109 protein-coding genes, 1 tRNA gene and 2 pseudogenes (2 of these 112 only partly in view) are annotated in these 111,671 nt (G+C 67.0%); 85 read left to right on the forward strand and 27 right to left on the reverse strand.

Features of this window, described 5'->3' with window-relative positions; genetic code table 11:
- The 48 genes and pseudogenes from L3V85_RS15345 to L3V85_RS15580 all read left to right on the forward strand — a co-directional run.
- A protein-coding gene (locus tag L3V85_RS15345; RefSeq protein WP_058142317.1) for a ParA family protein crosses the window boundary here: on the forward strand, positions 1-263 show its end. The gene continues 616 nt to the left of window position 1, outside the view; 263 of the gene's 879 nt are visible here — the last part of the coding sequence; its start codon lies off the left edge, out of view; its stop codon occupies positions 261-263.
- Positions 247-513, forward strand: a complete 267-nt coding sequence (locus L3V85_RS15350; protein WP_058142316.1) for a hypothetical protein — start codon at positions 247-249, stop codon at positions 511-513. Before L3V85_RS15345 ends, L3V85_RS15350 begins: the two co-directional genes overlap by 17 nt.
- The gene (locus L3V85_RS15355; protein ID WP_169340773.1) at positions 506-2,185 is read left to right on the forward strand and encodes a ParB family protein; all 1,680 of its coding nucleotides are present in this window, start codon (positions 506-508) and stop codon (positions 2,183-2,185) included. The genes L3V85_RS15350 and L3V85_RS15355 overlap by 8 nt, the downstream gene beginning before the upstream one ends.
- Positions 2,186-2,198: 13 nt before the next feature.
- A complete protein-coding gene (locus L3V85_RS15360; RefSeq protein ID WP_058142315.1) occupies positions 2,199-2,759 on the forward strand; it encodes a DUF2857 domain-containing protein in 561 nt (186 codons plus the stop codon).
- A 3-nt stretch (positions 2,760-2,762) separates the two neighbouring features.
- Positions 2,763-4,013: an STY4528 family pathogenicity island replication protein gene (locus L3V85_RS15365; RefSeq protein WP_058142314.1), complete on the forward strand. Its 1,251-nt coding sequence runs from the start codon at positions 2,763-2,765 to the stop codon at positions 4,011-4,013.
- A 230-nt stretch (positions 4,014-4,243) separates the two neighbouring features.
- Positions 4,244-5,017, forward strand: coding sequence for a PFL_4669 family integrating conjugative element protein (locus L3V85_RS15370; RefSeq protein WP_058142313.1), 774 nt, complete (start codon positions 4,244-4,246; stop codon positions 5,015-5,017).
- On the forward strand, positions 5,014-5,565 hold the full coding sequence (locus L3V85_RS15375; protein ID WP_058142312.1) for a DUF3158 family protein: 552 nt from the start codon (positions 5,014-5,016) through the stop codon (positions 5,563-5,565). Before L3V85_RS15370 ends, L3V85_RS15375 begins: the two co-directional genes overlap by 4 nt.
- Positions 5,562-5,945, forward strand: coding sequence for a single-stranded DNA-binding protein (locus tag L3V85_RS15380; RefSeq protein WP_058142311.1), 384 nt, complete (start codon positions 5,562-5,564; stop codon positions 5,943-5,945). The genes L3V85_RS15375 and L3V85_RS15380 overlap by 4 nt, the downstream gene beginning before the upstream one ends.
- Before the next feature lie 296 nt (positions 5,946-6,241).
- Positions 6,242-8,260 (forward strand): DNA topoisomerase III, encoded by a 2,019-nt coding sequence (locus L3V85_RS15385; protein ID WP_058142310.1) that lies wholly within the window; start codon positions 6,242-6,244, stop codon positions 8,258-8,260.
- A gap of 805 nt (positions 8,261-9,065) precedes the next feature.
- Positions 9,066-9,317 carry a hypothetical protein gene (locus tag L3V85_RS15390; RefSeq protein WP_077190950.1) on the forward strand — a complete coding sequence of 84 codons (252 nt, stop codon included), beginning with the start codon at positions 9,066-9,068 and terminating at the stop codon, positions 9,315-9,317.
- Positions 9,318-9,342: 25 nt separating this feature from the next.
- On the forward strand, positions 9,343-9,735 hold the full coding sequence (locus L3V85_RS15395) for a hypothetical protein (RefSeq protein ID WP_058142309.1): 393 nt from the start codon (positions 9,343-9,345) through the stop codon (positions 9,733-9,735).
- A gap of 103 nt (positions 9,736-9,838) precedes the next feature.
- The gene (locus L3V85_RS15400; RefSeq protein WP_058142308.1) at positions 9,839-10,303 is read left to right on the forward strand and encodes a hypothetical protein; all 465 of its coding nucleotides are present in this window, start codon (positions 9,839-9,841) and stop codon (positions 10,301-10,303) included.
- Positions 10,304-10,383: 80 nt separating this feature from the next.
- Positions 10,384-11,100, forward strand: a complete 717-nt coding sequence (locus tag L3V85_RS15405; protein WP_058142307.1) for a hypothetical protein — start codon at positions 10,384-10,386, stop codon at positions 11,098-11,100.
- Positions 11,101-11,394: 294 nt separating this feature from the next.
- Positions 11,395-12,192 (forward strand): hypothetical protein, encoded by a 798-nt coding sequence (locus L3V85_RS15410; protein ID WP_058142306.1) that lies wholly within the window; start codon positions 11,395-11,397, stop codon positions 12,190-12,192.
- Between the two features lie 76 nt (positions 12,193-12,268).
- Positions 12,269-12,635, forward strand: a pseudogene (locus L3V85_RS15415) (DUF3085 domain-containing protein).
- 128 nt (positions 12,636-12,763) lie between these two features.
- Positions 12,764-13,080: pseudogene (locus L3V85_RS15420) on the forward strand (XF1762 family protein); the annotation flags it as partial.
- Positions 13,081-13,404: 324 nt separating this feature from the next.
- The gene (locus L3V85_RS15425) at positions 13,405-13,959 is read left to right on the forward strand and encodes an STY4534 family ICE replication protein (protein ID WP_058142304.1); all 555 of its coding nucleotides are present in this window, start codon (positions 13,405-13,407) and stop codon (positions 13,957-13,959) included.
- A 112-nt stretch (positions 13,960-14,071) separates the two neighbouring features.
- Positions 14,072-14,701, forward strand: coding sequence for a DUF3275 family protein (locus L3V85_RS15430; RefSeq protein ID WP_058142303.1), 630 nt, complete (start codon positions 14,072-14,074; stop codon positions 14,699-14,701).
- A 99-nt stretch (positions 14,702-14,800) separates the two neighbouring features.
- Positions 14,801-15,193, forward strand: a complete 393-nt coding sequence (locus tag L3V85_RS15435) for a hypothetical protein (protein ID WP_058142302.1) — start codon at positions 14,801-14,803, stop codon at positions 15,191-15,193.
- Positions 15,194-15,200: 7 nt separating this feature from the next.
- Positions 15,201-15,467, forward strand: a complete 267-nt coding sequence (locus L3V85_RS15440) for a hypothetical protein (RefSeq protein ID WP_058142301.1) — start codon at positions 15,201-15,203, stop codon at positions 15,465-15,467.
- Positions 15,468-15,604: 137 nt separating this feature from the next.
- A complete protein-coding gene (locus tag L3V85_RS15445; protein ID WP_058142300.1) occupies positions 15,605-16,432 on the forward strand; it encodes a DUF932 domain-containing protein in 828 nt (275 codons plus the stop codon).
- Positions 16,433-16,942: 510 nt separating this feature from the next.
- Entirely contained in the window at positions 16,943-17,599 is a 657-nt protein-coding gene (locus L3V85_RS15450; protein ID WP_058142299.1) for a hypothetical protein, read from the forward strand.
- 70 nt (positions 17,600-17,669) lie between these two features.
- Positions 17,670-18,785, forward strand: coding sequence for a DUF6094 domain-containing protein (locus L3V85_RS15455; RefSeq protein ID WP_058142298.1), 1,116 nt, complete (start codon positions 17,670-17,672; stop codon positions 18,783-18,785).
- A 110-nt stretch (positions 18,786-18,895) separates the two neighbouring features.
- Positions 18,896-19,201 carry a hypothetical protein gene (locus L3V85_RS15460; protein ID WP_058142297.1) on the forward strand — a complete coding sequence of 102 codons (306 nt, stop codon included), beginning with the start codon at positions 18,896-18,898 and terminating at the stop codon, positions 19,199-19,201.
- Positions 19,202-19,303: 102 nt separating this feature from the next.
- On the forward strand, positions 19,304-21,586 hold the full coding sequence (locus L3V85_RS15465; RefSeq protein ID WP_058142296.1) for a helicase-related protein: 2,283 nt from the start codon (positions 19,304-19,306) through the stop codon (positions 21,584-21,586).
- A gap of 159 nt (positions 21,587-21,745) precedes the next feature.
- Positions 21,746-22,357 carry a PilL N-terminal domain-containing protein gene (locus L3V85_RS15470; protein ID WP_058142295.1) on the forward strand — a complete coding sequence of 204 codons (612 nt, stop codon included), beginning with the start codon at positions 21,746-21,748 and terminating at the stop codon, positions 22,355-22,357.
- The gene (locus tag L3V85_RS15475) at positions 22,354-22,989 is read left to right on the forward strand and encodes a hypothetical protein (protein WP_058142294.1); all 636 of its coding nucleotides are present in this window, start codon (positions 22,354-22,356) and stop codon (positions 22,987-22,989) included. Before L3V85_RS15470 ends, L3V85_RS15475 begins: the two co-directional genes overlap by 4 nt.
- A gap of 9 nt (positions 22,990-22,998) precedes the next feature.
- Positions 22,999-23,721 (forward strand): TIGR03759 family integrating conjugative element protein, encoded by a 723-nt coding sequence (locus tag L3V85_RS15480; RefSeq protein WP_058142293.1) that lies wholly within the window; start codon positions 22,999-23,001, stop codon positions 23,719-23,721.
- Positions 23,706-24,305: a transglycosylase SLT domain-containing protein gene (locus tag L3V85_RS15485; protein ID WP_058142292.1), complete on the forward strand. Its 600-nt coding sequence runs from the start codon at positions 23,706-23,708 to the stop codon at positions 24,303-24,305. Before L3V85_RS15480 ends, L3V85_RS15485 begins: the two co-directional genes overlap by 16 nt.
- Complete coding sequence (locus L3V85_RS15490; protein WP_058142291.1) at positions 24,302-24,856, forward strand: integrating conjugative element protein; 555 nt, start codon at positions 24,302-24,304, stop codon at positions 24,854-24,856. Before L3V85_RS15485 ends, L3V85_RS15490 begins: the two co-directional genes overlap by 4 nt.
- A 20-nt stretch (positions 24,857-24,876) precedes the next feature.
- On the forward strand, positions 24,877-27,036 hold the full coding sequence (gene traD / locus L3V85_RS15495; RefSeq protein WP_058142290.1) for a type IV conjugative transfer system coupling protein TraD: 2,160 nt from the start codon (positions 24,877-24,879) through the stop codon (positions 27,034-27,036).
- Entirely contained in the window at positions 27,033-27,782 is a 750-nt protein-coding gene (locus L3V85_RS15500; RefSeq protein WP_058142289.1) for a TIGR03747 family integrating conjugative element membrane protein, read from the forward strand. Before traD ends, L3V85_RS15500 begins: the two co-directional genes overlap by 4 nt.
- Before the next feature lie 113 nt (positions 27,783-27,895).
- A complete protein-coding gene (locus L3V85_RS15505) occupies positions 27,896-28,282 on the forward strand; it encodes an RAQPRD family integrative conjugative element protein (protein WP_058142288.1) in 387 nt (128 codons plus the stop codon).
- Entirely contained in the window at positions 28,279-28,518 is a 240-nt protein-coding gene (locus tag L3V85_RS15510; protein WP_058142287.1) for a TIGR03758 family integrating conjugative element protein, read from the forward strand. Before L3V85_RS15505 ends, L3V85_RS15510 begins: the two co-directional genes overlap by 4 nt.
- 21 nt (positions 28,519-28,539) lie before the next feature.
- Positions 28,540-28,914 (forward strand): TIGR03745 family integrating conjugative element membrane protein, encoded by a 375-nt coding sequence (locus L3V85_RS15515; RefSeq protein WP_058142286.1) that lies wholly within the window; start codon positions 28,540-28,542, stop codon positions 28,912-28,914.
- A 12-nt stretch (positions 28,915-28,926) separates the two neighbouring features.
- Positions 28,927-29,355, forward strand: a complete 429-nt coding sequence (locus L3V85_RS15520; protein WP_058142285.1) for a TIGR03750 family conjugal transfer protein — start codon at positions 28,927-28,929, stop codon at positions 29,353-29,355.
- Positions 29,352-30,044 carry a PFL_4703 family integrating conjugative element protein gene (locus tag L3V85_RS15525; RefSeq protein WP_058142284.1) on the forward strand — a complete coding sequence of 231 codons (693 nt, stop codon included), beginning with the start codon at positions 29,352-29,354 and terminating at the stop codon, positions 30,042-30,044. Before L3V85_RS15520 ends, L3V85_RS15525 begins: the two co-directional genes overlap by 4 nt.
- Positions 30,041-30,970, forward strand: coding sequence for a TIGR03749 family integrating conjugative element protein (locus L3V85_RS15530; protein WP_370539339.1), 930 nt, complete (start codon positions 30,041-30,043; stop codon positions 30,968-30,970). The genes L3V85_RS15525 and L3V85_RS15530 overlap by 4 nt, the downstream gene beginning before the upstream one ends.
- Complete coding sequence (locus L3V85_RS15535; protein WP_077190947.1) at positions 30,960-32,429, forward strand: TIGR03752 family integrating conjugative element protein; 1,470 nt, start codon at positions 30,960-30,962, stop codon at positions 32,427-32,429. The genes L3V85_RS15530 and L3V85_RS15535 overlap by 11 nt, the downstream gene beginning before the upstream one ends.
- The gene (locus L3V85_RS15540; protein WP_058142282.1) at positions 32,410-32,844 is read left to right on the forward strand and encodes a TIGR03751 family conjugal transfer lipoprotein; all 435 of its coding nucleotides are present in this window, start codon (positions 32,410-32,412) and stop codon (positions 32,842-32,844) included. The genes L3V85_RS15535 and L3V85_RS15540 overlap by 20 nt, the downstream gene beginning before the upstream one ends.
- Positions 32,844-35,750: a conjugative transfer ATPase gene (locus tag L3V85_RS15545; protein WP_058142281.1), complete on the forward strand. Its 2,907-nt coding sequence runs from the start codon at positions 32,844-32,846 to the stop codon at positions 35,748-35,750. The genes L3V85_RS15540 and L3V85_RS15545 overlap by 1 nt, the downstream gene beginning before the upstream one ends.
- A gap of 11 nt (positions 35,751-35,761) precedes the next feature.
- Positions 35,762-36,517, forward strand: a complete 756-nt coding sequence (locus L3V85_RS15550; RefSeq protein WP_058142280.1) for a DsbA family protein — start codon at positions 35,762-35,764, stop codon at positions 36,515-36,517.
- A gap of 195 nt (positions 36,518-36,712) precedes the next feature.
- Positions 36,713-37,291, forward strand: a complete 579-nt coding sequence (locus tag L3V85_RS15555) for a hypothetical protein (RefSeq protein ID WP_058142279.1) — start codon at positions 36,713-36,715, stop codon at positions 37,289-37,291.
- A 142-nt stretch (positions 37,292-37,433) separates the two neighbouring features.
- Positions 37,434-37,880, forward strand: a complete 447-nt coding sequence (locus L3V85_RS15560; RefSeq protein WP_058142278.1) for a TIGR03757 family integrating conjugative element protein — start codon at positions 37,434-37,436, stop codon at positions 37,878-37,880.
- Positions 37,877-38,827 carry a TIGR03756 family integrating conjugative element protein gene (locus L3V85_RS15565; RefSeq protein WP_058142277.1) on the forward strand — a complete coding sequence of 317 codons (951 nt, stop codon included), beginning with the start codon at positions 37,877-37,879 and terminating at the stop codon, positions 38,825-38,827. The genes L3V85_RS15560 and L3V85_RS15565 overlap by 4 nt, the downstream gene beginning before the upstream one ends.
- A gap of 54 nt (positions 38,828-38,881) precedes the next feature.
- Entirely contained in the window at positions 38,882-40,234 is a 1,353-nt protein-coding gene (locus tag L3V85_RS15570) for an integrating conjugative element protein (protein WP_230463879.1), read from the forward strand.
- Positions 40,231-40,596, forward strand: a complete 366-nt coding sequence (locus tag L3V85_RS15575; RefSeq protein ID WP_058142275.1) for a hypothetical protein — start codon at positions 40,231-40,233, stop codon at positions 40,594-40,596. The genes L3V85_RS15570 and L3V85_RS15575 overlap by 4 nt, the downstream gene beginning before the upstream one ends.
- A gap of 23 nt (positions 40,597-40,619) precedes the next feature.
- Positions 40,620-42,140: a conjugal transfer protein TraG N-terminal domain-containing protein gene (locus tag L3V85_RS15580; protein ID WP_058142274.1), complete on the forward strand. Its 1,521-nt coding sequence runs from the start codon at positions 40,620-40,622 to the stop codon at positions 42,138-42,140.
- A gap of 18 nt (positions 42,141-42,158) precedes the next feature.
- Here L3V85_RS15580 and L3V85_RS15585 read toward each other — a convergent pair whose 3' ends face one another.
- Both L3V85_RS15585 and L3V85_RS15590 read right to left on the reverse strand, forming a co-directional pair.
- On the reverse strand, positions 42,159-42,533 hold the full coding sequence (locus tag L3V85_RS15585; RefSeq protein WP_058142334.1) for a DUF3742 family protein: 375 nt from the start codon (positions 42,531-42,533) through the stop codon (positions 42,159-42,161).
- A gap of 62 nt (positions 42,534-42,595) precedes the next feature.
- Entirely contained in the window at positions 42,596-43,261 is a 666-nt protein-coding gene (locus L3V85_RS15590; RefSeq protein ID WP_237679973.1) for a YfbU family protein, read from the reverse strand.
- A gap of 220 nt (positions 43,262-43,481) precedes the next feature.
- Between L3V85_RS15590 and L3V85_RS15595 the strand changes: the two genes are divergently transcribed.
- From L3V85_RS15595 to mobH, 5 genes are all read left to right on the forward strand, one after another.
- Entirely contained in the window at positions 43,482-44,564 is a 1,083-nt protein-coding gene (locus tag L3V85_RS15595; protein WP_058142333.1) for a type IV toxin-antitoxin system AbiEi family antitoxin, read from the forward strand.
- Complete coding sequence (locus L3V85_RS15600) at positions 44,552-45,424, forward strand: nucleotidyl transferase AbiEii/AbiGii toxin family protein (RefSeq protein WP_171984178.1); 873 nt, start codon at positions 44,552-44,554, stop codon at positions 45,422-45,424. Before L3V85_RS15595 ends, L3V85_RS15600 begins: the two co-directional genes overlap by 13 nt.
- Before the next feature lie 10 nt (positions 45,425-45,434).
- On the forward strand, positions 45,435-46,802 hold the full coding sequence (locus tag L3V85_RS15605; protein WP_058142272.1) for a hypothetical protein: 1,368 nt from the start codon (positions 45,435-45,437) through the stop codon (positions 46,800-46,802).
- 46 nt (positions 46,803-46,848) lie between these two features.
- The gene (locus L3V85_RS15610) at positions 46,849-47,481 is read left to right on the forward strand and encodes a hypothetical protein (protein WP_212635702.1); all 633 of its coding nucleotides are present in this window, start codon (positions 46,849-46,851) and stop codon (positions 47,479-47,481) included.
- A gap of 247 nt (positions 47,482-47,728) precedes the next feature.
- A complete protein-coding gene (gene mobH / locus L3V85_RS15615) occupies positions 47,729-49,627 on the forward strand; it encodes a MobH family relaxase (RefSeq protein WP_058142271.1) in 1,899 nt (632 codons plus the stop codon).
- 24 nt (positions 49,628-49,651) lie between these two features.
- Here the strand turns inward: mobH and L3V85_RS15620 are convergent, their stop codons facing one another.
- Positions 49,652-49,957: a helix-turn-helix domain-containing protein gene (locus L3V85_RS15620; RefSeq protein ID WP_058142270.1), complete on the reverse strand. Its 306-nt coding sequence runs from the start codon at positions 49,955-49,957 to the stop codon at positions 49,652-49,654.
- A gap of 120 nt (positions 49,958-50,077) precedes the next feature.
- Here L3V85_RS15620 and L3V85_RS15625 point away from each other — a divergent pair, with 120 nt between their 5' ends.
- Positions 50,078-50,698, forward strand: coding sequence for a substrate-binding domain-containing protein (locus L3V85_RS15625; protein ID WP_058142269.1), 621 nt, complete (start codon positions 50,078-50,080; stop codon positions 50,696-50,698).
- An 11-nt stretch (positions 50,699-50,709) separates the two neighbouring features.
- Here the strand turns inward: L3V85_RS15625 and L3V85_RS15630 are convergent, their stop codons facing one another.
- Positions 50,710-52,632 carry a tyrosine-type recombinase/integrase gene (locus L3V85_RS15630; protein ID WP_058142268.1) on the reverse strand — a complete coding sequence of 641 codons (1,923 nt, stop codon included), beginning with the start codon at positions 52,630-52,632 and terminating at the stop codon, positions 50,710-50,712.
- Between the two features lie 239 nt (positions 52,633-52,871).
- Positions 52,872-52,945 (reverse strand) — tRNA-Gly (locus tag L3V85_RS15635).
- A 630-nt stretch (positions 52,946-53,575) separates the two neighbouring features.
- Between L3V85_RS15635 and L3V85_RS15640 the strand changes: the two genes are divergently transcribed.
- The 4 genes from L3V85_RS15640 (at position 53,576) to L3V85_RS15655 (ending at position 57,650) form a co-directional block, all read left to right on the forward strand.
- A complete protein-coding gene (locus L3V85_RS15640; protein WP_237679974.1) occupies positions 53,576-54,922 on the forward strand; it encodes a radical SAM protein in 1,347 nt (448 codons plus the stop codon).
- A gap of 83 nt (positions 54,923-55,005) precedes the next feature.
- Complete coding sequence (locus L3V85_RS15645; RefSeq protein WP_237679975.1) at positions 55,006-56,376, forward strand: hypothetical protein; 1,371 nt, start codon at positions 55,006-55,008, stop codon at positions 56,374-56,376.
- Between the two features lie 168 nt (positions 56,377-56,544).
- Positions 56,545-56,823: a hypothetical protein gene (locus L3V85_RS15650; RefSeq protein WP_237679976.1), complete on the forward strand. Its 279-nt coding sequence runs from the start codon at positions 56,545-56,547 to the stop codon at positions 56,821-56,823.
- 122 nt (positions 56,824-56,945) lie between these two features.
- Positions 56,946-57,650 (forward strand): Crp/Fnr family transcriptional regulator, encoded by a 705-nt coding sequence (locus tag L3V85_RS15655; RefSeq protein WP_237679977.1) that lies wholly within the window; start codon positions 56,946-56,948, stop codon positions 57,648-57,650.
- Positions 57,651-57,681: 31 nt separating this feature from the next.
- Here the strand turns inward: L3V85_RS15655 and L3V85_RS15660 are convergent, their stop codons facing one another.
- From L3V85_RS15660 to L3V85_RS15670, 3 genes are all read right to left on the reverse strand, one after another.
- A complete protein-coding gene (locus L3V85_RS15660) occupies positions 57,682-57,978 on the reverse strand; it encodes a hypothetical protein (protein ID WP_237679978.1) in 297 nt (98 codons plus the stop codon).
- A 714-nt stretch (positions 57,979-58,692) separates the two neighbouring features.
- Positions 58,693-59,007: a hypothetical protein gene (locus L3V85_RS15665; RefSeq protein ID WP_237679979.1), complete on the reverse strand. Its 315-nt coding sequence runs from the start codon at positions 59,005-59,007 to the stop codon at positions 58,693-58,695.
- A gap of 163 nt (positions 59,008-59,170) precedes the next feature.
- Positions 59,171-59,992 carry a ferritin-like domain-containing protein gene (locus tag L3V85_RS15670; RefSeq protein ID WP_237679980.1) on the reverse strand — a complete coding sequence of 274 codons (822 nt, stop codon included), beginning with the start codon at positions 59,990-59,992 and terminating at the stop codon, positions 59,171-59,173.
- 250 nt (positions 59,993-60,242) lie between these two features.
- Between L3V85_RS15670 and alaS the strand changes: the two genes are divergently transcribed.
- The 4 genes from alaS (at position 60,243) to L3V85_RS15690 (ending at position 67,293) form a co-directional block, all read left to right on the forward strand.
- On the forward strand, positions 60,243-62,867 hold the full coding sequence (alaS, locus tag L3V85_RS15675; RefSeq protein ID WP_237679981.1) for an alanine--tRNA ligase: 2,625 nt from the start codon (positions 60,243-60,245) through the stop codon (positions 62,865-62,867).
- Positions 62,868-62,901: 34 nt separating this feature from the next.
- Positions 62,902-63,918: a 2-dehydropantoate 2-reductase gene (locus L3V85_RS15680; RefSeq protein ID WP_237679982.1), complete on the forward strand. Its 1,017-nt coding sequence runs from the start codon at positions 62,902-62,904 to the stop codon at positions 63,916-63,918.
- Positions 63,919-64,612: 694 nt separating this feature from the next.
- The gene (locus L3V85_RS15685) at positions 64,613-66,859 is read left to right on the forward strand and encodes a M1 family metallopeptidase (RefSeq protein ID WP_237679983.1); all 2,247 of its coding nucleotides are present in this window, start codon (positions 64,613-64,615) and stop codon (positions 66,857-66,859) included.
- Positions 66,860-66,873: 14 nt separating this feature from the next.
- A complete protein-coding gene (locus tag L3V85_RS15690; RefSeq protein WP_237679984.1) occupies positions 66,874-67,293 on the forward strand; it encodes a hypothetical protein in 420 nt (139 codons plus the stop codon).
- Between the two features lie 18 nt (positions 67,294-67,311).
- On the opposite strand, the gene L3V85_RS15695 is transcribed toward L3V85_RS15690, so the two are convergent.
- Entirely contained in the window at positions 67,312-68,064 is a 753-nt protein-coding gene (locus tag L3V85_RS15695) for a transporter substrate-binding domain-containing protein (protein ID WP_237679985.1), read from the reverse strand.
- A 165-nt stretch (positions 68,065-68,229) separates the two neighbouring features.
- On the opposite strand from L3V85_RS15695, the gene L3V85_RS15700 reads away from it, so the two are divergent.
- From L3V85_RS15700 to L3V85_RS15720, 5 genes are all read left to right on the forward strand, one after another.
- Positions 68,230-68,646: a response regulator gene (locus L3V85_RS15700; protein ID WP_237679986.1), complete on the forward strand. Its 417-nt coding sequence runs from the start codon at positions 68,230-68,232 to the stop codon at positions 68,644-68,646.
- On the forward strand, positions 68,643-69,281 hold the full coding sequence (locus L3V85_RS15705; protein ID WP_237679987.1) for a biliverdin-producing heme oxygenase: 639 nt from the start codon (positions 68,643-68,645) through the stop codon (positions 69,279-69,281). The genes L3V85_RS15700 and L3V85_RS15705 overlap by 4 nt, the downstream gene beginning before the upstream one ends.
- Positions 69,282-69,372: 91 nt before the next feature.
- A complete protein-coding gene (locus tag L3V85_RS15710; protein ID WP_237679988.1) occupies positions 69,373-71,661 on the forward strand; it encodes an ATP-binding protein in 2,289 nt (762 codons plus the stop codon).
- Complete coding sequence (locus L3V85_RS15715) at positions 71,654-72,112, forward strand: response regulator (RefSeq protein WP_237679989.1); 459 nt, start codon at positions 71,654-71,656, stop codon at positions 72,110-72,112. The genes L3V85_RS15710 and L3V85_RS15715 overlap by 8 nt, the downstream gene beginning before the upstream one ends.
- Positions 72,105-74,639 carry a response regulator gene (locus L3V85_RS15720; protein ID WP_237679990.1) on the forward strand — a complete coding sequence of 845 codons (2,535 nt, stop codon included), beginning with the start codon at positions 72,105-72,107 and terminating at the stop codon, positions 74,637-74,639. Before L3V85_RS15715 ends, L3V85_RS15720 begins: the two co-directional genes overlap by 8 nt.
- A 13-nt stretch (positions 74,640-74,652) precedes the next feature.
- Here the strand turns inward: L3V85_RS15720 and L3V85_RS15725 are convergent, their stop codons facing one another.
- Both L3V85_RS15725 and L3V85_RS15730 read right to left on the reverse strand, forming a co-directional pair.
- Positions 74,653-76,152, reverse strand: coding sequence for a sensor histidine kinase (locus tag L3V85_RS15725; protein ID WP_237680570.1), 1,500 nt, complete (start codon positions 76,150-76,152; stop codon positions 74,653-74,655).
- A 5-nt stretch (positions 76,153-76,157) separates the two neighbouring features.
- Positions 76,158-76,847, reverse strand: a complete 690-nt coding sequence (locus L3V85_RS15730) for a response regulator (protein ID WP_237679991.1) — start codon at positions 76,845-76,847, stop codon at positions 76,158-76,160.
- Between the two features lie 148 nt (positions 76,848-76,995).
- Between L3V85_RS15730 and L3V85_RS15735 the strand changes: the two genes are divergently transcribed.
- Positions 76,996-77,343, forward strand: a complete 348-nt coding sequence (locus tag L3V85_RS15735) for a hypothetical protein (protein WP_237679992.1) — start codon at positions 76,996-76,998, stop codon at positions 77,341-77,343.
- Between the two features lie 17 nt (positions 77,344-77,360).
- Positions 77,361-78,257, forward strand: coding sequence for an alpha/beta fold hydrolase (locus L3V85_RS15740; RefSeq protein WP_237679993.1), 897 nt, complete (start codon positions 77,361-77,363; stop codon positions 78,255-78,257).
- Positions 78,258-78,272: 15 nt separating this feature from the next.
- Here L3V85_RS15740 and L3V85_RS15745 read toward each other — a convergent pair whose 3' ends face one another.
- The 3 genes from L3V85_RS15745 to L3V85_RS15755 form a co-directional block, all read right to left on the reverse strand.
- On the reverse strand, positions 78,273-79,094 hold the full coding sequence (locus tag L3V85_RS15745; RefSeq protein WP_237679994.1) for a substrate-binding domain-containing protein: 822 nt from the start codon (positions 79,092-79,094) through the stop codon (positions 78,273-78,275).
- A gap of 95 nt (positions 79,095-79,189) precedes the next feature.
- Entirely contained in the window at positions 79,190-79,399 is a 210-nt protein-coding gene (locus L3V85_RS15750) for a hypothetical protein (protein WP_237679995.1), read from the reverse strand.
- 28 nt (positions 79,400-79,427) lie between these two features.
- Positions 79,428-80,324 (reverse strand): SPFH domain-containing protein, encoded by an 897-nt coding sequence (locus tag L3V85_RS15755; protein WP_237679996.1) that lies wholly within the window; start codon positions 80,322-80,324, stop codon positions 79,428-79,430.
- 173 nt (positions 80,325-80,497) lie between these two features.
- On the opposite strand from L3V85_RS15755, the gene L3V85_RS15760 reads away from it, so the two are divergent.
- Both L3V85_RS15760 and L3V85_RS15765 read left to right on the forward strand, forming a co-directional pair.
- Positions 80,498-81,016, forward strand: coding sequence for a hypothetical protein (locus tag L3V85_RS15760; protein WP_237679997.1), 519 nt, complete (start codon positions 80,498-80,500; stop codon positions 81,014-81,016).
- 112 nt (positions 81,017-81,128) lie between these two features.
- Positions 81,129-81,608 (forward strand): Spy/CpxP family protein refolding chaperone, encoded by a 480-nt coding sequence (locus L3V85_RS15765; protein ID WP_237679998.1) that lies wholly within the window; start codon positions 81,129-81,131, stop codon positions 81,606-81,608.
- A 7-nt stretch (positions 81,609-81,615) separates the two neighbouring features.
- Here the strand turns inward: L3V85_RS15765 and L3V85_RS15770 are convergent, their stop codons facing one another.
- The 3 genes from L3V85_RS15770 to L3V85_RS15780 all read right to left on the reverse strand — a co-directional run bounded on the left by L3V85_RS15770 (position 81,616) and on the right by L3V85_RS15780 (position 86,777).
- Positions 81,616-82,386: a TIGR04325 family methyltransferase gene (locus tag L3V85_RS15770; RefSeq protein ID WP_237679999.1), complete on the reverse strand. Its 771-nt coding sequence runs from the start codon at positions 82,384-82,386 to the stop codon at positions 81,616-81,618.
- Positions 82,387-82,504: 118 nt separating this feature from the next.
- Positions 82,505-83,407 carry a response regulator transcription factor gene (locus tag L3V85_RS15775; RefSeq protein WP_237680000.1) on the reverse strand — a complete coding sequence of 301 codons (903 nt, stop codon included), beginning with the start codon at positions 83,405-83,407 and terminating at the stop codon, positions 82,505-82,507.
- Positions 83,385-86,777, reverse strand: coding sequence for a hybrid sensor histidine kinase/response regulator (locus L3V85_RS15780; RefSeq protein WP_237680001.1), 3,393 nt, complete (start codon positions 86,775-86,777; stop codon positions 83,385-83,387). The genes L3V85_RS15775 and L3V85_RS15780 overlap by 23 nt, the downstream gene beginning before the upstream one ends.
- A 229-nt stretch (positions 86,778-87,006) precedes the next feature.
- Between L3V85_RS15780 and urtA the strand changes: the two genes are divergently transcribed.
- The 7 genes from urtA to L3V85_RS15815 all read left to right on the forward strand — a co-directional run bounded on the left by urtA (position 87,007) and on the right by L3V85_RS15815 (position 93,638).
- Complete coding sequence (gene urtA / locus L3V85_RS15785) at positions 87,007-88,263, forward strand: urea ABC transporter substrate-binding protein (protein WP_237680002.1); 1,257 nt, start codon at positions 87,007-87,009, stop codon at positions 88,261-88,263.
- A gap of 155 nt (positions 88,264-88,418) precedes the next feature.
- Positions 88,419-89,333, forward strand: a complete 915-nt coding sequence (urtB, locus tag L3V85_RS15790) for an urea ABC transporter permease subunit UrtB (RefSeq protein ID WP_237680003.1) — start codon at positions 88,419-88,421, stop codon at positions 89,331-89,333.
- A 28-nt stretch (positions 89,334-89,361) separates the two neighbouring features.
- A complete protein-coding gene (urtC, locus tag L3V85_RS15795; RefSeq protein ID WP_237680004.1) occupies positions 89,362-90,552 on the forward strand; it encodes an urea ABC transporter permease subunit UrtC in 1,191 nt (396 codons plus the stop codon).
- 21 nt (positions 90,553-90,573) lie between these two features.
- Positions 90,574-91,317, forward strand: a complete 744-nt coding sequence (urtD, locus tag L3V85_RS15800; protein WP_237680005.1) for an urea ABC transporter ATP-binding protein UrtD — start codon at positions 90,574-90,576, stop codon at positions 91,315-91,317.
- Between the two features lies 1 nt (position 91,318).
- A complete protein-coding gene (urtE, locus tag L3V85_RS15805) occupies positions 91,319-92,020 on the forward strand; it encodes an urea ABC transporter ATP-binding subunit UrtE (RefSeq protein WP_237680006.1) in 702 nt (233 codons plus the stop codon).
- Between the two features lie 24 nt (positions 92,021-92,044).
- The gene (gene fmdA / locus L3V85_RS15810; protein WP_237680007.1) at positions 92,045-93,277 is read left to right on the forward strand and encodes a formamidase; all 1,233 of its coding nucleotides are present in this window, start codon (positions 92,045-92,047) and stop codon (positions 93,275-93,277) included.
- 16 nt (positions 93,278-93,293) lie between these two features.
- Entirely contained in the window at positions 93,294-93,638 is a 345-nt protein-coding gene (locus L3V85_RS15815) for a zinc ribbon domain-containing protein (protein ID WP_237680008.1), read from the forward strand.
- Between the two features lie 6 nt (positions 93,639-93,644).
- Here L3V85_RS15815 and L3V85_RS15820 read toward each other — a convergent pair whose 3' ends face one another.
- Together L3V85_RS15820 and L3V85_RS15825 are read right to left on the reverse strand one after the other, a co-directional pair.
- Entirely contained in the window at positions 93,645-95,024 is a 1,380-nt protein-coding gene (locus L3V85_RS15820; RefSeq protein ID WP_237680009.1) for a sensor histidine kinase, read from the reverse strand.
- Positions 95,021-95,689, reverse strand: a complete 669-nt coding sequence (locus L3V85_RS15825) for a response regulator (protein ID WP_237680010.1) — start codon at positions 95,687-95,689, stop codon at positions 95,021-95,023. The genes L3V85_RS15820 and L3V85_RS15825 overlap by 4 nt, the downstream gene beginning before the upstream one ends.
- Positions 95,690-95,796: 107 nt before the next feature.
- On the opposite strand from L3V85_RS15825, the gene L3V85_RS15830 reads away from it, so the two are divergent.
- The 4 genes from L3V85_RS15830 (at position 95,797) to L3V85_RS15845 (ending at position 102,218) form a co-directional block, all read left to right on the forward strand.
- The gene (locus tag L3V85_RS15830) at positions 95,797-96,969 is read left to right on the forward strand and encodes an efflux RND transporter periplasmic adaptor subunit (protein WP_237680011.1); all 1,173 of its coding nucleotides are present in this window, start codon (positions 95,797-95,799) and stop codon (positions 96,967-96,969) included.
- Complete coding sequence (locus L3V85_RS15835) at positions 96,966-100,094, forward strand: efflux RND transporter permease subunit (RefSeq protein WP_237680012.1); 3,129 nt, start codon at positions 96,966-96,968, stop codon at positions 100,092-100,094. Before L3V85_RS15830 ends, L3V85_RS15835 begins: the two co-directional genes overlap by 4 nt.
- Positions 100,095-100,111: 17 nt before the next feature.
- Positions 100,112-101,692, forward strand: a complete 1,581-nt coding sequence (locus tag L3V85_RS15840) for an efflux transporter outer membrane subunit (protein WP_337250119.1) — start codon at positions 100,112-100,114, stop codon at positions 101,690-101,692.
- A gap of 175 nt (positions 101,693-101,867) precedes the next feature.
- Positions 101,868-102,218 (forward strand): alpha/beta hydrolase, encoded by a 351-nt coding sequence (locus tag L3V85_RS15845; protein WP_237680013.1) that lies wholly within the window; start codon positions 101,868-101,870, stop codon positions 102,216-102,218.
- Positions 102,219-102,294: 76 nt separating this feature from the next.
- On the opposite strand, the gene L3V85_RS15850 is transcribed toward L3V85_RS15845, so the two are convergent.
- From L3V85_RS15850 to L3V85_RS15860, 3 genes are read right to left on the reverse strand one after another with little or no spacing between them, the layout of a single operon-like run.
- Positions 102,295-102,999 carry an RraA family protein gene (locus L3V85_RS15850; RefSeq protein WP_237680014.1) on the reverse strand — a complete coding sequence of 235 codons (705 nt, stop codon included), beginning with the start codon at positions 102,997-102,999 and terminating at the stop codon, positions 102,295-102,297.
- A gap of 20 nt (positions 103,000-103,019) precedes the next feature.
- The gene (locus tag L3V85_RS15855) at positions 103,020-104,006 is read right to left on the reverse strand and encodes a Bug family tripartite tricarboxylate transporter substrate binding protein (protein ID WP_237680015.1); all 987 of its coding nucleotides are present in this window, start codon (positions 104,004-104,006) and stop codon (positions 103,020-103,022) included.
- A complete protein-coding gene (locus tag L3V85_RS15860) occupies positions 104,003-105,232 on the reverse strand; it encodes a pyridoxal phosphate-dependent aminotransferase (RefSeq protein ID WP_237680016.1) in 1,230 nt (409 codons plus the stop codon). Before L3V85_RS15860 ends, L3V85_RS15855 begins: the two co-directional genes overlap by 4 nt.
- 102 nt (positions 105,233-105,334) lie before the next feature.
- On the opposite strand from L3V85_RS15860, the gene L3V85_RS15865 reads away from it, so the two are divergent.
- Positions 105,335-106,339 carry a LysR family transcriptional regulator gene (locus L3V85_RS15865; RefSeq protein ID WP_237680017.1) on the forward strand — a complete coding sequence of 335 codons (1,005 nt, stop codon included), beginning with the start codon at positions 105,335-105,337 and terminating at the stop codon, positions 106,337-106,339.
- Between the two features lie 54 nt (positions 106,340-106,393).
- Positions 106,394-107,692, forward strand: a complete 1,299-nt coding sequence (locus L3V85_RS15870) for an aspartate carbamoyltransferase (protein WP_237680018.1) — start codon at positions 106,394-106,396, stop codon at positions 107,690-107,692.
- A gap of 21 nt (positions 107,693-107,713) precedes the next feature.
- Here the strand turns inward: L3V85_RS15870 and L3V85_RS15875 are convergent, their stop codons facing one another.
- A complete protein-coding gene (locus L3V85_RS15875; RefSeq protein ID WP_237680019.1) occupies positions 107,714-108,064 on the reverse strand; it encodes a VOC family protein in 351 nt (116 codons plus the stop codon).
- Positions 108,061-108,354, reverse strand: coding sequence for a hypothetical protein (locus tag L3V85_RS15880; RefSeq protein ID WP_237680020.1), 294 nt, complete (start codon positions 108,352-108,354; stop codon positions 108,061-108,063). The genes L3V85_RS15875 and L3V85_RS15880 overlap by 4 nt, the downstream gene beginning before the upstream one ends.
- Before the next feature lie 175 nt (positions 108,355-108,529).
- Between L3V85_RS15880 and L3V85_RS15885 the strand changes: the two genes are divergently transcribed.
- The gene (locus tag L3V85_RS15885) at positions 108,530-108,883 is read left to right on the forward strand and encodes a hypothetical protein (RefSeq protein ID WP_237680021.1); all 354 of its coding nucleotides are present in this window, start codon (positions 108,530-108,532) and stop codon (positions 108,881-108,883) included.
- 21 nt (positions 108,884-108,904) lie between these two features.
- Here L3V85_RS15885 and L3V85_RS15890 read toward each other — a convergent pair whose 3' ends face one another.
- From L3V85_RS15890 to L3V85_RS15900, 3 genes are all read right to left on the reverse strand, one after another.
- Positions 108,905-111,190, reverse strand: coding sequence for a glycoside hydrolase family 3 N-terminal domain-containing protein (locus tag L3V85_RS15890; RefSeq protein WP_237680022.1), 2,286 nt, complete (start codon positions 111,188-111,190; stop codon positions 108,905-108,907).
- Between the two features lie 76 nt (positions 111,191-111,266).
- On the reverse strand, positions 111,267-111,434 hold the full coding sequence (locus L3V85_RS15895; protein ID WP_237680023.1) for a hypothetical protein: 168 nt from the start codon (positions 111,432-111,434) through the stop codon (positions 111,267-111,269).
- A protein-coding gene (locus L3V85_RS15900; protein WP_237680024.1) for a T6SS immunity protein Tli4 family protein crosses the window boundary here: on the reverse strand, positions 111,434-111,671 show its end. The gene runs 728 nt beyond the window's last position; 238 of the gene's 966 nt are visible here — the last part of the coding sequence; its start codon lies beyond the right edge, outside the window — the gene reads right to left on this strand; the stop codon is at positions 111,434-111,436. The genes L3V85_RS15895 and L3V85_RS15900 overlap by 1 nt, the downstream gene beginning before the upstream one ends.

Genomic DNA, 111,671 nt, shown 5'->3' on the forward strand with positions numbered 1-111,671 from the left:
TCCAGGGCCAGGCCGGCGTGCGCGTCCTCGACACCGACGTGCCGGCGATTGAAGCCTATCCACGCGCCGCGACCAGAGGCTTGCCGGTGCATCGAGTGGAGTACCGACAGCCCACGGGCCGTAACGCCCCTGCGGCGCTGGCCACTATGCGCGCGCTGGCCGGCGAACTGTTCCCGCAGTGGCAGGACCGCTTCGCCCAAGTCAGCGGTCGCGCCGACGCGGCAGGCACAGCAGGGAGCGCGGGCGATGGCGAACGCGCATGAACTGGCGAGAGGCCGCAAACGCCTGCGCGCCCTCATCGAGTTCGCGCTAGGTGAAGGCTGGCACGTGGTGCGCACGCCCGGCGGACACCTCAAGTTCACGAAGTCGGGCTGCGCTTCGATCTACACCAGGTCAACCGCGAGCGATCACCGAGCCGGCCTCAACGCGCGCGCGCAGCTTCGACGCGCCGACCGGCAAGCTCGGGACGGCATTGCCGACGAGCCGATGCCTGGGGAGGACGGCCGTGGCTGACCTGACCCAGCAAGACATGGCCGCCAAACTGCTGGCCTCCGGCTTCGAGCGCACCAGCCCAACGGCTGCGGCCCTGACCGATCCCATCGCCGACACGCCGATGGTCGTGACGCTGGACCAGTTGCGCCCGTATGACCACGACCCGCGCGTGACGCGCAACCCAGCCTACGAGGACATCAAAGCTTCGATCCGCGAGCGCGGATTGGACGCACCGCCCGCGATCACACGCCGGCCCGGTGAGCCGCACTACATCATCCGCAACGGCGGTAATACCCGCCTGGCGATCCTGCGTGAGCTGTGGAGCGAAACCAAGGACGAACGCTTCTTCCGCATCCCCTGCCTGTTCCGCCCGTGGCCGCAGCGCGGCGAGGTGGTGATGCTCACCGGCCACCTGGCCGAGAACGAGCTGCGCGGCGGGCTGAGCTTCATCGAGCGGGCCTTGGGCGTGGAGAAGGCGCGCGAGTTCTACGAGCAGGAGAACGGCCAGGCGCTGTCGCAGAGCGAGCTGGCGCGACGCCTCACGGCCGATGGGTTTCCGCTGCCGCAGTCGCACATCAGCCGCATGCAGGACGCCGTGCACTACCTGCTGCCGGCGATCCCGAACCTGCTGTACGGCGGGCTCGGCCGCCACCAGGTCGAACGGCTCGCGGTGCTGCGCAAGGCCTGCGAGCGCACCTGGGAGCGGCGTGCGCTGAGCCGCAACCTGTCGGTGGACTTCGCCACGCTGTTCCAGGACGTGCTCGCGCAGTTCGACACGCAGCCCGACAACTTCTCGCCGCAGCGGGTGCAGGACGAGCTGGTCGGCCAGATGGCCGAGCTGCTGGAAGCGGACTACGACACGCTGGCTCTGGAGATCGACGACACGGAGAGCCGACAGCGTGCGCTGACCAGCGACCCGGCACCGCCAGCGGCGAGACCTGCACCATCAGCCGCATCGGCCGCACCTGCGCCCGAGCCGCAGCGGTCTTCGTCGCCGCCATCGTCGCCGGCTACCCCTTCGGTGCAGGCGTCGGAGTCCGGTTCGTCCGCGCCGACGGGCGCAGGCGCGACTGCATCGAGGGTTGACGCCGAAGGCGATCAGCGGGACGGCTGCCAGCGCGGTGAACGCCTACAGGGCCACATCGTGTCGCCGGCGCCGACCACCGAGCGCCTGCAATCCATCCAGCGCATGGTCGCCGACCAGATGGGCGACAAGCTGCCCGACTTCGAGGCCGACGCGCTGCGCGCCATTCCCGTGCAGGCGGGCGGGCTCTACCCCATCTCGGATGTCTGGTACATCGAGCCCGGCCTGGACGTACCGGATCGGCTGCGCGTACACATCGCGCAGTTCGCGCGCGAGGTCGCCGAGGAAGCCGGCGTGGCCGATCAGGTCGAGCCTAGCGACGGCGGCATCGGCTTCGCCTGCGTCGCGCCGCCGGCCGCGCGCGCCATGCCGCCATTCGCTCGCGCGGTGCTGACGCTGCTGCAGGCGCTGTGCGCCGCGCGTGCCGCAGCCGGGCTCGATCGCGCCCGGCTAGCCGATGACCTGGCGCCCTTGCTGTATGGCGGCGGTGCCTACCCGCGCCTGAGCGATGCCGGGCTGGTCAAACTGTTCCGGCTGCTGCGCCTGGCGCGTCGGCTTCTGGATCTGGAGACCGGCGCGGCCTCCAGCGACCCCGGCCGCGGCGCCTGAGCGGAGACCACGCATGTCCGCACCGCACCCGCTCAACCAGGCCGTGATCGCGCAGGCGCTGCACGACCTGCGCAACGGGCAACTGCGACGCTGCAAGGCCATGGGCTTCGGCGAGGAAGAACTGGATGCGCTCAAGCATCCCGAACTCGTGAGCATGCTGGTCAATGCCACCGTCTCGTGGTGCTCGGTGTCGGTCAACCGCGAGGTGCTCAAGCGATTGCTGAGCCAGGTGCACGACGTGGAGCGCGAGATCGCCACGGTCGACCGCATGCTGCGCCTGGGTGCCAGCACGGAGATGGTCAGCCGCTTCTACGGCCTGACGCACCAGGAGGTCGCCCTTCGCCGCGACATCCTCGGCCTGCCCAAGCGCAAGGGACGGCATCCGGTGCTGGACGAGGCGCAGGACACGGCCCTATGGAAGCGATGGAAGGCCGGCGTCACGGAGCGCAGCATCGCGCTGGACGACGAGATGGCGATGCTGGCGCTGACCATGGACCTGGCCGAGACCTTGACCTTGCCGATGTCGGTGATCTGGTCGGCGATACGCAACTGGATCGACCAGGGGCTGGTGTAGGCCATGGCGACCGGCGGCGCACCCCGGCGCGATGGCCCCGTGGCGCTGTCGGCGCTGTTCGACGAAGCGCTGCGGGAGCTGGTGCCACCGGCACCACCACCCCCACGCGGCACTGCCCCTACGTCGCCGGCCGCGCCGATCAGTGATGGCTTCCTCTACAGCGGCAACCGGCACGAGAGCGTGCCGCGCGCGCTGTTCCTCGACCGGCGCCTGACGCCGCTGGAGCGCAATGCCTGGCAGGTGTTCCGCCTGCAGCTTCAAAGCGATGGCGTGACGGCGTTCCCCACCTACGACCAGCTCCGGCCCTACCTTGCCTCGATGCCCTGCGCGGCGCAGGCCTCGCATGAGACCGTGGCGCGCGCCTTGACGCTGCTGCGGTTGACACGCTGGCTGAGCCTGGTGCGACGGCGCCGCGACCCGAAGACCGGGCGCATCCTCGGCAACCTCTACGTGCTGCACGACGAACCGCTGACGCCCTTCGAGGCGATGCAGCTCGACCCCGACTACCTGGGCCTGGTCAGCCAGGCGCTGACCCATGCCGCGAAGGCAGTGCAGATCGTCGGCATGAACACCCTGCGCGAGATCGCCGAAGACCCGATGCTCAATGGCCGCACGCTGCCCACACGCCTACAGGTGCTGACACAGCGCATGGCCCGCAACGAATGGGCCGATACGAGTTATCCACAAGAGCCTGTGGATCACGAATCCGAAGAAGGCCAGGCCGTCCTACTTCGGAATCTAAATGGCCCCTCTTCGGAATCCGAAGCAGGGCTGAAACCCGCGCTAGACGGCTCACTTCGGAATCCGAAGGAGGACCGTACTGTACGTATGGATCGTATAAATCAAGTAGGTACAGTACCGCGCGCGAAGGCGCTGCAGCACGTGCGCCTACCCGAGCGCCTGCTGCGCTTGAAGGACGAGCAGCAGAGCGGCGCGCTGGTGGCCTTGCAGCAGGTGGACGAGTTACTGCGGCAGGCGGTGCTGGACGAATGGGATGCCCGCTGCCGCAACAGCGCAGTGCGCAACCCGGCTGGCTACCTGTTCGGCATCATCCAGAAGGCAATCCGCGGCGAGTTCAAGGCCTGGGCCGGCGAAGGCGGCTCGCCAGGGTCGCCGCCTTTGCCGTCGTCGCCGCCGCCACGTCCAGCCGCACCCGCACCCTCTGCACCTCCACAGCCTGCTCCAAACGGCCCTGGCCGCGAGGCGGCGCGAGCCTACCTGGCGAAGCTGCGTTCGGCGCTCGGCGATTCCTGAGCAGCTATCCCCAGGGGATGGCTGGGACATCAAGCCTTCCGGCGGACGGCCGCTGGTTTGTCGCGCATCACGTCGTCGCGACCAGGTGCAGACCTATCCCCAGGGGATAGATGGAACACGCGGCCTTCCCAAGACGACAACCGGGGACGCACCGGCTGCGGTTTGTTGACTGACGCCCTTCCGGGCGATGCAGATGCTGGCGGCTCGTTCCCTTACAGCGAGTCGTCACCATGGCCAACGAATCCCAGCAGCCCCTGCAGTTGAATCTCGGATCGCTGCGCAGCGCGATGTCGCTGACGCTGCACACCCACCACGCTTCACGCATCTGGCATGGGCGAGCGCCCGCCGAGGGGCGCCCCGGGATCATCGGCCTCAACGGCTACATCAGCGTGATGAACAAGATGAAGCGCGGCGCCGAGCAGGACGATCCCTACTCGGATTTATGGATGCTGCGCGTCGAGGACAAGCTGACGCAGACCAAGGCGAGCTTGCAGGCGTTGCGCGAGCAGGTGGATCAGGCGCTGGCCGACGTGCCGCCCGCGCTGTCGCTCGGTGAAAACATGAACGTGCAGCCGGTGAAGCTGCCGCTGTTCGTCAATGCGCAGCTCGGCTTCATGGCGGTGTACCTGCTGGCCGACTACGACGACCTGGCGCGCAAGCTGATCCTCGCCCACCACACCGCGCTGATCGACCGCAGCACGTTGGAACGCTGGCTCAACGACGGCGCGCATGCGCTGCGCAGCCTGTTCTCGCTGGCACAGCAGTACCGCTACTCCGGCGCGACGCGCGACGACTTCGCCTCGAAGAACGCGGTGGCGCGGGCGGCGTTAGAGAAGTTCGGCGAGCTGCCGCAGGACGTGCTCGAAGGCACACGCCGTTCGCGCTTTGCGCCACCGATCGCGCGGCGGGCGGGCAAGCCTGGTGCAGCCGCTGATGCCGCCCCCGTGGCTGGCGCAGTCGACGTGACGGACAACGACCAGGACGGTGAAGGCACGAAGGCATGACCGCATCGTCTTCCACCGGCCAACCGGCGCGCTTCCTGCCGCTGGAGCAGGCAGACTTCCAGCGCCTGGAACACGCGGGCTACCTAAAAGGCCTTTTACAGCCTTTTAAAGGTAAGGGAAGTCTGGAGGCCTGGGCCAACCAGTGCACGGCGCTGCGCGACGGCTTGATCGGCCTGGCGCATCGGCGCGTGCTGCAACAGGCGCGGGCCTATCCCTTCTCGCTGCTCGACGTGCAACTGGCCCAGCAGACCACTGGCGCAGGCACGACCTTCCTGCGCTGGCGCAACCACGACCGTTCCTCGATGGGCGTGGCGCTGTGGGAATCGCTGCTCGACCGCCCGGCGACGCCGGCCTCGCTGATCGACGACCTGTACGCGATGGAGCTGCAGCGCATCGCGCTGAATATGCAGATCAGCCTCCTTCACACGCTGGGCCGTCAGGCCCAGGAGTGCGCCAGCAAGGCCGCGCAGGCCGAAGCGGCTTACCTGCGGCGTGTCCACGGGCATGCCGCGTCCGTTCCATCCACCAACCCCAAGGAGTCACCATGAGCACGCACTTCGTCGGCGAGGGCAACATCGGTTCTGCGCCGGACTACCGCGAATTCCCCAACGGCAACGACGAGCCGCGCCGGCTGCTGCGCCTGAACGTCTATTTCGACAACCCGATCCCGAAGAAGGACGGCGAGTACGAGGACCGCGGCGGCTTCTGGGCGCCGGTGGAACTGTGGCACCGCGACGCCGACCACTGGAAAGACCTGTACCAGAAAGGCATGCGCGTGCTGGTGGAAGGCCGCACGGTGAAGGACGAGTGGGAAGACGCTGACGACAACGAGCGCACGACGTTCAAGATCGAGGCCCGGCGCGTGGGCATCCTGCCGTACCGCATCGAGGCCGTGACGCTCAGCGCCAAGCCGGCCGGCGGGCAGTAGCTCGCCCATTGCCCGGCACCGCGCCGCCCGAGGGCGGCTGTAGCAACCGTCACACGCCCGCCATGCACCAGCTATCCCCAGGGGATAGCTCCATGGTGTTCCACCGAGTTCCAGCCGCCCTCCCGAAACGACGCTCCCGCTGCGCCAGCCGTTGCGGTCAACTCGTACTGCTGCGGCAACGCATCGCCCGCCGATCACAAAGCGGTGTCTGCGCCAATCGGCTTCCTTGCTGCCGTCGTCCGCTGGCCCGGCCAAGCTGGGGCCATCCGATCAACCGCACTTTTCGAGGAGGCTTCATGCGCGTGTACTTGTGCGAGAAGCCGTCCCAGGGCAAGGACATCGCCCGTGTGCTGGGCGCCGGCCAACGGGGCAAGGGCTACTACAGCGGTGCGGGTGTCATCGTGACCTGGTGCATCGGTCATCTTGTCGAGGCGGTTCCGCCCGAAGGCTACGGCGAGCAGTACAAGCGCTGGGCCATCGAGCAACTGCCCATTCTTCCCCAGCGCTGGCGTGTTGAGCCCAAGGCGGCGACCGCGGCGCAGTTCAAGGTCGTACAACAGCTCGTCGCCAAGGCTGGCGAGCTGGTGATCGCCACCGACGCCGACCGCGAGGGCGAAATGATCGCCCGCGAAATCATCGAGCTTTGCAGCTATCGCGGCCCGATCCAGCGGCTGTGGCTGTCGGCGCTCAACGATGCGTCCATTCGCAAGGCGCTGGGCGCGCTCAAGCCATCCGCCGAGACGCTGCCGCTGTACTTCTCCGCGCTCGCCCGATCGCGTGCCGACTGGCTGATCGGGATGAACCTTAGCCGCCTGTTCACGCTGCTCGGGCGCCAGGCCGGCTACAACGGCGTGCTGTCGGTCGGCCGCGTGCAGACGCCGACGCTCAAGCTGGTCGTGGACCGTGATCGCGAGATCGCACGGTTCGTCTCGGTGCCGTTCTGGGCCATCGAGGTAGCGCTCTCGCATGCGGGCCAGTCCTTCGTCGCAAGCTGGACGCCGCCGCAGGGCAGCACCGACGACGCCGGCCGCTGCCTACAGCAGCCCGCGGCGCAGCAGGCCGCCGAGCGCCTGCGCGCGACCGGCGCCGCCAAGGTGCTGTCGGTGGAGACCGAGCGCGTGCGCGAAGGCCCGCCGCTGCCGTTCGACCTCGGCACCTTGCAGGAAGTGTGTTCCAAGCAATTGGGCCTCGACGTGCAGGAAACGCTGGACATTGCCCAGGCGCTGTACGAGACGCACAAGGCGACGACGTATCCGCGCTCGGATTCCGGCTACCTGCCCGAGAGCATGCTGGCCGAGGTGCCGGCCGTCCTCGACAGCCTGGTCAAGACCGATCCCAGCCTGCGGCCGCTGATCGACCGCCTGGATCGCCAGCAGCGTTCGCGGGCCTGGAACGACGGCAAGGTCACGGCGCACCACGGCATCATTCCGACGCTGGAACCGGCCAACCTCTCGGCGATGAGCGAGAAGGAGCTGGCCGTCTACCGGCTGATCCGCGCCCACTACGTCGCGCAGTTCCTGCCGCACCACGAGTTCGACCGGACAGTGGCGCAGCTCACATGCGGCGGACAGTCGCTGCTCGCAGTCGGCAAGCAGATCGCGGTGGCCGGATGGCGCCAGGTACTGGCGGCGCCGGAGCCCGAGGACGGTGACGGCGAAGACGCGCAGCGCGGGCAGGTGCTGCCGGCGTTGTGTGCCGGAGCTTCTTGTCAGGTCGGCCAGGTCGAACTGAAGGCGTTGAAGACGCTGCCGCCCAAGCCCTACACCCAGGGCGAGCTGGTCAAAGCCATGAAGGGCGTCGCCAAGCTCGTGACCGACCCGCGCCTGAAACAGAAGCTCAAGGACACCACGGGCATCGGCACCGAGGCCACGCGCGCCAACATCATCAGCGGGCTGCTGGCCCGCGGCTATCTCCTGAAGAAGGGCCGTGCCATCCGCGCGTCGGATGCGGCTTTCACGCTGATCGACGCGGTGCCGGAGGCCATCGCCGATCCGGGCACGACGGCGGTGTGGGAGCAGGCGCTGGATATGATCGAGGCCGGCCAGATGACGCTGGACACCTTCATCGTCAAGCAATCGAGCTGGGTCACCCAGCTCGTGCAGCAGTACCGCGGCGCCTCGCTCGACCTCAAGCTGCCGCCCGCGCCGAGCTGCCCGCAGTGCGGCGCACCGATGCGCCAGCGCAGCGGCAAGAGCGGCGCGTTCTGGTCTTGCAGCCGCTACCCGGACTGCAAGGCCACGCAGCCGATCGAAGAAGCTGCGGCAAGCAAGCGCGGCGCATCCAGCCCGCGGCGCCGGCGCCCCAAGGCGAGCTGACGCCCACGTCTCCCTCTGCCACGCCGGCTGCTGCCGACGGCGGGGCAAACCTCCCGCACCCCGCGGGACTCCCCAGCGCGCGTCCCCTTCTGCAACGGTGTGCGCGTCCTGCACGAGCCGATCACGGCTTGCAGGACGAGAAGGTCATTGCTCCATCGAATCGCGTCTGTCGCGGTTCCGTTGATCGAGGTGCTTCCGTCCATCCGCGAGCGGTCTCCTGACGCCTTAGCCCGCAAGGCTGCGAGGTGCCAGGAGACCGCTTGCGGTCCACGGTATTCGGTGCCGGTGCCCGCCGGCGGAACAACGGGCTCCCTTTGTGTGTGGATACACGCCAGAGGATGCCGGCCCCAGCCACGAAACGGGTCGGGTGAGATTGCTGACGCAGCGAATGGCTTTGACGACGGCCTGGCCTGCTTGCAGCCCACAGGTGGATTGATTCCTCTCCAGCCGAAGTCCTTTGGGGCTTCGGCGCCTTTGTCGTGGGCAGACGGACGTGCATCGGCTCTTGCATCAGAGCTCGGGCCAAACCGGACGGCGTTCGGTTCCGTTTGATCGGCGACGGCGCGCTGCCGCGCTTCCATCCTTCCCGCATGTGTCGCTGACGGTCGTCAGCACCATGCCCTGGCAGCCCCGGTCTTCAAGGCTGCAACGCGGTTCGCCGCGTTGACCGATCCAGTCCGCTTCGCACCGACCACCGCGGACGCGCGTCGTCACGACGCCGGTGCTTTTGATGTTCAACCCTTCGGGAGGTATCCGCTCCCGACAGGGCGTGGTGCTCCCGGTCTTCAACCACCAGGAGAAACCCATGTCCCTTGCGTTCGCATCGGCGCCGCTGAGCGTCGAACAGGCCCGCGCCGAGTCCATCGGCTACCAGGCCCTGGCCTACGTCGGCAAGCGCCTGCCCCTGCAGGTGCTGTGCAGCGCGGCCGGCCACTACATCGGCACCGCCGATGCGGACGGCCCGGTCTCGCGCGAGTCGGTCAGCTACTTCCGCTCGCACCACGCCGCCGAGCACGCCCTGCAAACGGGCCGCTGGCAGCAGCGCCTCAACCCGTGATGTCCAACCACCAGGAGCCCATGTCATGAACCGTGCCCTGCCTCAAGAGGTACTTGATCAGATCGAGCTGGAACACCAGCACTTCACCGCCGCGCCCCAAGCCTTCTTCGAGGCGTGGAAACGCGGCGTCCATATCGCCGGGGCCGAATGGTTCGGCGACGGCACCCGCGAAGGCCTGCAGCGTGCCACCACCAAGTGGGATCTGCGGCCGAAGCTGCTGATGCTCAATGACGCCCTCGGTGTCCTGAGCAGCGGCCAGCGGATGTTCCTGTCCGCGATGGTGAGCTTCTACAACGCCCGCGAGGGCGGCGCGATGCTCAAGCGTTGCGGCTTCGAGGGTCTGTCCGATTTGGGCGGCCTCGACCTGGAGCGGCGCAAGGTCATTGCCGACCTGACGCTGAACTACAACGGCTGGTGAGCCGCACTGCGGTCTGCCGACGTTCCTCTTTTCTTCCTACCCCACGAGGGACATGCGTCCCTGCATGGGGGCATGTCCCTCCTTTTCTTGAAAGGAGCGATTCATGTCCCCTGGCATTTCCATCGATCTGCTCGTGACCGACGACGACATCGATGCGGTCATCCTTGAAGGCTGGCCGGCAGACATGCGCAAGCCGCGCACGGTGGTGTTCGACTACGCCGGCCACGGTGTCCCCGACGAGAACGTGCTGCGCATCGGCACCGGAGCGCCGAACGCCGGATTGACCGGCCGAGAGGTGTTCCCGGTCGAGTACGGACGCGACTGCCGCTACCCGTCGCCGGCCGAGATTCTTTCGGCACTCGATGCACGCAGGCCGGCCGAGAAACCCTCTGCGCTGAGCATCGCCCGCGACGTGCGCCAGAGCATCCTCGACCTGGATGCGCGGCTTGACCGCCTGGAGCAAGCACCGACCGGCGATGACTACAACCGCCTGTACCAGCTTGCGAATGGCGGCCTGACCGACCTGTTGAAGGCGCTGGGCGACCCGTCCTCGGCTGCCGCCGGCTGACCGGCTGCCACTTCATCCACCCGCTGGGGTTCAATCCCCAGCAGGGGATTGCCTCGGCCATCCTCTGCTGGAGAAATCCCATGTCCTACTCAAACAACAATCCCTTTGTCCGCGGTTACGACGGCCTGTCCGTCCAGCGGCTGCTCGCCGTCTCCTACGACGACGACTGCCCGCTGACATACTTGCCGCTGCACCCCTCGCAGTCGCATTTGCCGGACAGCCAGGTCGAGCGGCGTGCCTGCGTCTTCTCGGACGACTTCATGCTGATCACCGAGGACCAGGCGGTCCCCGACGAACTGCAGGCGATCTGCCCCAGCCACGGACTGGTCCGCAACGTCGTTTATGCCGTATTGGCCCAGGAAGAAGGCAAGCCGCTGCACGTGGGTGACACCTACTCCGAGGAAGCGGCCCGCGAAGTCGTGCGGCGCCTGCGCTATGAAACCGGCTTCTACAGCCGGTGCTGGGAGATCAGCAGCGCGCATCTCGACGCCGACGCGCATCGCTTCCTCGCCGAGCTGGCGGACATCGCCACGCCGACGCTGTTCCTGTTCGTCGCCTTCCGCATCCCGTACAGCCCGGCCATCGGGTTGAAGCTGATCGCCACGCCCTGGACCGACGAGAACCTGCGCGCGGTCGAAGGCATCACGGTCAAGCGGCTGATGCAGGAGCACCGCAAGAAGGGCATGCCTGAATCCCTGTTGCACGTGCTGCACCTGGCCGCGCTCGCCGACGTGCGCATGCTGGTATTCGATGCCGATGCGCCGGTGCTGGACGGACTGCCGATCTACGACGAGTAACGCCACCTTTCGAGCCCCCGCGCGGGGCTCGTTTCATTTGCGGACGAAGCCGGTGGCGGCGCAATGCCGATTTCCGCGCGACGCTGGCCTTGAGCGTGATGCACGCTGCTCGCATGTTCGCTGGCGTTGCCGGCAAGCATGCCCAGGCAGTTGAGACCTTCGAGGCTGCGGCGCGGTTCGCCGTGCTGGTTGTTTTTCCTTCCCGGGCGCATGTCGCGTCCATTCACCTCACCTCCAAGGGACATGCCTCCCTTGTGGGCGGAAGTTTCTTGGATTGCCACAAGGAGCTTCCCAATGGATACCCAAGCCATCCGCGCACAGATGCCGACGCTGGTTCGCGGCCACGTGCCCTCCAACGTCCGCAGCTTCAAGTTCAACATCTTCGATGGTCAGCCCAAGGTTTCGACGCTGGGCTTCCACATCGATCCCAAGCCCTTCGAGGGCAAGGTCATCGCCACCACCGACGAGGCCATCGTCGTCAAGACGGGGTGGGCCGAGTTCGCGGTGCTCGACAAGGCGCTCGTCACCAACGTGCCCGATGAAGGCGCCAAGGTGCAGGTCGAACCATATGCGCGACGCCGCTTCGACGGCCTGCGCGCGGACACGCCCGAGGAGAGCACCGAGTTCACCGCCGACGGCCAGCCCTACACGGTGAAGCGACTGATCCTGGGTTCGGCGCCGGCCAAGCTGCCGATCGCCGAGCCGCAGTGCCCCGAGTTGCAGGAGCTGGTCCACCAACTGGAGCAGTTGCCCGCGCCCGATGGTTTCCGGCGCATCACGCACCTGCTGGTGGATGCCGGCGCGCGGGACTTCACGGTGGTCGATCCGAGCCCCAGCAACATCATCGCCACGCCGCCGGCCATCGGCTTCACCGTCGCCTCGGCGAAGTTCCAGGGGCGCGTCACCGTGCTCTACGAACGCGGCTTAGACACCTACGCGGTGGAACTTCACCACGACGGCGAGTTGGTGGAGCGGGTCGATGAAGTGTTCTTCGACACCTTGGGCCAGGTGCTGGAGCGGCTGATCGACGACGGGAGCTGGCGCCTCATCCGCGTGCAGCGCCTGTCCGGTCGCAAGCCCGTCCAGCACTGAGCCCCTGCGTCCCCAAGCGGCTTCCCGTCCTCGCGGCGGGAAGCCTTCTTCCTTACCTCCGTTGGAGATCACTTCCATGACTGTTCGATTCAAAGGCACCCAGCTTCGGCCCGTGCTCGCCGAGGCAGCGGCCAACCAGTGCCGCGTCATCCTGGTCAAGGACCAGGGCGTGTATTTCATGGCCGAGCGTGGCGAGAGCCGGCCCGATGGGCGGCGCAAGACCATGGCCTACGCCGTGGGCTGCAACCCCGACGTCGATGCGTTCGACGACTGGTGGGAACTGGCGCGCGCCGAGTTCGGCGGCGACGACTTCGGCGAGTTCTTCGACCTTGCAGGAACGGGTGTTCGCCCACATCCTGCACAGCGAGGACGACCTCGAAGTGTCGGCCACGGCCACGCATCTGTCGATGCAGCCCATGCCCGCTGCGCCGGCCGGTCACTGATCGTCCTGCTTCCCAGCCCCCTCACAGGGGCTTCTCTTTATTTGGTGGCGCGGCTCAGGGCCGCATCTCACGCGCTCGTCTCCAGCCCGACTCGGGCCGCTCACGCCGGCACGGTACCAAGCCGGCGCATCATCGGCGTGGTGATCGTGGGCTGCCCGGTGGCGCGGAACCTCGATGACGGCTGGACGCTCGAAGTTACCCGGCTGTGCACCGATGGCACGGCCAACGCCTGCAGCAAGCTCTACGCGGGCCGCCTGCCGCGCGGCACGCGCGTTGGGCTACACGCGCCTCATCACCTACACGCTGCCGGCCGCGGGCGGCGCCAGCCTGCGGGTGGCCGGCTGGCGCCTGGTCGGACGGTGGCAACTGGAACCGAGCGCGCCGGCCGCGCCAGGACACCCCCGAGGCGCTGCGCGTGCCCAAGCTGGTGTGGGAGGCGCCGTAGCGGCGAGGCCTGGCGCTTGCTGCCAATGCGGACAGCCGCCGGTGCCGATTGCCGCTCGCGCGCGTGCCGGCGTAGCGCCACGCTTGGCCCATGTTCCGCTGACTTCGGTCAGCAGCATGCCCGGGCAGTCTCGATCTTCAAGACTGCGACGCGGTTCCGACCGCGTTGATCAACCAGTTCGCTCCGGCATCCCTGCGCGAACGGCCATCGGTTCTCCCGATGGTGATGCCACCCAAGCTGTTCCTTCAACCCATGCGGGGGTTCCACACCTTCCCCGCCTTGGGTCGGGTGTGTCTCCGCCTCTTTGTTCTCAGGAGATTCACCATGACCACTTCCACCGACAAGTCCTACTTCGACCTGCACATCACCGGACTCGGGTATCTCAATCGCATCCGCGAAGTGAAGCCCAAGAAAGGCGATGCGTTCCTGGCCTGCGACATCGCGGCGCTCAACGGCCCCAGCGATGACGTTGCCTACGTGCGTTTCGACACGCGCGTCTCGGGCTCCGAAGCGCAACACCTGGTGCGCCGCTGCATCCAAGCGGTCGATGCCGAAAAGAAAGTGATGATCGGCTTCCGCCTGGGCGACCTGTGGACCGACACCTTCACCTACTCCAAGGGCAAGCGTGCCGGCGAGCAGGGGGTGAGCCTCAAGGCCCGCCTGCTGTTCGTCAGTTGGATCAAGGTCGACGGCAAGCTCGTCTACAAGGCCGAGCCCAAGCCGACCGACGCCGACGACCGCGACACGCGCAACACGGATGTCCCCGCGACTTCCGCCGAGCCGCAAGCCGCTGCGTCCGAGCCTGCCAGGCACGCCGCCGAAGCTGCCGATGAAGCCACTGCCGATGCCCCCGCATTGGAAGTTGCCGAGTCGTTCTGATCCGCAAGGCCCCGCTCCCTGGGGCCTTGTCTTCTTCCCACTCGCGTGCGCATGCGCGCCGTCGCCATGACGGCCGTGTGCGTGATCGCAGCTTCGTCCGCAGGAGTTCTTCATGATCAACATTCCCGGCCAACTGGCCATCAAGACCATCCACGGCCGCAACGGCGACTTCAACGTCGGCCGCCTCGCGACCTCCATCGGCGAGTTCGTCGTGAAGAACGCCGAACTCGACCAGTACGCCGAAGGCAAGTACGAGGGCGATTTCGCCATCGCGGAGATTCGCCCGTCCACGTACACCGCCAACGGCCGCATGGTCATCGAGATCCGCGCCCTCTTGGGCGGGATGACCTTGTCCAACATCGATGCCCTGAGCCGCGACGACGCCCGCCGGCTGAGTCCGCAGGAAGTCGATCCAATCGACGAGGAAGCGCAGACCGCCACGCCGACGCCGACGACCGCCCCCAAGGCGGCCGGCCGGAAGAAGGCACGCAGTTCGCGCGACCCGCTGGTCGATACCACGCCGTTCGGCAGCGAACCGGCTGCTGCGTCTGCCGAAGCTTCGGCCCATGCCGAAGACGACGGCGACGCGGTGCTGTTCGGTGCGCTCTGGCCGCTGGGCGATGTCGTCAAGCTCGATGCCACCGTGGATCGGCGCGTGCTGCGTCAGCAGCGCGACCGCCTCGGCGACCTGGGCTACGAGTTCGCTCCGCTGTCCCAGGACTGGCATCTCGCCAGGGTCTGATCCGACCGCCGTACCTCGCCGCGTTCTGCGGCTTTCACCACCCGCCGGGGTTCCTTCCCCGGCGGGAGGACTCCGGCCCTTTCTCACAGGAGTCATTCCATGGGCTGGACATTCGTTCGTTTGACGCGCGATCAGTTGATCCGCGAGCTGACCGCAACAGAGGAAACCGAGCGGTCGCGCAATGAGGTCATCGACCACACGCTGGTCGGCAACGTGCTGTGGACGGTGGTGCGTGTCACCGCCAAGCAGGCCGGCGTCCTGGGTCTCGCACCCGGAGAGTCGGCCACCTTGATCGGCTGCCATCTGCTGGAAAGCGAAGGCCGCGAGTGGGGCTACAAGTCCCTGGTCGAGGCCGAGCACCCGTACTACTACTCGTGCCCGCTGCGCTATCTCGACATGGCGCCGCAGCGGTGCGCCACCTGGCGCGCACTGGTGCATGCCTTCCACCAGCAGCGACCGACCAGCGCGGGCGGCGATGCAGCCACCGAGTGAGGCGCACATGGACACCATCCTGTCGTCCTTGCCGCCCGAGCTGCTTCGCTTCGTCGAAGACCAGTTGGCCAACAACGAGGCTTCCGACGACGAGCTGCACGAGCACTTCATCGCCAACGGCCTGGGCGAAGATCAGGCGTGGCAGGCACTGACCTACCGCGCGCTGTACCTGCGCCACGTCTTCCTCGAAGGCTTCACGCCGATCCTCAAAGGTCACGAGGCGCTGTGCTTCGACCCGCACAGCCGCGGCTGGGAGCCGGTTCCGCCCCCATAGGCCGGCCCTTCCACGGCCCGCTTCTTCATTCCTTTCACCAGGCCCTGTTCAGCAGGGCTTTTCTTCGTCCCACGCAATCGCGCGCATCCGGCCTCGGCCGCTGGATGCCGATTGCTCCATTCCGCAAGGAGATCGTCATGCAACTCGCATCCCGCTTTGCCTCTCGTTCCCCGGTGCTGCGCGCCGACCATCCGCTGTCGGACGATCAGATTCGCACCGTGGCCCCGTCCATCTTCGCGGACACCCCGCACGAAAGCCGCTCCGAACGGTACAGCTACATCCCCACGGCGGCTGTGCTGACCGAACTGCGCAAGGAAGGCTTCCAGCCGTTCATGGTGTGCCAGACTCGCGTGCGACACGAGGATCGCCGCGACTACACCAAGCACATGCTGCGCCTTCGCCACGCCAGCCAGATCAACGGCGCCGAGGCGAACGAGATCATCCTGCTCAACTCGCACGACGGCAGCAGCAGCTACCAGATGCTCGCGGGCATGTTCAGATTCGCCTGCCACAACGGCCTGGTCTGCGGCGACACCTTTGCCGACGTGCGCGTGCCCCACAAGGGCAGCGTCACCGATCACGTGATCGAAGGCGCCTACGAGGTGCTGCACGGCTTCGAGCGCGTGCAGGATTCGCGCGACGCCATGCGGGTCATCACGCTGGACGACGGCGAGGCCGAGGTCTTCGCCAGATCGGCGCTGACCTTGAAGTACGACGATTCGGGCAAGGCCCTGCCCATCACGGAGACCCAGATCCTGCGGCCCCGTCGTCACGACGACAACCGCGCCGATCTGTGGTCGGTCTTCAACCGGGTCCAGGAGAACCTGGTCAAGGGCGGCCTGACCGGCCGTGCCGCCAGCGGGCGGCAGCAACGCACGCGACCCGTCCAGGGCATCGACCAGAACGTCCGGCTCAACCGGGCGCTGTGGCTGCTCGCGGATGGCCTGCGTCAGCTCAAAGCCTGACCCACAAGCGGATCGTGCCCATCGCGGCATGGTCCGCTTTTCTCTTGCTGGCGCTGTGCTGCCAGCGCACCACGTTCAATTTGGTTCGGTGCACCCCTAGTGCGGCAATTCGCTGCCGCCGCGAAAATTGAGGTCCGACTGCATACCTCCCTGGCTTTTCCTCACTGAGCCAAGCAGTCGTCTTTGCCGCCTCGGTGTTCCCGAGGCGGCTTTCTTTTGTGGCGGTCCTTCCGCCTTCCGCCATTGCAGGCGATGCGCCAAGGCAAACAGGGTTGCGCGCCGGGTCGGTTTTCCGCTCCTGCTGTCTGCGCAATTTGGCGCAGGCTATGGCCCATGTCCGTCGGCGCTGCCGACAACATGCCCAGGTAGCCCAGACCTTCAAGGCTACGGTGCGTTGCGACGCACGGTCTGATTCTTCGCCACGACGCTCACCGCGTTTTCTTCCATCCCCCTGGGGCAGTGACTGCCCTCGCGGGCGGTGCTGTCTCCGCTCACTTCGAGGGCATCACCATGCCTGCACCTTCTTCCTCCAAGACGCTCTATCGCATCGACGAATGCCCCGACCTGATGGCCGATGGCTGCGTCGGTGACGAGAACGGCAACCTGGTCTTCATCTCTGTCTGGGCGCGCGACACCGCCGTCCAGGAATTTCTGGCCCGCATCACCCTGGGCCGGGACGAACAGGGACTGGATCAGTTCCACGTCATCACCGAGCAGGGCGCGAGCATCCCGGTCTTCGTCGGCAACGCCGAGAACCTGGAAAAGCGCAGCGCGCGCGCCTATCGGCGCACGCTGTTCGGCTCGCTGACCAACATCTGGCTGTTCGATCGGCGCTGCGTCAAGCCCGACAAGGCCAACGCCAGCGCGCTGGCGCTCCTGCCTCGCGATTCCTCTCACCGGCTCGAACGGCTGTGGAAGCTGGTGCGGGATACCTGCCCGCTGCCGCTTCTCGATCCCTGGCGCGATGTCGTGCTGGACCTGCTGCAGGCGAAGTCGATGCTGACGCGCCTGCCGCTTGCCCTCGGGCCTCTGGAAGGCCATCGGCTCGCCATCGACGTGCCCGTGCTGACCCAGGTGCTGGGCGGCCTGATCCGCAGCGGGGCGCTCGTCGCCGACACGCCCGCCAGCCGCATCCTCTCGGCACGACCGCTCGAAGCGGTGGCTTGAGGTTCTCTCACCGGACATGCACGCCCCGCGTGTCCGCCCCCTTCAATTCATCTACTGCCAGGAGATTCCCATGGCCCTCATGTTCCCGCGGCTCGCCCGCAACTTCGTCAAGAACGGGTACTTCCCCACGGATGAACCCACGCTCGAAAGAGCACTCGCCGCACTGGCGCCCGCCGAATCATCGAACGGGCCGATGTGCATCCTCGATCCCTGCGCCGGCGAAGGCGTGGCGATCGCCGAAGCCGCACACGCCCTCGGGCGTGAGCAAGTCCAGGCCTTCGCCGTCGAGTACGACGCCGAGCGTGCACGCCATGCCCGGCAACTGGTCGATCGCTGCATCCACGGCGACCTGATGGACACGCTGATCAGCCGGCAGAGCTTCGGCCTGCTGTGGCTCAACCCGCCGTATGGCGACTTGTCCAAGGATGCCAACGGCAACGTCGGCTACCAGGGCCAGGGCCGCGCCCGGCTGGAAAAGCTGTTCTATCAGCGTGCGCTGCCGTTGCTGCAATACGGCGGCGTGCTGATCTACATCGTGCCGCACTACGTGCTCGATGCCGAGCTGGTCGGATGGCTGACCCGGCACTTCGCCGAACTGCGCATCTACCGCGCGGTGGACACGCAGTTCCGGCAGGTCGTGATCTTCGGTCGCCGGGTTCGCCAGCGCGACCAGGCATCGGATGCGGTCAAAGCCACGCGCGCGCTGCTGCTGCAGATAGGTCTTGGCGACGCCGAAGCGGAGGAACTGCCAGTCGAATGGCCGTTCCTGCCGTACACGGTGCCCGCCACCGCCGAGCCGGAGCACTTCTACCGCGTGACGATGGAGCCCGAGCAGTTCGCCGAGGAAGTCGGCCGGCTGCAAGGACTCTGGCCGACGCTCGACACGCACCTGGGTGCCGCGCAGCAGTCGCTGCGGCCTCCGGCGCGAGGGTTGTCGCATTGGCATCTCGCCTTGGCGCTCGCCGCGGGTGCGATCTCCGGCGTGGTGAAGTCCAAGACGGGCCGTGTGCTCGTCGTCAAGGGCGACACGCACAAGGAGAAGACCTTGCACACCGAGTACACCGAGCGCGACGACGGCACCGTGGCCGAAACGCGCATCCTGACCGACAGGTTCGTGCCGGTCATCCGCGCCTGGGACATGACACCGGGCTCGTTGACCTGCGGTGAGGTGCTGACCATCCGCTGATCGCTGTTCCCTGACGGTTCGCCGTCATTTCATCCACCACTCACCCACCCAACGGGGCCATGTCACCCCGCGGGGTGCCGTGGCCCTCTTTCATCCGAAGGAGAAACACCATGGCACTCGCAGTTCTCAACGTGGCGTCGCAAGCACGCTTTGCCCCCGGGCACCTGGTCATGACCTGCGGCATCGATGCGCTGGTCCAGCAAGGCCGGCTCAATCCGGCGCCGTACCTGTGCCGCCATCTCAGCGGCGATTGGGGCGACCTCGACGACAGCGACCGGCGGCAGAACGACGCCGCGCTGCGCTCCGGCGAGGATCGGCTGTTCTCGTCCTACCAGGTCGCGCCTGACCTGAAGCTTTGGATCATCACCGAATGGGATCGCAGCGTGACCACGCTGCTGCTGCCCAGCGAATACTGATCTTCATCCACCGCGGCCACGTGCCGTTCTTCTCTTCCCACACCGGGGCATGCCATCGCCCCGCAGGGGGAGGTGCATGCCCCATTTCATTGGAGCATCACCATGTCCCTCGATACCGAAGTTGTTCCCGCCGCCGATGGCACGTCCGTCCAGGGCGACCTGCTCGAAGCGGCTGCTTCTCCCTTGGCGATGAGCCTTCAGGACTTCGTTGCCGAATTCGGCGACGAGCTGCTGGATTCGCTCAACCGCGCCAACCCTCCCGTCTACACCGGCCAGGCCCGGCCGCATCGCCAGCTCGTGCTGGCAAGTCTCAAGCGCAAGCTGTTCGGCGCGCAAGCCGAGGTGGTGCATGCCGTCACCGAGCTGCTGGCCGACCGCGGCGAACGCGCCGCGATCGTCAATGGCGAGATGGGCTGCGGCAAGACCACCGTTGGCATCGCCACGGCGGCCGTGCTGCACGCCGAAGGCTATCGCCGCACGTTGGTCCTTTCGCCGCCGCACCTGGTCTACAAGTGGCGCCGAGAAATCCAGGAGACCGTGGCCGGAGCCAAGGTCTGGGTGCTCAATGGCCCGGACACCTTGGTCAAGCTCATCAAGCTGCGCGAGCAGTTGGGCGTGCCCGTGCGCGGCCAGGAGTTCTTCGTGCTCGGGCGTGTGCGGATGCGCATGGGTTTCCATTGGAAGCCCGTCTTCAACGTGCGGCGCACGCGGCACGGCGACGTGGGCGCATGCCCGGACTGCGGCCAGGTCATCACCAACCTCGACGGCGAGCCGATCAACCCGGTCGAACTCGAAGCCGAGGACTACCGCCGCCGGTGCAGCCATTGCGCCGCACCGCTGTGGACGCTGATGCGACCGCGGAGCTTGTCCGCAAGCGACCAGTCCACGGCGGTCTTCAAAGCCTTGCAGCGCATCCCGACCATCGGGGAAGTCACCGCGCAGAAGCTGATGAAGAAATTCGGCGACGGCTTCCTGGCCTCGATGCTGGGCGACAACATCCACGAGTTCATCAACCTCATGGATGCCAACGGCGAGCTGGTCTTCTCGGATCGTCAGGCGCACCGCATGGAGCGGGCGATGGCGAACATGGAGTTCGGCTTCGGCGAAGGCGGCTACCAGCCGTCCGAGTTCGTCAAACGCTACCTGCCGCAAGGCACGTTCGACCTGCTCATCGCCGACGAGGCGCACGAGTACAAGAACGGCGGCAGTGCCCAAGGCCAGGCCATGGGCGTGCTCGCAGCGAAGGCGCGCAAGACCTTGCTGCTCACCGGCACGCTGATGGGCGGCTATGGCGATGACCTGTTCCACCTGCTGTTCCGAGCCCTCCCAGGGCGAATGATCGAAGACGGCTACCGCCCGACCAAGAGCGGCAGCATGACTTCGGCCGCGATGGCGTTCATGCGCGATCACGGCATCCTCAAGGACATCTATTCCGAGAGCACGGGCGCGGCGCACAAGACCGCGAAGGGCACGAAGGTCAGTGTCAGAACGGTCAAGGCTCCCGGGTTCGGTCCCAAGGGCGTGCTGCGTTGCGTCCTGCCGTTCACAGTGTTCCTCAAGCTCAAGGACATCGGCGGCAATGTGCTGCCGTCCTACGACGAGGAGTTCCGCGAGGTGGCGATGGGCACGGCGCAAGCCACGGCCTATCGCGACCTGTCGAGCCGGCTGACCTCAGCGCTGAAGCAGGCGCTGGCGAAGCGCGACACGACGCTGCTCGGCGTGGTCCTCAACGTGCTGCTGGCCTGGCCGGATTGCTGCTTCCGGTCGGAGACGGTGGTGCATCCGCGCACGCGCCAGACCTTGGCTTTCGTTCCGGCTCAATTCAACGAGCTGGAGGTGATGCCCAAGGAGCGCGAGCTGATCGAGATCTGCAAGCAGGAGAAGGCTGCGGGTCGCAAGACGCTGGTCTATTCGGTCTACACCGGCACCCGCGACACCACGTCGCGCTTGAAGGTGCTGCTGGAGCAGGAAGGCTTCAAGGTGGCGGTGCTGCGCGCAAGCGTGGATGCCTCCCGCCGCGAGGACTGGATCGCCGAGCAGTTGGATCGCGGGATCGACGTGTTGGTCACGAATCCCGAGTTGGTCAAAACCGGCCTGGACCTGTTGGAGTTTCCGACGATCGTGTTCATGCAGTCGGGCTACAACGTCTACAGCCTGCAGCAGGCGGCCAGGCGCTCATGGCGCATCGGCCAGAAGCAGCCGGTTCGCGTGATCTACCTCGGCTACGCGGCTTCCTCGCAGATGACCTGCCTGGGGTTGATGGCCAAGAAGATCATGGTCTCGCAGAGCACGTCGGGAGACGTGCCCGAATCGGGACTGGATGTGCTGAACCAGGACGGTGATTCCGTCGAGGTGGCACTGGCCCGGCAACTCGTCGCGGCCTGATCCGCCAACCCACGCCGGCCGCCCTTCGGGGCGCCGGCTTTTTTTTCCTGCGCATCGAGGGCACGCCATGAAGTCGGGCGCATGCCAGTTCCCTTTGTTTGCTGCCCGAACGCTCTGCGGCGGCGATGGTGAGGGCTCCGTGTTCCAGGGAACTGCCCCATGCAACCACTCACCTGCGTCGCTCATCGCCTGGCCGTGCCTGTCATGCTGGCCGGCTGCGTGCTCATCGCCGGCTGCGCCGCGACGGGCGCGGCGAGCACCCCGGCTGCCCGCCAATCGCCTCCCGAGCCTGCGGTGTTTGCCAGGACCATCTCCCCGGAGCCCGAGCAAGGCCAGATCCCAGTGGCCCGCTACGGCCGCTACACGCTGGTCGAGATGGTGCCGGAACCCGCGCAGCGCGACCTGCTGCGACAGGTGATCGAGATTTCGATTCCGCCGACCTTCGACGCGAGCGTCGGCGATGCCCTGCGGCACGTGCTGCTGCGCACCGGCTACCGCCTTTGCGACGCGCCGGACGCTGCATCGCTGTTCACGTTGCCGCTGCCGGCGGCGCATCTGCGGCTCGGGCCGCTGCCGCTGCGCGAGGCCTTGCTGACGCTCGCCGGGCCGGCCTGGAAGTTGTCCGTCGATGACGCTGCGCGTGCGGTGTGCTTCACGCGCGTGACGAGCGCGCGTGCGCCGAGCGCAAACCCCATTCCTGCGGCTGCGGCGTCGAGTGCGCCGGCCGCTGAATCCGCCAACTCACAAGTGCCCCAGGAGGCCCAGCCATGACCATCCCGCAGCTTCCCGACGAGAACGCCGGCCGCGCGCGCTGGTTGAAGATCGCAGCGGCCGTCTGGCTGCTGCTCGTGAGCATCCTGGCCGTGGTCAACAGCGTGGGCCTGTCGCGCCTGACCGAGCAGAGCCAGGCCAGCGCCCAGGATGCGCACGTGCAGGCGCTCAATACGCGCGTCGCCGAACTCGAACAGCAAGCGGCGGCCTCGAAGAACCAGCCCAAGCCCGTCACCCAACCCGACTTCGAGGCCGCCCGCAAGACGCTGGACGAACGCCTGGCGCAGGTGGAGCAGGCCCAGGCGGGAGACGCCCATGCCGGTGACTTGCAAGCGCTGCAGGCGCGCGTGGGCGACATCGAAGCGCGCATGAAGAGAACCGCCGCGGCACCCCGGCGCACCGCCGAGCTGGCCAAGCCCAAGTTGCCCGAGCCTCCGTTCAACGTCGTGGGCGTGGAGCTGCGCGGCGGCGAGCGCTTCCTGTCGGTGACGGCACCCAAGGCCTCGTCGGTGCTGGACGTTTGGCTGCTGCGCGAAGGCGATGCCGTGGGCGCTTGGCATTTGCTGGCGATCGAGGCACGCGCCGCCGTGTTTCGCGTGGACGGCCAGGCCCAGCGCATCGCGCTGCCGTAGGAGCCGGATATGAAGCACGCTGCGATCTGCTTGGCCGCCTTCCTCGCTGTTGTCGCAGGCACGGCCTCGGCGCAGTCGGCGCCCGTCGCTTCCTCGCGCACCGTTCCGGCCCAGGTGCAGAACAGCAGCGACGCCGCGCTGGACGAGCGCCCGGCGCGCGATTGGGGCCTGCGCCCCGAAGAGTGGGCGCGCTACCGGCAACTGATGCAGGGGCCGCTGGGCATCTACTCCCCGAACCTCGATCCGCTGACGGCGCTGGGCATCGAGGCGCGCAGCGACGAGGAACGCAACCGCTATGCGGAACTGCAGGTGCAGGCGGAATCGAAGCGCGTGGGCAAGACGCTGGCGTACCAGCGGGCCTACGACGCGGCCTGGAAGCGGCTCTATCCGGGGCAGCAGCGCGTGAGCATGCCGGGCGCGAAGGCGCCGGGCGCCGGCAACCGGGGCTCGGGCCGGCTGGCTGTCTTCGTGAAAGCCGAGTGCCCGCCGTGCGACCAGCGCGTGCGCCAGTTGCAGGCGGCCGGCACCGCCTTCGACCTCTACATGGTCGGCAGCCGCCAGGAAGACGCCCGCATCCGCCAGTGGGCGACGCAGGCCGGCATCGATGCCGGCCGCGTGCGCTCGCGCACCATCACGCTCAACCATGACGCAGGGCGTTGGCTGTCGCTCGGCCTGCCTGGCGATCTGCCCGCCGTGGTGCGCGAGGTCAACGGCCAATGGCAGCGGCAATAACGGCAACGAGCTTGGCTCGCCGCGCCGGCCGCGCGGCACTGGCCCTGGTGCTCTGCGCCTGCACGGCCATCGCCTTCGGCCAGGAGGTGCCGCCACCCGCCTACCAGCTCGCCGCCCAGCAGGCGGGCGTGCCGTCGCCGGTGCTGTACGCGGTGGCGCTGCAGGAGAGCGGCGCACGGCTGCGCGGCCGTCTCATCCCCTGGCCGTGGACGCTCAACGTCGCCGGACGCGCCGAACGCTACGCCACACGGGCCGAGGCCTGCGCGGGCATCCGCCGGGCGCTCGCCCGCACGCCGGCCAACCGCATCGACGTCGGCCTCGGCCAGGTCAACCTCGGCTACCACGCGCACCGCTACGAGCATCCCTGCGATCTGCTCGACCCATACCGCAACCTCGCCATCGCCGTGGAAATCCTGCAGGAGCAGCACACGCCGGGCGAGGACTGGCTGGTTGCCATCGGCCGCTACCACCGGCCTGCGGGCGGAGCGCCAGCCGCCCGCTACCGCCGCAGCGTCCACCAGCACCTGACCCGCGTGCTCGGTCCGGGCGCTTCACTTCCTTCTGCCCGGAGCCCCATGCCATGAACCGCATCTTCCTTGCCGCGACTGCGGCGCTGCTGGCCGCCACCGCCGACGCGCAGGACCGCGCTCCCGCCACCAAGAACAGTTCCCCGCCGCTGATCGTGGTCGAGGACAAGGGTGGCGCCTCGGCGTTGCCGTACTACCGGGCCTTGAACCCGCAGGATGCGCAGCCCGGCCAGCCGGCCACGCCGCAACCGGCGCCGCGCATCGGCGGCCCGGCCGATGCCGAGGCGGCCATGCTGCCGGTGCGCTCGGTGCGTCTTTCACCGGGCGACGAGCCGCGCCGCGTGATCCGCGCGCCCGGCCTGACGCCGCTGTTCCTGGTCGGCGACGACGACCGTTCACGCGCCTGGCTCAAGCAACGGCGCGCGGACCTGCAGGCACTGCGCGCCGTGGGCCTGGTGGTCAACGTGGCGACGCCCGAAGCACTGGCCGCCTTGCGCCGCCTTGCGCCGAACTTGATGTTGTCGCCGGCCTCGGGCGACGAGCTGGCGCAGCGCCTGAGCATCCAGCACTACCCGGTGCTGATCACTGCGACCGGCATCGAGCCCTGATGTGACGTGAAGCGCACGCCATGGCCCAGTCCCAAGCCGTCGAAGTCTTGCTGCGGCCAGCGGTGGAGCTATACACCGTCGCGGTCTGTGCGGGCGCCGCGATTCTGTGCCTGGTGGCCCCGTGGTCGCTCGCGCTGAGCCCCTTGCTGGGCCTGGGCAGCGCGCTGGCCTTCCTCACCTTCGGCGCGCTGCGCTTCCACGACGCCTGGGCCATCCTGCGCTACCGGCGCAACATCCGGCGTCTGCCGCGCTACGTGATGACCAGCCGCGACATGCCGGTCAGCCAGCAGCGGCTCTTCGTCGGCCGGGGCTTTCGCTGGGACCAGCGTCACACGCACCGGCTGATGCAGACCTACCGGCCGGAGTTCCGCCGCTACGTCGAGCCGACCGTGACTTACCGGGCGGCGCGGCGCATGGAAGAGCGCCTGGAGTTCGCGCCGTACCCGCTCTCGAAACTGGCGAAGGCGCTGGCCTGGGACAGCCCGCTCAACCCGGCGCGTCCACTGCCACCGGTGGGCGGTATGCCTCGCCTGCACGGCATCGAGCCGCACGAGGTCGACGTGACGCTTCCGCTGGCCGAGCGTGTCGGTCATTCGCTCGTGCTCGGCACCACGCGCGTCGGCAAGACCCGCCTGGCCGAGCTGTTCATCACGCAGGACATCCGGCGCAAGGTCAATGGGCAGCACGAGGTCGTGATCGTCTTCGACCCCAAAGGCGACGCGGACCTCTTGAAGCGCATGTACGTGGAGGCCAAGCGCGCCGGGCGCGAAGGCGAGTTCTATGTCTTCCACCTCGGATGGCCGGATATCAGCGCCCGCTACAACGCGGTGGGGCGCTTCGGGCGCATCTCGGAAGTCGCCACGCGCATCGCGGGTCAGCTCTCCGGTGAAGGCAACAGCGCGGCGTTCCGCGAGTTCGCCTGGCGCTTCGTCAACATCATCGCGCGGGCCTTGGTGGAGTTGGGGCAGCGGCCCGACTACCTGCTGATCCAGCGACACGTCATCAACATCGATGCGCTGTTCATCGAGTACGCGCAGCACTACTTCGCCAAGAACGAGCCGAAGGCCTGGGAGGTCGTCGTCCAGCTCGAAGCCAAGCTGAACGACAAGAACATCCCTCGCAACATGATCGGGCGCGAGAAGCGCGTCATCGCGCTGGAGCAGTACCTGTCGCAGGTGCGCATCTACGACCCGGTGCTCGACGGCCTGCGCAGCGCGGTGCGCTACGACAGGACGTACTTCGACAAGATCGTTGCGTCGCTGTTGCCGCTGCTGGAGAAGCTGACCACGGGAAAGATCGCGCAGTTGCTCGCGCCGAACTACTCGGACCTGAGCGACCCGCGGCCGATCTTCGACTGGATGCAGATCATCAGGAAGCGGGCCATTGTCTATGTCGGGCTCGACGCGCTGTCCGATGCCGAGGTGGCGGCGGCTGTCGGCAACTCGATGTTCAGCGATCTCGTATCGGTGGCCGGCCACATCTACAAGTTCGGCATCGACGACGGCCTGCCGAGTGCCGCGACGGGCGTGAAGGTGCCGATCAACGTGCACGCCGACGAGTTCAACGAACTCATGGGCGACGAGTTCATCCCGATGGTCAACAAGGGCGGCGGTGCAGGCGTGCAGGTCACGGCCTACACGCAGACCCTCTCGGACATCGAGGCGCGCATCGGCAATCGTGCGAAGGCGAGCCAGGTGGTGGGCAACTTCAACAACCTGTTCATGCTGCGCGTGCGCGAGACCGCCACGGCCGAGTTGCTGACGCGGCAACTGCCCAAGGTCGAGGTCTACACGACGACGGTGATGAGCGGCGCCACCGACAGCTCCGATCCGACCGGCAACACTGCGTTCACGTCCAACACGCAGGACCGCATCAGCAGCAACAGCGTGCCGCTGATCGAACCGGCGCACGTCGTCGGCCTGCCCAAGGGGCAGTGCTTCGCGCTGATCGAGGGGGGCCACCTGTGGAAGGTGCGCATGCCCTTGCCAGCGCCCGACCCCGACGAGACCATGCCCAAGGATCTGCAGGAACTGGCCGGCTACATGCGGCAGCACTACGTCGAGGCCGGTGACTGGTGGGATAACAAGGGTCTCCCTGGCTTGCAAGACCAGGCGCTGCCCGACGATCTGCTGGCGGACTTCAAGCAGATGGCGAGCATGGACGAAGGGACCATGGCATGAGCGACCCTGCCGTCGCCGTCCAACGCCAGCAGGTTCGCCAGCAGGGCCTGATCGCGGGGCTGGTGACGCTGCCGTTTCGGCTGTTCGGTGTGTTGATCGGCTCGCTCCTGCTGTGCATCGTGATCGAGTGTCTCGGCATGCACTTCCTCTGGCCCGAGCAGGGCTGGCGTCATGCCCAGGGCATGCTGAACTATGAGGTATCGCAGGTCTCGGAACATTTCACGCAAAGCGTGCTGGTGCAGGAGCCGGGGCGCAGTGCGCGCCAGCTCATCGAGTGGGCCTACCAAGGGCTGTTCGTGAAGACCGGGCTGTTGGACTGGATACGCGACGCCGCGGCGCAATCACGCGCCGGTGCGCACAGCCAGGTGCGGGACTTCCGCTACTACATCGCGCAGCTCTACGTGCACGTCGAGAGCTACCTGATCGCCTCGGCCTACACCGTGCTGGTGTTCCTCGTGCGGCTCCTGGTGCTGATCCTGACCTTGCCGCTGTTCCTGATGGCCGCGTTCACCGGCCTGGTCGACGGCCTGGTGCGCCGTGACGTGCGCGGCTTCGGCGCCGGGCGCGAATCGGGATTTGTCTACCACCGGGCCAGGGCCAGCCTGATGCCGCTGGCGGTGCTGCCCTGGGTCACCTACCTCGCGCTGCCGGTCAGCGTGCATCCGCTGCTGATCCTGCTGCCCAGCGCGGCGCTGCTCGGCGTGGCCGTGTGTATCGCGTCGGCGACCTTCAAGAAGTACCTGTAGCCGCATCGGCCTTCGCCGCGGAAAGCGGTGGTTGGCCGGTTCCGATTGATTGCGGCGCCGGAAGACTGGCCGTTTGAGCATCGAGCCATCCGCATCCCTCGGAGAACGGCTCGATGGAAACCACTCGCAATCCCGCGCAGGTTCGGCGCTTTGCCGTCGCGATGCGCCTTGCCGCGCTTGTGCTTGCCGCTGCCGGATTGCAGCCCGCCATCGCCGCCGACGCCTCCGACGACGCCGCGGAACGCGAGATGCTCGCCGCAGTGACGCGCCAGCTCGAACTGCTGGACCGCTTCGCCGAGCACGCCGCTGCCACCGCGCCGCAGGGGCGTACTCGCTACCACTTCGACTACGCGCGGCTGCGTGCCGACCTGGAGCGCGTGCGCGCCGGCGTGCGCGACTACCTCGTTCCGCAACGCGCCCAGCCGCGTGATCCCGTGCCGCTGGCCGGCGACTACACGCGCAGCAACGCGACCCCCGACAAGGAGGCGCCGTCACCATGACGCCTTCCTCCGACCAGGTTGCCGCCTTCACGGCCAACGGAGGCTTTGCGCCCGGGGCCGTCTCCGCCGTCGTGCTCGGTTTCGTCTTCGCCGTCCTGCTGCTGTGGGGCGTGTGGGCGATGCGCACCGCCTATGTCGGCTGGGCCGAGCACCACCTGACCCAACGCCAGTTCCTCGGCGTCATCGTGCGCTTCGTCGCGATGTACCTGGTGCTGGGTTTTTTCCTCCTGTCCTGACCCCATGAAAGGTGTATCGCCATGAACGCTTCCCCGACTCTTCACCGTCTCGCTGCACGGCCTGCGCGCATCGCTGCGCTGCTCATCCCGCTGGGCATTGCCGCCATGCCGTCGCAGTCGTTCGCCGCTCTTCCCACGCTGGAAGATCCGTCGCGCGGCACCGGCAGCGGCATCATGCAGACGCTGCAGAACTATGGCTACGACATCGTGCTGCTGATTGCGCTGCTCGTCGTGGCCTCGATGTTCGTGGGCGTCTGCTACCACGCTTACACCCGCTACGCCGAGATTCACACCGGCCGCGCGACGTGGGGCCAGTTCGGGCTGACCGTGGCAGTGGGCGCGATCTTGTTGGTTGTCGGTATCTGGTTGCTGACCAAGGCCACCGGCGTCCTGTAAGGACCGGCAACGATGGCCGGCGCCCTGGAGAGCCCGTCGCGCGATGGGCTCGTGACCTTCTTGCCGCATCGCCTCAACCGCCATCCGGTGGTCGTGCGCGGGCTCACGGCCGACGAGCTGTGGGTCTGCGCCGGCCTGTCCGGTGCGGCCGGCCTCGTGGCCGGCGTGCCGCTGGCCTGGCTCACGCACAGCATCGCGATGGTGCCCACGCTGATCGTCGCCGGCATCGGTATCGGCGTCTTCGTGGGCGGTGGCCTGCTGCGGCGGTGGAAGCGCGGCCGGCCCGACACCTGGCTGTACCGCCAGCTCCAGTGGCGCCTCGTGCTGCGCTACCCCGCGCTGGCAGCGCATGCGGGCGGGGGCCAGCTCATCACCCGTTCGGGCTGGTGGTCCACGCGGCGCCTGCGGCCCAACCCGTCCCTGCGTCGAGGTACAGCATGAGCCGATTCAAGAACGAGGTCGCACACCTGCAGGCGCACGTGAAAACCTTGCGTCTGGCCGGCGCCGCGCTGTTCGTCATGGCGTTGCTGCTCGGCTTCGGATGGTGGAGCGCACCCAAGAGCCTCACCATCCACGTGCCGCCCGACCTGCGCTCGGGCAGCACCCGTAAGTGGTGGGACGTGCCGCCGGAGAGCGTCTACGCCTTCACCTTCTACATCTGGCAGCAGGCCCAACGCTGGCCGACCAACGGCGAGCAGGACTACCCGCGCAACCTGCATGCGCTGTCGGCCTACTTCACGCCGAGCTGCCGCGCCTTCCTGCAGCAGGACTTCGAGTTTCGGCGCAGCAACGGCGAACTGCGCCAGCGCGTGCGCGGCATCTACGAGATTCCCGGCCGTGGTTACGGCGACGACCCGGCCGCGCGCGTGCAAACCGTGTCGACCAACAACTGGGTCGTCACGCTGGACGTGAGCGCGGACGAGTACCTGGGCGCCGAGCAGGTCAAGCGCGCGCTCGTGCGCTATGCACTCAAGGTCGTGCGCATGGACGTGGACCCCGAGCGCAACCCGTTCGGCCTGGCGCTGGACTGCCATGCGCGCGCGCCGGAACGCATCGAAACCCCGCCGCCCCCGGCACCGCCCGGCAGGGCCGCGAGCGCCGGCTCCAACTTGCAGGGAGACACCCCATGAAGCCCTTCGTGATGCGCCCGTTCGCTGCGGCCCTGGCCGGCCTGCTGCTGTGCCTGGCCCTCGTGCCTGCGGCCCATGCCATCGAAATCCTGCGCTGGGAGCGGCTGCCGCTCGCGGTGCCGCTGGTGGTCGGCCAGGAGCGCGTGGTGTTCATCGAGCGCAACGTCCGCATCGGCGTGCCGGCAGGCGTCGGCGAGCAGTTGCGCGTGCAGAGCGCCGGTGGGGCGATCTACCTGCGCGCCAATGCGCCGATCGCGCCCACGCGACTGCAACTGCAGGACGTGGAGTCGGGCGCGCTGATCCTGCTGGACATCGCGGCCGAGCCGGCGAAGGCGGGCCAGCCTGCGCTCGAACCAGTTCGCATCGTCGAGAGCGATGTACCGACCACCCGCTACGGCGAGCCGGCCAAGCCGGCTGCGACGACGGACGACGATGCGCAGCGCACAGCAGTCACTGCGAAGCGCGCCACGCCGGTGGCCGTCGTGCTCACGCGCTATGCGGCGCAGAACCTCTATGCGCCGCTGCGCACCGTGGAACCTGTCCCCGGCATCGGCCGCGTCAACCTGCGGCGCACTCTGGAGCTTTCGACCTTGCTGCCCACGCTGCCGGTGCGTGCGCAGGCGCTGGCCGCATGGCGGCTCGAAGACCAGTGGGTGACGGCCGTGAAGCTCACCAACACCTCCGGTCGCTGGCTCGACCTGGACCCACGCGCATTGCAGGGCGACTTCCTCGCCGCGACCTTCCAGCACCCGAACCTGGCGCCGGCCGGACGCGCCGCCGACATGACGGTGGTCTACCTCGTTACCCGTGGCCACGGCCTGGCCGAGTCGCTGCTGCCCAAGCTCTCACCGATCGACGCGACGGTGAACCTGCCGCCGGCAGCGGCGGCCGGCCAGGCCGAAGGAGGTGCCCGCCATGAAAAGTAACCCCCTCCTCAAATGGCTGCTGATCCCGATGGCGCTGGTGCTGCTGTTCGTCGGCATCAAGCTGTTCTCCGGTGATCGTGGCGCCAAGCCCGCGCCCGCCAGCGCCGCCAACTCGCTCACGCCCGAGGAGATGAAGGCGCTGGGCATCGAGGGCGACACGCCGCGCGATACCGTCGCGACGCTGGTGGCCCAGGTCAAGCAGTTGCGCAACGAGCTGCAGACGGCGCTCAACGACAACAAGAACCAGAAGACCGAGAACGAGCGCATGCGCGCGCGGGAAAGCGCGATCGACCAACGCATCCAGTCCGCGCTGGACGGCGAGCGTGGCCGCCTACAGCAGGACCGCGAGCAACTCTCCAGCGACCGCCAGCAGACCCAGGGCCTGCTGCAAGACCTGCAGCGGCGCCTGGATGGCCTCTCCGGCAAAGGCGGCCAGGCCGACCTTCCGGTGGGCCTCGGTCTGGAAGAAGGCGACGGCAAGGGCTTCGGCGGCACCCAGGGGGGTGCCGCGCGCAGCGCCAATGGCACGCGCTGGGTGGAGCCCGACGACGCGAAGCCCTCGGCGAAGAACGGCGGCAGCGGTGGCCTGAACTTCCCGACGAGCTTCGGGCCGGCGCAGAAGACGCTCTCCGACACGGCCGACAGCGTGGCAAGCACCGTGGCGGACGCCGGCAGCCGCACCGTGGGCGCGTCGGCCAAGCCGGTCTACACGGTGCCGTCGAACTCGACGCTGATGGGCTCGATCGCGATGACCGCGCTGATCGGCCGCGTGCCGATCGACGGCACGGTCAATGACCCGTATCCGTTCAAGGTGCTGATTGGGCCGGACAACCTGACCGCCAACGGCATCGACATTCCCGACGTGGCCGGTGCGGTGGTCAGCGGCACGGCCTCCGGCGATTGGACGCTTTCCTGCGTGCGCGGCCAGATTCGCTCGGTGACGTTCGTCTTCAACGACGGGACGGTGCGCACCATGCCGGAGGACGGCAACCGGAACCAGAACGGCAGCGGGTCGGGCAGCAGCGCCAACAGCACCACGCACGGCGGCCTGGGCTGGATCAGCGACCCCTACGGCATTCCTTGCGTCAGCGGTGAACGGCGCAGCAACGCGCAGCAGTACCTGGGCTCGCAGGCCCTCATCACGGCGGCTGGGGCCGGCGCGGCGTCACTGATCAAGTCGGACAACGGCAGCGTGGCCGTGGTCGCCAACAACAACGGCTCGCTCGGCACGGTGGGTATCAGCGGCAACGAGGCGATGGGCCGCATCTTGGCCGGTGGCGTGCGCGACATGGCTGATTGGGTCAACAAGCTCTACGGCCAGGCCTTCGCCGCGGTCTACGTGCGCCCCGGCGCCAAGGTCGCCGTGCACCTGGAGCAGCCGCTCAACATCGACTACGACGCTAAGGGGCGTCGGGTCAATCACCGCATCGGAGGCAAGCATGCGTCGGATTTGGATTGAATCGGTCGCGGTCCTGTGCGCGGTCGGAGTGCTGGGCGGCTGCGCCACTAGCAAGGACAAGCTGCTACCGCACGGCGATTACACGATGCTCGATGTGTGGACCCAGGAGACGGGCGGCAGCGCCGGTGGCGGACAAGCTGCCCGGCAACTGCTCGACGCGCGCCAGGACCTGCGCCGGGCGCTGAGCGAGGCCGATACGCAGGCAGCGCCTGCCGCCGCTGCCGCCTACACGCGCACCGCGGCCAACGAGATCTACCGCCAGTTCCACCGACTGCCGAACCCGGACCTGGTGATGTACGTGTTCCCGCACCTGGCCGGCAGCGATCCGGTGCCCGTGCCCGGCTACACCACCGTCTTTCCCTTGTACCAGCGGGTGCAGTACGCCATGCCTGGCGAGCGCCTGGAGGACTACTGATGGCCTGGACCTTGCCCTGGCCGCGCAAGGCCCTCGCATTGGCTGGCTCTGACCCGCAGGGCGAGGATGCCTGGTCGCGGCACGTGACGACGCTCGCAGCGCACGGCATCCCGGAGCCAGGCAAAGCAGCAGCCGACCGGCCGCGTCGTCCGGCCACCGAGGCGGATATGCAGGCCCTCTATGGCGTGTCACCGTCCTTCGCCGATCTGCTCCCGTGGGTGGAGTATCTGCCGGGTTCCAAGAGCATGCTGCTGGAAGACGGCCAGTCGGTCGCGGGCTTCTTCGAGCTGGCGCCGGTGGGCACCGAGGGCCGCGAGATGGCCTGGCTGTGGCAGGCACGCGATGCGTTGGAGAACGCGCTGCAGGACTCTTTCGACGAACTCGACGAGAACCCCTGGGTGGTGCAGCTCTATGCCCAGGACGAATCGACCTGGGACAACTACCTGCGCGGGCTGGCGGACTATGTGAGGCCGCGCGCCCAGGGCAGTGCCTTCACGGACTTCTACCTGCGGTTCTTCGGGCATCACCTGCGCGCCATCTCCAAGCCCGGCGGGCTGTTCGAGGACACGACGGTGACGCGCCTGCCGTGGCGCGGCCAGGTCCGGCGTGTGCGCATGGTGGTCTACCGGCGCGCGAACGCGGCGACCGCATCGCGGCGCGGCCAGTCGCCCGAGCAGGCGCTGACGACGATCTGCGACCGGCTCGCCGGGGGTCTCGCCAATGCGGGCGTGAAGTCCCGCCGCATGGCGGCGGCCGACATCCACGACTGGCTGCTGCGCTGGTTCAACCCACACCCGACGCCGCTCGGCCCCAGCGCCGACGACCGCGAGCGCTTCTATGCGCTCACGCGCTATCCCGAGGAAGCCGAAGACGGCGAAATCGAGCTGGAGATGGAGCTTGCAAGTGGCGACTTCGCGCAGCGCCTGTTCTTCGGCCAGCCGCGCTCGGACGTGGCGAACGGCACCTGGCTCTTCGACGGCATGCCGCACCGGGTCATCGTGATGGACCGGCTGCGCATGCCGCCCGCCACCGGCCATGTCACCGGCGAGACTCGCAAGGGCGGCGATGCGGTCAATGCGCTGTTCGACCAGATGCCCGAGGACACGGTGATGTGCCTGACGGTCGTCGCGACGCCGCAGGACGTGCTCGAAGCGCACCTGAACCACCTGAGCAAGAAGTCGGTCGGCGAGACGCTCGCCTCGGAGCAGACGCGCCGCGACGTGCAAGAAGCGCGTGGTCTGATCGGTAGCGCGCACAAGCTCTACCGCGGTGCGCTGGCCTTCTACCTGCGCGGGCGCGACCTCGCGCAGCTCGACGCCCGCGGCCTGCAACTGGTCAACGTGATGCTCAACGCGGGCCTGCAGCCCGTGCGCGAGGAGGACGAGGTGGCGCCGCTCAACAGCTACCTGCGCTCGCTTCCCTGCGTGTTCGATCCAGCCTCCGACAAGCGCCAGTGGTACACGCAACTGATGTTCGCGCAGCATGCCGCGAACCTCGCGCCGGTGTGGGGCCGTAGCCAGGGCACGGGGCATCCGGGCATCACGTTCTTCAACCGTGGCGGCGGGCCGATCACCTTCGATCCGCTGAACCGACTCGACCGGCAGATGAACGCGCATCTCTTCCTGTTCGGCCCCACCGGCTCGGGCAAGAGCGCGACGCTCAACAACATCCTCAACCAGGTCACGGCGATCTACCGGCCGCGCCTGTTCATCGTGGAGGCCGGCAACAGCTTCGGCTTGTTCGGCGACTTCGCCACGCGGCTGGGCCTCAAGGTGCATCGCGTGAAGCTCGCGCCCGGCGCAGGCGTCAGCCTCGCGCCATTTGCGGATGCGCACCGGCTGGTCGATACGCCGAGCCAGGTGCAGACGCTGGATGCCGATGCGCTGGACGAGGACCAGGAGCCCGCAGCGCAGGCGGCAAGCCGCAGTGAGGAAGTGGACGAGCAGCGCGACGTGCTCGGCGAACTGGAGATCACCGCGCGGCTGATGATCACCGGCGGCGAGGACAAGGAAGAAGCGCGCATGACGCGTGCCGACCGCAGCCTGATCCGCCAGTGCATCCTCGACGCCGCCCAGCGTTGCGTGGCCGAACGGCGCACGGCGCTGACGCGGGACGTGCGCGATGCGCTGCGCGAGCGCGCCCGCGACACGTCGCTGCCCGAGGGGCGACGCGCGCGGCTGCTGGAGATGGCGGACGCGATGGATATGTTCTGCCAGGGCGTGGACGGCGAGATGTTCGACCGGCCCGGCACGCCGTGGCCCGAGGCCGACATCACCATCGTGGACCTCGCCACCTTCGCGCGCGAGGGCTACAACGCGCAGCTTTCCATCGCCTACATCTCGCTGATCAACACGGTCAACAACATCGCCGAGCGCGATCAATTCCTGGGCCGCCCGATCATCAACGTGACGGACGAAGGCCACATCATCACGAAGAATCCGCTGCTCGCGCCCTACGTCGTGAAGATCACGAAGATGTGGCGCAAGCTCGGCGCCTGGTACTGGCTGGCGACGCAGAACATCGACGACCTGCCCAAGGCCGCCGAGCCCATGTTGAACATGATCGAGTGGTGGATCTGCCTGTCGATGCCACCGGACGAGGTGGAGAAGATCGCGCGCTTCCGCGAGCTGAATCCGGCACAGAAGGCGCTGATGCTGTCGGCCCGCAAAGAGGCGGGCAAGTTCACCGAGGGCGTGATCCTCTCCAAGAGCATGGAAGTGCTGTTCCGCGCGGTGCCGCCCAGCCTCTACCTGGCACTGGCTCAGACCGAGCCGGAAGAGAAGGCGGAACGCTTTCAGTTGATGCAGCAGTACGGCATCGGCGAGCTGGATGCCGCTTTCAGGATCGCCGAGAAGATCGATCGCGCCCGCGGCATCGCGTCGCTGGCGCTCGATGCGCTGGCGTGAGGGAGAACACCATGCAGGTCGCTCGCTTCATTCCATCCCGCTCCGTCGCATTGGTCGCTGTGCTGCTCGTCGTCGCGCTGATCGCGGCGGCCTGGCTCGGCACGCAGCCGCAGGCGCCGATCGCCAAAGACGCTTCGACGTCGGCCGAGTTCAACCCGACGCCCACGCCGGCGCCCACATCCACGGCCGGCCCGCCTTGGCGCTATGGCCGCGACGATGCACGCTTTACGGTGGTGGAGTACGCCGACCTCGAATGTCCGTTCTGCCGGGCGTACTTCGCAGTGCTCAAGCAGTGGATCGATGCTCACCCCGAGGTGAACTGGCAGTGGCACCACCTGCCGCTGACGACGCACGAGCCGGCCGCGACTGCCAACGCGCGCCTGGTCGAATGCGTCGGCGAGGCTGGCGGCCGAGCCGCGTTCTGGCAAGCAGTCGAATGGGTCTACGCGCACACGCGCGGCGACGGCCAGGGCCTCCCCGAGGATCTAGGTTATCCCGGCATCACGCAGGCCGCCCAGCAGTGCCTCGACAGCGACCACCCCGACGCGCTGATTCGCGCGCAGTCGGCGAGCGCGGCGCAGGAGGGCATCAAGGTCACGCCCACGCTGCGCCTGCAGGACCGCCAGTCCGGCAAGACGCTGGTGCTGCATGGCCCGGTCGAAGGCGATGCGCTGTTGTCGGCCATCGACCTGCTGGCAGCCGGCGGCACCACCGAGACCGCATCGAAGGAAATGCCTGCCGAGTCTCTCGGCGACATGCCCAGGTAGCCCCCGATCTTCAAGGGCTACGACGCGGCCCTGGCCGCGCTGATCATCCCGTTCGCCTTGCATCCCTCGACGCGAACAGCCGTCGCGCTGCGGTGGTGGATGCCCGTTCTTCCTTCGCTTGTTGTTCATCCCACGCGGGTCGCCCACGCCCGCAGGGGCTGCATGCGCTCCCGCAACTCTTCTTTGGAGACTGCCATGCAACCCAAGACCCATGTTGTCGACGGCGTGACCTTCGTGGCCACGCCTTACCGCGCCGGAACCCTCATCCGCGAGGATGTGTTCTGGCGTCAATTCACGGTCACCTGCCAGGGCTACGTCGGGTATCCCGAAGACGATCCGATCTACGGCACCTACTGGATGCCCTCCGTCCTCGAACTCGGCCAACGCGGCCTGATCGAGGACGCGATGGCGCTGGCCCTTGCCTGCGTGTCCGAAGACGAGTTCGACTTGAACTCGGACACCGACGCCGTGGGCTTCCGGCCGGAACTGATCCTCGTGCGCGATTCCCTAGATCGCCTCGTCCTCACCGGGCAGGTGTGGGGCGCGGGCATCCGCTGGTCCGAACCCATCACGTCGAACGAGGAAGCGGCCGCCGTTGCCAATCAGGTCGATGACCTGAGTGGCGAAGCTTCCTACGAAGCCGGCTGGGACAACTACAGCACGGCCGAAGGCCTGCGCCTGCGTGCCCGCGTACTCGCCGGCCGGCTGGTCGATCCGTTTTGGCAGGCCCATGCCCGCCGAGCCATTCAGGCTGTAGTGGCTGCGGTTGCCTGATCCCCACGGGAGCTTCGGCTCCCGTTCTTCTTCCTTGCACTGGTTGCGAAAGCGGGGGGTACGCGGTGCGCATTCCTTGTCGCAGCGGACATGCCTTCGGCGTTCGACTAGAGGCCTTGCTCTCATCCCCAGGACGCCCGCCATGACGGCTCCCTTGTTCAGTTCCATTCCGCGATTGCGGATCACGCGCATCGCGTGCGCGGGAGGCCTGCTGCTGTGTCTGCTCGGCCAGACCGCATCGGCCGCCGACGTGCTGGTCGTGACCGACAGCCGGCATCCGCTGCAGTCCGCTGGCGGCGCCCGCGTGATCGAGCTGGACCTGCCCGAGCGCATCGAGGCCGAGCTGGCGGCCGGTCTGCCAAACGACCCCAGCCGCGCGGCCGCGCTCGTGCAGCAGCGCCTGCGCGATGGCGGCCAGGCCTTGCAACGACGCATCGGCAGCGCCTACCAGGGTGTCGCCGATGCCTGGGGCCTGGGCATCGTCAAGGTGCCCGCCGTGGTGGCCGATCGCCGCTACGTGGTTTACGGCGACCCCGACGTGACACGCGCCTTGGCTCGCATCGAAGCCCATCGGAGGACGCAGCCATGAATCGTCTGTTGTCGGCGCACTCACGCCGGGCACGCCTCGCCATCGCTTCGGTGTTGTTGAGCGCCGCCGCTTCGAGCTTCGCGCTGAACACGGCGACAATCGTGTCTTCGACTCTATCGCCCGATTGCCTGGAATACCGCGTCGTCGGCATCTGCTACTGGCTGTTCTGCACGTGGACGGGCTGCACCGTGCGCACATCGGTGAAGGTGCGGCATTACGTGCCGGACGCGGTGGTGTCGAGCTATTCGAATACCGGAGAGAACCCGTGGGTCGAAGTGCGTGCGATGAGCACGCCCAACTCCACGGCGCAGGCGGGTGGCGATGGCACAACCAATCACGACAACGAAAACAACCTCGCCAAGTTCAAGAATGCCGATGTGATCGGCCATCCCGGCGGCTCGGTACTCAGCCAGTTCGCGAGCGCCTCCGGCTACGCCTGTCAAGGAGCCGGCACGGCTTTCATGCCGTATCTGCTGAGCACCCTGGACACGCTGGCCTGGCGCTACAACGTGCCGGAGATGGTGTATCCCGAGGCGCTCATCCCCGGCATGCGCGAGATCGGCGGACGCACCACGCTGAACCTGTGGGGGAACGTCTATCCCCGCGGCGGCTTCCTGCATCAGACTGACGACTACAAGAGCGGCGCCATCGTCGCGCAGCGCGCGGGCGACGTCGTGACCCGGCGCATGCAGCCGCACGTCTATCAGCCGTTGCTCGCGAGTTCGAGCGACGGCTACTGGCCGGCCGGCGCGCTGGTGGAAAGCGACGCCTCCACCGGCAAATGGCAGGAGCTGACGCCGACCCTCTCCAATTCCTGCGCGGTCTTCCCGCACTCCAACACGCGCGTGCAAGCCCAACAGGGCGACTACGCCTGGGCGCTGTGGCGGCCCTACGCCTGCTGTGAGCGCCGCGGCCAGGTCTTCCTCGGCAGCGTCGATTTCCTCTGAGGTGTGCCCATGAAAACGTCTCTCTCCCGTCTCGCGCAATGCGCCAAGCTGTACATGCTCAGCATCGCGCTCGCGTGCGCGGTCACGGCCGGCGTCGCCTGGGCGCAGACCCGCATCAACCCCACCGGCGTTGGCGTGAGCGGCAGCGTGATCGGCGATGACGTGCTTTACAGCATCGGTGGCGGCCGCGCCGTGTCCATGGGCGGCGCCGGGAACATGCAGAGCATCGGTGTGGGCATCGGCTGGAACAGCAACCTGATCTGCGGCGACATGAGCATCACGACTACGTTGCAGAACCAGTTGAACGGCATCACCAACGGCTTCCAGCAGATCATGAGCAACGTGATCCAGAGCGCGACCAGCGCCGTCGCCTCGCTGCCGGCGCTGATCATCCAGCGCGCCGATCCGGGCCTTTACAACCTGCTGACCAACGGCGTGCTGCAAGCGCGGCTCGACTTCGACCGCAGCAAGATGACCTGCAAGGCGATGGCCAACCGGATGGCGGACATGGCCGGCGGCCAGGCTGGCTGGGATCAGCTCGCCGAAGGCTTCGCGTTGCGCGATGCGGTGAGCAGCACCGATGCCGTGTCGGCCGTCGAGCAGGCCGAATCCAACAAGGGCAACAACGGCGTGCCCTGGGTCGGGGGCAGCAACGCGGGTGGCTCGGGCCAGGGTTCCATCAAGGTGGTCGGCGACGTGACGCGCGCCGGCTACAACCTGCTCAACAGCCGCGGCGTCACGGACACCTCATCCATCCCGCGCGCATCCTGCGGCAACCGGCTGACCTGCCAAACCTGGTCCTCGCCGCAAGCCGCCGCCGACTTCGCGACCCGCGTGCTCGGCGAGCGCGAGCAGCGCACCTGCGAGACCTGCACGAAGACGCAGACGACGCCCGGCGTCGGCCTGATGCCGGTGATCCAGGAAGAGTACGAGACCAAGCTGCAGGCGCTGCAGGGCCTCGTGACGGGCTCGACGCCGATGACGGTGGCGAACCTCGAAGTCGCCGGCAGCAACTCGCTGCCGATCACGCGCGGCGTGATCGAGGCGCTGCGCGACGAGCCCGATCAAGACTTGCTGGGCAAGCGCCTGGCGTCCGAGGCTGCGCTGTCGAGCGTGCTGGAGAAAGCCCTGCTGTTGCAGCGCACGCTGCTGACCGGCAAGAAGGAGCCGAACGTCGCCGCCAATGAACTGGCCGTGAAGGCGGTCGATCAGGAGAACACGGCGCTGGAGCAAGAGATCAATAACCTCAAGACCGAGCTGGAGCTGCGGCGCACCCTGGCCGGCAATTCGGCGATGGCGATCGTGCAGCGGCACGGCACGCGCGCTGCCGGCTCGCGCGGCATCTTCGAGGGCGACACCACGCGCGACCGGCTCAAGGAAGTGCAGAAGCCGCGGAGCACGCCATGAGTGAGCGTGCCGGATTCTGGCCGGTGCGGCTGTTCAACCGGCGCGTCGCGGCCGGCGCGCTCAAGGCCTTGCTGTGGGTGGGGCTGGTGGCCGGCGTCGCCATCGGCGTGAACGCCGCTGGCATCCACGTCGTTGGCAGCATCGACGGATGGCAGCGCTGGCTCGCAGCGAACCGCGGCTACTTCTTCGCCTGGCGGCTGCTGCTTTATGCCGCGACCGCCTGCGGCTGGTGGTGGATGCGTCGGCGCCTGCGCGATCGCGAGCCTTCGGCCGAAGCGCAGCAACGCCTGCGGCGCGTTGAGGTCGCGGCCGTGCTCACCCTCGTGCTGCTCGAAGGCAGCCAACTGCTGCGCAGCGTCTGAACGACTGAGGCGAGGAGCACGCCATGACCCTCTACACGACCGACTACCTGGAGTATTACCTCACGCTCGTCGGGTGGATCGTCAACAACGGCATCTGGAACATCCTGGTCGCCAGCGGCGTGTTCGCGCTGCCCTTCGTCGCCATCGTGATCCACGAGTGGCTGCGCGCACGGGCCGAGGGCGCGGATGAGGGCAACAAGGGTGTGCTGTCCTCGATGCGCATCGAGAACCGCGTGTGGGTGGCGATCGTGGTCATCCTGTTCGCCGGCATCCCCTTCATTCCGGTCGACCTCGCCACGATCAAGTTCGACACCACGCGCTCCGCGCAGTGCCAGGTCAGCGTTCCGCAGCCGGCCGACACGGGCTGGTCCAACGTCTACACGACGCTCAACAACCAGAGCGCGCTGGTGCCGGTGTGGTGGTTCTTCATGCATTCGATCTCGAAGGCGGTCACGGGCGGTGCGGTGGCGGCCATCCCCTGCGGCACGGACCTGCGGCAGATGCGCATGGACGTGGACGCCACGCGCATCGACGACCCGGTGCTCGCCCAGGAGGTGGGCGACTTCGTGCACGACTGCTACGGCCCCTCGCGGGCCAAGCTGTTCATGGGCCGGCCCACGCTCTCCGATGACCAGATGAATGACGTGACCTGGATCGGGTCGAACTATTTCCTGGACAACGCGGGCTTCTACGACACGTACCACTCCAACACGCCCCGCACGGCCTGGCCCTATGACGCGACGCGCGATGCAGGGCTGGCCCAGGTGGACAGCGGCGGGGGCTATCCCACCTGCCGGCAATGGTGGTCGGACGGCAACAGCGGCCTGCGTGCGCGCCTGCTGGCCCAGGTCGATCCTGACCTGCTGACGCGCATGGGCCGCTGGGCGGGCTTCCTGTCGCAGAACGAGGTGAACGATTCGGTGATCCGCGCCGCGGTCGCGCCGAGGCAGCAGAAGATGAACCAGGGCTCGGTCTACACCGACTACGGCGGGCAAATCGAGAAGACGCTGCCCAACATCGTCACGCGCGGCGCCGGCGACCTGGGCATGACGATGGGGTCGCTCGGCTTCTTCCCGGCGATGGATGTGGTGCGCCAGGCGCTGCCGATGGTGCTGTCCCTGCTCAAGATGGCCCTGGTCATCTGCATCCCGCTGGTGCTGGTATTCGGAACCTACGAGTTGAAGGCCTTGGTCGCAGTGAGCTGCGTGGAGTTCGCGCTGTTCTTCGTGGACTTCTGGTTCCAGCTCGCGCGCTGGCTCGATTCCACCATCCTCGATGCGCTCTACGGCTGGGGGTTCGGCGCGAACCGGCCGCACAGCAACTTCGATCCGCTGATCGGGCTGAACAACGCCTTCGGAGACATGCTGCTGAACTTCGTGATGGCGACGATGTTCCTTATTCTTCCCAGCTTGTGGGTCACCGCACTTGGCTGGGTGGGCGTCCGCGCAGGCGGCGTGCTTCAAGGGTTGGCAAGCGGAACCAGGGAAGCCGGGCAAGCAGGTAGCAGGGGATCAAACATGCTGATCAGTGCCGCCAAGAAGTAGCGCGCGCCGCGACGTGCATCAGTCGTCTTTGAATCGAGGGTCTGGATCGTCGTCGTAAGACGCCGGGTGATAGAACAGGCCCTGACGATGATCGACTTCCTCTGCTTTACGACCGAGAAAGTCAGAATTCTCTTCGTCGTGGTCTTGCTTCGCCATCCACGCCACGACTGCCAGACCAACGATCAGCAGAGCCAACCAGAACGCACTGTAGAGGAGCACGGCCAAGGCCGTGAATTTGATGACCAGCGACACAGCCCGAGCAGCGCCGGGCGTCAGGCCCTGCGCACACAGCCAGCCCTGTGCCCGCCGATCCAGACGCGCACAGCCTCGCCAAGCCCGGCCCAGCGTTCGGCCGAGGCGTTCTGCGAAGGCGGTCTGTGCTTCGGTCTTCATGTTGGCTACCTCATGATCGGGCGTCTCGTCTTGCGTCAACTGTTGCTCATACTTTGCGCTCGTCAGGCGCGACCCGCCTCAAGGATCGCGATGATCTGGCTGGCGGTTAGTTGACGTCCCAGGTCCAGAGTCGCGCGAATCGGCTCGAATGCAGCAACCATGCGACGTTGACGCGCTATCGACAGACTATGCGAGTTGAAGTCACGCCCTTTGAAGCGCGAGAAGCGATTCATTTTCTCGACAAGAAAGTGGGCGATGTTCATCAGCTCCGACTCGTTGTTGCCATCGAAGCCCGCGAATTCCGGCACGTGCCCGTAGTTTGCCGCCTTCACTTTCTCCAGGTCACTAGGTTCGAGCTTTTCGACCCGTTCCTCAATGAAGCTCCACATGTCCAGGACATTGACGACGAGGGACACGTCTGCGGGACGGTCGGCATGGTTGTGAAACAGCCCCTGCATCTCCCAGGCCGGTGCCCAATAGTGACCACCGTAGATGACTTCGGCCATCAGGTCGACATCGGTTTCCGTGGGCACCTTCAGGTGCTTGGCGATGTCGCGCAACAGCATGAAATTCAGCTTGTCGCCAGCGCTCAGGTGGACGGTCCGACCCGTCATGGTTCCTAGCCCGATGTCCACAAGCTGGCGAAGAGCATCCGAGCGCGAACTAGCCCTGCCAGTTTGCTCCATCCAGTCATCGATGCGCTGCAGCAGGTCTTCGTCGACGCGCAACTCTAGTCGTTCAGTGCGTACCATGCAAAACTCCAGTCAGCCGGCACTTTGCCGTATGTACGTACAAATGTACGGCGCACATCGGGACGTGTCAAGAACCGGCCATCGCCTAGCCAACTGCGCAGGGTTTCAGTCTCAGCGCCGGTTTCAGCGGACGCTGAAAGCGACCGCACCAGTGAAATTCCCAGATGGGTTTCAAGAAATGTGGTATTTTCAGCGGATGCTGAAAGAGGCAAATTTTATGAAAGAAGCAGAGACTCGTGCTGGTGAGGCACTACGTGAACTGCTTGAGAAGATTCCAATCCTTCACGTGGAAGGCATCGACGCCGAGGCCGTTTCTGGCGATTGGGAACCGGACCTGATAGCCCGGCTACTCGTGGAGGGGCGGCCGCACCAGCTCATCTGCGAGTTCAAGTCGAACGGACAGCCTAGGTACGCCCGGGCCGCGCTGCTGGAGTTGCGGAACTACGTTGCGCACCGAGCCGTCGGAGCGACGCCCGTTTTCATCGCTCCCTACATCTCTCCAGCGGTGAGGCAGTTGTGCGACGAGAAAGGCGTCGGCTATCTCGACTTGGAGGGAAACGCCCGGATCGCCTTCGGCGGCGTGTTCATCGAGCGCACGGTGGCCGACAAGCCTGTGGCAGAACAACGCGAACTAAAGTCGCTGTTCAGACCGAAGTCTGCACAGGTGCTGCGTGCCATGCTGCGTGACCCTGGCCGTGCATGGCGCGTCACCGAGTTGTCGGAAATTTCCGGGGTCAGCCTGGGGCACGTCAGCAATGTGCGCACCGGCTTGATTGATCGGGAGTGGGCACGCGCGTCGGACGATGGTCTGGTCCTCTCGGAGCCCAATGCCCTGCTAGACGCATGGCGGGACAGCTACACCGCGCCACCAGGTGAGCGGCTGCGCTTCTACACGTCGCTGCATGGGAGCGCACTTGAAGACGCGGCCCGCAGCGCACTGCGTGCGGACAACAGCCCCGGGCGTGCTGCCTTCGCATCGTTTTCGGCGGCACAGTGGCTTTCGCCTTACGCCCGCACCGGCTCGCACTACTTCTTCGCCGACGACCAAGGCCTGCGCAAGCTCCAGGCAGCGCTGAAGCTCACGCCTAGCTCGAAGGGCGAGAACGTGATCGTCACCGTGCCGAAGGACCTGGGACTACTCGACGACACCGTTGAGCCGGCGCCAGGCGCGGTCTGTACGAGCCCGGTTCAAACCTACCTTGATCTCTCCATTGCCGGCGAGCGTGGCGCCGAGGCCGCGGACCACCTGCGACAGGAACGACTCTCATGGCCCAAATGACACCCCCTAAAGAACCGCAGTCGGCCGCCGAGTATGACGACCGCACGACCGCGGCCGTGAAGTCCGTGCTGGTCGAGATCGGCCAGATCCTTGGCAGCTTCAAGGGCAAGTTCGCCATCATCGGCGGCGCGGTTCCCTGGCTGCTGTTGGCCAACGAAGACATGCCTCACGTTGGCACGCTGGACGTGGATGTCGGGCTGGACGCGGAAGCGCTAGGCGACGGCGAGTACGCCACCTTGATCGGCGCGCTTCAAGGCCATGGATATGCCCAGCGCGAGGGGCTTCGGCGCTTCCAACTGGTTCGCCAGGTTCCCGCGCAAGATGGCGGGGAAGCGATCGATGTCGTGGTCGATTTCTTGATGCCGCGCGATGCAGAAATCGTCAAGAACGATCCGCCCTTGATCAGCGACTTCGCGGTGCAACGGGCAGATGGAGCCGACTTGGCGATGAGGTTCTACCAACTCGTTGCTGTGGCCGGGCCAATGCCAGACGGAGGGACGAATCGCGTCGAGATCGCGGTGTGCTCCATCCCCGCTTTGCTGGCGATGAAGGGCCATGCACTGGCAGGCCGCTACAAGCAGAAGGATGCCTACGACATCTACTACTGCGTGCGGAACTACCCTGATGGAATCGAGGCACTGGCACAGGAGTGTCGCCCACTGCTGGGACATGCAAGTGGTGAACGTGGTTTCCGGCACATCGCCGAGAAGTTCGACACCTTCGAGGGACACGGCCCCACATGCGTGCGGCGTTTCGTTGAAGACACACATGCGCTGGGTGACCGCACGCCCGAGCAGTGGCAGCAGGATGCATTCGGGCAGATCGACGCGCTGCTGCGCGCCATGGCGCTGCGGAACTGAGTCGCGCCTGATGGACTACGCGCAACTTCGCTCGCTGCTGGAACCGCTCATCACGGGGCTGAAAGATGCAGGCACGCACACCATGCTGCCGACGCTTTGCGAAGAATTGGGACTACCTGCGCCAACCACCGACGGCTCCAAGCGCGAGCGCATGGCTTCCAGCTTCGAGGCAGTAGGGGACACCGACCTGCCTGCGGTTGCGCGCAAACTGCTGGTGCGCCACCCGCCAAATGCCACCACGCGCAACCAGATCCAGGACATCCTTTGGAGCGACAGTGTGTGCCCGCCGATCCCGAAGCGGTATCGGCGCGAGGTCGCGCGGCGGCTCAATGGCGAAGAGCTGTATGGGGATGCTCGCAGGTTCGACGAGCTGCTAGAGCGGTTGTGGATCTTGGATACCGATGACTGGATGCACCTGCTGGGCGGGAAGCCCACGGGATTGCGTGCTGAAATTCAGCAGCACGTCCATCGCAATCCGGAGGATTGGCCGGCAGAAACGCTGTTTGACCAGTTGGGCGCTTATGACGCTTCTGACCGACGCTTTGCACTGTTTCTGGAGGGGCTGGCTTCCGCCGACGTTCGACCCGACGAGGCAGCGCAACGCCACTTCGTTGGTTGCGTCAACGAGTCGCTGCGCAGTTGCGGCGTCGAACTGCGCGAGACGGGTTCGGAAGGCGGCTACCCGGTCTTCTCTATGGTCTCGTTGCACGCAGCGGCTAAAGGCCGGCCGAAGAATCTCATCTTCGCCTCGCCCGACAAGCCCGATCTGCGTTTCCGCGACGCGCTGGACAACGACGTCGAGATCGTCACTAACGCGGACAAGGTGCTCGTCTATGACCGCCCCATCGCGAACGATGGGCTGCGCTGGAACGACCTGCAGCAGTGGTGGAGCGATACCGAGCAGATCGCTGATGCCACGCGGGCCAAACGTTCGCTGTACACGCGTCTGAAGGCCAGCTTGCCGCGCAATTCCCCGCCGCAGTCCGTGCTGTTCGATGCCTTCTTCGAGGGATTCCGCAGTGCCGTGCCGAACCTGCCAGCGCTGCTGCCAGAAGTATGGCTGCACTGGGACCCGCGCACGGTCAAAGAGCGAGGGCCGGACGCGCTTCTGCGCTTTCGCATGGACTTCCTGCTACTGCTTCCGCAGGGCGTGCGGGTCGTCATCGAAGTTGATGGCAAACACCACTACGCAGACTCCGCAGGCACTGCCGACGTGCAGCGCTACGCGCAGATGGTCCGGGCCGACCGCGAACTCAAGCTCGCCGGCTATGAAGTCTTTCGCTTTGGGGCAGCAGAGCTGCAGGCACCCACAGCCAAGGCGGATGTGAAGGTCTTCTTCGAGGCTCTATTCAAACGATACGGCGTTTCGACGCACTGAGAGGCCGGGCCCGCGTTGGCCGCCACCAAATTCCTTGGAGAGCATTGTGCAGAACGACCAAGACGATGCAGCAGCGGACATCGATCCTCTCGCCAGCATGAAGTCGCCATCCGACTTCGCCGGGCAGCAGCTTTTCATCCAGGGCGAAGACTGGCACAACAACGCGATGCTGGGTTGGACTCACTTCCCTTGGGATATCTACGCCGCCGGCTACAAGGATGCTGCGGACGCCCTGGTTGGGGCGTTGGCCGAGCGCAAGGCGTCCCTCGACAGCGTGGTCTACCCGCTAGTGTTCTTGTATCGCCAAGGACTGGAACTCCAACTGAAATTGATCCTGCCGCTGGCCCGCCGCCTGGCTGGCAAGGAAGCGGTCGCCGATCATCAACACGGCTTGATGCCACTGTGGAACGAACTGCGCCGGCACCTCCAACAGCTCGATCCTCGCGAGGACGACAAAGAGCTAGCGGCCACTGAGGATTTCATCCGCCAACTCGATACCGTCGATCCCGGTTCCTTCGCTTTCCGGTATCCCAGGACGAAGAAGGGCGAGGTGTCGCTCCCCGAGCTGCGGCACGTCAACGTAAGGCACCTCTCAGAAGTCATGGACAGCGTGTTCATGCTGCTGGGCGGCATCTATTCCTGGCTGGGCGAGATGGATCAGAACGACGGCTACTACTGAGATTGCTGAAAGCCATTCAGCCGCGATGGCAGCCTGGGCCAGCTCACAGTCGGCGCACAGCGCCTGCAGCTTGTTGGGATAGCGCCGTGTCGCATTGATCGTGGCACAGCATCGTTGCTGCCCCTATACCCAAGGCTTCCTAAAGGCCAAAGGGCTGGGGAAGGGGCAAGGGAATGGGGCCAAGGGAAATGGCCCTACCCGAAAAGGCCAAAAGGCTCCCCCGACCGGCCACCGTCTGGGGTTCGCCATGCTCTCGCTGTTCCAACGAAAACGGCCGCCGCCTGCTTCCGGCGTGGCGCCGACACCCACTCCTCCCGCCAATCCCGGCAAAGGGCTGATGCGGCCGGAGCCGGCCGCATCGCTGCTGGCGACACCGCGCCGGCAGCGACTGCTGGAACACATCTGGCAGCGCACCTCGCTGTCGCGCCGCCAGTTCGCCACGCTGTACCTAACGCCCTTGGAACGCTACGCTGACTTGGTCCAGCAGTTCCCGGCCTCGGAATCGCATCACCATGCCTACCCAGGCGGCATGCTGGACCATGGCCTGGAGATCGTCGCCTACGCCCTGAAGCTGCGGCAGTCGCACCTGCTGCCCGCGGGCACTACACCGGAGGCGCAAGCCGCCCAGGCCGAAGCCTGGACGGCCGGCACCGCCTATGCGGCGCTGTTGCACGACATCGGCAAGGTCGCCGTCGACCTGCACGTGGAGTACGCGGACGGCACGGTCTGGCATCCCTGGCACGGCCCGTTGCGGCGGCCGTACCGCTTCCGCTACAGGAAGGAGCGCGAGTACCGGCTGCACAGCGCCGCCACGGGGCTACTCTATGCCCGGCTGCTCGATCCGGGCATCTTCGACTGGCTCGCTGGCTATCCCGATCTGTGGGCCGCGCTCCTGTACGTGCTGGCCGGCCAGTACGAGCACGCCGGCACGCTCGGCGAGCTGGTGGTGCAGGCCGACCAAGCCTCGGTAGCCCAGGAACTCGGCGGCGATCCCAGCAAGGCGCTGGCCGCGCCCAAGCACGCCCTTCAGCGCAAACTGCTCGATGGCCTGCGTTTCCTGCTACGCGAGGAATTCAAGCTGAACCAGCCGCAGGCTTCGGACGGTTGGCTGACCCAGGATGCGCTGTGGCTGGTGAGCAAAACCGTCTCGGACAAACTGCGCGCGCACCTGCTGCAGCAAGGTATCGACGGCATCCCGGCCAGCAACACGGCGGTGTTCAACGTGCTGCAGGACCACGGCATCGCCTTGCCCACGCCGGACGGTAAGGCGATCTGGAAGGCCTCGGTCACGAGCGACGCCGGCTGGTCGCACAGCTTCACGTTCCTGAAGCTGTCGCCCGCGCTGATCTGGGAAGCAGCCGATCGGCCCGCACCGTTCGCCGGGCAGGTGCAGGTCGAGCAGGAGCCAGAAGACGCGGCGCAGCAGGTTCCCGCAGCGCCTGGTGCGGCACGCGCGGGACCAGAGCCTGCACTGTCCGGCGCGCCGCCGGTCGCACCTGTGATGATGGCCGCGGCTGCGGACAACGGCGTCGGTGCGCTGCTCGATCTGCTGGACATGGCACCTGCCACGCCGGCGTCGAACCTGATCCCGCCCGAAGCCGCCACCGGCGCGCAGGCCGGCGCCGAAGGTGATCCTCGGGGCAGCATGCCGGCAGCGATGCCGACAGCGCCGCCAGCCGCAACGCCCCGGCCACAGGCCGAGCCCTCCGGCAAAGACTTCATGGGCTGGCTGACCCAGGGCGTGCGGTCGCGAAAGCTCATCATCAACGACGCCAAAGCCTTGGTACATACCGTCGCCGGCACGGCCTACCTGGTCAGCCCTGGCGTCTTCCAGCGGTACGCGCAAGAGCATCCGCAGGTCGCGGCCATTGCCAGGCAAGAGAAGCTGGAAGCATGGCAGTGGGTGCAGAAGCGCTTCGAGAAGTTGGGCGCACATCGCAAGCAGCCCAGCGGCCTGAACATCTGGACCTGCGACGTCACCGGCCCACGCAAATCGCGGCGGCTGCACGGCTACCTGCTGGCGCGGCCCGAGGCGCTATTCGGGGAAGTGCCGCCCGATAACCCCTACCTGCGTCTCGCCAACGAGGCCCCAACGCGCGAAAATCCCGCAGTTCAAAACGATAACGATAACGACGAGCAGGAATAGTAGGCGGCCACGCCCCGGCCGGCTTTAATCCTCAGACTTGGGAGGAGCCGGCTCGGCCAGCTTGGCCTCAGTCAGGGCCATCAGGTGGGCGGAACTGCATTTCAGCGCACGGGCGATTTTGAGGATCAAGGGCAGCGTGGGGACGTGCTCGCCGCGCTCGATCTTTCCCATGTGCGAGCGCTCAATGCCGGCCAGGTGCGCCAGCGTTTCCTGGGCGACGCCCTGGCTCGTTCTCTGATCGCGAACGGCGGCCCCAAACGCGATGGCTGGTTCTGCTTCGTAGGTGGTCGTGCCGGTGGGTCGGCCTCTCTGAATTGGGCGCTTCTGCATTGGCAAAAGCGTCGAGCATTGCCCGTAGATAAACCACGTTAAACTTAACTCAACAACGCGATTGCATGTTTCATGCTCTCGCCGCCGCCATGAGTTTCTGCCCTTGGGAGGAAGTTGGATGTGACATCGATCGATGCCTCCACCGCGATCCGCGTGGCCGTGCTCGGTGAGTGGGTGCCTTCACAACTTGCCGACGTGCTGGCACTGCAGCGCGCCGAAGAGCCGGAAACCTCTGCTGCATTGGTCAGATGCGCTGCGGCCGGGCCGGCGAGCAAGTCGCTGGACGATGGCTTCGATTTCGCGCTGTCGTCCACGGACCTGGAATGGCCTGGCTGGGTGTGCGAGCCGTTGTGGCATGACATGCTCGCCGTAGCCGTGGCCAAGCGTTCACACATGCTGATCCATCGCGAAGTGCCGTGCCATGAACTGCAGAAGCAGCCTCTCATCTGTGCGCAATCTACCTGCGACGAACCGTGGCAGGCCCTAGTGCATCGGCTGATCGGCGACGCGCCGCACGAGCAGGTCGTGAGCACCTTCGACATGGCGATGACGCTGGTCGCTGCGGGATACGGCATTGCCATCGCACCTGCCACGCGGCTGGCGGGATACCAGTGCCGAGGCATCGCGGTGCGACCGCTGGCCGGCGCGCCGCCCATCGTGATGGCCTACCTGCTGCACACGTGTGCGGCCCTGACCGAACCGCAGGAGCGATTCGCGCGCCGCGTCCGCTCCGTTTCTTGAAGCCAACCGCGTCAAGGTTCCATCAGGTCTTCGGCGGTATCGGCCGTGATGGCGTCCTGCACCAGGCGCTGCACGCTGCGCCGTACCTGCACCGGAATGTCGGAGTCGTCGGGATCGTCCGCCGCGATGCTCTGCGCCGCGGTCAGACGCGCGGCCAGGTGCAGGTTCTTCGGGTTGACCGCCTCGATGGCGGCGCGCCCGCCGAGCGCGTCATAGGGCTGCAGGAGCGCGTGGTAGATGGCCCAGGTATCAAGCCCCCGCGGCACCTGTTTCAGCACGGATTGCACGAGCCTGCGCTTGAGCGGATCGAGCTGCCAGTCCGGCACCCGCTGCCCGCGGTGGCCCATGTGGATCGACAGCAGGTTGCCGGCCTGGATTTCGTAGGTAATCCAGCGGCGCGACTTGCCCGCGAGCTTGGCGTAGTCCGCCACCGAGAGGTTGTGGGGGGCCTCGAAGGTCTCCAGCACCTGCAGGCGTTCGCGCTGCACCTCCGACAGCCGAGGCCGCGCGTACTCGGGCATGCGCACGGCCGACAGTCGCTGCACCGATGCCGGCGCTGCGGGCATGTCGGGCGTCGGCGCGGTCACGATCAACTGCGGTGCCGTGAGGTCGACCACTGGCGGCTGCGCGGCCGCCTGGCCAGCGATGGTCGGCAGGCCTTGCAGCGTGATGGTCAGATGCCGGCTGGCGACCTCGACTTGGTTCTGCTCGAACAGGTCGAGCCGATCGGCCCAATCCTGCATCATCACGCGGCGCTGCTCGACGTACTCGGCATGGTTGTAGGTCGCGCTGATCTTGTCCGGATCGGCATGCGAGAGCTGGGCATCCACCCACTTCTTCGGATAGCCGAGTTCGTTGAGCGCCGTCGAAATCGTCGCGCGGATGCCGTGACCCGTGAGCTGGTCCTCATAGCCCATGCGCTTGAGCGCGCCGTTGAACGTGTTTTCGCTGACGGGATGCTTGAGGCACCAGTCGCCCGGGATGAGGTAGACCTGAGCTGGCTTGCACTGGTCCAGCAGGTGCCGAACGATCTCCTGGGCCTGCACCGACAGCGGCACGATGTACGGCGGGATATCCACCAGGCGCTTGCGCTTCTTCTTGGTGAGCAACGCACGCTGCTTGAGCCTGGCCACCGGGATGATCCACAGGCCTTGTTCGAGGTCGAACTGGTCGGGCGTGGCGAAACGCAGCTCGCCGGTGCGCACCCCGGTGAGCATCAGCAGCCGCAGGCCCAACTGCGTGTTCAGGCGGCCGCGATACTTGCGCAGCGTCTGCAGCATGATCGGCAGCTCGGGCATGCGCAGGAACGGGTTGTGATCAACTGGCGGCAGCGGCAACGCGACGACCTCCAAGTCCTTGGACGGGTTGTCGTGCATGTTCGGGATCGCCACCGTGGCATAGGTGAACAGTTGAGTGAACCATGTCCTGAGCTTCTCGGCCACTGACAGCGAGCCGCGCTTTTCCACCTTGCCGATGATGTCCAGCAGATGCGCGCGCGTGATGTCGTAGATGGTCAGGTGACGCAGCACCGGGAACACGTCTTTCTTGAACACGCGGGCGATCTGCTCCAGGCTGGTCTGCCGACCTTCCTCCAACGACAGCTTGCGATGTGTCAGCCACTGGTCGTAGACCGCCTGGAACGTGTGTTCGCCCGCCAGCACGATGGCGTGGCGCTTGCGCTTGCGTTCCGTGTGCGGATTGACGCCCTTGGCGAGCAGGTTGCGGGCTTCATCGCGAAGCTCGCGCGCCTCCTTCAGGGAGAGCGCCGGGTAGCTGCCGAAGGACATGCGATCGCGCTTGCCGCCCCAGGTGAAGCGGAAGTGCCAGGCCTTGGCGCCGTGGGCGGCGACGAAGAGGGAGAGGCCATCGGAATCGGCCAGGGTGTAGGTTTTGCCGGTCGTCTTGGCCTGGCGAACCATGAGATCTGAGAGCATGAGCCCAACTCCTAAGAAGCGAGTTGGATGCATGGTCCTGTTCGATCCCGCGCTCCTCCAGCAAGAAAGCGGAAGCGGGAAGCTCCGCTTTCCGATGTACCACTTGATGCACCGTTTTGTACCGGCCGTCAGTGGTTTTCTCTGGAAGTCACTGGATTCAGCGATGGTGAAAAAGCTGAACCGTGACAATCACTTGCGACGTTCCTCGGTCTTTTCTGGAAGTCCCTGGAAAGTCGCAGTGGAGCGGGTGAAGGGAATCGAACCCTCGTATGAAGCTTGGGAAGCTGCCGTTCTACCATTGAACTACACCCGCATTTTGTAACCCGTTGTCGGGAAACGATTTTCTGGCCTAGGTGCCTGATCTATAAGGGTGACGCGTCGCTTTGGCTTGATCAGGGAACCCTGACTCTGCCTGACCCCACCCCTCATAGATTTAGCACTTCAGCGTAGGTCTTGTGGGGATCCTACGCTTCGCCCGTCCGTCACGAGCATGCCTGTGTCGCAGCGACAGCTTGGAGTATACGGCCCCATATTCTTCGATGCTCGCGCGCCAAGGCGTTTGCGAGTGCCGGCGCCTAGTGGCGTCAGCTTCGAACGTGACGTGGACCCTACAAGTACAAGTCAACGACCACCTTACCACCTACCACCGGGCCGATCGGTTGTTCATCGTGCCAGCCGAGCTGCCGCGAACGCATTCCAATTGCTGAACGTCATGCTCGGCGCGCTGTCGATTGCTTTCGGGCACATGCAACGACTGGCCCGGTTCTTCGGTCAACTTGAAGCGTGCAGGGGACCCGGTGTGCAAGATGCCGAGCAGTCGACGAAGTAGGGCGCCGTGCGCTACGCGCACCATTGCTGATCCATCCCCGCCCCGGGGGCGTTCGCGCTGGGCGCTTTTCGCGTTTTTTACGCCGCCATAGAATGCCCAAAAGAGGGCGAATCGATGATTGATTTTGTAACGGCAGCACGCAACCTTTCACGTGCAGCGAAGCACCGCATTGTTGCAAGTGCGGGCAAGCATTTGGGGCGCACCGCTGTCCAGCACGCGAAGCCCGTCGAGGTCGTCATACAACCCGAGCCCGTCATTGAGGTCGAATCTGACGAATCGGTCTTGGCCCGAGCGGAAGACATCATCCAGCGTGCCATCGCGCTCGGCAAGCAGGGCAAGTTCAATGTGGTGCCAGAGCTTATCTCTGTGTCCGCCACCGAGAACTGCAATCTCAAGTGCGTGATGTGTCCAGGTCATGCAGGGATGGAAGGGCCGAAGCTTTCAGTCGATGACGCAAACCAGTTGTTCGATTCCCTTGCGCTGGAAAACGTGCAGTTCGGCAGTCCAAAGCTGCTGGACATGACCTCTGGCGAGCCAACGCTGAACCCTCACCTTGGCACGATCTACGCTCGCTTCAAGGAGCTTTTTCCCGACGCCAAGATCTCGATGATCAGCAACGGCACGATTCCCGTGCGCGGAAAGATCAAGCAGGCGTTCGAGCATGCCGACCGGATCGGACTGTCGATGGACGGCGCGACCGAGGAGACCTACGAGCGCATCCGGCGCGGCTCGGTCTACAAGAACGTGGTGCGCAACGTTCGTGACGTGGGCGAGTTGAAGACGCTCTATGAGAACTGCGAAACCTTGCAGATCATGATGGTGGTGATGGACCAAAACGTTCATGAACTGGCTGAGATGGTCCGGCTCGCTCATTCGCTCAAGATCCCTCAGGTTTTCTTCCAGGCGTCCGAGGTTCGCGCGCTGATGCCCTTCAACGGCGAAGGGCAGAACGTGAGTCTGAGCTTGTCTCGCTCGCAGTTGTCACCGCACATCAAAGAGGCGAAGGTCGAGGCCGACCGTTTGGGGGTGCAGCTTTCGCTGACGTCGCGCTTTGAGTCTGCCTTGTCCTATGACCCGGACGCTGCGCAGCAAACGTTTGTGCGAAAGGCAGTGGGCGATCCGGTGAGCCTCGACGTTGCTATTCGTACCTGCAACGTCCCTTGGCTGCACGCACCACGGATCTCCTTGAATAACGAGGGGTTCTATCCGACTACTGTGTGCTGTCATATGCCTAAGGCCGACACTGGCCTGGACCTTGAAATCCGCGCGAGGTTCAAGGGCTCCACAATCAACGAGATATTCAACTCTGAGTTCTATTGGGGCATGCGGGCTGGGTTGCTGGACGGCACATTGGCTGCGGGCGCATGCGATGGGTGCCAGTACCATCAAATGACCCAATGGACTGCGGATCAACTGCGAGAACTCGAGCGTTCGAGCGACAACGTCGCGGCTGCTGCTTGAGTTTGAGTGATCTGGGTTGCTAAGAAGGCCTGCGGCTTCGGCTGTAGGCCTTTTTGCCGTGGACTTTGAGCGGGTAGCATCCCATGCGCATGACTCGTTTATCTCTAGGTCGCTTTCTTCCCTGGCCTCTTTACTTCCTTGCGCTGCTTGTCGGGGCGCTGTCAATTCGTGACATACCCTCCGACCCCAGCCTTTTCACCACAATCGGAAACTTGGCTCAGGTCACCAACCTGAGCGATCCGAAAACCTACGCCGTTGCGGCGCTGGATGTTCACAGGTTCGGTTGGGTCTCTGAGGTCAATGCATGGATCCTGTCACTTTGGCCTCCGGGATTGATTCTCCTGGAGGCCGGTATTGTTGGCCTGTTCGGCATTGACGCGCCTCTGGTTCTGGTTCTCCAGGTGTTGGCATGTGCATGTCTCGCCTGGATGCTCGCGCTTCAGCGCGCAGTGCTCGTGCCGTTCGTTGGAAATGTTGTCGCTAGCGCGCTGCCGCTTCTGCTTTTTCTTTTTCCGATGCCACGGATCTTCTTGCTTCATCCCTATGGGGTGGTGCTTGGCGAAGCTTTCTCGGTTGCGTTCTTTTTATCCGCGGGTCTGTTGCTTATTCTTGGGGCGCAGAGTCGGCGTCTGTCCACTGCAATGCTCGCTGGCCTGTGCTTCGCATTGGCGGCCTATTTCCGTTCGCAATACGAGTCTATTTTGATGGCGACCACCGGGCTTGCTGTACCGGTGTTGGCCTGGTGCTTGTGGCGGCGCGCGAGGCAAAACGGACTCGCGGAGCGTGCAAGCTATGCCACGACAGCAAAAGTCATCGTTGTGTCCCTGTTGGTGGCCCACGCAGTCATGCTGCCTTGGAGAGTGCATAACTACGCAGTAGCGCGAAATTTCGCCTGGGTCCAGACGGGTAATGTGATCTTCCTGAACGGCCTCAGCTCAGACGAGGCCCTCATCAAAAGGGGCGGGGGGTTTGTCGTCGAAGGAGCGGGGAATCTTGCGTGCAAAGTCGAGCCCAAATACTGCGACAGAACAGAAAAAGAGCTGTTCCTCAAGGCATTCTTGTCACATCCATTCGCGTGGTATCGAGCCAAGTTCGCAGCGGCCGGGGAGTACTGGAATACGTTTTCGTTTTCACGCCATCGCTTCACTACGTGGTTCCATGTTCAGGACGATCTAGGAAGTCTGGTTTATTTCATTTGTCTGATCGCCGTGCCGCTTCTGCTTGTACTCACGCGCAGGTATCAATGGTGGGATCTCATGGCATGGTCGGTCGCATCTCTCTACGCCGCTTCGTTCGTGATCTTCACGCTGGCACACTTCGAGTCGCGCTACTTCTACCTGTTGAAGATATTTGCCTTCGTCTGGTCCGCGAACATGTCCGCGATGGTTTGGGGCATGCGAAAGAAAGGCAAGCCCCAAACCGCCCCGCAGTGCACAAGCCCGACGCCTTGCTGACGGGCGACCATGTTCAAGAACTCGACCTTCGTCGAGACCGACCTTTCTGCAATCCTCAAAATAGAAATCCATGGCCGTGACCCAATGCGTCGACGGCCATCGCTTTAGCCGCGTTTCCATGGGCTATGCTGCACGGCACAACGCAATTTTTAGCTTGGAAACCAAACAATGGAAGATGTGAAGATCCTGCAGATCATGCCCGCCGAGGGCTGGGTTGCCGTGTATGACGGAGGCGACGACGGCGAGATGGAAGAGCCTTTGGCCTGTTTCGCGCTGGTCCAGGTCGACTACAAGAATGGCGACGGTCCTCAGACCGAAGTCCGCGGCATGGCGCCCGACGAAAAGCTCATGGCGTTCGTGGAAGACGCCGAGAATTTTGTGACGGTTCGTCGCGCCGAAGACAGCGAAGACGACGACGAAGAAGACGAGACGGATACCGAAGACTGAATGCCTGCGAGGCGCCGGGCAGGTGGCTCCATCGAAGACGGCGTTTATAACGCTTATTGCGATGCGTTGAATACCTAATCTGCGGGATTGTCGGGGATGTGCCAACGACTCACCATCGGCCCATGTACCTTCACCCCCTCACGGCCAGCCTGCCAGCCGCGGAGCGCGAGGCGCTCATCAAATGCAGCGAACTTCGCCACTACAAGCGCAATGACACGTTGCTGAACGCGGGTGAGTCGACCGACCAGATCTATTGCGTTGCAAGCGGTCTGCTGCGGGTCGTCACCCCGGCGCGAGATCAGCAGGGCACTGAAGTGACGACCGAGTTCGTCGCGCGCAACGACTTTTTCTTCGACCTCTCGATCCGCGATGACCGCTACCAGTCGATGCACACGCTCGTCGCGGCGCTGCCTTCGGCGGTCTATTTCGTGCCTATCGCCACCATGCGCGGCCTGTGCGCACGGCACCCCGAGGTCGCGCTCGGCCTTTTGGGCCTGGCGATGAAGCGTATGGGCATGCTGCGCACCCAGATGCGCCGTATTTCGTCGCTGTCGCCCGAAGCCGTCGTGCAGCGCGTCATGCACCAGTTGGCGGATCTGGCGCCGTCGAGCGCGGGCGGCTTCGACAAGCGCATTTCCCAGGCGGTGATCGCGTCGTATGCGGGCCTTTCGCGAGAAGTGGTCAACAAGACCATGCGCGGCATGGAGAACCGAGGCCTCATGCGCCGCGACGAAGAGGCGCTCTACCTGACCGAGGGCATGGCGATGACCGATTTCGGGTCGCTCCAGGACATCGGCATGCCGCCCCAGACCCTCCGCGCGGCCTGATTTCCGGCAAGATCAACCCGGCGTCGGCCGCTCAGGCTCCGCCCCGGGCTGGCTTGCCGCCGTCGTGCGGTGTTCCCAGGGGCCTCTCGGTGGCTTCGCCGTTCTCCACGTAGTTGAGGTCGACCGGGTGAACGATGACCGCGGTTTCTTCGCCATCGAACTTCACCAGCAGGTATTCGCCGCTCGACCCCCTGATGGTGCCGAACCTGTCCTGCAGTTCGACACGGCCGCCGCGTCGCGCCGGGACCTTGAAGCGTGTTCGGATGTAAGGAAGACCAACCTTGAAGTATTCGACCACGGAAACGCCCTGTCTTTGTTGTGGTGCCACGTCGGGATCTCTCTGGCAGCGCCTCCCTGGCTGGCACGAATCCGGCCGCTGCATGGGCTCAATTTCCCGGGTGGCTCGGGGCTGGCCTGTCAGCCGGTGCCGACCGTTGCTGACAGCCGTTTGGGTGCCCGAAAGCACCCGACCGTTGCGGGAAAACCCCGAATTCAACCCAATTCGAAGATTTTTTCAAGGGCTGCCTCTTTTGCGGGCACCGCGTTGCAGGCCACGCCAGGCAACGCTTTCGAGCGCTGCGCACATGGTTTTCCACAACATTGTCCCCATCGGAAAGGGAAAACGTGTCACTGCCGTGTGGTAGGCGGAGTGCATCGGGCGGCATGAATCCAGGCAAAAAAATACCCGCCGAAGCGGGTTGCGAGGAGCCCATGCGGGCGCTCTAAGAACGAACAGAGAGCTCTTCTTCTATTGCGGCCCTGTTGCGTGACAGCATGTGCATGGTCGGGGGAAGCGGGCGGGGCGCCTGTCAGCCGGAAACAGTCAGCAGCCGTAGGACACTTATTAAAACGTGAACTATTTGGCAGTCGATTCGGCTCCGTGGTTGTTGTGCTCCTGCAGCAAATTGGAATTGTCGGTGCCGTCCGACAAGGAGCCGGCGCGCGAAGCCCTAGATTTTGTTTGCTCGCTTCGAAGTGCGAGTTCTCTGTGTGTGACAGCACTCAAGAGGTTCAGCCCAGCCTTGTGCTGGGTTTTTTTTGTTCAAAGCAATTCGAAGTGAAACTCCGTGTTCCGGGGATGGCTGAGCAGTGGAGCCGCCACTTCGGTGGCGTGCTCCCAGGCTTCGCGCCATACGCGGGCGTTGGCAATCTGCGCATCGGTCATCGACTCGGTCCCCCACTCGAGCTGGCTCGACCAGGCCCGAAAACACTTCACCACGCGCGGGGGCGGCCCGATGCGCTGCTCGAGCACCCGCAGGAAGGTGAAGCGCACTTCCATCAGGTCCCTTATGGAGAGGCTCTGGCCTTCGAGGCGCACTGTGTAGGCTTGTTCGCGATTGGCTTTGTGATCGAACATCGGGCTCGCATGCAGAGGCTGCGAGCAACTTGCCAGGAGCGGTATGCCGCTCGTCCGAAGGTCTCAGCCCCGCCGCTAGAAAGGTGTGAGGACAAATACTAGCCAGACGCCAGTTGCCGGAAACGGGACAGCGGTCCCGGTTTACTGCTTTGCGCGGCTTTGCTCAACGCAGGAACACATGCTGCATGAACTGCTTGATCGGGTACTGGATCACCGTCTGCACCCGTGCCGGCAGTTCCAGCGGCCGCATCAGCATCTTGAGCGTCGTGCCGGCGCTCAGGTTGGTGCGAATGGTGCTGTTCATCTTCGCGCTCAGTTGCTGCACGTAGGCCGTGTCGCTCGCGCGGCCGGGCGAGCGCGACTTCACCACATGGCGGATGGCGCAGTCGGCGTCTTCGCTCTTGAGTTCCAGCGTGCGGCGGCCGATGGTGCCGAACACCCGGAAGCGGCTCAACTTCTCTTGTTCGCGGTAGCGCCGGAAGAAGCGGTAGAAGTGCTTGTAGTGGTTGACCTCGTCCGTCGCGATGCGGGTCGCCAGGTCATGCAGCACCGGCTCGGTGGTGCTGCGGGCCATGGCCCGGTAGTAGGTGGCGGTGCCGGTCTCGACCACGCAGCGCGCGGTCATTTCGAGGGCGCGGGTGGGGGCCAGCAGTTCGACCTTGCAGTAGGTCGCGTATTCCTCGAGGAAGCCCGCGTAGGCCGTGTCCCACTCGAACTCGGGCCACACGTGGCGCACGTAGGCGCGCAGGGCCTTGCCGTGCTGCAGTTCTTCCTTTTCCCAGTGGTTCGACAGCCACTCGGTGACCTCGTCGTCGCCCTTGAAGAAATCGATCAGGTTCTGGGTGTAGAGGTCGGAGCCGCTTTCGATGAAAGAGGCCGAGACGACCAGGTAGAAGAGGTTTTCGTCCGAGCGGACCTCATCGAGCGCAATGCGCGAGAAGTCCAGGTCTTCGATCTTCCAGTGTTCCGCCTCTTGCCTTGCCATGCGCGCTCCTTGCTTCAAGTCCGTACAAGTACGGATGACGTCGCCCGTGTTTGGTTCTCTTTTCCGTCAGTACCGCATATTAGCCGGGGCGCCCGGATCATGCCGTTTGGCCCCGGGGCGGCCCGGGGCCCGTGGCCAAACCTATAATCGTTTGTTCAAGCAAATCAAGCAGTTAGGCCGGTTCGCCGCAGTGGGTTCGACAAGAGGGTCGCCATCGCCGCGCCGCCCTCGACAGAAGACGAATCCAAAGATGAGCCAGCCCACATTCACGGTCGCGGACATCCGCAAGACCTTTCTCGATTTCTTCGCTTCCAAGGGCCACACGGTGGTTCCTTCCAGCTCGCTTGTGCCGGGCAACGACCCCACCCTGATGTTCACCAACTCGGGCATGGTCCAGTTCAAGGACGTGTTCCTCGGCGAAGACAAGCGCCCCTACGTTCGCGCCGCCTCGGTCCAGGCCTGCCTGCGCGCCGGCGGCAAGCACAACGACCTCGAGAACGTGGGCTACACCGCGCGCCACCACACCTTCTTCGAGATGCTGGGCAACTGGAGCTTCGGCGACTACTTCAAGCGTGAATCGCTCAAGTGGGCCTTCGAGCTGCTCACCCAGGTCTACAAGCTGCCGGCCGAGAAGCTCTGGGCCACCGTCTACATCGAGGACGACGAGGCCTACGATATCTGGACCAAGGAAATCGGCCTGCCGCCCGAGCGCGTCGTGCGCATCGGCGACAACAAGGGCGGCCGCTACATGTCCGACAACTTCTGGATGATGGCCGACACCGGCCCCTGCGGCCCGTGCTCCGAAATCTTCTTCGACCACGGCCCCGAGATCCCCGGCGGCCCGCCCGGCAGCCCCGATGAAGACGGCGACCGCTACATCGAGATCTGGAACAACGTGTTCATGCAGTTCGACATGCAGCCCGACGGCTCGGTCAAGAAACTGCCCGCGCCCTGCGTCGACACCGGCATGGGCCTGGAGCGCCTGGCCGCGATCCTGCAGCACGTGCACAGCAACTACGAAATCGACATCTTCGACGCGCTCATCAAGGCCGCTGGCCGCGAGACCGGGACGCAAGACCTGTCGAACAACTCGCTGAAGGTGATTGCCGACCACATCCGCGCCACCTCGTTCCTGGTGGCCGACGGCGTCATCCCGTCGAACGAAGGCCGCGGCTACGTGCAGCGCCGCATCATTCGCCGCGCCATCCGCCACGGCTACAAGCTGGGCCAGAAGAAACCCTTCTTCCACAAGCTGGTGCCCGACCTCGTCAAGCTGATGGGCGATGCGTACCCCAAGCTGGTGGCCGATGAGAAGCGCATCACCGACACGCTGAAGGCCGAGGAAGAGCGCTTCTTCGAGACTTTGGCCAACGGCATGGAAATCCTCGACGCGGCGCTGGTGGGCGGTGCCAGGACGCTGCCGGGCGAAGTGGCTTTCAAGCTGCACGACACCTACGGCTTCCCGCTCGACCTGTCGGCCGACGTGTGCCGCGAGCGCGGCGTGAGCGTCGACGAAGCCGGCTTCAACGTCGCGATGGAAAAGCAGAAGGCCGCGGGCCGTGCCGGCGGCAAATTCAAGATGGATCGCAACGTCGAATACACCGGCGCGGGCAACGTCTTCACCGGCTACGAGCACCTCGAAGAAAGCGCCAAGGTCGTGGCGCTGTACCTCGAAGGCACGGCCGTGCAGGAACTGAAGGAAGGCCAGAGCGGCATCGTGGTGCTCGACACCACGCCGTTCTATGCCGAGAGCGGCGGCCAGGTCGGCGACCAGGGCGTGCTCGTGGCCGAGGGCGTGCAGTTCGGCGTGGAAGACACGCAGAAGATCAAGGCCGACGTGTTCGGCCACCACGGCACGCAGACCCAGGGCACGCTGAAGGTGGGCGACGCGGTCAAGGCCGCGGTCGACACCGCACGCCGCGCCGCCACCATGCGCAACCACTCGGTCACCCACCTGATGCACAAGGCCCTGCGCGAAGTGCTGGGCGACCACGTGCAGCAGAAGGGCTCGCTGGTCGATGCCGACAAGACCCGCTTCGACTTCGCGCACAACGCCCCCGTCACGCGCGAGCAGATCGCCGAGATCGAGAAGCGCGTCAACGCCGAGATCCTGGCCAACGCACCGACCCAGGCCCGCGTGATGGACATGGAATCGGCCCAGAAGACCGGCGCCATGATGCTGTTCGGCGAGAAGTACGGCGAGACCGTGCGCGTGCTCGACATCGGCTCCAGCCGCGAACTGTGCGGCGGCACCCATGTCAGCCGCACCGGCGACATCGGCCTCTTCAAGATCGTCAGCGAAGGCGGCGTGGCCGCCGGCGTGCGCCGCATCGAGGCCGTCACCGGCGCCAACGCGCTGTCGTACCTGCAGGACCTGGAGTCGACCGTGCAGAGCGTGGCAGCCACGCTCAAGTCGCCGGCCGCCGAGCTGCAGGGCCGCCTCACGCAGGTGCTCGAGCAGGTGAAGGCGCTGGAGCGCGAAGTGGGCTCGCTCAAGGGCAAGCTCGCTTCGTCCAAGGGCGACGAACTGCTGGCGCAGGCGGTCGACGTCAACGGCATCAAGGTGCTCGCGGCCAAGCTCGACGGCGCCGACGCCAAGACGCTGCGCGACACCATGGACAAGCTGAAGGACAAGCTCAAGACCGCCGCCATCGTGCTGGCCGCCGTCGACGGCGACAAGGTGCAGATCGCCGCCGGCGTCACGGCCGACAGCACGGCCAAGGTCAAGGCCGGCGAGCTGGTCAACTTCGTGGCCCAGCAGGTGGGCGGCAAGGGCGGCGGCAAGGCCGACATGGCCATGGCCGGGGGCACCAACCCGGCGGGCCTCGCGGCCGCGCTGCAGTCGGTGCAGGCCTGGGTCGCGGAACGCGCCTGACGGCACCACGGTCCCTTCGAGCCACAAGCACTTCATGCCAGACGCAACGCCCGGTGAAGTGCTGGTGATGGGGGCCGGAACCATCGGGTGCTTCATTGGCGGCAGCCTTGCGGCGGCGGGCGTGCCCGTCACCTTCGTCGGCCGTCCGCGCGTGCTCGAGAAGCTCGCGACGCACGGGCTCACGCTCTCCGACATGGACGGTGCCCGGCACAAGCTGCCGGCCACCGGGCTGCAGCTGTGCGAGCAAGTGCCCGTCGGCGCCAGCCCCGCGCTGGTGCTGCTCTGCGTGAAGAGCGGCGCCACGGCCGAGGCGGCGGCCGAGCTGGCCTTCGCATTGCCCGCTGGCACCACGGTCGTCTCGCTGCAGAACGGCATCTCCAACGGCACGGCCGCATCCCAGACCGGGCCTTCGCTCAACGTGCTGTCGGGCATGGTGCCCTACAACGTGGCCGAGATCGGCCCGGGCGCCTTCCATCGCGGCACGCCCGGCCGGCTGGCCGCGCAGGACGACCCGGCCCTGCGCCCCTGGCTGCCTGTGTTCGAGCGCGCCGGCGTGCCGCTCGACCTGCATGCCGACCTGCTGCCGGTGCAGTGGGGCAAGCTGCTGCTCAACCTCAACAACCCGGTCAACGCGCTCTCCGGCCTGCCGCTGCGCGAAGAGCTGATGCTGGGCGGCTACCGCCGCTGCTTCGCTTCGCTGATCGACGAGGCCTTGAGCATCCTCAACGTCGCCGGCATCGTGCCGGCGCAAGTGGCTGCGGTGCCGGCGCGGCGCCTGTCGAGCCTGCTGCGCCTGCCTGACTGGCTGTTTCGCATCGTCGCGGCGCGCATGCTGCGCATCGATGCCAAGGCGCGTTCCAGCATGGCCGATGACCTGGCCCTGGGCCGTCGTACCGAAATCGACGCGCTCAGCGGCGAGGTCGTTCGACTCGCGCAGCAGCACGGCCTGAGCGCGCCGCGCAATGCGCGCATGGTGGCTTTGCTCGATGCCTGGCCGCAGGAGCCCAGGCGTTGGTCGGCGCGCCAGTTGCAGGACGCGCTCGGCCTGTAGCGCCGGCGGTGCGCCTGAACGCATGCGGCCTCGGGTACGCAGCTTTCACGGATTTTCAGGCGACACGAACCTTCGTACTGTGGCGATGCGCGCACAGTGTTCGTCCTCGATATTTGTCATCTGCGTGAGCATGTGTTGCCGCGGCGAAACCATCTTCGTAGCGTGCGTGGCGCATCGTGGGCCATGACTCCATTCGGCCTATGGCGCGCAAACATTTTGAGAGAGAAAAGTTCCGGCAGTCGTTGAGCCGTCGCATTCGATCAGCTAAAACTGGCGCACTTCAATGGACGAGGGAACGCGCGTGAAACCAACGAGAAGAGCCGCGAAAATTCTTGCCATCGCCAGCATGGCCTGTGCCGTTGCCGACACGCGCGAACGCGCCGTGTCGATGTCCTGGCGCTGATCGCACCCTCCGCCTCCAGCCCCCGCTTCGCATCTCACCAACCCGCTTTTTGACGGGAATGGACGAGCTCATCCCACGCATTCTGGGACCACCGCTTTTCAAGCGGTGTAGTGCCTGCATGCCCGTGCTGTCCTGACGAACGAGCCGTTCGCCGGGAGGGCTCCGTGCTGCCCGTTTTTATCGGTTGTTCATCCATCCCATCACCGCGCGTGTCGCGCGCATCGCTGGCTATCCGCCGGCGCTTGCGGGGACGGCGCATCTTCTTCTTACCCAGAGTACCCAGAGGCGATCATGAAAAAATTCAACACACCCGTCGTCAATCATCTTGCCATCACGGCGGTGACCCTTGCCGTGCTCACGGCTTGCGGCGGCGGCGGAGACAGTGGCGGCGGTGCTTCTCTCGGAGGCGGCGGCGTCGGCCTCGGCGCGTCGTCGGGGCCGGTGGTGTCGGCACCCGCGGCCGACCCCACGCATAAGGCGCCCGACGACGGTGTGCCGTTGGCCGCCAATGACGCGGCCGCCGCCGCGGTGGACCGCTCGGCCAAGCCGCAGGAACTGCCCGACACCGTCTGGCCCAGCAACTACAAGCTGTGGTTCCGCCCCGATGCGGCGCTCAAGACTTTCGTCGGCCGCGGCGACGTGGAGATCGAGGTGCTCAAGCCCGTCGATGCCATCGTGGTGGCCGCGCACAACCTCAACTTCGCGAAGGGCCGCACCACCTTGCGCAAGGTGTCGAACCCGGGCGAGGCGATACCGCTGATCCCCACGCCGCAGACGCTCGGCGACTTCGTGCAACTGCGCCTGAATGGCGGCCAGATTGCCAAGGGCAAGTACCTGCTGCACATGGAGTGGGACGGCAAGATCCAGTTCTCCGACGCGGAGTTCTGCCCGCCCGCCGAGATGCAGCGCAACCCGTTCTGCTCGGCGGCCACCGGCATCTTCAAGGTCGGCCTCTCGACGCCCGAGGGCGTGAGCAGCGACGCCATCGTGACGCAGGGCGAGACCAACTATGCACGGCAGTGGTTCCCGGGCTGGGACGAGCCGGCCTTCCGCCACACCTTCGAGATCTCGGCGGAGGTGCCGGGCGACTGGAAGACGGTGTCCAACGGCGCGCAGCTATCGGCCGTGAAGCTGCCCGACGGCTACCAGCAGGTGTCGTTCGAGAAGACGCCGTCGATGCCCATGTACCTGACCTTCTTCGGCGGCGGCAAGTTCGACATCCTGCCCGACACCTTCAAGAACCCGCTGGACGGCAGCGACATTCCGCTGCGCTGGTTCACGCCGCCGGGCCGCTCCACCTGGGCAACCTTCCCGATGGAGTGGACCAAGGTGGCCATGGACTATTACTACAAGTACACCGGCATCCCGCTGCCGATCAAGAAGTTCGACACCATCGCCGCCAACGACAGCTACAACAACAAGCCCAACACCGGCTTCGGCGGCATGGAGAACTGGGGTGCGATCTTCGAGTTTGCCGATGCGGTGCTCACCAAGCCGGGCGACAAGCCCACGCTGTATTCGGTGACGGTGGTCACGCATGAAATCGCGCACCAGTGGTTCGGCGACCTGGTCACGCTCGACTGGTGGGACAACGTGTGGCTCAACGAGTCGTTCGCGCGCTGGTTCGAAAGGCGCACCACCATCAAGTTCCACCCCGAGTACTACAGCTTCTCCGACTACGTGCTCGACAAGCACAGCGTGATCGTGGCCGACCTGCGGAGCACCGCGGTGCCGGTGCAGCGCAACCTCAACGACGCGGGCTCGTTCGGCTTCATCAGCCCGTCGATCTTCGTCTACAACAAGGGCAGCCACGTGCTGGAGACGGTGCAGAACTACATCGGCGAAGAGGCGATGCAGAAGGGCCTGCAGATCTACCTGAAGGACTACGGCTTCGGCAACGTCACGCCGTCGCGGCTGTGGACGTCGCTGGAGAAGGTGAGCGGCGGCAAGAAGGTGGCCGACATCGGCGACAGCTTCATCCGCCAGACCGGGGTGCCGCTGCTCACGGTGGATGCGCAATGCGCGGCCGACCGCACCTACGTCAACATCACGCAGGAGTCGTTCCCCAACCAGAACCAGTTCCCGGCCTCGACCTGGAACATCCCGGTCACGCTGGCCTACGGCGACGCGATGGAGCAACGCAAGACCTTCGTCATGTCGACGGGCGCCGTGCAGGTGGAACTGCCGGGCTGCACCGCGGTGCTGGCCGGGCCGACCGGGCAGGACTACTACGTGAGCAACTACAGCGCGCAGTCGTGGAGCGCGCTGCTGGCCAAGGCACAGAGCTTTGCCGCCAACAAGCCGCTGCTGCTGAACATCGAGCGAGACGCCTTCCGGCTGCTGCAGGTGGGCCGCATCACGCAGGCGCAGTACGACCAGATCAAGGGCGTGGTGAACCTGCCGGCGGCGCTGCTGGCCAAGACAGGCGAGAGCCAGCAGAGGATGGCGGCCGTCGACGTGGGCGTGGAGAAGGAGGAATACCCGCACGCGTTGCGCTTCCAGGGCAACCTGAAGCTGCGCGAGAACGAGAAGCGCTGAGAAAGAAGGCCACCATGAACACGCGATCGAAGAAATGGCTGGCCACCGGCGCCTCGGCGCTGCTGCTGGCCGCATGCGGCGCCGGCAGCACCGGCGGCGCGCCCGAGGCAGAGCTGGTCGGCATCTACGCCGTCAAACAGAACGGTGCGCTCAAGGAGCTGATCAAGATCGAGCGCCAGGGCGACGGCTACGTCATGCGCGACAAGGTGCGCACGCCCGAGTGGAGCGAACCGAAGATGCAGATGCGGCCCGTGAAACGCGAGCAATGGACTCGCATCACCACCGACAAGGAGAACACCGCCTTCGTCGGCGTGGCGAGCGGGCAGCTCGGCATCTTCAAGGTGCCGGCGGGCTGGAAGAAAAATGGCTTCCAGACCTCGACCGGCTACTTCCTGTTCTATTCGCAGGGGCCGGTCGAGGCGTACAAGCTCTGACGCAAAGCGCTACCGCGTTCAGGCCGCGGGCGCGACGCTCGCGCCCTCGATGCGGTGGCGCTTCAGCGCATCGGCGACGAAGCCGCCGGCCTTCATTTCCTCGACGAAGGCCGCCAGCAGCGCCTGCGCGTCGGCGCCCCGGCTGGCCGGCGTGCCCATGGCCTGCTGGATCACCATGAAGCGGCCCGGCAGCACGCGCACGCCCGGCGCGCGCTGCGCCTCGCCTTCGAGCATCTGGCGGATGCCGGCCGCCACTTCGACCTCGCCGGCGCGCAGCGCGGCCAGCGCCGGGCCTGCGCCCTGCAGGCGGACGATTTCCGCCTGCTTGATTTCGCGCGTCAGGAACAGGTCGTAGGCGCTGCCCGCGCCGACCGAGATGCGATGGCCCTGCGCGTCGATCTGCGCGTTGTCGGCCAGCGCCGAAGCCGAGGGCACGAGGTAGCTGCCTTCGATCAGCACATAGGGCGCGGTGAACAGCAGCCCCTCGCTGCGCGCCGGGTCGATGGCGAAGAAACCGATGTCGGCCTTCTCGTTTTTCACCGCGTCGACCGAGGCCGCGGCCTTCTCGAACACCACCAGCTCGATGCCCACGCCCAGCCGCCGCGCGAACTCGCGCGCCAGGTCGATCGACACGCCCACCGGCTCGCCGCCGTCCGGGTTCCTGTTGGCGAGGATCGGGTTGCCGAGGTTGATCGAGGCGCGCAGCGTGCCGCCGGGGGCGAAGGCGGAAACGAGGGCAGGGGAAATCGTCGTCGGCTGAGGCTGTGTCATGGCGTTCATTCGTCGGCTGGGCCGCTCGGAAAGATGGGAGCGCGCCAGTTTACGGGGGCCTGCTTGCCATAATTCCTACCGGATGTAGGGAAGCGCGCTCACCGGCCGGGCATCGCGGCTTCGCTTAGGCTTGGCGGCATTCGAAGAACCAATTCCGTCTCCGCCGTGCCGCTCTCCACCTTTCTTGTCGAAGACAACGCCCATATCCGTCACAACCTCATCGCCGCCATGGAGGACGAGGTCGACATCCGCCTGATCGGCACCGCCACCACCGAGGAGGAAGCCGTCGCCTGGCTCGCCGAGAACCCGGGCGCCTGGGACCTGCTGGTGGTCGACCTGTTCCTGCACGAGGGCTCCGGCCTGGGCATCGTCAAGCGCTGCGGCCGCAGCCGGCCCGGCCAGCGCGTGGTGGTGCTGACCAACTACGCCACCGGCGAGATCGCCGACTGGGCGCGCGAACTCGGCGCCGACGCCGTGTTCGACAAGGCGGCGGAGCTGGACGGCTTCTTCTCGCTGTGCGCCAGCCTCGAGGCGGAAGGCCGGGAGCGTGGCGGCGAGCCGCTGGAAAGCCTCGCGCCATGAGCGCCGGCGCCCAACCCTCCGTGGCCGAGGTGCTGCGTCCGCTGCGCAATGCCACCCACGCACTGCACGAAGCGCTCGACAGCCGCCTGCCGATCGCGCGCGAAGACGCCTCGCTGGCCGACTACGCCGCCCACCTGCGTGCCCTGCGCCCGTGGCTGGAGGCTGTGCGCCAGGCGCTGGCCGCCCCCGGCGACCCGGGGCTCGACCGCGTGGCGCGGCGTACCGAGCGGCGGCTGGCCGCGCTCGCGCTCGATCTAGAAGACGCCGGCGCGGCGCCCGACGGGCAGTGCGCCGCGGCCCCCTCCGAAGCCTCCGAAGCACCGCTGGCCCCGCAACTCGCGCAGGCCTCCAGCGACCCGGCCTTTGCCTGGGGCCTGGCCTACGTGCTCGAAGGCTCCCAGCTCGGCGGCATGGCCATGCACAAGCGCCTGGGGCCGCGGCTGGCGCCGCACCCGATGCGTTACTTCCAGCCGGTCGATGCACCCGAAGGCCTGCCCGCGCAGTGGAAAGACTTTGTCGCGCAACTGGCGGCCGTGATGCGCGACCCGGCGGCGGTCGGCTCGGCCCAGCGCGGCGCGGTGGCCGGCTTCGAGACCCTGATGCCGCGTTTCGGCCTGCAGCCTGCCGGACTGTAGGAACCGACCGACGAGACAGCCAAGGACACGCAGGCATGATCCTTTCGACTTATTTTCTTCAGAAGAACCCGAGCGGCTGCAGCCGCGTCGCATGAGCTTGTCCAACGTGCCATCGCCCCTCATTTCCACCGAGCCCGCGGCCGGCGGCCGGCCCATCGAGCCCCCAGAGGTCGACCTGTCCAACTGCGACCTCGAGCCGATCCGCGTGCCCGGCTCGATCCAGCCGCACGGCCGCATGCTGGTGCTGCTGCCCGATTCGCTGGCGCTGGTCGCATGGAGCGAGAACTGGCCCGACGACCAACTGGCCGCCGCGCTGGCGGCCGTTCGCGGGCTGAGCCTGCCGCCGCTGGCGCCGGGCGGCTCGCCGGTGTCGCTGGGCGCGATGACGCTGGCGCAGGTCACCTTCGACGCCGCCGCGCACCGCAGCAACAACCACCTGATCGTCGAGTTCGAGGCCGCCTCGCCCTCGGGCGGCAACGAGGCGCCGATCTATTCGCTGGGCCGCGTCTTCCTGCCCCGCTTGCAGGAGGCGGGCACGATGACCGAGCTGTGTGCCCTGGCCGCGCGCGAAATGAAGCGGCTCACCGGCTTCGGCCGCTGCCTGGTCTACCGCTTCGACGCCGCCGGCCACGGCGAGGTGCTGGCCGAGGAGGCCGACGCCGGCTATGACAGCTACAGCGGCCATCACTTTCCCGCCTCCGACATTCCGCGGCAGGCGCGCGCGCTGTACCTCGTCAATCATTTCCGGCTGATTGCCGACGCCAACTACCGGCCGGTGCGCCTGCGCGCCACCGACGCCGCGCTCACCGCCGCCGACATCGACCTGTCGCAGGCGCAGCTGCGCAGCGTCTCGCCGATCCACCTCGAGTACATGCGCAACATGGGCACGCTGGCGTCCATGTCGGTGTCGATCGTCATCGACGGCAAGCTCTGGGGGCTCATCTCCTGCCATGACCATGCGCCGCGCTTCCTCGACACCGGCACGCGGCTCGCGTGCGAGCACCTGGGCCAGCTGCTGTCGCTGCAGATCCAGTCGAAGGAAAGCAACGGCGAGGTGGCCGAGCGGCTCGAGCTGCGCCAGCTCACGCTGCAGATCGTCTCGCACCTGGCCGACAGCGACGCCACCCTGCAGCACCTGACGGCCGAGGTTTCGCTGATGCTGCGCGTGATGCGCGCCACCGGTGCCGCCGTGGTGCTCGACGACGAAGCCTGGTGCGTGGGCGACGTGCCGGCCCGGGTGCATGTGCAGGAACTGGCTGGCTGGATCGCCGGGCTTGGCGTGGAGGTCTACGAGAGCAACGCGCTGGCCGCGCACTTCGCGCCCGCGGCGCAGTTCCAGGACGTGGCGGCGGGCGTGCTCGCCATATCGATTTCGCAGGTGCACCGGCACCTGATCCTCTGGTTTCGGCCGGAGATCGTGCAGACGGTGCGCTGGGCGGGCGATCCGCAGAAACCGCAGATGGTGGTCAGCGGGCGCATGCATCCGCGCCTGAGCTTCGCGAGTTGGGTCGAGCACATCCGGGGGCGCTCCACGCCGTGGTCCGTGGCCGAGGTCGGGGCGGCCGGCGAGCTGCGCCAGGCGCTGATCGGCATCGTGCTGCGCCGCGCCGAGGAGCTGGCGGCCGTGGCCTCCGAGCTGGGCCGCGTCAACAAGGAGCTGGAGGCTTTCTCGTACACCGTGTCGCACGACCTGCGCGCGCCCATGCGGCACATCGCCGGCTATGTCGACCTGGTGGCCCAGACCGAGGGCAAGCAGCTGAGCGCGCGAGCTCATCGCTATCTTTCGCACGTCAAGGACGCCGCCGCCTTCGCGGGGCAGATGGTCGACGCGCTGCTCGACTTCTCGCGCATGGGCCGCTCCGCGCTCAAGCAGCGGCAGGTCGACAGCGCCTCGCTGGTCGACGGGCTGGTGCGCGAACTGACGCGGCTGGAGCCGCAGCGCAACATCGAGTGGCAGGTCGACGCCGACCTGCCGCTGCTGTACGCCGACCCGCTGCTGCTGCAGGTGGCGGTGCGCAACCTGCTGGCCAACGCGGTCAAGTACTCGCGCACCCGCAGCCCGTCGCGCATCGCGGTGCGCGCCATCCACAGCGACCTGGGCGACGGCCTCGAGGTGCAGGACAACGGCGTGGGCTTCCAGATGAAATACGTCGACAAGCTGTTCGGCGTGTTCCAGCGGCTGCACCAGGCCGAGGATTTCGAAGGCACGGGCATCGGCCTGGCCAATGTGAAGCGGATCGTGGAGCGTCATGGCGGCACGGTCTGGGCAAAAGGGGAGATCGACGCGGGGGCGAGCTTCGGCTTCATCCTGCCGCGCCAGGGCCCCGACAACGCGGCCGCCTCGACGGCACCGGCCGCCAACGGAGAAGGACATGCTTAAGCCGATCCTGCTTGTCGAGGACGACAAGCGAGACCTCGAACTCACCCTCATCGCGCTGGAGCGCAGCCAGCTCGCGAACGACGTGGTCGTGCTGCGCGACGGCGCGCAGGCGCTCGAATACCTGCACCGAGAAGGCGAACACGCGGAGCGCGCCGAGGGCAACCCGGCCGTGATCCTGCTGGACCTGAAGCTGCCCAAGGTCACCGGCCTGGAAGTGCTGCAGGCGGTGCGCTCCAACGCGGCGCTGCGCAGCATTCCGGTGGTGATGCTCACCTCGTCGCAGGAAGAGTCGGACGTGCTGCGCAGCTACGAGCTGGGCGTGAACGCCTATGTGGTCAAGCCGGTGGCCTTCGACCGATTCGTCTCGGCCATTGCCGAGCTGGGTGTGTTCTGGGCGGTGCTCAACGAGCCGCCACCGGGTTCGCTGAAGGCGGCGCGCAAACATGAATAGCGCGGGCGGCGCCGTTGCCGCGAATCCGCAGCCTCCGGGCATCCTGATCCTCGAAGACTCGCGCTTCGACGTCGAACTGCTGCTCGAGGCGCTGTCCCGGGCTTTGCCGGCCGCCACCACGCATGTGGTGCGCGACGAGCGCGGCTTCGTCGAGGCGCTGAACGGGGGCGGCTTCTCGCTGATCCTGTCCGACTACGAGCTGCCGGGATTCTCGGGCGCGCATGCGCTCGAGGTGGCGCGCCGCCTGGCGCCGGAAACGCCTTTCGTCTTCGTCTCCGGCGTGATCGGCGAGGACAACGCGGTCGAGCTGCTCAAGAGCGGCGCGACCGACTACGTGAGCAAGGGCCGCCTGGCGCGGCTGCCGGTGGTGCTGGAACGCGCGCTCAAGGAGTCCGACGACCGGCGCGCCAAGGCGCTGGCCGAGCGCCGGCTGAACGCGGCCAACGCCGCCATCATGGAAGCCGAGGCGCGCCGCCTCGCGCTGATGGAGCTGGGCGACCGCATCCGCGACATGGACGAGCCCGGCGACATCGCCTATGCGGCTTCCGAGATGCTCGGGCGGCGCCTTGCCGTGGACCGCGCCGGCTACGGCCTGGTGGACACGGCGGCCGAGACCATCGCCATCACCCGCGACTGGACCGCGCCCGGCGTGGCCAGCCTGGCGGGCCTGCTGCACTTTCGCGACTACGGCAGCTACATCGACGACCTGCGCTGCGGCGTGACCGTGGCCTTCGACGACGCGCGCGTCGACCCGCGCACCCGCGACACCGCCGCTGCGCTGGAGGCCATCACGGCGCGCGCGGCGGTCAACATGCCGCTTACCGAGCGCGGCGGGCTGGTGGGGCTGCTCTATCTCAACCACGGCCAGGTGCGGCCCTGGCTGGCCGACGAACTGGACTTCATCCGCGAGGTCGGCGACCGGGTGCGCTCGGCCATCGCGCGGCGCGAGGCGCAGATCGAGCTGAAGGCCTTTGCCGAATCGCTGGAACGCCAGGTCGAGGCGCGCACCTACGAGCGCGACCGCACCTGGGCCTTGAGCCAGGACCTGCTGGGCGTGGCCAATGCCCAGGGCTACTTCGTGAGCGTGAACCCGGCCTGGGAGACCGTGCTGGGCTGGAGCGCCGACGAGATCCGGGCCCTGCCGTTCCGCACGCTGGTGCATGCCGACGACCTGGCCCTTACCGAGGCCGAACTGCAGCGCCTGACGCTGGGCGAGCGCACCACCGGTTTCGAGAACCGCTACCGCATGAAGAGCGGCGGCTATCGCTGGCTCTCGTGGACGGCCGTGCCCGACAACGGCCTGCTGTACGCCGCCGCGCGCGACATCACCGAACAGAAAGAGCGCGCGGCCGAACTCGATACCGCGCGCGAGCAATTGCGCCAGAGCCAGAAGCTCGAAGCCGTGGGCCAGCTCACCGGAGGCCTGGCGCACGATTTCAACAACCTGCTGGCGGCCATCAGCGGCAGCCTGGAGCTGATGCGCCGGCGCGGCCTGGACGGCAAGCCGGCCGACATGGAGCGCTACGTGGGCGTGGCGCAGGGCGCCGTGAAGCGCGCGGCCTCGCTCACGCACCGGCTGCTGGCCTTCTCGCGGCGCCAGACGCTGGAGCCCAAGCCGCTGAACGCCAACCGGCTGGTGACGGAAATGGAAGAGCTGCTGCGCCGCACGCTCGGCCCGCAGATCGCGCTGGAGACGGTGGCGGCAGTGGGCCTGTGGAACGTGCACGCCGACCCGGGCCAGCTGGAGAACGCGCTGCTCAACCTGTGCATCAATGCGCGCGACGCCATGCCCGAAGGCGGCACGCTGGTGATCGAGACCGCCAACCGCTGGATCGACGCACGCACCGCGCGCGGGCGCGACCTGCCGATGGGGCAGTACGTGTCGCTCACCGTCAGCGACAACGGCGTGGGCATGCCGCCCGAGGTGGTGGCGCGCGCCTTCGATCCCTTCTTCACGACCAAGCCGATCGGCATGGGCACGGGGCTGGGCCTGTCGATGATCTACGGCTTCGCGAAGCAGTCGGGCGGCCAGGTGCGCATCTACTCGGAAGTGGGCAAAGGTACTTCGGTCAGCATCTACCTGCCGCGCCACGACATGCAGGAAGAAGTGGCCGCGGCTCCGGCCGAGACCATGCTCGCGCCGCGCGCCGACCAGGGCGACACGGTGCTGGTGGTCGACGACGAGCCCGCGCTGCGCATGATCATCGTCGAGGTGATGCAGGGCCTGGGCTATGCCACGCTGGAGGCCGGCGACGGCGCCGAGGCGCTGCGCATCCTGCAGTCGCCGCGACAGCGCATCGACCTGCTGGTGAGCGACGTGGGCCTGCCCGGCGGCATGAACGGCCGGCAGGTGGCCGACGCCGCGCGCACCGCGCGGCCCGGCCTGAAGGTGCTGTTCATCACCGGCTACGCCGAGAACGCGGTGCTGAGCCACGGCCACCTGGACCCCGGCATGCACGTGATGACCAAGCCCTTCGAGATGGACGTGCTGGCGCGCCGCGTGAAGCAGCTGATCGAGAGCCGATAGAACCGAAAGCGCCTCAGGACTCCGCCGGCGTCACCGCGCCCAGCGGCCCCAGCGGGCCGAAGGCGCCCGGCGAGCTTGCTCCGGCCAGCGGCAGCCGCACCGTCACCTGCAGGCCCGGGCCCAGCCCGGTGCCGTCGAGCGCGATGGTGCCGCCGTGCGCATCGATCACCGCGCGCACGATCGCCAGCCCCAGGCCGCTGCCGGTCTGCGTCTGGTCGGGGTCGCGGAAGAAGCGATCGAACACGCGCTCGCGCAGCGCCGGCATGATGCCCGGCCCTTGGTCTGCCACCGTCAGCACCGCCTCGTTGCCGACGCGCCGGATGCCCACGCTCACCGTCGAGCCGACGGGGCTGTACTTGGTGGCGTTGTCGATCAGGTTGTCGATCATCGAGACCAGGCTGTCGCGGTCGCCCGCGATCTCCACCGGCTCGTCGGTCACCAGTTCGATCTCCACCTCGCGCACATGCGCCAGCGCCGACAGCGCCGCGAGCCGCTCCTGCAGCAGGTCGTCGAGCCGCAGCGGCCCGGGCGCCGAGGCCTGGGCGTTGCTGCGCATGAGCCGCAGCAGCTGGCCCACCAGCCGTTCGGCGCGCGCATTGCTGTTGAGCACCCGCGCGAACAGCTCGTGCTGGCGCTCGGTGGGAATGTGCTGCGTCAGCAGCGACTGCAGCGCCTCCACGTTCACCCGCATCGCCGCGATGGGCGTGCGCAGCTCGTGCGCCGCGTCGGCAATGAAGCTCTGCTCGCGCGCGATGCTGGCACGCAGCCGGTCCATGAGCGCGTTGAAGTTGTGCACCAGCGGCAGCAGCTCTTCGTGCCGCGGCAGGGCGGTCACCGGGGCCAGGTCGTGCGGGCCGCGCGAGGCGATCTCGCGCGCCACCTTGCGCCAGGGCCGCAGCGCCAGCCGGATCGACAGCCACGCCGGCAGCAGCAGGAAGGGCACGCTGATGATCAGCGGCAGGACGTAGTAGCCGCGCGTCTGGAAGGTGAGCCAGATCTGCATGCCGCCGGGCGTGATCAGCGTGACGCGGGTCTTGCCCGTGGGCGACTCGATGGTGCGTGCGCGCCAGCTCTTGCCGTCGGCCTCCACCGTCTCGCCGATGTCGGGGCGGGTGTTCGAGATGCCCGAAGGCACGCCGTCGGAGCGATAGATTTCGCGGCCGTTCTGCCACACGATGACGCTCGGCGACAGCGTGGCGTCGTTGCCGCTGCCGAAGGCATTGCGCAGCGCCAGGTCCATGGCGCGCAGGCTTTCGTACTGCTTGGCTGGCTGGTCGGTGAGGTTGCGCGCCACCGTGAGCATGCTGCGCTGCGAGGCGTCGAGCGTCGACAGGTCGTCGATCATCGCGGAGCCCAGCAGCAGCGCGACGGCCACGCTCCACAGCAGCGTCATCATGCCGATCTGCGCGAACATCAGCCGGCGCACCAGCGAGGGCCGCCTCAGCCGCCCCCAGAGGTTGCGCAGCAGCCGGCGCGGTGCCCGCGCGAGCGCCCCCAGCGCATCGAGCGACATGGGCGTCACGCCGGCTCCACCGGGTGCGACGCTGTCAGGTAGATCACGTAGCCGATGCCGCGCACGGTGCGGATGTAGCCGTCGCCGATCTTGCGGCGCAGGTTGGAGATGTGCACGTCCAGCACGTTGCTTCCGGGGCTCTGGCCGGGCATGGAGACCAGCGCCAGTTGCTCGAGCATGCGGCGCGCGACCACGCGGTCGGCGCGCTTGACCAGCAGGGTTAGCAGCTTGAATTCGCTGCGCGACAGCGCCACCGGCTCGCCGTTCACGCGCACGCGCTGCGTCGGCTCGTGCAGCCACAGGCCGCGCACCTCGAAGGTGGCGCCGTCGCCGCCGTAGCTGCGGCGGGTGAGGGCGCGCACGCGCGAGATCAGCTCCGCCAGCACGAAGGGCTTGACCAGGTAGTCGTCGGCGCCGTTGTCCAGGCCCAGCAGCCGGTCGTTCAGGCCGTCGCGCGCGCTCAGGATCAGCACCGGCAGGCGCGCGCCTTCGCGGCGCAGCCGTTCGAGCACGGCCAGGCCGTCGCCGTCGGGCAGGCCGAGATCGAGCAGCAACAGGTCGCAGCCTTGCTCGTCAAGGATGCGCATTGCTTCCTCGATGCGGCGCACCCACACCACGTCCATGCCCTGGGTCTGCAGTGCGACGCGAATGCCGGTGGCCAGATCGAAGTCGTCTTCGGCCAGGAGGATCTTCATGGGCGGCAATCTACCCCCTGAAGCTGAAGAATTCCCAAAGAAAGCAGTGGCGCCGGCGGCCCGCGAGACGCCGGATTTTCAGCAGACCTTCATCCAGGCGGATCAGGATTCGGGCTTGTTCCAACCGCCTGAAAAAAGAAAAGACACCATGCATTCCAGGTACGCCATCGCCGCCGCGATGCTCCTGCTGCCCCTGGCGGCGCTGGAGGCGCGCGCCCATCGCCCCGATCCCTTTCCCGAAGACTTCAGGCCGCTGCGGCCGGTGTACCGGGTGGAGCAGCTGGAGCGCATCGACCTGCACCGCGACGGTCCGGGCACCGGATGGGGCCCCGGCGCGGGCGCGGGCTGGGCCACCGGCTGGGGCATGGACCCGCGCGCCGGCCGCCGCTACAGCCACGAGCGCTACGACGAGCCGCGGCGCAACCGGCGCGATTCCGACGGCGACGGCGTGCCCGACCGCTGGGACCGCCGGCCCCACGACCCGTCGCGTCGCTGAGCCACGGGGACATGCAGATGAGCCCCTACGAAGCAAGCCTGTCCGGCGCCCACTTCCGTTCGCCGGAAGCCAGGTCTTCATTGCTGGATTCGTATGCCCGCGTGCTCGCGCGCTGGCCGCTGCCCTATGAAAGCCGCTACGTCGAGACGCGCTACGGCCGCGCGCATGTGCTGGCCTCGGGGCCGGCCTATGCGCCGCCGGTGGTGCTGCTGCACGGCGGAGGCGGCAACGCCACCACCTGGGTGCACAACATCGCGCGGCTCGCGGGTTCGCTGCAGGTGTATGCGGTCGACATCATCGGCGACGCCGGCCGCACCGAAGGGCGCCGGCCTTCGTCGGAAGACGCGTACTGCAACTGGCTCGAAGACGTGCTGGTCGGCATCGGCCGGCCGAAGGTGGGGCTGTGCGGCGCCTCCTTCGGCGCGTGGCTCGCGGCGGCCTACACGCGGCACACCATGCGACGTGTGACCAGGCTCGCGCTGCTGGCGCCGCCCAACCTCGAGTCGCTGCGCATCGGCACCATGCTGCGCGCGGGGCTTGCGGCGGCGTTTCCCAGCGAACGGCGGGTGCGTGCTTTCCATGCGCTGGTGTCCTCGCCGACGGCGCCCGAGCCGCCGCCGTGGGCCATGGACGACCTGCTCGTGCGCTGGCGCTGCCAGCGCGGCTCGCCCCGGCCGCCGGGCCGCATGACCGACGCCGACTTGCGCGTGCTGCCCAAGAGCACGCTGCTGATGCTCGGCGAGGACGAGGCGCTGTACGACCCGCTGCGCGCCTGCGCCCGCGTGAAAGCCGTGGCGCCGCATGTGCGCGTCGAGCTGCTGCCCTATGCGGGCCACACCGTCGCCTTCGACCAGGCGGAGAAGGTCGGCGACACGCTGGTCGAATTCTTCCGGCGCGACGGCTGGACGCTGTAGCCCCGCCCCTGGCGCTCAGCGCGCCGTCAGCGGCTCCAGGCCGGTCTTGGTAATGGCCGGCGCGGCGGCCGGCGAGTTGAGGTAGCGAATCAGCTGCCGAGCCGCCTCGGGTTGCTTCGACGCGGTGGCGATGCCGGCCGAGAACACCGTCACGCGCTGCACCTCGGCGGGCAGCGGGCCGATGTAGTCGATGCCTTCGATGGGCAGCAGCTCGCTCACCTGCTGCAGCCCCAGCGCCGCGTCGCCGCGCGCCACCACCGAGCCGACGCGTTCGCTCAGGATGCGCTTGCTCTTGGGCTTCACCTCGGCTTCGATGCCCAGCTTCTTGAGCAATTCGGTCTCGTAGTAAGTGCCGCTCGCACTGGCCGAATAGGCGATCGACGGCGCGGCGATCAGGGTGCGCTTCAACGCATCGACCGTGCTGATGTCAGGCCTGGGCGCGCCCTTGCGCACGGCGAAGCCGATGGCCGAGCGCACCAGGTCGACCTGGCTGCCCGGCACCACCTTGCCCTGCGCGACCAGCGCATCGAGCGCCGGGCGCGCGAGGATCACCACGTCGGCCGGCTCGTTGCGCGCAAGGCGGCTGGGAATGGAGTCGTCCGCGTTGCCCATCGACGCGCCATAGGCCGTCTTGACGCTGCGGCCGCTGCTGCGCTCGAAGGCCGGGCGCAGGTCGTTGTAGGCGGCGGTGAAGCCGCCGGAGGTCATGACGTGGATGTCCGCGCCGGTCGCGGGCGGTTGCGTGCCGCCGATGCCGCCGCAGCCGGCGAGCGCGAGGGCCGCGAGCAGCGGAAGCGCGGCGCGTCGGGTGAAGGAAGGGAAGAGGGGCTTCGTCACGATGTCTCCATAAGAAAGGCGGCGAACGGGTGTCGCCTGCCGCTGTCATCGTAGAAGCCGGGGCTGTCATTCCGCTCACGGCGGATTCGGGGTTATCACCGAGGCGGCGCGGGCTTGTCGTCGGTCTTCGCGTCAGTCTTGGCGTCGGTGGCCGGCAGCCGTCCGCGCTTTGCCAGCCCTTCGCGCAGCAGGAACTCGACCTGCGCGTTCGCGCTTCGCAGCTCTTGCGCCGCCAGGCGTTCGATCTCGGCCCACAGGGCCGGATCGATGCGCAGGGGGTAGGATTTTTTTCCGGGACTGGCCATCGAGGGGAAAGTGCGGGGCTTGGCGGGGTCAGGTGTACAGCGTACCCGTGTTGACGACAGGTTGAGTCTCGCGGTCGGAGCACAACACCACCAGCAGGTTCGACACCATCGAGGCCTTGCGTTCGTCGTCGAGCACCACGAGGTTGCGCTCCGACAGGCCGCGCAGCGCCGCCTCGACCATGCCGACCGCGCCGGCCACGATCTGGTGCCGCGCGCTCACGATGGCCACCGCCTGCTGGCGGCGCAGCATCACCTGCGCGATCTCGGGTGCATAGGCTAGGTGCGTGAGCTTGGCGTCGAGCACCTCGACACCGGCGCTCGCGAAGCGCTGGTTCAGCTCGGCCTTGAGCGCGTCGGCCACGGTGTCGAGGCCGGCGCGCAGCGTGGTCTCCTCGGTCGGCAGGTCGTCGCCGCTGTCGTAGGCGTAGAGGGTTGCGAGGTGGCGGATGGCGGCCTCGGCCTGGATGGCGACGAACTTGTTGTAGTCGTCTATTTCGAACACGGCCTGCGCCGTGTCGTGCACCCTCCACACCACCGCGGCGCCGATCTCCACCGGGTTGCCGCGCTTGTCGTTCACCTTCAGCGGCGGCGTGTTGAGGTTGCGCGCGCGCAGCGAGATCTTCTGGCCGCTTTGCAGCGGGTTGGTCCAGCGCAGGCCTTCGGTGCGGTCGGTGCCCTGGTACTCGCCGAAGAGCGTGAGGATGATGCCTTCGTTGGGCTGCAGCATGTACAGCCCCGGCACCAGCACCAGCGCCACCACGATCAGCAGCACGCTCATCGGCAGCGGCATCAGGCGCTGGACGATGGCGGCCGCGCCGAACGCAATCAGCAGCAGCACCACCGCGACGATGCCGTAGCCGTTGATGGAACGATAGGAGCGCTCCTTGCGGATGGAGCGGGGTGTTGCGGGGGGCTTCTCGTTCATGGGTTCCTCCGGTAAAAGTGATATCACTTTAATATCTTTTTCGAGGCTGTTCAAGATTTTTCCGACGCTGAAGATTTCATGAAGAGCGGCTTGCGGAGCCTGTCCCGGGCGCCGGTGCCGGCGCTAGCATCGATGCCCCCGCCGGACGGCGATGCCCGAGGACGATGCTGCACATGGAACTACCCCGGCTGCTTCTTGCCATCGCCGTGCTGCCGGTGGCGCTGCTGATTTGCGGCCCGGCGCAGGCCACTTCCTGCGCGGGTCATCGCGCGTTTCTCGACGGGGCCGCCAGCGTGCGCGGCGAAGTCCACAGCCGGGTGGTTCGTGCGCAGGTCGTTCCTTTCGACGCCGGCGTGCCCGGCTACAAGCCGCCGCCCGGCTCGTTCATGTTCGAGGTGCTCGAGTTCATCGATGGCAAGGTCGACAGCGAGCCCGGAGGCCGGCTGGTCGGAACGGGCGTGCAGTTCCACCTGCTCAATGTGCTGCCCCAGGGCCGCGACGAGCCGCTGCCTCCGGGGTCCGAATGGATCTTCCAGGCATGGGCGAAAGCGGGGCGATTGAGCGTCGGCGCGTGCGGCGCCCTCCTCGAACTGCGAGGCGACACAGTGCACGGCTTCATCCGCGGGCCGAACCTCGACCCGGCGCAGGCCATGCCGCTGGCCGAGCTGCGCCGCGCCGTCTCGGGAAGGTAAAGCCAGCGCCCTTTACGCCGGGTTTACCGGCGCGCAATGCACTGGACAGCCTCGGCTCCTGAAATGCAGGCTGGCCCTTCTCGGGCCTGCATCAAAGGATTTCAGGATGACGATGAAACGACCCCTGCAGAGGTTCGCGCTCGCCGCGTTGCTGGTCGCGGTGAGCGGCCACGGCTTCGCGCAGTTCGGTGGTGGCGGCATGGGCGGCGGCGGCCGGCGCGGTGCGCGCACCGACAACTCGTCGAGCCAGCGCACGGGCGACGGCCTGTCCACGCCGGCCACCGCGGCCGCCAAGGTCCGCGACAAGCTCTACGACCTGCGGCTGCAGTTGATGATCACGCCCGAGCAGTCGCCGCAATGGGACCGCTTTTCAGACACCGTGTGGGACATGGCCAGCCGCGCCGGCATGGCCAGCGCAGCCCCGGCGGACGACCAGACCGCGCTGCAGGTCGCGCAGCAGCATGCCGTGCTGGCGGCAGACCGCGCCCGTCGCGCGCAGTCGGTGAGCGATGCGCTGACCAAGCTCTACGACGCGCTCTCGCCCGAGCAGCGGCACATCGCGGACCAGAACCTGCCCGCCGTCATTCCCTGAGGCGTCTTCAGGCGCCGAGGTCGAAGCAGCAGCCCGCGTAATAGGGCTTGTCGCCGCCATCGACAAAGGGCACCTCGATCGGCTTGCCCTCGTTGCGCCAGGCGTCGCGCTTCTTGTAGCCCGAGCGCGTGAGCTCGGCCATCAGCTCGTCGTAGTGCTCGATGCGGTAGGGGCACACCGCCACGCCGATGCTGTTGAGCGTGTAGATGGTGCGCTCGGGGTGCACCGCCGTCGTGTTCAGGATGATGCGCTTGGGCTTCGCCGCGAGCGAAGCCAGGATCGCGTCGATGCGTTGCGGCAGGTACTGCAGGCTGCCCGAGGCATACAGCAGGTCGCAGCCGCTGGCATCGCGCGGGTCGGTGGTGAAGTCGAGCTGCGCCGTGGCCCCGCGCTGCACTGCCATTTCGCGCCCGCTCTCGACCACGCCGGGCACGTCGCACACCGTCCAGTGCAGGTTGTCGGGGTAGCTCAGCACGCGCCGGAACGCGTAGTACTTGATGCCGATGTGCCCGCCCAGGTCGAACACGCGGGTAAGACCCGCATCGATCGAACGCCCGAGCCAGAACAACGCCGGGTAGTCGTAGAAATAGATCTGCGGGCTGTAGAGCTTGGCCGCCTCCGCGTTGTCGTAGCCCACCGCCTTGGTGGGCGGCGCGCCGGCCTCGGCCGCGGCGAAGCTCTCGAAGGAACCCATGAAGAGGTTCTCGTCCTGGTTGTTCAGGAACTTGCGCTTGTAGGCGCTTTCGCGGGGCGGGAACTGCAGCAGGCTTGACAGCATTTTGTTTGCTCCGGTGGCGATCTGATTCTGATCGCGACCGACGCCTGCGGGCGCTATAGCCCTGTGCCGCTGGGGCGGTTACCTCCTGCGGGTTACCCACTGCATGCGGTCGTGCCCGTCACGCCAGTTGCCCGCTCGCGAGTGCCGCGGCCGCCGCCCGCGTCTCCACCCCCAGCTTCTCGAAGATGTGCTCCAGGTGCTTGTTCACCGTGCGCGGGCTGGTGCCCAGGATCTCGCCGATGTCGCGGTTGGTCTTGCCCTTGGCGAGCCATGACAGCACTTCGGTCTCGCGCGGCGTGAGCGCGGCTTCTGCGAGCCGCGTGGCGGGGCCCTCGCGCTGCATCGCGAACAGCAGCATGGTTTCGCCGAGCGCCGCGGCGCCCAGGTTGCGCACCGACAGCCGCATGCCTGTGGCGGTGCCGATGGCAACGGCCGCACCCGGCGCCAGCGCGGCTTCCAGCGATGCGGGCAGCAGCCCCGGCGCCGCAGGCACTTCCAGCGCATGCAGCCACAGCGCGGCCTGCGGAGATCGCCATGCGATGCGCCCGCGCGTGTCGACGAACACCACGCCCATGCCGGCCACGTCGACCGCGTCGCGCGCCATGCGCGTGATGCGGGCGTTGCGCGCGTGGGTGTGCAGCCGCGCCAGCACCTCCTGCGCGCGGATCGGCTTCACCACATAGTCGACGCCGCCGCACTCGAAGCCCTCGACCACGTGCGAGGTCTCCGACAGCCCGGTCATGAACAGCACCGGGATGTGCGCGAGCGCCGGGTTGGCCTTGATGCGGCGGCAGGTCTCGAAGCCCGAGAGTCCGGGCATCAGGCCGTCGAGCAATATCGCGTCGGGCACCACCAGCTCCAGCCGCTGCAGCGCGGCTTCGCCGTCGGCGGCCACCAGCACGGTGTAGCCGCTGGCCTCCAGCGTGTCGCACAGCATGCCCAGGCTGCTGGGCGCGTCGTCGACCACCAGCACCACGGGGCGTTCGGCCAAGGGCGATTCAAGGGGCGAGGGTGTCTGCATCTTCTGCCAGTGCGTTGCGGAGGTTGTCGAGTTCGAAGCGCGCGACCATGCCGCGCAGCCAGGTGCAGGTGGCCGCCGCCGAAGGCGATGCGGCGGCCAGCCGGTCGAGCGCGGTGTGCAGGCCGCGCACATGGCCCATCTGCACCAGCCGCATGAGTTCGGCGCGGTCGTCTTCCGACAGCTCGAGCCGGCGCGGGCGCAGCGGCGCGGCTTCGTCGTCGCCGCGCGGCGGCGTGTCGCCGGGCGACAGCCACTCCAGCCCGAGATGGCGCTCCAGCGTCGCGATCAGCTCCGACTCGATCACCGGCTTGCCCACGAAGGCCTGGCAGCCCGCCGCGCGCAGCCGCTCGGCCTGGTTCTCGAACATGTTGGCCGAGACGATGATGATCGGTATGTCCCCGAAGCCCGAGGCGCGCACCGACGTGGCGGTCTGCCAGCCGTCCATGTCGTCCATCGTCAGGTCGAGCAGGATGGCCGAGGGCAATTCCTCGCGCAGGCTGTCCAGGCACTCGGTGCCGCTCGCGGCCTCGCGCACCTCGAAGCCCAGCGGAGCGAGCATGCCGGCCAGCATCTGGCGCTGCACCGGCTGGTCGTCGACCACCAGCAGCGTGCGGCGCGCGCCCAGGTAGCCCGACACCGGCTGGCGCGGCGCGCCCGCGCGGGCCTGCGGGCCGGGATCGGCCACTTCGCGCAGATACACGCGCACGCTGAAGGTGCTGCCTTGCGACGAGGTCGAGGCCAGCTTGAGCTCGCCACCCATCAGCGATGTGAGCAGCCCCGTGATCGTGAGGCCCAGCCCCGTGCCCGGCTCGCCCCGGCGACGGCCCGCGGCGCCGCGCTCGAAGGGCAGGAAGATGCGCTGGTGGTCTTGCGGCGCCACGCCGATGCCGGTGTCGACCACGTCGAAGCGCAGCACCTCGCGCCGTGCATCCACATGCAGCGTGACGGTGCCGCTGTCGGTGAAGCGCACCGCGTTCGTCAGCAGGTTGATGAGGATCTGGCGCAGCCACTTGGCGTCGGCATGCACCCACGGCGGCAGCCGCCCCGCATGCGTGTAGACGAAGGCCAGGCCCTTGTTCTCGGCCTGTGGCCGCACCATGTGCACCAGCTGGTCCAGAAAGGCCGGCAGCGCGAGCGGCGCGGGCTCCAGCTGAAGCCGGCCGGCCTCGATGCGCGCGAGGTCGAGCAGGCCGTCGATCAGGCCCAGCATGTGCTCGCCGCTGCGGTGGATGGTCTGCACCGCCTCGCGCGGCGGCGTCACCGCATCGCCCTTGAGCAGGATCTGCGAATAGCCCAGGATGCTGTTGAGCGGCGTGCGCAGCTCGTGCGTCATGCCGGCCACATAACGCGTCTTGGCCTGGTTGGCGGCCTCGGCGGCTTCCTTGGCGGTCTGCAGCGCGGCGTCGGTGCGGCGGTGCGCCTCGATCTCCAGCGCCAGCAGGTTGTTGTGGCGGTTCGATTCTTCCTGTGCCATCTGCCGGCTTTCGCTGCCCAGCACCACCCACCACGCCGCCACGGCGGCCACCACCGACAGCAGCGCGAAAACCTTCAGGAAGGCCGTGGCCATGGTCGAGTCGCTGGTGCCGGCGATGGCCTCCTGCGCATAGACCACGCCCACCACGGTGGCCAGCAGCGCGATCAGCGAGGCCGCCACCATCAGGTAGTGCGCCACGCGGAAGTTGAGCCGCGCCGACAAGGCCGGCGGCAACAATGCCTGCAGCCATCCGCTCATCTGCTCGGCCGCGCGCGAGTCGGTCTTGCAGCGATCGTGGCAGCGCGATTCCAGCGTGCAGCACAGCGAGCAGATCGGCGCGCTGTAGGCCGGGCAATGCGCCATGTCTTCCGACTCGAAGCTGTTGTCGCACACCGAGCATTTCACGCTCTGGCCCGGCGCCCAGCGCTCGATGTCGTTGCGCGCCAGGTAGTAGCGCCCGCGCGTGCGCCAGGCCAGCAGAGGCGACACGGCCATGGCCGTGACCAGCGCGATGAAGGGCGAAAAGGCCTTGGCCCAATGCCCCAGCGCGCCGGAGTAGGCCAGCATGGCCAGCGCCGCCGCCACCAGCATTGCCATCAGCCCGACCGGGTTGATGTCGTACAGGTGCGCGCGCTTGAACTCGATGGTCTTCGGGCTCCAGCCCAGCGGCTTGTTGATGACGAGGTCTGCCACCAGCGCGCCGACCCAGGCAATGGCGATGTTGCTGTAGAAGCCCAGCACATGCTCCAGCGCCGCGAACACGCCCAGCGCCATCAGCAGTATCGCGATGACCACGTTGAACACCAGCCACACCACGCGCCCCGGGTGGCTGTGCGTGAGCCGCGCGAAGAAGTTCGACCACGCGAGCGAGCCTGCATAGGCGTTGGTCAGGTTGATCTTCATCTGCGAGACCACCACGAACAGCACCGTCACGCCCAGCACCCAGGCCGGGTCGCGCAGCACGTACGAGAAGCCCGTGAGGTACATCTGCGTGGGCTCGATCGCATGCACGGCCGGTATCTCGTGCTGAAGCGCCAGGAAGGCGAGGAAGGCGCCGCCCATCATCTTCAGCATGCCCGGCACGATCCAGCCCGGCCCGGCGACCAGCACCGCCGTCCACCAGCGTACGCGGTTGGCGGCCGTCTTCTCGGGCAAGAAGCGCAGGTAGTCGACCTGCTCGCCTATCTGCACCACCAGCGAAAACGCCACGGTGGCGGCGGCGCCGAACATCAGCGGGTCGAAGCCGCTGCTGTCGGAAGTGCGGCCCACCAGCCCGGTGAAGTCGGCATACAGCTCGGGCTTCTTCACCAGCACCGCGATGAAGGGGCAGACGAACAGCACGATCCATATCGGCTGCGTCCACAGCTGCAGCCCCGAGATGAGCGTGATGCCCCGCGCCACCAGCGGGATGATGACGATCGACGACACCAGGTACAGCAGCCACAGCGGCCAGTCCAGGTACATCTGCAGCGCCAGCGCGAGGATGGCCGCCTCCAGCGCGAAGAAGATGAAGGTGAAGCTCGCGTAGATCAGCGAGGTGAGCGTGGAGCCCAGGTAGCCGAAGCCCGCGCCGCGCGTGAGCAGGTCCATGTCCACGCCGTGGCGCGCCGCGTAGTACGAGATCGGCAGGCCCGTGAGGAAGGTGATGAGCCCGACCACGAGGATCGCCCACAGCGCGTTCGAGAAGCCGTAGCTCAGCGCGATGGCCCCGCCGATGGCCTCCAGCGCCAGGAACGAGGTCGCGCCGAAGGCCGCGTTGGCCACGCGGAACTCCGACCACTTGCGGAAGCTGCGCGGCGTGTAGCGCAGCGCGTAGTCCTCCAGCGTCTCGTTCGCGACCCAGGCGTTGTAGTCGCGGCGGATGCGGAAGATCTTCTGTCCGGAGACGGATTGCATGGCGGGTTCTCGCGGCGTCGGCGGTTGCATGGAGCGGGTACAGCAAGAAGCGCTCCCTGTGCTGGCTCGCGAGTCTGCGGGCAGCGCCGGTTCGTGCCGCTACGTTGAATGACGTATTCGCGCAAACCCGGGTGATTTCTAAAGTTCCAGCCATGGTGCTCGGGGCACCGTCCGATGCACTTCGATGGTGCGCGGCTCCACTTTCCAACAACCTGCCTGGAGTTTCCTGATGTCGCGTGATTCCGATCCTTCCCTCGACGCCCTGGCATTGCGCCGCCGTCGTCTGCTGCAGGGCGCCGCAGCGCTGCCCGTGATGGGCCTGAGCTTCGGCCAGGGCCAGTTCCCCACGGCCAAGGTCAACACCACCAAGCTCGCCGTGACCGACACCGAGGTGACGGTGGGCCAGCTGCATTCGTCCACCGGCACCATGGCCATCTCGGAAACCGGCTCGATCCAGGCCGAGCAACTGGCCATCGACCAGATCAACGCCATGGGCGGCGTGCTGGGCCGCAAGATCAAGGTCATCAAGGAGGACGGCGCTTCCGACTGGCCCACCTTCGCCGAGAAGTCGAAGAAGCTCCTCGTCAACGACCACTGCGCGGCGGTGTTCGGCTGCTGGACCAGCGCCTCGCGCAAGGCCGTGCTGCCGGTGTTCGAGAAAGAGAACGGCCTCTTGTACTACCCGACCTTCTACGAAGGCCTGGAGCAGAGCAAGAACGTGATCTACACCGGGCAGGAGGCCACGCAGCAGATCCTCTGGGGCCTGGACTGGGGCGCGAAGGAGAAGAAGGCCAAGACCTTCTTCCTGGTGGGCTCCGACTACATCTGGCCGCGTACCTCGATGAAGATCGCGCGCAAGCACATCGAGAACTTCCAGAAGGGCTCGGTCAAAGGCGAGGAGTACTACCCGCTGGGCCACACCAACTTCAACTCGCTGATCAACAAGATCAAGGTGGCCAAGCCCGACTGCATCTTCGCGGCCGTGGTGGGCGGCTCGAACGTGGCCTTCTACAAGCAGCTCAAGGCCGCGGGCATCACCGGCGACAAGCAGTTCCTGCTGACGCTGGCCGTGACCGAAGACGAAATGACCGGCGTGGGCGGCGAGAACTTCGCGGGCTTCTATTCGTCGATGAAATACTTCCAGTCGCTGGACAACGAGAACAACAAGAAGTTCGTCGCGGCCTTCAAGGCCAAGTACGGCAAGGACGCCGTCATCGGCGACGTCACGCAGGCCGGGTACCTAGGCCCATGGCTGTGGAAGGCCGCGGTGGAGAAGGCCGGCAGCTTCGACGTGGACAAGGTGGTGGCCGGTTCCCCGGGCATCGAGCTGAAGACCGCGCCCGAGGGATACGTGAAGCTGGATGCGAACCACCATCTGTGGAGCAAGGCGCGCATCGGGCAGGGGCAGCTGGATGGGACGTTCAAGGTGGTGGCCGAATCGGCTGAACTCATCAAGCCCGATCCGTTCCCCAAGGGCTACCAGTAAGCCTTTGCCTTTCTCCCTCCCCCTCTGGGGGAGGGCGGGGGTGGGGGCTCGGCGGCAGTTGATGAGGCCTTGCGCTTGCGACCGCCGCAAAGCCCCCATCCCAACCTTCCCCCAGAGGGGGAAGGAGCAAACACCCAAACACCGGAATCGTTGCCATGACTCTGTCGGACATGATGAACATCGGCCTCATGCAGGGCTTCGCGGGGCTGAGCCTCTTCGCGGTGCTGCTGCTGATGGGGCTGGGCCTGGCGATCATCTTCGGCCAGATGGGCGTGATCAACATGGCGCATGGCGAATTCATGACCATCGGCGCCTATTCGATCTACCTGGCCGCGCGCGTCACCGAAAGCCTGGCGCCCGAGTTCATGCCGTACTACTTTCCGATCGCCATCGCGCTGGCTTTCGTCTTCGCCTTCATCGTGGGCTGGATCGTGGAGTGGGCGCTGATACGCCACCTCTACAAGCGCCCGCTCGACACGCTGCTCGCCACCTGGGGCGTGAGCCTGGGGTTGCAGCAGATCTTCCGCACCTTCATCGGCCCGAAGGAAGTGAGCCCCACGCTGCCCGAATGGCTCATGGGCTCGTGGACGCCGCACGAGGGGCTGGACATTCCCATCAACGGCCTGTTCGTGCTGGTGCTCACGGCACTCGTCACCGGCGGCGTGCTGGTCGCGCTGCACAAGAGCCGCTGGGGCCTCAGGGTGCGCGCCACCGTGGCCAACCGAACGATGGCCAACGCCACCGGCATCGACACCAGGAAGACCGACCGCCTGACCTTCGCCATCGGCTGCGGCATCGCGGGCGTGGCGGGCGCGGCCTTCACCACCATCGGCTCGACCGGACCGACCTCGGGGTCGCTCTACATCGTCGACGCCTTCCTGGTCGTCACCTTCGGCGGCGCGGCCAGTCTCTTCGGCACCGTGGTCTCGGCCTTCGGCATCGCGCAGACGCAGTCGGTGTCCGAGTTCTTCATGACCGGCTCGATGGCCAAGGTGCTGACGCTGTCGCTGATCGTCTTCATCCTGATGCTGCGACCGCAAGGCCTGTTCGCCGTCAAGGTCCGCCGCTGAATCCGATTCCTTCCTGGAGAACGTTCCGATGAATTTCATCAAGGCCTCGATCCAGCGCTACCAGCTCGGCAGCCTGCTGCTCCTGGTGCTGCTGCTCGCGGTGGTGCTGCCGCTGTCGCTCGACATCTTCCGCCTCAACCTCGTGGGCAAGTACCTCACCTACGCCTTCGTGGCCGTGGGGCTCGTCATGGTGTGGGGCTACGGCGGCGTGCTCAGCCTGGGGCAGGGCGTGTTCTTCGGCATCGGCGGGTATGCGATGGCGATGTTCCTCAAGCTCGAAGCCTCCGACCCCGTCACGACCAAGATCCAGTCGACGCCGGGCATTCCGGACTTCATGGACTGGAACCAGATCACCGAGCTGCCCGCGCTGTGGCTGCCCTTCAAGAGCCTGCCGCTGAGCCTGGCGCTGGTGGTGCTGGCACCGATGGCGCTGGCCTGGCTCGTGAGCTTCGCGATGTTCAAGCGACGCGTGGGCGGCGTTTACTTCGCGATCATCACGCAGGCGGTGGCGCTCATCTGCACCGTGCTCATCATCGGCCAGCAGGGCTACACCGGCGGCGTCAACGGCATGACCGACCTGAAGACACTGCTGGGCTGGGACACGCGCACCGACGGCGCCAAGTACGTGCTGTATTACGTCTGCGTCGGCCTGCTGGTGCTGAGCATCCTGCTGTGCCGCTGGATCCAGACCAGCAAGCTGGGCACGCTGCTGCTGGCCATGCGCGACAAGGAAGACCGCGTGCGCTTCTCCGGCTACGACGTGTCGAACTTCAAGGTCTTCATCTTCTGCCTGGCGGCCGGGCTCTCGGGCATCGGCGGCGCGATGTTCGCGCTGCAGGTGGGCTTCATGTCGCCGAGCTTCGTGGGCATCGTGCCCTCCATCGAAATGGTGATCTTCTGCGCCGTCGGCGGCCGCATGAGCCTGGTGGGCGCGGTGTACGGCGCGCTGCTGGTGAACGCGGGCAAGACGCTGTTCTCCGAAAGCTTCCCGGACCTGTGGCTGTTCCTGATGGCGGGCCTGTTCATCGGCGTGACCATGGCCTTCCCGATGGGGCTGGCCGGCGTATGGGAAGAAAAGATCCGCCCGTGGTGGAAGTCGCGGCGGCAGGCGCTGCGCGAAGCGGCCGTCAAGCCGCCGGCAACACCAACAGCAGCACAACCAGCCGCACAGCCACCCGAACCCACGCTGCCCGAAGGCGTAGGCAGCCAGCGCGCCTGACCGAACCGGAGCCACACATTCATGAGCAACACAGACTTCGCGCTGGCGGTGGAAGACCTCACCGTGTCCTTCGACGGCTTCAAGGCCATCGACGACCTCACCCTCTACATCGACCGCAACGAACTGCGCGTGATCATCGGCCCCAACGGCGCGGGCAAGACCACGCTGCTCGACCTGATCTGCGGCAAGACACGCGCGAGCGCCGGCAGCATCAAGTTCAAGAACACCGAACTCACGAAGATGGCCGAGCACAAGCGCGTGCGACTGGGCATAGGCCGCAAGTTCCAGACGCCATCCATCTACGAGAACCTGAGCGTATTCCAGAACCTGGAGGTGTCGTTTCCCAAGGGACGTTCGGTGTTCGGGGCGCTGGCCTTCAAGTGCGACGAAGAGGTCAAGGCCAGGGTACAGGCGGTGGCCGACGAGATCGGCCTGGCCGACAAGCTCGAAACCGAAGCAGGCCTGCTGAGCCACGGCCAGAAGCAGTGGCTGGAGATCGGCATGCTGCTGATGCAGGAGCCCGAGTTGCTGATGCTCGACGAACCCATTGCCGGCATGAGCGCGCGCGAGCGCGAGCTCACGGCCGACCTGCTCAAGCGCATCTGCCAGAACCGCGCGGTGATCGTCATCGAGCACGACATGGCCTTCGTGAAACAGATCGCGCACAAGGTCACGGTGATGCACCAGGGAAAGATCCTTGCCGAAGGGCCGATGGAGAAGGTGCAGGCCGACCCGAAGGTCATCGACGTCTACCTGGGGCACTGACATGAGCAACATCAACCTCAAGGTCGAGGACCTTCACGTCGCCTATGGGCAGAGCGAGGCCCTGCACGGTATCTCGTTCGATGGCCATGCCAACGAGACCGTGGCCATCATGGGCCGCAACGGCATGGGCAAGACCACGCTGTTCAAGAGCCTGATGGGCGTGCTGCCGCTCAAGAGCGGTCGCATCGAGGTGGCGGGGCAGGACGTGTCGCGCGACGAGAGCTTCCGCCGCGTGGCCAAGGGCATCGCCTACGTGCCGCAGGGCCGGATGATCTTCCCGACGCTGACGGTGGAGGAGAACATCCAGACCGGCCTCGAGAACTCCAGGACCCGCCGCATCCCGGAGGAAATCTACGCGCTCTTCCCCGTGCTGTGGGACATGAAGAGCCGCAAGGGCGGCAACCTCTCCGGTGGCCAGCAACAGCAGCTCGCCATCGCGCGCGCCCTTGTCACCGACCCCAAGGTGCTGCTGCTCGACGAGCCCACCGAAGGCATCCAGCCTTCGATCATCAAGGACATCGCCAAGGCGCTCAACGAGATCCGCAAGCTGCGCGGCATCACCATCGTCGTGTCCGAGCAAGTGCTCAGCTTCGCGATGGACGTGGCCGACCGGCTCTTCGTCATCGAAGGCGGACGCCTCGTGCACGAGACCTCGCGCGACAAGACCGACGTGGATCACATCAAAGCCTACCTCTCTGTTTAACCACAACCCCAGGAGCCATCGCAAATGACGGACACGCTGATCAAGGTCGACCTGACCAAGCCGCCCACCGAGAACGAGAACATCCACAACCGCTGGCACCCGGACATCCCGATGGCCTGCTGGGTCAACCCCGGTGACGACTTCATCCTCGAGACCTTCGACTGGACCGGCGGCTTCATCAAGAACAACGACAGCGCCGACGACGTGCGCGACATCGACCTGAGCACCGTGCACTACCTTTCGGGCCCCGTGGGCGTGAAAGGCGCGGAGCCCGGCGACCTGCTGGTGGTCGACCTGCTCGACATCGGCGCCAAGCAGGACAGCCTGTGGGGCTTCAACGGTTTCTTCTCGAAGAAGAACGGCGGCGGCTTTCTCACCGACCACTTTCCCGAGGCGCAGAAATCGATCTGGGACTTCAAGGGCATGTTCACCAGCTCGCGCCATATTCCGGGCGTCAACTTCGCGGGCCTGATCCACCCCGGCCTCATCGGCTGCCTGCCCGACAAGCCCATGCTCGACATGTGGAACGAGCGCGAGAAGGCGCTCATCGCCACCGACCCGGACCGCGTGCCCGGCCTGGCCAACCCGCCGTTCGCGGGCACCGCCCACATGGGCAAGATGACCGGCGAGGCAAGGGCGAAGGCCGCGGCCGAAGGCGCGCGCACCGTGCCGCCGCGCGAGCACGGCGGCAACTGCGACATCAAGGACCTGTCGCGCGGATCGAAAGTGTTCTTCCCGGTGTATGTGGACGGCGCGGGTCTGAGCGTGGGCGACCTGCACTTCAGCCAGGGCGACGGAGAGATCACCTTCTGCGGCGCCATCGAGATGGCCGGCTGGGTGCACATGAAGGTCACGCTCATCAAGGGCGGCATGGCCAAGTACGGCATCAAGAATCCGATCTTCAAGCCCAGCCCCATCACGCCGCAATACAACGACTACCTGATCTTTGAGGGCATCTCGGTCGACGAGAGCGGCAAGCAGCACTACCTCGACGTGAACGTGGCCTACCGCCAGGCCTGCCTGAACGCCATCGAATACCTGAAGAAGTTCGGTTATTCGGGCGCGCAGGCCTATTCGATCCTGGGCACTGCCCCCGTGCAGGGCCACATCAGCGGCGTGGTCGACGTGCCGAACTCGTGCGCCACGCTGTGGCTGCCCACGGGCATCTTCGACTTCGACATCAACCCGAACGCCTCGGGCCCCGTGAAGTTCATCGACGGCAGCATCGACATGCCGCTGTCCCCCGACCTGCGCTGAAGAAAGAAAGCCCGCCATGCCGACCTACGACTACGCCTGCGGGCACTGCGGCGGCTTCGAGGCGCTGCGGCCTTCGGGCCTGCGCGACGAGCCGGCCGTGTGCCCCGACTGTGGCAGCGCCTCGCCGCGCGTGCTGTCGGCCGCGCCCCGGCTCGCGCTGATGGCCTCGGGCACGCGCCGCGCCATGGAAACCAACGAGCGCGCGCGGCACGAGCCGGGCAGCTCGCGGGACTACGCGCGCTTCAAGCACCCGGCGGGCTGCGGCTGCTGCGGCTCCGGCAGCAAGCGCGGCGCGACGGTGACTGCGCCCAACGGCGCCAAGTCCGCGCCTTCACGCCGGCCCTGGATGATCAGCCACTGACCGCGTTCAGACCTCCGCCTGCGCGAAGCGGATGGTCACGCAGGCCCCGCCCAGCGCACCCTGCGACAGCGTGACCGTGGCGCCATGCAGCGCCGCGATGTCGCGCACGATCGCCAGCCCGAGCCCGCTGCCTTCTCCGGCCACATGCTGTCCGCGCACGAAGCGCTCGAACACCGCCTCGTACAGCTCCTTCGGCACGCCGGGCCCGTTGTCGGACACGCGGATCGAGGGCGGCGACGTGTCGAACCCGATCAGCACAGCGCCGCCTTCCTGCGTGTAGCGCAGCGCGTTGTCCAGCAGGTTGCCCAGTGCTTCGCTGAACAGCTCGGGCTGCAGTCGCACCATCACAGGCTCGGCGGGTGCATCGAGTTCCAGCGTGATCGAGCGCGAGGCCGCGAACTCCAGGAAGGTGCTGCCCACGTCGTGCGCCAGCGCCGCAAGGTCGGTGGGCACGAAGCTCAGGTTGCCGCGCACCTCGGGGTCGAGCCTGCCGAGCGCGAGCAACTGCTGCACCATGCGCGCGGTGCGCTGCACCGTGTTGCCCAGCTCGCCCAGCACCTGCCGGCTGCTCTCCAGGTCGCCGGCCTCGGCGGCGCGGGTCACGCCCAGTTGCAGGCCGGCGAGCGGCGTGCGCAGCTGGTGCGCCACCGTGGCCGCGAACTGCTGCTCGCGGGTGAGCATGGCGCGGATGCGCGCGAGCAGGTCGTTCAGCGCGGTGGCAAAGGGCATCAGCTCGCGCGGCATGTCGTCGGCGGCAATGGGCTGCAGCGAGGCATGCGAGCGCTCGTTCCAGCGCGCCGCGATGGCCTCCAGCGGGTTGAGCGTGCGGCGCACCGCGAAGCCGATGGCGGCCGCGGCGGCCAGCAGCAGCGCGCCCACGGGCACCAGCATCATCAGCACCTCGTTCTGTGCGCGTTGCCGTTTGCGGGTGGTCTCGGCCACCAGCACCAGCACCTTGCTGTCTTCGCTCGCGCCCGGAATTCTTGCCGCCGCCACGCGCACCGCATGGCCCGCATAGAAGGCGTCGAAGGCCTCGCCGGCGCGGTAGCTGGCATGCCGGGTGCCGGTGTGCGGAATGCCGTGCTGCCCGGCCAGGAGCTGGCCGGCCTCGCTCACGCTGAAATAGACCTGGTCGATCTCGTCGTAGCCCAGCACGGCCTCGGTCGCGGCGGGCAGGTCGAGATGGGCGTGCCCGTCTGGGAAGCGCACCTGCGCGGCCACCGAGCGAGCGGTGTCGAGCAGCCAGCGGTCGAAGGCCTTGTCCGTCAGGCGCTGCGCGGTGAAGGTGCCGACCGCGCCGGTGGCCGCCACCACCGCGAGCAGCGGCAGCATCAGCCAGACGAGCAGGTCGCGCTGCAGCCACCATGCGCGGCGCACCGTGCTCATGTTTCCTCCTCCAGCACGTAGCCGAAGCCGCGCAATGTGCGAATCGCCAGCCCCGAGCCGGCCAGCTTGCGCCGCAGCCGCGACACGTACACCTCGGCCGCGCTGTCGCTGACTTCCAGGTTGCGCTCTGCGAGCGCGTCGATCAGCGCGCGCTTGGGCACCAGACGCGGCGCGCGCCGCACCAGCAGGCCCAGCACCTCGAATTCGCGCGGGAACAGCACGAGCGACTGGCCCGCGATGTCGACGCGGCCTTCATTGCCGTACCAGGTCAGCTTGCCGTATTGAACGAAGTCTTCGCGCGAACGCTGGGCGCGGCGGGTGAGCACCTCGACGCGGGCGTCCAGCTCCTCCACCGCGAAGGGCTTGACGAGGTAGTCGTCTGCGCCGGTGCGCAGGCCTTCCACACGGTCGGCCACGCGGTCGCGCGCCGTGAGCACCAGCACCGGCGTCTTGCGGTCGGTGCGACGCAGCCTGGCCAGCCATTGCATGCCGTCGCCGTCGGGCAGGCCGAGGTCGAGCACCACCAGGTCGACGCCGCGCTGGGCGAGCGCCGCATCGGCGGCCTGCAGCGTGCTTGCCGCCTCGACGGCCCATTGGTGGCGTTCCCAGCGCAGCACGAGTTCGTGCGCAATGACGGCGTCGTCTTCGACCAGCAGCAGGCGCATCGCTTCGGCGGTTCAGTGATTGATAGGTTGTTGCAAGCTTGCAAACCTAGGCTCGCGTGCACTTTCAGTTTAACGGCGCCGTCTCTGTCGCGGCGCCTGGAATCCGCATGAATAAAAAATGGACCGTGCCGGCCTTGTCGGGGTTTTTCATCGTCTCTTGCGCGGCATGGTTCCTCTGGGCCCGAAGCCCGACGGAGTCGCGCGCCGGCACCGAACGCCCGCCGCAGCCGGCCACCCAGCTGGGCGCCGAGACCCTGCGCTACCCGGAGGGTGCGGCGCAGCTGACGATGATCCAGGCGCGGGCCATTCTGCCCTCGCGCGTGCCGCTGGCCGACGTGCTGAGCGCCCGCGTCACCTACGACGAGGACGTGACCGCGCGCATCGGCGTGGGGGTGTCGGGGCGCATCGTCGACATCAAGGTTGCGCCGGGCGACACGGTGAAGGCCGGGCAGGTGCTGGCCGAGATCGACTCGCCCGACTTCGGCACCGCCGCCGCCGACCTCGACAAGGCCCGTGCCGATGAAGAGCGCAAGCGCCTGGCCGTCGAGCGCGCGAAAGACCTGGTTTCCGGCGACGCGATTCCGGTGAAGGAGTGGGAGTCGCTGCAGTCCGACCTTGCCCAGGCCCGCGCCGAGACACTGCGCGCCGGCCAGCGCCTGAAGAACCTCAATCCGCGCGGCCTGGCCATCAGCGGCCAGCGCGTGAAGCTGACCAGCCCCATCGACGGCGTGGTGACCGACCGCACCGCCACGCCCGCGCTGGAAGTCAGCCCCGGCATGGCCGCGCCGCTCTTCGTGGTGACCGATCCGAAGCGGCTCTGGCTCATGATCGACCTGCCCGAGAAGCTGCTGGGCCGCGTGCGCCTCAAGAGCGACGTGAGCGTGGAAAGCGACGCCTTTCCCGGCCAGCAGTTCAGCGCCAGGATCGTGCAGCTGGGCCAGGTGGTCGACGTCAACACTCGTCGTGCCACCGCGCGCGCGGTGCTCGCGAACCCGCGCACCGAGCTGCTGCCCGAGATGTTCGTGCGCGCCAGCGTGCTGCAGGCCGAAGGGCAGGGCGTGCGCGTGCCCAACAGCGCCATCGTCAACCACGGCGTGTACGCCTACCTGTTCGTGCAGGAGGCGCCGGGCGAATTCCATCGCCGCAAGGTCGCGCTGCTCACGCAGGGCGGCGACGCCAGCTACGTGGGCGAAGGGCTCAAGGGCAGCGAACTGGTGGTCGTGAAGGGCGCGCTGCTGCTGGACGCCGAACTCACCGCGCGCGCGGGTGACAAGTCGTGATCGACCGGCTCATCGCCTTCTCGCTCACGCAGCGAGTGTTCGTGATGGTGCTCGTCGCCGCGCTGGTGGGCTTCGGCGCTTATGCGCTGTCCAACCTGCCGATCGAGGCCTTTCCCGACGTGCAGGACGTGCAGGTGCGCGTCATTTCCCAATTGCCGGGGCAGGCGCCGGAAGACATGGAGCGCACCGTCACGCTGCCCATCGAGCGCGAGGTGTCGGGCATTCCCAAGCTGTCGAACGTGCGCTCGGTCACGATGACGGGCCTGTCGATCGTCACGCTCACTTTTGCCGACGGCACCGACGACTACTTCGCGCGCCAGCAGGTCACTGAAAAACTCTCGACCGTGACGCTGCCCACGGGCGTGCAGCCGCAGCTGGCGCCGCTCTCCACCGCGGTGGGCGAGGTGTACCGCTACACCATCGAGGGCGGCGGCCTGACGGATGCGCAACTGCGCACGCTGCAGGACTGGACGGTGCGCCCCTTCCTGCGCATGACGCCGGGCGTGGCCGACGTGGTGAGCTTCGGCGGCGCCATCACCGAATACCAGGTCGAGGTCGATCCGCTGGCGCTGCGCAAGTACCAGGTCACGCTCGACCAGCTCAACCAGGCCATCGGCAATGGCAACGGCAGTGCCGGCGGCGGCCTGATGCGCCAGGGCGACGCTTCGCTGGTCGTGCGCTCGGCAGGCCTGTTCGCGAGCCTGGCGGACATCCGCAGCGTGGTGATCGCGTCGCGCCAGGGCCGTGCCATCACCGTGGCCGACGTGGCCGAGGTGCGCGCGGGCGAACGGCCGCGCTTCGGCATCGTGGCGGTCGATGCGCGCGACAGCGTGGTCGAGGGCATCGTTTCCATGACCAAGGGCGGCAACCCGGCCAAGATCAACGCCGAGCTGAAGCAACGCATCGGCCAGCTGCAGGCCAAGCTGCCGCCGGGCGTGCGCATCGTGCCGGTGTACGACCGCACCGAGCTGGTCCGCCACACGGTGTCCACGGTGGCGGAAAACCTGGTGGTGGGCGCGCTGCTGGTCATCGCGGTGCTGATCGTGTTTCTCTCGAGCTGGCGCGCGGCGCTGATCGTGGCCACGGTGATCCCGCTGGCGCTGCTGTTCGCGTTCATCCTGATGAACGCGCGCGGCGTGTCGGCCAACCTCATTTCGCTGGGCGCGGTGGACTTCGGCATCATCATCGACAGCGCGGTGGTCATCGTCGAGGCGCTGATGGTGCGGCTGGCCGCCAAGAGCGTGGGCGACATAGCCTCGCCCGAGGCGCGGCACCAGCGCATGGGCGTGCTGCACCGCACGCTGAGCGACCTGGCGCACCCGGTGCTGTTCTCCAAGGCCATCATCATCCTGGCCTTCGTGCCGATCTTCACTTTCCAGCGCGTCGAAGGAAAGATCTTCACGCCGGTGGCGCTCACGCTGAGCTTCGCGCTGCTGGGCGCGGTGCTGCTGACCTTCACGCTGCTGCCCACGCTGCTGTCGTATGCGCTGCAGCGCGGCACGCTGGCCGAAAAGCACAAGCCCTGGCTCGACTGGCTGCAGATGCGCTATCGCAAGCTGGTGATGTTCACCATGCGGCGCGGCCGCGTCACGCTGCTGCTGTCGGCCGTGCCGGTGGCGCTGGCGCTGCTGCTGGCGCCGCGCCTGGGCAGCGAGTTCCTGCCCAAGCTGGACGAAGGCAACATCTGGCTGACCGTGACGCTGCCCACCTCGGCCGCGCTGGAGACCACGAAAGAGGTCGAGCACGTGGTGCGCGCCAAGCTGCTGGCTTACCCCGAGGTGGCGCGCGTGATCGCGCAGGTCGGGCGGCCCGACGACGGCTCCGACCCCAAGGGCCCGAACAACCTGGAGATCCTGGTCGACCTGAAGCCGCGCGAGCAGTGGCGCTTTGCCTCGAAGGAAGACCTGGTGGCGAGCATGTCGGCGCAGCTCGACGGAATCCCGGGCATCAGCGCGAACTTCTCGCAGGTGATCCAGGACAACGTGGAAGAGGCGCTGTCGGGCTTTCGCGGCGAGATCGTGGCCAAGATCATCGGCAACAACCTGGACATCCTCGACGACAAGGGCGCCGAGGTGGCGTCGGTCATCAAGGGCATCCGCGGCGCGACCGACGTGGACGCGACCCGCATCGGCGGCCAGACCGAAGTGGTGATCACGCCCGACCGCGCGCGGCTCGCGCGCTACGGCATGGCCATCAACGACGTGAACACGCTGGTCAACCAGGCGATGTCGGGCACGTCGGTCACCGGCTTCTACGACGCCGACAAGCGCTTCGACGTGGTGGTGCGCGTGGGCGACAGGCACCGCAACAGCGTGGACGCCATCGCGGGGCTGCAGCTGGCGGTGCCGGGCACGCAGAGCGGCAACGGGCCGGGCACCATCGCGCTCGGCGACGTGGCGACCATCGAGGTGAAGCAGGGCGCGTCGCGCATCTTCCGCGAATCGGGCTCGCGCATGGTGATCGTCAAAGTGAATCTGCTGGGACGCGACCAGGGCAGCTTCGTCGAAGAGGCGCAGCGCACGGTGGCCGAGCAGGTCAAGCTGCCGCCGGGCTACGAGCTCACCTGGGGCGGCCAGTTCGAGAACTCGCAGCGCGCGGCCAAGCGGCTGATGGTGATCGTGCCGCTGACGGCGCTGCTGATCTTCTCGCTGCTGTTCTGGGCCTTTCGCTCGGTGCGGCTCGCGGGGCTGGTGCTGGGCATGATCCCGTTCACGCTGGTGGGCGGCCTGGCCGCGCTGGCGCTGGCGGACCTGCACCTGTCGGTGTCGGCGGCGGTGGGCTTCATCGCGGTGGCGGGCATCTCGGTGCAGAACGGCGTGATCCTGGTCGAGGAAGTGACGCAGCGCGTGCGCGACGGCTCGGCGGTGGCGCGCGCCATCGTCGAAGGCGCGGCGGTGCGGCTGCGGCCGATCCTGATGACCGCGCTGATGGCGGGCCTGGGCCTGCTGCCCGCGGCCCTGTCGCACGGCATCGGCAGCGAGACGCAGCGGCCCTTTGCCTGCGTGATCGTCGGCGGCATCGTCAGCGGCACGCTGTTCACGCTGCTGGTACTGCCGCTGGCCATCGGCATGTTCGGCAATTTCTACGACGAGACGGAAGAGGCCGCGGAGCCTGTGCCCGCATGAGCCCGAACGAACACACCATGCGAACACGAACGATGAACCGCCCGATGGCACGAGGCCTGCGGACCGCGGTGGCGCTGGCATGCGCCGTGTGGCTGGGCGGCTGCGCCGTCGGGCCCGACTATGCGAGGCCGGCGCTCGCGGCCTCCGAAGGCTTCTCGCCCAAGCCTCTGCCCGAGGTGACGGCTTCGGCGCCCGTGGCCGCCGGCGGCGCGCAGCGCTTCGTGCGCACGCAGGACATCCAGGCCGAATGGTGGAAGCTGTTCCAGTCGAAGGCGCTCGACGCGGTGATCGAGAAAGCCTTCGCCGCCAACCCGACCGTGGAGTCGGCGCAGGCGGCGCTGCGCATCGCGCAGGAGAACGTGCGCGCGCAGCGGGGCTTTTTCTATCCCACGGTGCAGGCGAGCTATTCGCCGGCACGCACCAAGATCGCGGGCAACCTGGGCGGCAATTCGCCGGGCGTGCAGGGCAACGGCACGGTGATCAGCACCACGGCCAATCCGTCGGCGCAAGAGGGCGGCACGGCACCCTTCAACGCGCCCGTCATCTACAACTTCCACACGGCGCAACTGACGGTGGGCTACACGCCCGACGTGTTCGGCGGCAACCGGCGGCAGGTCGAGGCACTGGAAGCGCAGGCCACCTACCAGCAACTGCAGCTGGAGGCGACCTACCTCACGCTCGCGGCCAACGTGGCGGCCGCGGCCATACAGGAGGCGCTGCTGCGCCAGCAGATCGCCAGCACGCGCGAGATCGTCGAGCTCAACACCCAGTCGGTCGCGCTGCTCAACCGGCAGCTGAAGGCCGGCTATGCGTCGCGGCTCGACCTGGCGCTGCAGGAGAACGCGCTGGCACAGGCCAGCCAGCTGCTGCCGCCGCTCGAGAAGCAGTTCGAGCAGAACCGCAACCTGCTGCGCGCGCTGACCGGCGGCGTGCAAGACGTGGAACTGCCGCAGACCTTCGACCTGGCATCGCTGCAACTGCCCGAGTCGCTGCCGCTGAGCCTGCCTTCGCAGGTGGTGGCGCAACGCCCCGACGTGCGCGCGGCCGAAGAGCAGGTGCATGCCGCGAGCGCACAGGTCGGCGTGGCGATCGCTGCAAGGTTGCCGCAGTTCTCGATCGACGCGACCTGGGGCGGCGCCGCCAGCCAGTTCAGCCAGATGTTCCTGAACTCGGGCCGCTTCTTCAGCCTCACCGGCAACATCGCGCAGCCGCTCTTCGACGCCGGCGTGCTCAAGAGCCGCCAGCGCGCCGCCGAAGAGGCGCTGAAGCAGGCGCAGGCGCAGTACCGCGCCACCGCCATCACCGCCTTCCAGAACGTGGCGGACACGCTGCAGGCGATCCACTCCGATGCGCGGGCACTGCGCGCGGCGGTCGAACTCGAGCGCACCTCGCGCACGTCGATGGAGCTGATCGGCCGCCAGTTGAGCAAGGGTTATGTCGACCGGCTGGCGCTGCTGACCGCGCAGCAGAACCATCATCAGGCCACGATGGCGCTGGCACAGGCGCAGGCCGCGCGACTGGGCGACACCGCGGCGCTGTTCCAGGCGCTGGGTGGCGGCTGGTGGAACCGCGTGGCGCAGGCATCGCCGGGCGAGTGAAGAGAAAAGACTACTGCAGCCCTGCAAATTCGGGGCATCCCCTCTTGACCGGCGGCTTTTCAAGGGCTTGATTGTTTCAATCTCGTGAACGCCGCGGTTCCTTTTGCAGCGGTTTTTTGGGGCCTTGGAGGATCACACTTCATTCCATCAACACAACCCATTGAAGGAGTTTGAAATGAATGCCTCGAAGATCCTCGCCGTTGCCGCTCTCTCGCTCCTGGCCGTTGCCGGTGCGCAAGCTGAAACCTACGACGGCGTGCACGTCGTGAACTCGTCGGTGTCCCGCGCCGAAGTGGCACCGCAAGCCGTTGCCGCCGCACGTGCTGGCAACGAGTACAGCGATGCCGCCAGCGCCGGTGCACAAGCCTTCACCTCGACCGCCAACCGTGCGAGCGTGCAGGCCGAAGCCGTCGCCAAGGCGCACGACCCGCTGCAAAGCCTCGACCGCCGCGCTTTCTACCGCGACGAAGTGCCGCAAGCCTACAAGAAGCCCAGCGTGTCGTTCACGCGCCAGGCTGGCCTGTAAGCATCAGGCTGCTGCATGAGCAGGAATGAAGAAGGGCCTTGAAGGCCCTTTCTTCATGTCCGTTCATGTCGCAGGCTCACGGCTCTTGCGTCTGCACGAGCTTTTCGTTTTCCTTGAGCACGCCCGCATTGCGCAGGGCGGAGTCCAGCCACTTGGCCGCCGTGTCGCCTTTCTTGATGGCTTCGATGCGCGCGGCTTCGTCCTCGACCTTCTTCTTGGCGGCCGGCAGAAGCGTCTCTACCTTCTCCCGCTCGATGACGACCACGCCGTCGGCATCGGCGACGACCAAGTCGCCGGGTCGAACGGCCACGCCGCCAACAGACACCGGATGCCCGATGCGCCCCGAAGCCAGCTTCGTCGGACCGTTCGGATTGGTGCCGACCGAGAAGACCGGAAAGTCCATCTCGTCGATCTCCGCGCTGTCGCGCACCGCGCCGTCGATCACCACGCCGGCAATGCCGACCTGACGGCAGGCGTTCATCATGATCGTGCCCATGAGGGCTGCGCTCTGGTCGCCCTTGCCGTCGATCACCAGCACGTCGCCCGGTTTTGCGAGCGCGATGGCGGCGTGGATCATCAGGTTGTCGCCCGGCCGCACTTCCACCGTGAGCGCGCTGCCCGCCAGCGTCATGCGATGGCGCAGGGCCTGCACGCGGCCATGCAGGGCGCCCCGGCGGCCGTTGACGTCGGCAAGAATGGCCGGCTGGTACGCGGAAGCCTGTCGCACCAGGTCGGAGGAAACGCGCTCGAAGTCGCGAACGATGTCTGGAAGCTGGTTCATCGTGTGTTCTTTCTTCTTTCTCATTCGGCCTTGACGTCGGCGTCCTTCACCACGCGGCCCCACTTGCGCTTGTCGGCCGCCAGGAAGGCGCGGAACTGCTCGGGCGTGCTGCCCACCGGCTCCAGGCCGTCGGCGGCGAGCCGCTTGGCGATGTCGGGCATGGCCAGCACCTTGGCCACTTCGCGCTGGATGCGCGCGACCACCGCGGGCGGCGTGTTCTTCGCCGCGCAGATGCCGGCCCAGGTGACGGGGTCGAAGTCCGGCACGCCGGCTTCGGTCACGGTCGGAATGTCCGGAAAGGCCGCCAGCCGGCGCGGGCTGGCCACCGCCAGGGCGCGCAGCTTGCCCGCGCGGGCGTACTGCATCGAGCTCACCGGCTGGTCGAAGATCATCGAGACCTGGCCCGCGATCAGGTCCGTCATGGCCTGCCCGGTGCCCTTGTAGGCCACGTGCACGATGTCGATGCCCGCGCGGCTCTTGAGCATCTCGCCGGCAAGGTGTCCGCCGGTGCCCGTGCCTGAGGAAGCGAAGTTGATCTCGCCCGGCTTCTGCTTGGCATAGGCCACGAGTTCCTTGACGTTCTTCACCGGCAGCGTCGCGTTCACCAGCAGCATGTAGGGCGCGTTGACCACCTGCGTGACCGGCACGATGTCCTTCTCGGGGTCGAAGGGCATGCTCTTGAGGATGTGCGGCTGGATCGACAGGGTGCCCGTGGTGCACATCAGCAGCGTGTGCCCGTCAGCAGGCGCGCCGAGCATGGCCGACGCCGCGATGTTGCCGCCCGCGCCGGGGCGGTTCTCGACCAGCACCTGCTGCCCGAGCCCCTCGGCCAGCTTGGGCGCGATCAGCCGTGCCACCACGTCGTTGGAGCCGCCGGGCGAAAACCCGACGAGGATCTTCACGGGCTTCGTCGGAAAGGCATCGGCGGCCCATGTCTGCGTGGCACCGAGCAACGCAGCACCCGCGGCGATGGCGGGCAGCAGCTTGAGAAGAGGGCGGAGTTTCATTGCGGTTCCTTGTGGATGGCTTGGCCCGAGAGTTCGCCGCGCGCCCGCGCGATGCGGCGGCAGCCCTCCAGCAGTTGCTCGGTGCTGGCGGCAAAGGAGAGGCGGAAATGCGTCGGCACGCCGTAGGCGCTGCCTTGCAATGCGGCGAGGTCCTGCGAATCGAGCAGGTGCATCACCCAGTCGTCGCTGGTCTCGATCACGCCGCCCTTGTGCGTGCGAAGCCCGAACAGTGCGCTGCACGACGCGAAGACGTAGAAGGCGCCATCGGGCACATCGCAACGGATGCCGTCGATGGCATTGAGCGCCGCGACCACCGTGTCGCGCCGCGCCTGGTATTCGCGTCGGTTCGTGGCAATCGTGTCTTGCGGGCCGGTGAGCGCCGCCACGGCCGCCGCCTGGGCGACGGAGTTGGGTCCGGAGGTGCTTTGCGACTGGAGCTTGACCATTGCCTTGATCAGCGCCGCGGGCCCGGCGCCGTAGCCGATGCGCCAGCCCGTCATTGCGTAGGCCTTGGAAACGCCGTTCACCGTCAGCGTGCGCTCCTTGAGGTCGGGCGCTACCTGGGCCATGGTCGCGAACTCGATGTCGCCATAGATGAGGTGCTCGTAGATGTCGTCGGTCAGCACCCAGACATGGGGATGGCGCCGGAGCACCTCGGCCAGTGCAAGCAGCTCGGTACGTGTGTAGGTCGCGCCGCTCGGGTTGTTCGGCGAGTTGAGCATCAGCCAGCGCGTCTTGCCGGTGATGGCGCGCTCCAGGTCCGCGGGCTGCAGCTTGAAGCCTGCCGCGGCCGGGCAATCGACGAACACCGGCACGCCGCCGGCCAAGAGAGCGATGTCCGGGTACGACACCCAGTAGGGCGCCGGCACGATGACTTCGTCGCCCGCGGCGACGGTGCACATCAGCGCGTTGAAGATCACCTGCTTGGCGCCGGTGCCGACGATGATCTCGCCCGGCGTGTAGGCCAGCCCGTTCTCTTTCAGCAGCTTGGCCGCGATGGCCTCCTTGAGTTGCGGCGTGCCGCCCACGTCGGTGTAGCGGGTCTGGCCGGCCATCATGGCGCGGATGGCCGCGTCCTTGATGTGCATGGGCGTCTCGAAGTCGGGCTCTCCGGCGGTCAGGCCGAGGATGTCCCGGCCCATCGCGCGCAGCTCGCGCGCTCTCTGTCCGGCCATGGAACTGGGCGACGGTTTGATTCGGTTCAGGCGTGGTGCGATGTGAAGCATGCACGCAGTATCAAAGTCGCCGCGCCGCGGAACAAACGAGAAATCGGAGCGGCGCGGTATTCCTTTTTTTCCTGGCGGGCCGGGGGCGTACATTCCGCAGCCATGAACTTCACCTTCAAGCAGCTGGAGGCCTTTCTCTTCAGCGCCAAGCTCCAGAGCTTCAGCGCCGCGGCGGTGAAGCTGCACACCACGCAGTCGGCCATCTCCAAGCGGCTGGCGGAGCTGGAGGAATCGCTGGGCGGCCCCTTGCTGCATCGCACCTCGCACGGGCTCGAACTGGCGCAGGCCGGCCGCGAGCTGCTGTCGCTCGCGGAAGAGGCGCAGCGGCTCTGGCAGCGCATCCAGCACGACATCAGCGTCGACAAGACACTGCGCGGCACCTTCCGCGTGGGCGTGACGGAGCTGATCGCCATGACCTGGCTCACCAGCCTCATACAGCTGCTGCAGAAGCTGCATCCCGAGGTAACGCTCGAGCCGGTGGTCGACGCGGGGCTCACGCTCTTCGAGCGGCTGGAGGCCAACAAGCTCGACCTGTCCATCATGCCGGGCATCTTCTGGGGGCAGGCCTTCGAGTCGATCAAGGTGGGGCAGGTCGACCAGGCCTGGATCGCGAGTCCGCGCCTGGGCGTTCCCAACCGGGCGCTGAAGCCGCACGAGTTTGCCGACTACCCGGTGATCGAGCAGCCCGCCGGCGCCTCGAAGAATCGGTTCTATGAAGCCTGGCGCGCGGAGCACGGCTTTCGCTTCGGCAAGGTCATGCTGACCAACAGCACGACGGTGCTGCGCGAGCTGACGATCAGCGGCTTCGGCATCAGCCAGCAGGCGCTCGACTATGTGCGCCCCGACATCAAGAGCGGCCTGCTGCGCATCGTGCGGACCGACCCCATGCCGCCGCCGCTGGTCTACAGCGCGGTCTACCGGCGCGACAACGCCAGCCCCGCGCTGGCGCGCATCGTCGAACTGGCGGTGAAGACCTGCGACTTCACCTTGCGGGCCAGCCAGCACGACGTGGCGCCGCCGCGCCCGCCGCGTGGTTCAGGCGCGACCCTGCGGCAGCGCGCGATTCGCCAGGCCGCGAAGAAGCCGGCCAGGAAGAGCAGGAGATAAGTTTTTCTTTTCGGCTCTTCAAAAATATACGCATTGAGTATATATTCGCGCCCCATGAACAACATGCCACAACAGGTGCTGCTGCGCGACGCGATGCGCCAGCTCAACATGACGCGCGACGCCTTTGCCGAGCGCATCGGCAGCCGCAGGCGGGCGCTGGACGCCTGGCTGCTGCCCGACGAGTCCAATGAATTCCGGGCCATGCCCGACGTTGCGCGGCGTTTCGTGAGCGAAATCCTGGCTTCCGATGGTCTGCGCGGAGAATATACGCAAAGCGCACATGAAGGTGCCTTGCGCAAGGCGATGGCCACGGGCGGCGCGCATCACCTGCTGTCGGTCAACCAGCTCAACCGCGACGCCATCGACGAACTGTTCCAGCTCGCGGATGTCATGCAGCCCATCGCGCGCCGGCGCAAGGTGAGCCGCGTGCTCGAAGGCGCCGTGCTGGCCAACCTGTTCTTCGAGGCCAGCACCCGCACCCGCGTGAGCTTCGGCGCCGCGTTCTGCCGGCTCGGCGGCTCGGTGTGCGACACCACCGGCTTCACCTTCTCGTCGATGGCCAAGGGCGAGTCGATCTACGACACCAGCCGCGTCATCGGCGGCTATGTCGACGCGATGGTGGTGCGCCACCCCGAGCAGGGCTCGGTCGCCGAGTTCGCGCGCGCCACCAACGTGCCGGTCATCAACGGCGGCGACGGCCCGGGCGAGCACCCGAGCCAGGCGCTGCTCGACCTGTACACCATCCAGCGCGAGTTCTCGCGGCTGGGCAAGCTGGTCGACGGCGCGCACATCGCGATGGTCGGCGACCTGAAGTACGGCCGCACCGTGCATTCGCTCATCAAGCTGCTGGCGCTGTACAAGGGGCTGAAGTTCACGCTGATCTCGCCGCCTTCGCTCGCGATGCCGGCGGCCATCGTGGAGGCCGTGAGCCGCAACGGCCACGTGGTCGAAACCGCGGCCACGCCCGCACTGGGGCTGGCCGGCGCCGACATCATCTACGCCACGCGCATCCAGAAAGAGCGATTCGCGAACGACGAAGTGCTGGAAGGTTTCGACAACGCCTTCGAGATCAACCAGGCGCTGATCGAGTCGGCCTGCAAGCAGGACGTGGTGGTGATGCACCCGCTGCCGCGCGACGGCCGGCCCGGCTCGCACGACCTCAGCACCGACCTGAACAACGACCCGCGCCTGGCCATCTTCCGCCAGACCGACAACGGCATTCCGGTGCGCATGGCGATCTTCGCCACGCTGCTGGGCGTGGACAAGCTGGTGAGCCGTTCCATGCGCGACGCCGCGTGGACGCCGCCGTCCCACATCGGGCCGGACGACAGCGTGTTCCACGGGCTCGACTGAGCGCGCCCCGCGCGGCCCCGCTCAGGCGTGCGCGAGGATGTTGACGAGCTTGCCGAACGGGTCGCGCACGTAGAAGCGGCGCACGCCCCAAGGCTCGTCGACCGGGCCGTACTCGATGGCGAAGCCCGCGGCCTTCATGCGCTCGAAGGCTTCGTTCACATCGTCCACCTCGATGGAGAGATCGGGCACCGGCGTGCCCGAGCCGCCTTCCGACGCGAAGCTCAGTTGCACCGTCATTTCCGCTTGCGCGCCGTAGGTCTGTATCCAGCCGTGGTCCATGAGCAGGTCGAGGCCGAGCACGTCCTTGTAGAAGACGGCGGCGCGCGCTGGAGCGGGCGTGGCGATGTTGGCGACGATGCGATTGACTTTCATGGGGTGGGCTTTCTGATGGTGAAGGTGCAAGGCTTGCCATCGCGCTCCACATGCAGCAGATCGCCATCGACGCGAAGGCCGCGCCATAGTTCGATCCGTCCGCTGGAGTCGATGACTTCGACGCTGCCGTCGGAACGCACGCGGTAGTCGAACACGGGTGCGCAGATGGGGCCGTTCCCTTGTCCCAATGTCGCGGTCACGTGGCCGGTCGAGAGAAAGCAGTAGCTGCCGATCTCGGTGTCGGACACGAGGTCCAGGTGGTGGTCTATGGGCAGGGCGGTGGCGTGCATGGGTGCTTTGGGCGGCGGCCTGGGAGCCGCGAATATACGGCCCTCACACGCTGCTAACCGAACTCTCACGGCCCTCTAAGCCAACTCTCACCGTTGCATAAGCAGCCTCTCACAGGCCGATAAGTACGCCGTCCTAGAGTGAATAGCGTCACTACCACTACTCAAGGAGACAAGCATGAGAGTCCGTACCGTCACCCTGTGCATCGCCGCTGTGCCCGCGCTGGTGCTGGCCTCGTTCGCGCATGCGAGCGGGCGCGCCGATCCCGACTATCCGCAGATGTCGCACTCGACCCAGTCGCGCGATGCGGTGTCAGCGGATGCGGTGCGCGCCAACAACGGCATCCACGCCACCGAGGTCCTCGAATCGCAGCCCGCGCCGGCCGTGAACGGCCTGGACCGCGCACAGGTGCAGGCCGCCGCGATCCGCGCCAACACCGGCATCCATCCGACGGAGATCATGGAGTCGCAGGTGGCACCGCCGGTGGCGTCGGCGAACCTGCCGAACACTTCGAGCGCATCCGGCGAATGACGAATCCGCGCGCGACCGCCTTCAGTCGCGCGTGAGAACGAAGCGCTTGCGGATGCCCTCGGCAGCCGAAGGCGCCACCCACAGGTCGAACTCGCCGGGCTCGACCGTGGGCTTCATGTCCCGGCCGATGAACTGCAGGTCGTCTTTGGTGAGCGTGAACTCGACCTGTACCGACGCGCCGGGCGCGATGCTCAGCTTGCGAAAGTCCTTGAGCTCGCGCACCGGCCTCGTCACGCTGGCCGCGCGCTGGGCCACGTAGAGCTGCACCACTTCTTCCGCGTCGCGTTGCCCGGTGTTGGTGACGGTGGCGCGCACGCGCAGCGTGTCCGACATGGCGATACGGTCCTGGCTCAGTTCCACGCTGTCGTAGCGCACCGGCGCATAGCCGATGCCGAAGCCGAAGGGGTAGAGCGCCTCGTGCGTCGCGTCGAGGTAGCGGGCCTTGAAGGACATGCCGGGCGCGCTTTCGGGTGAAGGGCGGCCGGTGCGCTTGTGGGCGTAGTAGTAGGGCGCCTGGCCCGCGGTCTGCGGAAAGCTCACGGGCAGCCGGCCCGAAGGGTTGAAGTCGCCGAACAGCACGTCGGCGATGGCATTGCCCGTTTGCACGCCGAGGAACCAGGTGACGAGGATGGCGCGTGCATTGCGCACCGCGCCCTTCAGCGCCATCGCGCGGCCGTTGCTCAGCAGCACGACCACGGGCTTGCCGGTGGCGGCCACGGCTTCGGCCAGGTCTTGTTGCGCCTGCGGCAGGCCGATGTCGCTGCGCGAACGTGCCTCTCCCGACATCTTTTCGCTTTCGCCGATGGCCAGCACCACCACGTCGGCATCGCGCGCGGCAGCCACGGCGGCGTCGATGCCGCCGGGCAGCGACGCGCCGATGCCCGAGCCGCGCACCACGGTGACCGACGAGTTGGCGCCCAGCGCCGCGCGCAGCCCCTGGTCGATGCCCACGGGTGCCGACTGCCCCGGGAACAGGCTCCAGGCGCCCATCAGGTCGACAGTGCCTTCGGCGAAGGGGCCGATCAGCGCGATCTTCGTGCCGGCCTTGGGCAGCGGCAGCAGCATGCGCTCGTTCTTCAGCATCACGATGGAGCGGCGCGCGGACTCGCGGGCCAGCGCGATGAACTCGGGGTTCTCCGCGCGTTGCGACGCGGGCGGCCCGTCGAGGCCGTGCATCGGGTCGTCGAACAGGCCCAGCTTCTGCTTGACGTGCAGCACGCGGCGCACCGCCTCGTCGAGCCGTGCCATCGGCACTTCGCCCGAGGCCACGAGGTCGGGCAGGTAGCGCATGTACAGGCCACTCTGCATGCTGACGTCGGTGCCGGCCAGGAAGGCCTGCTTTGCGGCCTCTCGCGGGTTCGCGGCGTAGCCGTGCTCCACCAGTTCCTCGTCGGCCGTGTAGTCGGAGACCACGAAGCCCTTGAACTTCCATTCGTCGCGCAGCACGCCGGTCAGCAGGTCGCCGTTGGCGGTGGAGGGAATGCCGCCGATCTCGTTGAAGGCGCTCATGACCGACAGCGCGCCCGCGTCGATGGCCGCGCGGAACGGCGGCAGGTAGACCTCGCGCAGGGTGCGCTCCGAGATGTCGCTCACGTTGTAGTCGACCCCGCCCTCGGCGGCGCCGTAGGCCGCGAAGTGCTTGGGCGTGGCCAGCATGGCGTCGGGGCGCGACAGGTCGGCGCCCTGGAAGCCGCGCACGCGCGCGGCGGCGAAGCGTTTCGACAGCAGCACGTCTTCGCCGGCGCCCTCCAGGCCGCGGCCCCAGCGAGCGTCGCGTGCGATGTCGACCATCGGCGCGAAGGTCCAGCGAAAGCCGTCCGCCGTGGCCTCGACCGCCGCGGCGCGCGCGGTGCGTTCGGCCAGTGCAGGCTCCCAGCTCGAGGCCTCGGCCAGCGGCATCGGGAACATCGTGCGAAAGCCGTGGATCACGTCCGCGCCGAAGATCAGGGGAATGCCCAGCCGCGACTCCTTCACCGCGATCTGCTGCAGCCGCCGCTTGCCTTCGAGCCCGGCGTTGTTGAAGAGGCCGGTGAGGCGGCCGGCGCGCACGTCGGCCGTTTCCTGCTGCGCATTGCGCCAGCCGGCTTGCGGGTTGTTGGGCGTGTCGATGTCGGCCGGGCCGTAGAGGCTGAGCTGGCCCGCCTTTTCCTGCGGCGTCATGCGGGCGATGAGGGCCTCGATGCGGGCGTCGGCATCCGCCGCGTCAGGGGCGGCCGACGCGGAGGGGAGAGAAAGCGCGAGGGAGAGAAGAAAGGCGCAGGCGGGGGCGAGGGCGAGCGCCGCGGGGCGCGGAAATCGAACGTGCATGGGCGCCTATTCTGCAGATAACGGTAGCCGCCCCGGCATGGTGGGTCTTGATGCAGGTCGTTACCTGCGAAGAGGCTCAGGAACGCGGGCTATCCACGGGCCGCCAGAGCCGGTTGGCAAGGGGCTGCGACAGCATTTGCGCGGCCTGCACGGATGGCTGGAAGGAAAGTGGCAGCGTGACTGCCACCCCCAAGGTTTTCAAGGCTCGGCGGCGGGCCAATTCGGTCGTGAGCGTTCGTTTCATCATCTTTTTCCTGGTTGTATTGCTATTGCTTCAGGCGGTGCGCCCGGCACGGCCACGCGGAACTTGAGGCCTTCGAGCAGCTTGTCCCACAGCGCGATGGCCTCTTCGTCGTTGAGCGAGGAGGCCTCGGCCGCGCCCACGCGGTCGGAGGCGACCTTGCTGAACATGGTCACGTCGAGGTTGCCAGGGCGCGCGACGTTGCCGGACTCGCCGATGAACATCCACTCGAAGTCGTGC

This window comes from Variovorax paradoxus, assembly GCF_022009635.1.
In the GTDB taxonomy this organism is placed as follows: domain Bacteria; phylum Pseudomonadota; class Gammaproteobacteria; order Burkholderiales; family Burkholderiaceae_C; genus Variovorax.

Excerpts from the sequence above, each read along its gene's own strand:
- L3V85_RS15350 (WP_058142316.1), top strand. The coding sequence starts at position 247 with ATGGCGAACGCGCATGAACTGGCGAGAGGCCGCAAACGCCTGCGCGCC.
- L3V85_RS15360 (WP_058142315.1), top strand. The coding sequence starts at position 2,199 with ATGTCCGCACCGCACCCGCTCAACCAGGCCGTGATCGCGCAGGCGCTG.
- L3V85_RS15365 (WP_058142314.1), top strand. The coding sequence starts at position 2,763 with ATGGCGACCGGCGGCGCACCCCGGCGCGATGGCCCCGTGGCGCTGTCG.
- L3V85_RS15370 (WP_058142313.1), top strand. The coding sequence starts at position 4,244 with ATGGCCAACGAATCCCAGCAGCCCCTGCAGTTGAATCTCGGATCGCTG.
- L3V85_RS15375 (WP_058142312.1), top strand. The coding sequence starts at position 5,014 with ATGACCGCATCGTCTTCCACCGGCCAACCGGCGCGCTTCCTGCCGCTG.
- L3V85_RS15380 (WP_058142311.1), top strand. The coding sequence starts at position 5,562 with ATGAGCACGCACTTCGTCGGCGAGGGCAACATCGGTTCTGCGCCGGAC.
- L3V85_RS15385 (WP_058142310.1), top strand. The coding sequence starts at position 6,242 with ATGCGCGTGTACTTGTGCGAGAAGCCGTCCCAGGGCAAGGACATCGCC.
- L3V85_RS15390 (WP_077190950.1), top strand. The coding sequence starts at position 9,066 with ATGTCCCTTGCGTTCGCATCGGCGCCGCTGAGCGTCGAACAGGCCCGC.
- L3V85_RS15395 (WP_058142309.1), top strand. The coding sequence starts at position 9,343 with ATGAACCGTGCCCTGCCTCAAGAGGTACTTGATCAGATCGAGCTGGAA.
- L3V85_RS15400 (WP_058142308.1), top strand. The coding sequence starts at position 9,839 with ATGTCCCCTGGCATTTCCATCGATCTGCTCGTGACCGACGACGACATC.
- L3V85_RS15405 (WP_058142307.1), top strand. The coding sequence starts at position 10,384 with ATGTCCTACTCAAACAACAATCCCTTTGTCCGCGGTTACGACGGCCTG.
- L3V85_RS15410 (WP_058142306.1), top strand. The coding sequence starts at position 11,395 with ATGGATACCCAAGCCATCCGCGCACAGATGCCGACGCTGGTTCGCGGC.
- L3V85_RS15425 (WP_058142304.1), top strand. The coding sequence starts at position 13,405 with ATGACCACTTCCACCGACAAGTCCTACTTCGACCTGCACATCACCGGA.
- L3V85_RS15430 (WP_058142303.1), top strand. The coding sequence starts at position 14,072 with ATGATCAACATTCCCGGCCAACTGGCCATCAAGACCATCCACGGCCGC.
- L3V85_RS15435 (WP_058142302.1), top strand. The coding sequence starts at position 14,801 with ATGGGCTGGACATTCGTTCGTTTGACGCGCGATCAGTTGATCCGCGAG.
- L3V85_RS15440 (WP_058142301.1), top strand. The coding sequence starts at position 15,201 with ATGGACACCATCCTGTCGTCCTTGCCGCCCGAGCTGCTTCGCTTCGTC.
- L3V85_RS15445 (WP_058142300.1), top strand. The coding sequence starts at position 15,605 with ATGCAACTCGCATCCCGCTTTGCCTCTCGTTCCCCGGTGCTGCGCGCC.
- L3V85_RS15450 (WP_058142299.1), top strand. The coding sequence starts at position 16,943 with ATGCCTGCACCTTCTTCCTCCAAGACGCTCTATCGCATCGACGAATGC.
- L3V85_RS15455 (WP_058142298.1), top strand. The coding sequence starts at position 17,670 with ATGGCCCTCATGTTCCCGCGGCTCGCCCGCAACTTCGTCAAGAACGGG.
- L3V85_RS15460 (WP_058142297.1), top strand. The coding sequence starts at position 18,896 with ATGGCACTCGCAGTTCTCAACGTGGCGTCGCAAGCACGCTTTGCCCCC.
- L3V85_RS15465 (WP_058142296.1), top strand. The coding sequence starts at position 19,304 with ATGTCCCTCGATACCGAAGTTGTTCCCGCCGCCGATGGCACGTCCGTC.
- L3V85_RS15470 (WP_058142295.1), top strand. The coding sequence starts at position 21,746 with ATGCAACCACTCACCTGCGTCGCTCATCGCCTGGCCGTGCCTGTCATG.
- L3V85_RS15475 (WP_058142294.1), top strand. The coding sequence starts at position 22,354 with ATGACCATCCCGCAGCTTCCCGACGAGAACGCCGGCCGCGCGCGCTGG.
- L3V85_RS15480 (WP_058142293.1), top strand. The coding sequence starts at position 22,999 with ATGAAGCACGCTGCGATCTGCTTGGCCGCCTTCCTCGCTGTTGTCGCA.
- L3V85_RS15485 (WP_058142292.1), top strand. The coding sequence starts at position 23,706 with ATGGCAGCGGCAATAACGGCAACGAGCTTGGCTCGCCGCGCCGGCCGC.
- L3V85_RS15490 (WP_058142291.1), top strand. The coding sequence starts at position 24,302 with ATGAACCGCATCTTCCTTGCCGCGACTGCGGCGCTGCTGGCCGCCACC.
- traD (WP_058142290.1), top strand. The coding sequence starts at position 24,877 with ATGGCCCAGTCCCAAGCCGTCGAAGTCTTGCTGCGGCCAGCGGTGGAG.
- L3V85_RS15500 (WP_058142289.1), top strand. The coding sequence starts at position 27,033 with ATGAGCGACCCTGCCGTCGCCGTCCAACGCCAGCAGGTTCGCCAGCAG.
- L3V85_RS15505 (WP_058142288.1), top strand. The coding sequence starts at position 27,896 with ATGGAAACCACTCGCAATCCCGCGCAGGTTCGGCGCTTTGCCGTCGCG.
- L3V85_RS15510 (WP_058142287.1), top strand. The coding sequence starts at position 28,279 with ATGACGCCTTCCTCCGACCAGGTTGCCGCCTTCACGGCCAACGGAGGC.
- L3V85_RS15515 (WP_058142286.1), top strand. The coding sequence starts at position 28,540 with ATGAACGCTTCCCCGACTCTTCACCGTCTCGCTGCACGGCCTGCGCGC.
- L3V85_RS15520 (WP_058142285.1), top strand. The coding sequence starts at position 28,927 with ATGGCCGGCGCCCTGGAGAGCCCGTCGCGCGATGGGCTCGTGACCTTC.
- L3V85_RS15525 (WP_058142284.1), top strand. The coding sequence starts at position 29,352 with ATGAGCCGATTCAAGAACGAGGTCGCACACCTGCAGGCGCACGTGAAA.
- L3V85_RS15530 (WP_370539339.1), top strand. The coding sequence starts at position 30,041 with ATGAAGCCCTTCGTGATGCGCCCGTTCGCTGCGGCCCTGGCCGGCCTG.
- L3V85_RS15535 (WP_077190947.1), top strand. The coding sequence starts at position 30,960 with ATGAAAAGTAACCCCCTCCTCAAATGGCTGCTGATCCCGATGGCGCTG.
- L3V85_RS15540 (WP_058142282.1), top strand. The coding sequence starts at position 32,410 with ATGCGTCGGATTTGGATTGAATCGGTCGCGGTCCTGTGCGCGGTCGGA.
- L3V85_RS15545 (WP_058142281.1), top strand. The coding sequence starts at position 32,844 with ATGGCCTGGACCTTGCCCTGGCCGCGCAAGGCCCTCGCATTGGCTGGC.
- L3V85_RS15550 (WP_058142280.1), top strand. The coding sequence starts at position 35,762 with ATGCAGGTCGCTCGCTTCATTCCATCCCGCTCCGTCGCATTGGTCGCT.
- L3V85_RS15555 (WP_058142279.1), top strand. The coding sequence starts at position 36,713 with ATGCAACCCAAGACCCATGTTGTCGACGGCGTGACCTTCGTGGCCACG.
- L3V85_RS15560 (WP_058142278.1), top strand. The coding sequence starts at position 37,434 with ATGACGGCTCCCTTGTTCAGTTCCATTCCGCGATTGCGGATCACGCGC.
- L3V85_RS15565 (WP_058142277.1), top strand. The coding sequence starts at position 37,877 with ATGAATCGTCTGTTGTCGGCGCACTCACGCCGGGCACGCCTCGCCATC.
- L3V85_RS15570 (WP_230463879.1), top strand. The coding sequence starts at position 38,882 with ATGCTCAGCATCGCGCTCGCGTGCGCGGTCACGGCCGGCGTCGCCTGG.
- L3V85_RS15575 (WP_058142275.1), top strand. The coding sequence starts at position 40,231 with ATGAGTGAGCGTGCCGGATTCTGGCCGGTGCGGCTGTTCAACCGGCGC.
- L3V85_RS15580 (WP_058142274.1), top strand. The coding sequence starts at position 40,620 with ATGACCCTCTACACGACCGACTACCTGGAGTATTACCTCACGCTCGTC.
- L3V85_RS15585 (WP_058142334.1), bottom strand. The coding sequence starts at position 42,533 with ATGAAGACCGAAGCACAGACCGCCTTCGCAGAACGCCTCGGCCGAACG.
- L3V85_RS15595 (WP_058142333.1), top strand. The coding sequence starts at position 43,482 with ATGCTGAAAGAGGCAAATTTTATGAAAGAAGCAGAGACTCGTGCTGGT.
- L3V85_RS15600 (WP_171984178.1), top strand. The coding sequence starts at position 44,552 with ATGGCCCAAATGACACCCCCTAAAGAACCGCAGTCGGCCGCCGAGTAT.
- L3V85_RS15605 (WP_058142272.1), top strand. The coding sequence starts at position 45,435 with ATGGACTACGCGCAACTTCGCTCGCTGCTGGAACCGCTCATCACGGGG.
- mobH (WP_058142271.1), top strand. The coding sequence starts at position 47,729 with ATGCTCTCGCTGTTCCAACGAAAACGGCCGCCGCCTGCTTCCGGCGTG.
- L3V85_RS15620 (WP_058142270.1), bottom strand. The coding sequence starts at position 49,957 with ATGCAGAAGCGCCCAATTCAGAGAGGCCGACCCACCGGCACGACCACC.
- L3V85_RS15630 (WP_058142268.1), bottom strand. The coding sequence starts at position 52,632 with ATGCTCTCAGATCTCATGGTTCGCCAGGCCAAGACGACCGGCAAAACC.
- L3V85_RS15640 (WP_237679974.1), top strand. The coding sequence starts at position 53,576 with ATGATTGATTTTGTAACGGCAGCACGCAACCTTTCACGTGCAGCGAAG.
- L3V85_RS15645 (WP_237679975.1), top strand. The coding sequence starts at position 55,006 with ATGCGCATGACTCGTTTATCTCTAGGTCGCTTTCTTCCCTGGCCTCTT.
- L3V85_RS15650 (WP_237679976.1), top strand. The coding sequence starts at position 56,545 with ATGGAAGATGTGAAGATCCTGCAGATCATGCCCGCCGAGGGCTGGGTT.
- L3V85_RS15655 (WP_237679977.1), top strand. The coding sequence starts at position 56,946 with ATGTACCTTCACCCCCTCACGGCCAGCCTGCCAGCCGCGGAGCGCGAG.
- L3V85_RS15665 (WP_237679979.1), bottom strand. The coding sequence starts at position 59,007 with ATGTTCGATCACAAAGCCAATCGCGAACAAGCCTACACAGTGCGCCTC.
- L3V85_RS15670 (WP_237679980.1), bottom strand. The coding sequence starts at position 59,992 with ATGGCAAGGCAAGAGGCGGAACACTGGAAGATCGAAGACCTGGACTTC.
- alaS (WP_237679981.1), top strand. The coding sequence starts at position 60,243 with ATGAGCCAGCCCACATTCACGGTCGCGGACATCCGCAAGACCTTTCTC.
- L3V85_RS15680 (WP_237679982.1), top strand. The coding sequence starts at position 62,902 with ATGCCAGACGCAACGCCCGGTGAAGTGCTGGTGATGGGGGCCGGAACC.
- L3V85_RS15685 (WP_237679983.1), top strand. The coding sequence starts at position 64,613 with ATGAAAAAATTCAACACACCCGTCGTCAATCATCTTGCCATCACGGCG.
- L3V85_RS15690 (WP_237679984.1), top strand. The coding sequence starts at position 66,874 with ATGAACACGCGATCGAAGAAATGGCTGGCCACCGGCGCCTCGGCGCTG.
- L3V85_RS15695 (WP_237679985.1), bottom strand. The coding sequence starts at position 68,064 with ATGACACAGCCTCAGCCGACGACGATTTCCCCTGCCCTCGTTTCCGCC.
- L3V85_RS15705 (WP_237679987.1), top strand. The coding sequence starts at position 68,643 with ATGAGCGCCGGCGCCCAACCCTCCGTGGCCGAGGTGCTGCGTCCGCTG.
- L3V85_RS15710 (WP_237679988.1), top strand. The coding sequence starts at position 69,373 with ATGAGCTTGTCCAACGTGCCATCGCCCCTCATTTCCACCGAGCCCGCG.
- L3V85_RS15715 (WP_237679989.1), top strand. The coding sequence starts at position 71,654 with ATGCTTAAGCCGATCCTGCTTGTCGAGGACGACAAGCGAGACCTCGAA.
- L3V85_RS15720 (WP_237679990.1), top strand. The coding sequence starts at position 72,105 with ATGAATAGCGCGGGCGGCGCCGTTGCCGCGAATCCGCAGCCTCCGGGC.
- L3V85_RS15725 (WP_237680570.1), bottom strand. The coding sequence starts at position 76,152 with ATGTCGCTCGATGCGCTGGGGGCGCTCGCGCGGGCACCGCGCCGGCTG.
- L3V85_RS15730 (WP_237679991.1), bottom strand. The coding sequence starts at position 76,847 with ATGAAGATCCTCCTGGCCGAAGACGACTTCGATCTGGCCACCGGCATT.
- L3V85_RS15735 (WP_237679992.1), top strand. The coding sequence starts at position 76,996 with ATGCATTCCAGGTACGCCATCGCCGCCGCGATGCTCCTGCTGCCCCTG.
- L3V85_RS15740 (WP_237679993.1), top strand. The coding sequence starts at position 77,361 with ATGAGCCCCTACGAAGCAAGCCTGTCCGGCGCCCACTTCCGTTCGCCG.
- L3V85_RS15750 (WP_237679995.1), bottom strand. The coding sequence starts at position 79,399 with ATGGCCAGTCCCGGAAAAAAATCCTACCCCCTGCGCATCGATCCGGCC.
- L3V85_RS15755 (WP_237679996.1), bottom strand. The coding sequence starts at position 80,324 with ATGAACGAGAAGCCCCCCGCAACACCCCGCTCCATCCGCAAGGAGCGC.
- L3V85_RS15760 (WP_237679997.1), top strand. The coding sequence starts at position 80,498 with ATGGAACTACCCCGGCTGCTTCTTGCCATCGCCGTGCTGCCGGTGGCG.
- L3V85_RS15765 (WP_237679998.1), top strand. The coding sequence starts at position 81,129 with ATGAAACGACCCCTGCAGAGGTTCGCGCTCGCCGCGTTGCTGGTCGCG.
- L3V85_RS15770 (WP_237679999.1), bottom strand. The coding sequence starts at position 82,386 with ATGCTGTCAAGCCTGCTGCAGTTCCCGCCCCGCGAAAGCGCCTACAAG.
- L3V85_RS15775 (WP_237680000.1), bottom strand. The coding sequence starts at position 83,407 with ATGCAGACACCCTCGCCCCTTGAATCGCCCTTGGCCGAACGCCCCGTG.
- L3V85_RS15780 (WP_237680001.1), bottom strand. The coding sequence starts at position 86,777 with ATGCAATCCGTCTCCGGACAGAAGATCTTCCGCATCCGCCGCGACTAC.
- urtA (WP_237680002.1), top strand. The coding sequence starts at position 87,007 with ATGTCGCGTGATTCCGATCCTTCCCTCGACGCCCTGGCATTGCGCCGC.
- urtB (WP_237680003.1), top strand. The coding sequence starts at position 88,419 with ATGACTCTGTCGGACATGATGAACATCGGCCTCATGCAGGGCTTCGCG.
- urtC (WP_237680004.1), top strand. The coding sequence starts at position 89,362 with ATGAATTTCATCAAGGCCTCGATCCAGCGCTACCAGCTCGGCAGCCTG.
- urtD (WP_237680005.1), top strand. The coding sequence starts at position 90,574 with ATGAGCAACACAGACTTCGCGCTGGCGGTGGAAGACCTCACCGTGTCC.
- urtE (WP_237680006.1), top strand. The coding sequence starts at position 91,319 with ATGAGCAACATCAACCTCAAGGTCGAGGACCTTCACGTCGCCTATGGG.
- fmdA (WP_237680007.1), top strand. The coding sequence starts at position 92,045 with ATGACGGACACGCTGATCAAGGTCGACCTGACCAAGCCGCCCACCGAG.
- L3V85_RS15815 (WP_237680008.1), top strand. The coding sequence starts at position 93,294 with ATGCCGACCTACGACTACGCCTGCGGGCACTGCGGCGGCTTCGAGGCG.
- L3V85_RS15820 (WP_237680009.1), bottom strand. The coding sequence starts at position 95,024 with ATGAGCACGGTGCGCCGCGCATGGTGGCTGCAGCGCGACCTGCTCGTC.
- L3V85_RS15825 (WP_237680010.1), bottom strand. The coding sequence starts at position 95,689 with ATGCGCCTGCTGCTGGTCGAAGACGACGCCGTCATTGCGCACGAACTC.
- L3V85_RS15830 (WP_237680011.1), top strand. The coding sequence starts at position 95,797 with ATGAATAAAAAATGGACCGTGCCGGCCTTGTCGGGGTTTTTCATCGTC.
- L3V85_RS15840 (WP_337250119.1), top strand. The coding sequence starts at position 100,112 with ATGCGAACACGAACGATGAACCGCCCGATGGCACGAGGCCTGCGGACC.
- L3V85_RS15845 (WP_237680013.1), top strand. The coding sequence starts at position 101,868 with ATGAATGCCTCGAAGATCCTCGCCGTTGCCGCTCTCTCGCTCCTGGCC.
- L3V85_RS15850 (WP_237680014.1), bottom strand. The coding sequence starts at position 102,999 with ATGAACCAGCTTCCAGACATCGTTCGCGACTTCGAGCGCGTTTCCTCC.
- L3V85_RS15855 (WP_237680015.1), bottom strand. The coding sequence starts at position 104,006 with ATGAAACTCCGCCCTCTTCTCAAGCTGCTGCCCGCCATCGCCGCGGGT.
- L3V85_RS15860 (WP_237680016.1), bottom strand. The coding sequence starts at position 105,232 with ATGCTTCACATCGCACCACGCCTGAACCGAATCAAACCGTCGCCCAGT.
- L3V85_RS15865 (WP_237680017.1), top strand. The coding sequence starts at position 105,335 with ATGAACTTCACCTTCAAGCAGCTGGAGGCCTTTCTCTTCAGCGCCAAG.
- L3V85_RS15870 (WP_237680018.1), top strand. The coding sequence starts at position 106,394 with ATGAACAACATGCCACAACAGGTGCTGCTGCGCGACGCGATGCGCCAG.
- L3V85_RS15875 (WP_237680019.1), bottom strand. The coding sequence starts at position 108,064 with ATGAAAGTCAATCGCATCGTCGCCAACATCGCCACGCCCGCTCCAGCG.
- L3V85_RS15880 (WP_237680020.1), bottom strand. The coding sequence starts at position 108,354 with ATGCACGCCACCGCCCTGCCCATAGACCACCACCTGGACCTCGTGTCC.
- L3V85_RS15885 (WP_237680021.1), top strand. The coding sequence starts at position 108,530 with ATGAGAGTCCGTACCGTCACCCTGTGCATCGCCGCTGTGCCCGCGCTG.
- L3V85_RS15890 (WP_237680022.1), bottom strand. The coding sequence starts at position 111,190 with ATGCACGTTCGATTTCCGCGCCCCGCGGCGCTCGCCCTCGCCCCCGCC.
- L3V85_RS15895 (WP_237680023.1), bottom strand. The coding sequence starts at position 111,434 with ATGAAACGAACGCTCACGACCGAATTGGCCCGCCGCCGAGCCTTGAAA.